This window comes from Streptomyces sp. RG80 (assembly GCF_040446465.1).
Classification (GTDB): Bacteria; Actinomycetota; Actinomycetes; order Streptomycetales; family Streptomycetaceae; genus Streptomyces.
In genome coordinates this window covers 848322-963664 of record NZ_JBEAAJ010000001.1, presented here as the reverse complement: position 1 = coordinate 963664, position 115343 = coordinate 848322, and the positions used below count along the sequence as shown (strand labels likewise).

Sequence of the window (115343 nt, the reverse complement as noted above, 5' to 3'; positions counted from 1 at the left end):
ATCGACACCGGGAAGGAGCTGACAGGCGGCTGGCGGGTCCCCCTCCTCATGGCGGCCGTGCTGACCGGATGCTGCGCCGTGTCGGTCCAGTGGACCTCCCGAATCAACGAGAAACGCAACAACCCCCTGCGCGCCGCCTTCTCCGCCCAGCCGGACCTCGCCCAGAACCGATAGACCCGGGCAACGTTTCAGGTCCATGAACTCCACGCCGGATCGCTGGCCATGGGACGAGGTCCGTTGATCCACTGAGGCACATGCCCGAGATATCCCGCCGTGCCTTCGGTGGTCTCGTCGGCGGCGGTGCCGTGACCGCCGTCGCCGGTACGACGACCACAGCCGAGGCAGCACCCGCCGAGCGCCCCTTCTCGGCCCGCCGGACCGCCGCCCCCGGCAGGCGCCCCAACATCCTGGTCATCCTCGGTGACGACCTCGGCTGGGCCGATCTGTCCTCCTACGGTGCCCCGCACATCAGGACGCCGCATCTGGACCGGCTGGCTCGGCAGGGGGTGCGGTTCACGGATGCGTACTCGGGGTCGGCGACCTGCTCGCCGACGCGGTTCAGCCTCTATACGGGGAGGTACCCCGGCCGGACCAAGGGCGGGCTCGCCGAGCCGATCGCCGACAGGTCGCAGGGGCTCGACCCCAACCATCCGACCCTCGCCTCACTGCTGAGGAAGGCCGGTTACTCCACCGCCCTCATCGGCAAGTGGCACTGCGGCTGGCTGCCCGACTACAGCCCCACCAAGTCCGGCTGGGACGAGTTCTTCGGCAACCACGGCGGCGTGCTGGAGTACTTCTCCAAGCTCGGCCAGCTCGGGGAGTACGACCTCTACGAGGGCGATGCCGAGTACAAGGACCTGCGCTACTACACGGAGGTTCTCACCGAGCGGGCCGTCGAGTACGTGGGCCGCGAGCACGACAAGCCCTGGCTGCTGAACCTCAACTTCACCACCCCGCACTGGCCCTGGCTCGCCGAGGGCGACGCGGAGACCGGCGCCGAGATCGAGGCGAGGATCCGGGACGCGAAGACCCAGGCCGAACGCAGCGTCGCCTTCAACCAGTACGACGGCGGCTCCGTCGCCAAGTACACCGAGATGGTGGAGAGCCTCGACGCGGCCGTCGGCGAGGTGCTCACCGCGCTGCGCCGGTCCGGGCAGCAGGAGAACACCCTCGTCCTGTTCGCCAGTGACAACGGCGGTGAGCGCTGGTCGTACCTGTGGCCGCTGAGCGGCAAGAAGGCCTCGCTCCTGGAAGGCGGCATCCGGGTGCCGACCATCGTGCGCTGGCCCGCCCGCATCGACGGCCACCAGGTCAGCCACGAGCCGAACTTCTCCCCCGACTGGACCGCGACCCTGCTGGAGGTCGGCGGCGCCCGGCCGGACCCGGCGTATCCGCTGGACGGGACGAGTCTCGCCGGATACCTGCTCAAGGACGAGGAACTGCCCGAGCGGGACCTGTTCTGGCGGGTGCGGGCCAACCGGGCGCTCCGGCGCGGCGACTGGAAGTACTACCGGGACGCCGACGGCACCGACCACCTCTACGACCTCGGCGCCGACCAGCGCGAGCAGGCCGATCTCGCCCCGGACAGACCGGAGTTGCTCGCCGAGCTCAAGGCCGCCTGGGAGAAGGTGAACGGCACCCTGCTGCCGTACCCGGCGTCCTGATCAGCCGAGGATGCCCCGCTCGTACGCCGTCGCCACGGCAGCGGCGCGGTCCTTGACGCCCAACTTGCCGTACAGGTGGGTGAGATGGGTCTTCACGGTGGCCTCGCTGATGAAGAGCTCCCGGGCGATCTCGCGGTTGGACGTGCCCCTGGCGACCAGGGCCAGCACCTCGCGTTCGCGCGCGGAGAGCGGCTCGTTGCCGGGGGTGCGCACGGCGGTGACCAGTCGGGTCGCGACCGCCGGGGAGAGGACGGTACGGCCCTCGGCGGCGGCCCGCACGGCGGTGAACAGCTCCTCGCGCGGGGCGTCCTTGAGCAGATAGCCCGTCGCGCCCGCCTCGATCGCGGGCAGGGTGTCGGAGTCGGTGTCGTACGTGGTGAGGACGAGGACCTTGGCGCGGGCGGCGCGCCGGGTCAGTTCCCGGATGGCGTCGACTCCGCCGCCGCCCGGCATGCGCAGGTCCATCAGGATCACGTCGGGGTCGAGCGCGGCGGCCCGCTCCAACGCCTCGACGCCGTTCGACGCCTCGCCGAGGACGGTGAAGCCGGGGGCGCCCGCGAACATGCCGCGCAGACCGTCCCGTACGACGGGATGGTCGTCGACGATCAGCACGGAGATGTCGTCACTGGTCATGGCGGACCAACGGTACGCGAGCCGACAGCGCGGTGCCGTGGCCCGGCTCGGACTCGACCGTGAGGGAGCCGGCGATGCGTTCGGCGCGGGCCCGCATTCCGGCGAGGCCGAAGCCGCCGGCCGGCGTGTGCTCGCGTACGGCGGTCGGGGCGAAGCCGACGCCGTCGTCGCGGATGTCGAGGATCACCTCGTCGCCAAGGAAGGACAGGGTGACGCCCACCCGGGTCGCGGCAGCGTGCCGGGCGGCGTTCGACAGAGCCTCCTGGACGATCCTGAGCAGGGTGGCCGCGACCTCCTCGTGCAGTTGCTCCGCGCGGCCGGTGACCGTGAACTCGGCGCGGACGCCGGTCCGTTCGCCCCATTCGGCGACCGTCTTCTTCAGGGCCTCCGGCAGTCCGGCGTTCTCCAGGGCCACCGGGGCGAGGTTGTGGACCGAGCGGCGGGCCTCGCCGAGGCTGTGCCGGGCCAGGTCCATGGCACGGCTCGCGTGCTCCCGCGCGGTGCTGTCGTCGGGGGCGTTCGCGACGACCTGGAGCTGGGCGATGATGCCGGTCAGGCCCTGGGCGAGGGTGTCGTGGATCTCGGCGGCGAGGCGGCGGCGCTCGTCGGCGACCCCCGCTTCCCGTGCCTGGAGCAGGAGTTGGGTGTGAAGGGCGGCGTTCTCGTCGAGCGCCTGCTGCAGCGCCTCGATGGTCTCGGCGCGCTCCCGGGAGCGCTGCTCCTCCTGCTCGGTGATGTGGGCGACGAAGGCCTGGAGGCCGAAGTTGACGACCAGGAGCCCGGCGAACCCGAGCCACTGGGCGATGCTGCGCACCGGCAGCCCGCCGACCTGCGCGCCCGCCACGGTGATGACGCTCGCGAACAGTCCGAGCCGCCGCCACCTGCCCGGGATCAACTCGTCGGCGTCCATGTAGCCGGCGGCGGCGTAGAACGCGAAGAACGGGTTGATCCAGGTGAGGACGAAGGCGATCGCCCAGCGCACGACGTAGTACGCCGTGCCGGCCCGGGAGGGAGTGCGGCCGCGGTCCGCGCGGCGGTGCCGGGTGGCGTGCCACCACAGCTGGAGCACGATCGCGGCGGCGACCAGGGATCCGGCGGTGTACCACTCGGTGGGGCCGTCCATCAGGTCGGCGGCGACGCCCGAGAGGACGGCCCCGACGCCGAGCAGGGCGTACGGCCCCCAGACGTGCAGCTGTTCCAGGCGCCGCTCGATCTGTGTGTCCGCCGCGGTCATGTGCTCAGTCTGCACGGCCCGGCCCTTACTCCCAGCGGAAGAAGCGCCGCGCGGCGGCCGTGAGCAGCACCGCCCAGGCGACGAGGACGCCCAGGTGGCCCCAGGCGGGCCAGTCGCCGGCCGCCGCCTGGTTCAGGGCCTCGGCGGCCGCGCCGAACGGGGTGTACCCGACGATCCTGGCGAGGACGTCCGGCATGGTCTGCACCGGCGCCCACAGGCCCGCGCAGAACATCGCCGGGAAGAACACCATCGACCCGATGGCACCGGCGATCTTCGTCGTCCGGGACAGGGCGCAGACCACGGCGCCCAGGGCGAGGGCGGCGAGCACGGTCAGGACCAGGGCGAGGACGTATCCGAAGGGCTGCTCGGGCAGTCGTACGCCGAAGACCGCGCGGCCGACGACGAGGGCGAGCAGCGACGACGCCAGGGCGGCACCGCCGTACACCAGCATCTGTGCGGACAGCAGGGCCGACGGGCGTACCGGGGTGGTGGACATCCGGCGCAGGATGCCGCGCTCGCGGTAGCCGGTGAGGGTCTGGGGCATGGCCTGGATGCCGCCGACGATCAGGCCGAGCAGTACGGACACGGGGACGTAGACGTCGATGGTGCTCAGGCCGCCGAGGTCGGCCTGAGCGTCGCGGAAGGAGGGGATCGAGCCGAGGATCACCAGCAGCAGGGTCGGGAACAGCAGGATCCAGAAGACGGCGCCGGGTTCGCGGCCAAAGAGCTTGAGTTCGGTTTTCAGGACGGCGGTGTTCATGCCGTTGCCCCCTCGGTGACGGTGTCGGTGAGGTCCAGGAAGGCGTCGTCCAACGTGGCGTCGGTGACGCGGAGTTGGTGGGCCGTGATGCGGTGGCGGGCCAGCAGTGTGAGGACGGCGTTGACGGTCTCGTCGGTGCCGGAGAGCGTGACGCGGCTGTCCTTGTGCTCGATCGAGGCCAGTGCGGGCAGGGCGGCCAGGTCGTGGTCGTCCAGCGGGGTGGACGGGGTGAAGCTGATGACGGTGGCGCCCGCCGAGCGGCGGATCAGACCGGCCGGGGTGTCGAGGGCGGCGATCCGGCCCTGGTCGATCACGGCGATCCGGTCGCAGAGCCGCTGCGCCTCCTCCATGAAGTGCGTGACGAGCAGGACCGTGACGCCGCTCGCGCGGACCTCCTCGATGAGTTCCCAGGTGTCGCGGCGGGCGCGTGGATCGAGGCCGGTGGTCAGCTCGTCGAGGACGACCACGCGGGGGTTGCCGATGAGGGCGAGCGCGATGAACAGGCGCTGTTTCTGGCCGCCGGACAGCTTGGCGAACCGGGTGCCCAACTTCCCGGTCAGGCCGAGGCGTTCGGCGAGGCGGCGCCAGTCGGCGGGCCGGTCGTGGAAGGCGGCGTACAGCTCCAGGGCCTCGCGGACGGTGAGTTTGGGCTGGAGTTCGCTCTGCTGGAGCTGGGCGCCGAGGACCCGGGCGACCCGCTCGTGGTCGGCGATCGGGTCGAGGCCGGTGACGCGGACGCGGCCGGCGTCGGGGACCCTGAGCCCCTCGACGCACTCGACGGTCGTGGTCTTGCCGGCTCCGTTCGGGCCGAGGACGCCGAAGATCTCGCCCTCCTCGACAACGAAGGAGACACCGTCCACGACGGTCCGGCCGTCGTAGGACTTGCGCAGTTCGGTGACTTCGATGACGGACATGGCATCAGCGTCGCGGTGGGCCGGGGGCGCGCACATCGGCCGTCGCGCTCGAAGCGGCATCAGCCGATCGGTTGACCCGGGGGTACGACGGTGCTGTGCGGCGGGTCGAACGCGCAGGTCGTAGGACCATGGCCCGATCGCGGTCCGGCCAAAACTAGGTCGTCGTCGTCAGTGCCGATCCGTAGGCTCGCTGCTGATGCCCACGACACCCGCACCCGCCCAGAAACGTTCCGCCGTCCGCACCCTGCTGCGCCTGTGGCCGTACGTCCGGCCGATCAAGGCGCGGCTGATCACCGCCGCGGGCGTGGCGATCCTCGCCTCCTGTACGGGGCTGGTGATCCCGCTCGTCCTGAAATGGATGGTGGACGGGCCGGTCGCCGACCAGGACCCGGCGGGTGTGTGGCTCGGCGCGCTCTACCTGCTGCTGCTCGGGCTGGCGGAGGCGCTGCTGTTCGGGCTGCGGCGCTGGCTGGTGGCGCGGCCGCTGTCGCACGTCGAGGCGGAGATGCGGGCGGATCTGTACGGGCATCTCCAGCGGCTGCCGGTGTCCTTCCACGACCGGTGGGCGTCGGGACAGCTGCTGTCCCGGGGCACCACCGACCTGATGCTGCTGCGGATGTTCCTCGCGTTCCCGCTGACGTTCCTGCTGGTCAACGGGGTCACCATCCTCATCGGCGTGATCATCATGCTGCTCCAGGACTGGACGCTGGGGCTGGTGATCCTCGGGCCCGCCCTGCCCGTGATCGTCACCTGTGTCCTCTTCGAGCGGCGCTACTTCCATGTGGCGCGGCTCGCCCAGGACCAGGTCGGCGATCTGACCACGGTCGTCGAGGAGAGCGTGCTCGGCATCCGGATCATCAAGGGCTTCGGACGGCACCGGAGCCAGGCGCGGGCGTTCCGTGAGCTGTCCCGGACCCTGCGCGGCACGGAGCTCCGCAAGGCCCGGCTGCTGGCCTCGATCTGGGGGGTCATCGTGACCCTCCCCGAGATCGCCATCGGGGCCGCGCTGGTCCTCGGCTCGATACAGGTGGCCGACGGGGATCTGTCGGCGGGGACCCTGGTCGCCTTCCTGTCCACGGCGCTGGCGCTGCGCTGGCCCATCGACTCCATAGGCTTCCTGCTGGCGATCAGCCAGGACGCGGCGAGCGCGACCCAGCGGTACTTCGAGGTGCTGGACGAGGTGCCGGAGGACACGACGGTCGCCGTGACCGACGGCACCCGTGAGGACAGCGGGCTCCGGTTCGACCAGGTCGTCTTCCGCTACCCAGACGCCCCATCCGACTCCCCGCCCGTCCTCGACCGTATAGACCTCCACATCCGCCCCGGCGAGTCCATGGCCCTGGTGGGCGCCACCGGCAGCGGCAAGACCACCCTCACCGCCCTCGTCCCCCGCCTGCACGAACTCACCTCCGGCCGGATCACCCTCGACGGCGAGGACATCACCGCCATGTCCCGGGAGGAGCTGCGCTCCAGGGTCGCCGTCGCCTTCGAGGAACCCACCCTCTTCTCCGCGACCGTCGGCGAGAACGTCCTCATGGGCGACGAGGAGGGCGACCTGGACCGCGCCCTGGCCGTCGCCCAGGCCGACTTCGCGCACGACCTCCCTCAGGGCACCCGGACCCAGGTCGGCGAACAGGGCCTGAGCCTGTCCGGTGGACAGCGCCAACGCCTCGCCCTCGCGAGGGCGGTGGTGGGCCGCCCCCGCTTCCTGGTGCTCGACGACCCGCTGTCCGCCCTGGACGTCCACACCGAGGCCGCCGTGGAAGCCGCGCTGCGGGACGTGCTCGCGGAGACCACCGCGCTGATCGTGGCGCACCGGCCCTCGACCGTGCTGCTCGCCGACCGGGTCGCCCTGCTCGCCGACGGCCGTATCACCGCCGTGGGCACCCACCACGAACTGCTGCGCGCCAACGCCGAGTACGCCCACCTCATGGCGGGGTCCGGGGAAACGGAGGACGACCGATGACGGCGCCGACGAAGGCCGCACCCGCCACCGCCGACGACGAACCGGACGTCCAGGGGGAGAAGGGCGACGGCGATCCCTTCGACCGCGACGTCCTGCCCACCCCGCCCCGCGCCACCCGCGACCTGCTGCGCTCCCTGCTCGCGCCGATGCGGGCCCGCGTCCTCGGGGCCGCGCTTCTGCTGCTGCTCCAGCAGGCGGCGGTGCAGGCGGGGCCGCTGCTGGTGGCGTACGCGATCGACAGCGCGGTGCCCGCGTTCCGGGAGGACCGGCACGGGCCGCTGATCGCCGTGGGCGTCGGCTATCTGCTGTGCGCGCTGCTCGCGGGCGGACTCCAGTACGTGTTCATCCTGGTCTCGGCCCGGATCAACCAGGATGTGCTGCTCGACCTGCGCGGCCGGATCTTCCGGCACGCGCAGGCCCTCAGCGTCGACTTCCACGAGCGCTACACCTCGGGCCGGCTGATCTCCCGCTCCACCGCGGACGTCGAGTCGCTGCGCGAACTCCTCAACGAGGGGCTCCAGGAACTCATCACGGTCGTCCTGTCGTTCGTCTTCATCTCGGTGATGCTGCTCTGGCTGGACCTGGGCCTCGGCGCGGTCGCGGTGGCGTCCTTCGTGCCGCTCTACCTGCTCGTCCGGATCTACCAGCGGCGCGCGGGCGAGGTGTACACCCGGCGCTCCACCGCGATCGCCGCCGTCATCGTGAAGTTCGTCGAGACGATGAACGGCATCCGGCCGGTGCGGGCGTTCCGCCGCGAGAAGGCCAACGACGCCGACTTCGCCGTGCTCAACAAGCGGCACGAGCGCACCAACGGCGACGCGCTCCTGGAGATGGCCCGCTATGTCGTCGGCTCCCGGCTGGTCGCCAACACCGCCGTCGCGCTGATCGTGCTGTGGGGCGCCTACCGGGTGGCGGGCGGCACGCTGGAACTCGGTGTGCTGGCCGCGTCGGTGCTGTATCTGCGACGCCTGTACGACCCGATCGACCGGCTCGGGATGTTCCTCAACTCCTACCAGTCGGCGGCGGCCTCCCTGGAGAAGATCGCGGGCCTGCTCGCGCAGACGCCGTCGGTGCCGGAGCCGTCGACGCCCGTCGAGCTGCCCGCGCTGGAGTCGGAGCACCCGGGCCGCGAGGTCGTCTTCGACGGCGTCCGCTTCGCCTACCGCACCGGCGGTGAGGTCCTGCCCCGCTTCGACCTCACCCTGCCGGCCGGCCAGACGGTCGCGGTGGTCGGCTCGACCGGCGCCGGCAAGTCGACCCTCGCCAAGCTCCTCGCCCGCTTCTACGACCCCTCCGAGGGCCGGGTGCTGCTCGACGGGGTCGATCTGCGCGACCTGACCGTGCCCGAACTGCGGCGCGGGGTGGTCATGGTGACGCAGGAGGCCTTCCTGTTCTCCGGCACCGTCGCCGACAACATCGCCATCGGTCGGCCGGACGCGGGCCGGGAGGAGATCGAGCGGGCCGCGAAGGCGATCGGCGCCCATGAGTTCATCAGCGCGCTGCCCGACGGCTACGACACCGACGTCCGCAAGCGCGGTGGCCGGATCTCCGCCGGTCAGCGTCAACTCGTTGCGTTCGCGCGGGCGTTGCTGGCCGATCCGGCGGTGCTGATCCTGGACGAGGCGACCAGCTCGCTGGACATCCCCGGCGAACGGGCCGTGCAGCGTGCGATGTCGACGGTCCTGCACGGCCGTACCGCCGTGGTGATCGCCCACCGGCTCTCCACCGTCGAGATCGCCGACCGGGTGCTGGTGATGGAGCACGGCCGGATCGTCGAGGACGGGCCGCCCGCCGAACTCGTCGCGGGGACGGGCCGGTTCGCGGATCTGCACCGCGCGTGGCGCGACAGCCTGGCGTAGGGGATCGGGGGAACGACAGGTGATCGACGCGTACGAGGATCCCGGCACGCCCGACCGGCGGGGCGGCTGGCGGTATCTGTGGTGGCTCGTGCGGTGCCAGGCGGGGCGTTCGGCCGCCGGGGCGCTGCTGGCCAGCGTGTGGATGGTGCTGCTCGCCGCGACGCCGTTCCTGATGGCCCGCGCCGTGGACGAGGGCCTCCAGAAGGACGACATGGGCGCCCTCGCCCTGTGGACCGGGCTGCTGATCGTGGTCGGGGCGGTCAACGCCTGGCTGAGCATCATGCGGCACCGCACGATGACGCGGGTGCGGATGGACGCCAACTTCCGCACGGTCAAGGTCGTCGTCGGACACGCGGTCCGGCTCGGGGCCGCGCTGCCTCGGCAGATCGGGACCGGGGAGATCGTGACGATCGGCGTGGGGGACGTCAACCAGATCAGCTCCGCGCTGACCGTGGTCGGCCCCGGCGTCGGCGCGGTCGTCGCCTATCTCACGGTCAGCGGACTGCTGCTGACCGTCTCCGTCCGGCTCACCGTGGTGGTGCTGCTCGGGATGCCGCTGATCGCCCTGCTCGTCGGCCCCCTGATGCGCCGGCTCCAGGGCACCGAGACGGAGTACCGGGAACGCCAGGGCATCCTCACCGCCCGCATCGGCGACCTCGCGTGCGGTCTGCGCGTCCTCAACGGGCTCGGCGGCAAGGGCCTGGTCGCCGACGCCTTCCGCCACGACTCGGCCCGGCTGCGCCGCCAGGGCTACCGGGTCGGCTCGGTCACCAGCTGGATGCAGGCCCTCGGCCTGGGCCTGCCGACGCTGTACCTCGCGGTGGTCACCTGGATGGCGGCCCGGATGGCGGCCCAGGGCACCCTCACCGTGGGCGAGCTGGTCTCGGTGTACGGCTATGTCGCGGTCCTGGTGCGCCCGGTGTCGTACTTCGTCGACTGGGGCTACCAGCTCGGCCGGGGCGCGGTGGCCGCGCGGAGAGTCGTAGCGCTGCTGAGGCTGGAACCGGAACCGGAGGACGGCACACGCGAGGCCCCGTCCGAACCATCGGTCCTCCACGACCCCGAGTCGGGCGTACGAGTCCTGCCGGGCCGCCTGACGGCCCTGGTGAGCGCCCGCCCCACGGACGCGACGACGGTGGTGGACCGCCTGGGCCGCTACGAACGGTCGGGCGTGCTGTGGGGAGGCGTGCCGTTGAGCGACATCCCGCTGCCCCAGGTGAGGTCCCGCATCCTGGTGGCTGAGCACGAGGCGGACCTGTTCGCAAACACCCTGTACGAAATGGTGGGCGGCAGGGCAGCGCCCCTCAGGGGCGCGGGGAACTGCGCGACCAGCCACGACGAACCCGCACCCGCCGACGCACTCTCCAACGCGCTCCACACATCCGCGGCCGAAGACATAGTCCAAGCCCTCCCCGACGGCCTCGACTCCCCCATCGACGCCCAGGCCCGCAACCTCTCCGGCGGCCAACGCCAACGCGTCCGCCTGGCAAGAGCCCTGCACGCCGACCCGGAGGTACTGCTCGCCGTGGAACCCACCTCCGCCCTGGACGCACACACCGAGGCAAGGGTGGCCGAACGACTCAGCGCAGCCCGCAAAGGCCGTACGACCGTGATCACCACCACCTCCCCGCTGATGCTCGACCGCATGGACACCGTCGTCTACCTGGTGGACGGCAAGGTCGCGGCCACCGGCACCCACCGACGGCTCCTCGCCGACGACCCCGGCTACCGCGCCCTCGTCGCCCGGGACACCGAGGAGGTCGTGGGATGACCGGCGGCCGACTGCCGATCGCGGAGCCCTCCGACGTACGGAAGGCCTCCGTACGGCTGGTCCGTGCCGACGGCCGCGCCTTCCTCGGCGTCCTCGCCCTGAACGCCGCCGCGGCGGCCGCGGGCCTCGCCGGCCCCTGGCTGCTCGGCCGGATCATCGACCAGGTCCAGGCGGGCGCCGGTGTGGGCGCGGTGGACCGCGCGGCGCTCGGCATCCTCGCCTGCGCGGGGACCCAGCTGCTGCTGGCCCGCTGGGCCCGCTACGCGGGACACCGCTTCGGCGAACGCACCCTCGCCCGGATCCGCGAGGAGTTCGTCGACCGCGCCCTGTCCCTGCCGGCGTCGGTGGTGGAACGGGCCGGGACCGGCGATCTGACGGCCCGGGGGACGGCCGACGTGGCCACCGTCGGCACCACCCTGCGTGACGCCGGGCCCGAGCTGCTGATCAACATCGTGCAGGCGTTGTTCCTGCTCGGCGCGGTCTTTCTCATCGATCCGCTGCTCGGTCTGATCGGCGTGTTCGGCCTGACCCCGATCTGGTTCGTGCTGCGCTGGTATCTGCGGCGGGCCCGGGCCGCCTATCTCGCCGAGGGCGCGGCGACCTCGGACGTCGCCGAGATCCTCGCGGCGACGGCGGCGGGCGCCCGCACGGTGGAGGCGTTCGGGCTGCGGGAGCTGCGGGTCGCGGCGAGCCGCGAGGCGCTGGAGGAGTCCCGGCGCCGGCGGTTTCACACGCTCTTTCTGCGCTCGGTGTTCTTCCCGGTGGTGGAGGTGTCGTATCTCTTCCCGGTGGCGGGTGTGCTGCTGATCGGCGGCGTCCTGCACGCGCACGGCACGGTGAGTCTCGGCGCGGTCGTGGCGGCCGGGCTGTATCTCAGGCAGTTCGAGGGGCCGCTGGACGAGATCCTGGTCCGGATCGAGCAACTCCAGAGCAGCGGTGCCTCGTTCGCCCGGGTGGAGGGGCTGGCGCGGGCCCCGCGGAACCCCCGCGAGGACTCCCCGGCGCCGGTCGGCGACCGTATCGACGTGACCGGCGTGCGCTACTCCTACGGGCGGGGCGGTGACGTGCTGCACGGCGTCGACCTGACCGTGCGGCCCGGGGAGCGACTGGCCGTGGTCGGGCCGTCCGGTGCCGGCAAGACCACCCTGAGCCGACTGCTGGCGGGCGTCGACGCGCCCACCGAGGGCAGCGTGACGGTCGGCGGGGTGCCCGTCGTGGAGCTGGGTCCCGAGCAGCTGCGCCGCCAGGTCGTGCTGGTCACCCAGGAGCACCATGTCTTCCTGGGCTCGGTCCGGGCCAACCTCCTGATCGCCGAACCGTCCGCCGGGGACGCGCGGTTGTGGGCCGCGCTGGAGGCCGTCGGCGCCGATGCCTGGGTACGGGAGCTGACCGAGGGCCTCGACACCGCGCTGGGCGAAGGGGGTTGCCCCACCGACGGTTCCCAGGCACAGCAACTCGCCCTGGCCCGGGTGGTCCTGGCCGACCCGCACACCCTGATCCTCGACGAGGCGACGGCGTTGCTCGATCCGGCCACCGCCCGGCACACCGAGCGCGCCCTGGCCGCCGTACTGGAAGGCCGTACCGTCATCGCGATCGCGCACCGGCTGCACACCGCGCACGACGCGGACCGGGTGGCGGTGATGGAGGACGGGCTGCTGTCCGAACTCGGCTCGCACGAGGAGCTGGTGGCGGCGGACGGCGCGTACGCGGCGCTGTGGCACTCGTGGCACGGGGACCGGCCGTCCTGACCCGGGGGCACCGCGCCAACGGTCCTGACTTTCAGGCAAATTGCCCGTATACCGAACATGACCATCCGGGCAACGGACGATTTCCAGCCAACTTCCTGACGCGGTCCTGACAGAAACCGCAAACTCCTGCCACTCTTCCCACGGCCCCGCCACAGCAACCCCACAGCACCCGCACAGTGCTGTGCCGCGGCCGAACTCCCGCACGCGCAATGCCCGTTCTGCCCGGCCGGCCACACGTGCCGTCCGGTCTCCCCCGGCCGCGCGACCCGCGGCCCGCAGACGCAGGAGTCAGTGTTGAGAGAGAGTTCCTCCCACAGACGCACCTCCCACACCATGCACCGCAAGGCCGCCGCCGTAGCGCTGGTCGGCGTGTCCGCACTGATCGCCGCGGCCGTCCAGTCGGGCGCCGCGTCCGCAGCCCCGGAGAAGGCACCGTCGGCCGCGGGCAAGGTCATTCCGGGCGCGGAGTCGGTCAAGCTCACCCCGGCCCAGCGCGCCGAGCTGCTCCGTACGGCCAACGCCGCCAAGGCGGACACCGCCAAGGAGCTGGGCCTCGGCGCCAAGGAGAAGCTGGTCGTCCGTGACGTCCTCAAGGACGGCAACGGCACGGTCCACACCCGCTACGAGCGCACCTACGACGGTCTGCCCGTCCTCGGCGGCGACCTCGTCGTGGAGTCCACGAAGGCCGACGCGACCGAGGCCGTCGTGAAGGCGACCCGCGCCGCCATCAAGCCGGCCACCACCACGGCCGCCGTGTCCGCCGCCAAGGCCAAGACGCAGGCGCTCAGCGCGGCGAAGGCCGAGGACGCCAAGAGCCCCGACGTCAACCGCGCCCCGCGCAAGGTGATCTGGGCCGCCGACGGCAAGCCGACGCTGGCCTACGAGACGGTCGTGGGCGGCTTCCAGCACGACGGCACCCCGCAGGAGCTGCACGTCGTCACCGACGCCACCACGGGTCAGAAGCTGTACGAGTGGGAGGCCATCGAGACCGGCACCGGCAACACGGTGTACTCGGGCACGGTCACCCTCGGCACCACGCAGTCGGGTTCGACGTACAACCTCACCGACGGCGCGCGCGGCGGCCACAAGACGTACAACCTCAACCGCGGCACCTCCGGCACCGGCACGCTGTTCTCCGGCGCCGACGACATCTGGGGCAACGGCAGCGCCTCCAACCTGGAGTCGGCCGCCGCGGACGCGCACTACGGTGCCGCGCTGACGTGGGACTACTACAAGAACGTGCACGGGCGCAGCGGCATCCGCGGTGACGGCGTCGGGGCGTACTCCCGCGTCCACTACGGCAACAACTACGTCAACGCGTTCTGGTCCGACAGCTGCTTCTGCATGACGTACGGCGACGGCTCGGGCAACACCAACCCGCTGACGTCGATCGACGTGGCCGCGCACGAGATGACGCACGGGCTCACCTCCAACACGGCCGGACTCAACTACAGCGGTGAGTCGGGCGGTCTGAACGAGGCGACCTCGGACATCTTCGGCTCGACCGTCGAGTTCTACGCCAACAACTCCTCCGACGTCGGTGACTACCTCATCGGCGAGGAGATCAACATCAACGGCGACGGCACGCCGCTGCGTTACATGGACAAGCCGAGCAAGGACGGCTCGTCCAAGGACAGCTGGTACTCGGGGATCGGGTCCATCGACGTGCACTACTCGTCGGGCCCCGCCAACCACTTCTTCTACCTGCTGAGCGAGGGCAGCGGCACCAAGACCATCAACGGTGTCAGCTACAACTCGCCGACCGCGGACAACCTCCCGGTCACTGGCATCGGCCGGGACAAGGCGGAGAAGATCTGGTTCCGGGCGCTGACCACGAAGTTCACGTCCACGACCAACTACGCGGCGGCCCGCACCGGCACCCTCGCGGCGACCGGTGAGCTGTACGGCACCACGAGCGCCGAGTACAAGGCCGTGCAGGACGCCTGGGCGGGCGTCGCGGTCGGCGCGCGCTCCGGTGGCGGCGGCGGTGGCGGCACCTCCTTCGAGAACGCGACCGACGTATCGATTCCGGACAACGGCGCCGCGGTGACGTCCTCGATCGCCGTCACGGGCCGTACCGGCAACGCGCCGTCGAACCTCGCGGTGGCGGTCGACATCGTGCACACCTACATAGGTGACCTCCAGGTGCAGCTCGTCGCGCCCGACGGCACGGCGTACACGCTGAAGGCGTACGGCACCGGTGGCAGCACGGACAACCTCAACACCACCTACACGGTGAACGCGTCCTCCGAAGTCGCCAACGGGACCTGGCAGTTGAGGGTCCAGGACAACGCGGCCATCGACACCGGCTACATCAACAGCTGGAAGCTCACCTTCCCGTAGGCCGCACGGCCTACCGGCTTCCCAGGACAGGGCGCCGCCCCGGTGGTTCGACTCCCCGGGGCGGCGCCCTCTTTTTGCCAGCTCCTTGCCGCCCGATTGTTGGGCCTTTGCCGAGGTCAACTCGCTTTACACGGCCGCAATGTTCACGCACCCGTTGGCTTTCGGCCAACATCACGTCGGGGTCATGACATGTACGCGGCGCAGATGTCACTCTTCCTCACACCCGCCGCACAACTTCACAACCACCCCGGCCCGGTTGCCCCACGACCGGACCCGGACTCCCCCACCAAGGAGCTTGTGTGACCCCCGTCTACGCGCGTCACAAGCGCACCACTCTGGCCATCGCCACCGCTGTCGCCGCCGGAGCCCTCCTCGCCACCGGTCTGACCACCGGCACCGCCGCCGCGCAGAGCCCGGCGGAAGCCACGGGCAAGGCCACCCTCGCCGCCGCCCCCCTCCAGCTGTCTCCGGCCGCGCGCACCACGCTCATCAAGCAGCAGCAGGCCGGTGCCTCCGAGACCGCACAGGAGATAGGCCTCGGCGCCAAGGAGAAGCTGGTCGTCAAGGACGTCGTGAAGGACGCCGACGGCACCGTCCACACCCGTTACGAGCGCACCTACGCCGGTCTGCCGGTCCTCGGCGGCGACCTGGTCGTCCACGAGTCGAAGTCCGGCGCGGCCAAGGGCGTCTCCCGGGCGACGACCAAGAGCATCAAGGTCGCCTCCCTGACCCCGAAGCTCACCGTCGCCAAGGCCGAGAAGCAGGCGCTGACCGCCGCCAAGGCCGCGGGCTCGGAGAAGACCGCCGCCGACGGCGCGCGCAAGGTCGTCTGGGCCGGCTCGGGCACCCCCGTCCTCGCCTACGAGACGATCGTCGGCGGCTTCCAGGACGACGGCACCCCGAACCAGCTGCACGTCATCACGGACGCCGCGACCGGCAAGAAGCTCTTCGAGTACCAGGGCATCGAGAACGCGACCGGCACCGGCAAGAGCCTGTACTCGGGCACGGTCAGCCTGACGACCACCCTGTCGGGCTCCACGTACCAGCTGACCGACGGCACGCGCGGCAGCCACAAGACGTACAACAAGGCCCACGGCACCAGCTCCTCCGCGGGCACGCTCTTCACGGACGCCGACAACACGTGGGGCACCGGAGCCGCCTCCAGCTCCACCACCGACCAGACCGCGGCCGTCGACGCCGCCTACGGCGCGGCGACCACCTGGGACTTCTACAAGTCCACCTTCGGCCGCAGCGGCATCAAGAACAACGGTGTCGCGGCCTACTCCCGGGTCCACTACGGCAACGCGTACGTCAACGCGTTCTGGGACGACAGCTGCTTCTGCATGACGTACGGCGACGGCGAGTCCAACACGCACCCGCTGACCTCGCTGGACGTGGCCGGCCACGAGATGAGCCACGGCGTCACCTCGAACACGGCCGGTCTGAACTACAGCGGCGAGTCCGGCGGGCTCAACGAGGCGACCTCCGACATCTTCGGCACGGGTGTGGAGTTCTACGCGGCCAACTCCAACGACGTCGGTGACTACCTCATCGGCGAGGAGATCGACATCAACGGCGACGGCTCCCCGCTGCGCTACATGGACAAGCCCAGCAAGGACGGCGGCTCGGCGGACTCCTGGTCCTCCTCCGTCGGCAACCTGGACGTCCACTACTCGTCCGGCGTCGCGAACCACTTCTTCTACCTCCTCTCGGAGGGCAGCGGCGCGAAGACGATCAACGGCGTGAGCTACAACTCGCCGACGTCCAACGGCTCCACGGTCACCGGCATCGGCCGCGCCAAGGCGCTGCAGATCTGGTACAAGGCGCTGACGACGTACTTCACGTCGACGACCAACTACAAGGCGGCACGCACGGGCACGCTCTCGGCGGCCTCCGCCCTGTACGGCTCGACCAGCACCGAGTACAAGGCGGTCGCCGCGGCCTGGTCCGCGGTCAACGTGAGCTAGCCCGAGGGGGCTCGCCAGGGCGGCACCCGGGACGAAGGCATTCCCGGGCGCCGCCCTACCCTTGACTCCCATGTCCTTCACGTACGACGACGTAGGCGCGACCCGGCAGAACGGTTTCTGCCCTCCCGGCTTCCACCCCCTGCACGTCCGCACCCGCATCGGCGAGGGCGAGCAGGTCTTCCGCCGCGCCTCCGAGGCGGTCCTGACCTGGGAGATGCACCGCGCGATGGGCGTGGGCATCGACGCCACGGCGGACCGCGCCGCCCCCGACGTCGACGTCACCGTCACCCTGGCCGGCGTGATCAAGGCACCCTGCCGCGTGGTCTGGACGGTCGAGGAACACCGCCGCGCCGGCTGGGCCTACGGAACGCTTTCCGGCCATCCCGAATGCGGCGAGGAGTCCTTCGTGGTCGACCGCACCGGAGACGGCACGGTCTGGCTCACCATCTCCGCGTTCAGCCGCGGGGCGAAGTGGTACGCCCGGGCGGGCGGGCCCGCGACCCGCGGCCTCCAGCACGCCTACGCGCGCCGGTGCGGGGTGGTGCTGCGGAAGCTGTGCGGCGGGGAGGAGGACTGAGCCGGACCATCGGCCGGCCCAGTCCCGCACCTCACCGCATCAGCACCCCCGCCGCCTCCACCACATCCTCGGACGGCACCGCCACCAGCCCCAGCTCCGCGCCCGAGGCCAGCAGCCGATGCGCCGGAAGGATCCGCACCGTGTAGCCGAAGGGTCCTGTCCGGTCCAGGGAGAGCGGTCCCTCGTAGACCCATCGCCCTTCAGGATCCGGTCCGCCGACGGGCTTGAGCGGGACCGTCAGCGCGTCCGCGATCCGGTCCTCCTCGTCGACCCGCCCGGACACCGCCTGCACCTCGACGTCCTCGGGACTCAGCTCACCGAGCCCCACCCGGACCCGCAGCCCGAGCGTCGAGCCGAGTTCCGCCGTGGTCGTCGCGACCGACGTCTCTACGTGGTCCACGGTGACCGTCGACCACGCGGCGCGCACCCGGGCCTTCCAGGCGGCGAGTTCGCGCGCCAGGTCCGGGGTCATCGCGCGGTGGGCGTGCGCGGCCGGGGTGTAGAGGCGCTCCACGTAGTCGCGGACCATGCGACCGGCCAGCACCTTCGGGCCGAGCAGGGTCAGGGTCTGGCGGACCATCTCGATCCAGCGGTCGGGCAGACCGCCCTGGCCGCGCTCGTAGAAACGGGGCGTGACCCGCTGTTCCAGCAGGTCGTACAGGGCCGCCGCCTCCACGTCGTCGCGATGGTCCGGATCCGTCCCGGTGCCGTCCGCCGTCGGGATGGCCCAGCCGAAGTCGGGCTGGAACCACTCGTCCCACCAGCCGTCCAGGACCGACAGGTTGAGGCAGCCGTTGAGCGCCGCCTTCATCCCGGACGTCCCGCACGCCTCCAGTGGCCGCAGCGGGTTGTTCAGCCAGATGTCACAGCCGGGGTAGAGCTTCTGCGCCATCGCCATGCCGTAGTCGGGCAGGAACACGATCCGGTGCCGCACCCGCGGATCGTCCGCGAACCGCACCAGCTCCTGCACCAGCCGCTTCCCGCCGTCGTCCGCCGGATGCGCCTTGCCCGCGACCACGATCTGGATCGGCCGCTCGGGATGCAGCAGCAGATCCATCAGCCGGTCCCGGTCGCGGAGCATGAGCGTCAGCCGCTTGTACGACGGGACGCGCCGCGCGAATCCGATCGTCAGCACGTCCGGGTCCAGTACGCCGTCGATCCACCCCAACTCGGCCGTACCCGCGCCCCGTTGCCGCCAGGACACCCGCAGCCGCTCCCGTACCTCCGTCACCAGTTGTTCTCGCAGTACCCGCCGCAGCTCCCAGATGTCCTGGTCGGGGATCTCCCCCACCGCGTCCCAGCGGTCCGAGCCGCCGACGGTGAGCGCGTCCTCGGTGCGCTGGGCGCCGATCTGGCGGGCGCCGAGCCGGAAGACCTCCGGGGCGACCCAGGTCGGGGCGTGCACGCCGTTGGTCACGGAGGTGATCGGGACCTCGTCGGGGTCGAATCCCGGCCAGAGTCCGGAGAACATCTCCCGGCTGACGTGCCCGTGCAGCAGAGAGACCCCGTTGGCGCGCTGCCCCAGCCGCAGGCCCATCACGGCCATGTTGAAGAGGTTGGGCTCGCCTCCGGGATAGGTCTCCATGCCCAGGCGCAGGATGCGTTCGACGTCGATGCGCGGGAGCTCGGCATCGGAGCCGAAGTGGCGGGCGACCAGTTCGCGGTCGAAGCGGTCGATGCCGGCCGGTACCGGGGTGTGGGTGGTGAAGACCGTGCCGGCGCGGACCGACTCCAGACCGGAGTCGAAGTCGAGCCCCGCGTCGCAGAGTTCGGCGATCCGCTCCAGGCCGAGGAAGCCCGCGTGGCCCTCGTTGGTGTGGAAGACCTCGGGGGCGGGGTGGCCGGTGAGGCGGCAGTACGTGCGTACCGCGCGGACCCCGCCGATGCCGAGCAGCATCTCCTGGAGCAGCCGGTGCTCGCTGCCGCCGCCGTAGAGCCGGTCGGTGACGCCGCGTTCGCCGAGGTCGTTCTCCTCGACGTCCGAGTCGAGCATCAGCAGGGGCACGCGGCCGACCTGGGCCAGCCAGATCCGGGCGTGCAGCTGCTTGCCGCCGGGCAGGGCGAGGGAGACCTGCGCCAGGGTGCCGTCGGCCTCCCTGAGCAGGGCCACCGGCAGCTCGTTGGGGTCGAGGACGGGGTAGTGCTCCTGCTGCCAGCCGTCCCTGGAGAGGGACTGGCGGAAGTAGCCGTGCCGGTACAGCAGGCCCACGCCGATGAGCGGGACGCCCAGGTCGCTGGCCGCCTTCAGATGGTCGCCCGCGAGGATTCCGAGGCCGCCGGAGTACTGCGGCAGGGCGGCCGTGATGCCGAACTCGGGCGAGAAGTAGGCGACGGCGGCGGGGAGTTCGCCGGACTGCGCCTGGTACCAGCGCTCGCCGGAGACATAGTCGTGCAGATCGTCGGCGGCTGCCGTGAGACGGCGCAGGAAGCGGCGGTCCTCGGCCAGCTCCGCGAGCCGCCGGGGCGGTACGTCGCCCAGCAGCCGTACGGGGTCGCAGCCCGAAGCGGCCCAGCACTCCGGGTCCACCGACTGGAACAGGTCACGGGTCTCCGCGTGCCAGGACCAGCGCAGATTGCGCGCCAGGTCGCTGAGCGGACGGAGGGGTTCGGGCAGGACGGGTCGGACGGTGAATCGACGGATAGCCTTCACTTGCCACCTCAGCGCGTTCGCTGGAAGACACACGGCGGTGTGCGTCTCGTCGTCTGAGTCGACGGTATCGGTGCGGGAGCGCCGTAACCATGGCGCCGAACCGGACCAGACCGTCCGGAAATCGCCGCAACCTTCACTCACTTCCCATTGCCGATATGGCCGATTCCGCACCTGTAGGCGTCCTTGTGGTGACTTCACACCCCACGAGAGGCTTCAGGTGGCGTACCGGTCACACCGGTCGACTCCCGGTGAACCACGACCGCCGTACGCCGAGTCGAGGAGGGGAACGCAGACCATGGCACGGACGCGACCACGGCGTCTGCGCATGGCGGGGGGCTTGACCGCGGTGACCTGTGCCGCCGCGCTTTCGGCCATCACCCTGCCCGCGCACGCCGCACCGGAGGGGAAGATACTCGGCGCCGGGGAACCCGGTTCCGTCGGCGGAAGTTACCTCGTGACTCTCAAGGGGGGCACAAAGGCTCCGTCATCGGCGGGAAAGACCCTCGCCGAGAAATACGGGGCGAAAATCAGCCATACCTACGGCACGGTTCTCAACGGCTACGCGATCAGGGCGGACGAGAGACAGGCCCGGTTGCTCGCCGCCGACCCCCGTGTGGCGTCGGTCGTCCAGGACACCCGCGTGTCCCTGGAGCACACCCAGAAGAACCCGCCGTCCTGGGGTCTGGACCGCGTCGACCAGCCGAACCTGCCGCTGGACAAGAGCTACACCTGGCCGGAGTCCGCGGGCGCCGGAGCCACGGTCTACGTGATCGACACCGGCATCCGCATCTCGCACAAGGACTTCGGCGGCCGGGCGAGCTACGGCTGGGACTTCGTCGGCGACGACAGGACCGCGAGCGACGGCAACGGCCACGGCACCCATGTCGCCGCCACCGTCGCGGGCACCAAGTACGGCGTCGCCAAGCAGGCGAAGGTGGTCTCCGTGCGGGTCCTCGACAACGCCGGATCGGGGACGACGGCCCAGGTCATCGCGGGTATCGACTGGGTCACCGCGCACGCGAGGAAGCCCGCGGTCGCCAACGTCAGCCTGGGCGGCTATCGCAACGCCCAACTCGACGCCGCCGTACGGAACTCGATCAAGTCCGGTGTCACCTACACGGTCGCGGCGGGCAACGACGGGCTGCCGGCCTCGCTGTACTCGCCCGCGAACGTGAAGCAGGCGATCACGGTCGGCGCGAGCGACCGGACGGACGCCCGCGCGGGCTTCTCCAACTACGGCACGGCCCTGGACCTGTTCGCCCCGGGCGTCGCGATCACCTCGGCGTCCAACAAGGGCGACAGCGCCAAGGCCACCTACTCGGGTACGTCGATGGCGTCGCCGCACGCGGCGGGCACGGCCGCGCTCTATCTGGCCGACCATCCCAAGGCGACACCCGCACAAGTGTCCAAGGCGCTCGCCGCGCAGGCGGCTTCCGGCAAAATCTCTGGCCGCGGACCCAACTCACCGAACAAACTCCTCCAGGTCCCGGCCTCGTAGTGACGGAGTTCAGGCATCGGCCCCGTTCGTCTCGAACGGGGCCGGTCTTGTGTGTAGACATACGCGTGAGTAGTTAACAAAGTGCCGGATTGCCCACCCGAATAGGGTGGGAAGGCTCCTCCGGTACAACCCCCAGCCACAGCACGGGAACACCACGCAGGACCCACCTCCCCACAGCCATCCGCCCACCCACGTTGACGCGGACAGGAGCGGTCATGCCCGCCACGCACCACTCGTCAGCACCCCCGACGGCCGGCACCGAGTCACCCCCCGGACAGCGCCCGGCCGACGCCGGACCCCCGCCCCCGGAGCCACCCTCCACGGGCGACACCATCGGGCGCATACCCGTCCTCGACGTCCGCCCGGTCGTCCAGCGCGGTCGCCGGCCCGCCAAGGCGGTCACCGGAGAGACCTTCGAGGTCTCGGCCACGGTGTTCCGCGAAGGCCATGACGCGGTCGCCGCCAATGTCGTACTGAAGGACCCCGAGGGCCGCCCCGGCCCCTGGACCCCGATGCGTGAACTGGCCCCCGGCACCGACCGCTGGGGCGCCGATGTCACCGCCGGCGAACCCGGCCGGTGGACCTACCAGGTCGAGGCCTGGGGCGACCCGATCACCACCTGGCGTCACCACGCCCAGATCAAGATCCCGGCCGGCATGGACACCGAACTCGTCCTGGAGGAGGGCGCGCGCCTCTACGAGCGGGCCGCTACCGGCATCCCCAAGGGCGAGGGCCTGCGCAAGGTGCTCCGCGCCGCCGTGGAAGCCCTCCGGGACGACACCCGCCCGGCCGCGGTGCGGTTGGCGGGGGCGTTGACGCCGGAGGTGGACGCGGTTTTGGGCCGGTATCCGCTGCGCGATCCGGTCTCGGTCTCGGAGGCGCTGCCGCTGCTGGTGGAGCGGGAGCGGGCGCTGGTGGGGGCCTGGTACGAGTTCTTCCCCCGTTCGGAGGGCACGCCGGAGCGTCCGCACGGCACGTTCCGGACGGCCGCGCGCCGGCTGGAGGCGATCGCGGCGATGGGCTTCGACGTGGTGTATCTGCCGCCGATCCATCCGATCGGGACGACGTTTCGCAAGGGTCCGAACAACACCCTGTCGGCCGGTCCGGACGATCCCGGGGTGCCGTGGGCGATCGGCTCGCCCGAGGGCGGCCATGACGCGGTGCATCCGGATCTGGGGACGATCGAGGACTTCGACTGGTTCGTCTCCCGGGCCCGCGCGCACGATCTGGAGATCGCGCTGGACTTCGCGTTGCAGTGCTCCCCGGACCACCCCTGGGTGCACAAGCATCCGGAGTGGTTCCATCACCGCCCGGACGGCACCATCGCCTATGCGGAGAACCCGCCGAAGAAGTACCAGGACATCTATCCCATCGCCTTCGACGCCGACCTGGACGGGCTGATCGCCGAGACGGTCCGGGTGCTGCGGTTCTGGATGGGACACGGGGTGCGGATCTTCCGGGTGGACAACCCGCACACCAAGCCGGTCGTCTTCTGGCAGCGGGTGATCGCGGACGTGAACGCCACCGACCCGGATGTGATCTTCCTGGCCGAGGCGTTCACCCGGCCGGCGATGATGCACACCCTGGCCCAGATCGGCTTCCAGCAGTCCTACACCTACTTCACCTGGCGCAACACCAAGGAAGAACTCACCGAGTACCTGACCGAACTGTCGGGTGAGGCGGCCGCCTACATGCGGCCCAACTTCTTCGCCAACACCCCCGACATCCTGCACGCCTACCTCCAGAACGGCGGCCGTCCCGCCTTCGAGGTCCGCGCGGTCCTGGCCGCCACCCTCTCCCCCACCTGGGGCATCTACAGCGGCTACGAACTGTGCGAGAACACCCCCCTCAGGGACGGCAGCGAGGAATACCTGAACTCGGAGAAATACCAACTCCGCCCACGGGACTGGGAAACCGCCGACAGCATCACCCCGCTCATCACCCGGCTGAACCGGATCAGGCGGGCCAGCCCCGCCCTGCGTCAGCTGCGTGACCTCCACTTCCACCACGCGGACCAGGAAGCGGTGATCGCGTACTCGAAGCGGAGCGGCTCGAACACGGTTCTGGTGGTCGCCAACCTCGACCCTCACCACACCCAGGAGGCCACGGTCTCGTTGGACATGCCGCAACTCGGCCTGGAATGGCACGAGTCGGTGCCGGTGCGCGACGAGCTCACCGGCGAGACCTATCACTGGGGCAGGAACAACTATGTGCGCCTCGAACCGGGCACTCGCCCCGCGCACATCCTCACCGTCCTGCGACCGTCCACCCCGCAGACCGGAGGGTCACCCACAACATGATCGTCAACGAGCCCGTCCAGGACACCTTCGAGGACACCCCCGCCAAGGACCGGGATCCCGACTGGTTCAAGCGTGCCGTCTTCTACGAGGTACTCGTCCGCTCCTTCCAGGACAGCAACGGCGACGGTGTCGGCGACCTCAAGGGCCTCACCGCCAAGCTCGACTACCTGCAATGGCTGGGCGTCGACTGCCTGTGGCTGCCGCCCTTCTTCAAGTCGCCCCTGCGTGACGGCGGTTACGACGTCTCCGACTACACCGCCGTCCTGCCCGAGTTCGGCGACCTCGCCGACTTCGTGGAGTTCGTCGACGCCGCCCACCAGCGCGGCATGCGCGTCATCATCGACTTCGTCATGAACCACACCAGCGACCAGCACCCGTGGTTCCAGGAGTCGAGAAAGGACCCCGAGGGGCCCTACGGCGACTACTACGTCTGGGCCGACGACGACAAGCAGTACCAGGACGCGCGGATCATCTTCGTCGACACCGAGGCGTCCAACTGGACCTTCGACCCGGTCCGCAAGCAGTACTACTGGCACCGCTTCTTCTCCCACCAGCCGGACCTCAACTACGAGAACCCGGCGGTCCAGGAGGAGATCATCTCCGCCCTGCGCTTCTGGCTGGACCTTGGCATCGACGGCTTCCGGCTCGACGCGGTGCCGTACCTCTACCAGCAGGAGGGCACCAACTGCGAGAACCTCCCGGCGACCCACGAGTTCCTCAAGCGGGTCCGCAAGGAGATCGACGCGCACTACCCGGACACGGTGCTGCTGGCGGAGGCTAACCAGTGGCCCGAGGACGTCGTCGACTACTTCGGCGACTACCAGTCCGGCGGCGACGAATGCCACATGGCGTTCCATTTCCCGGTCATGCCCCGCATCTTCATGGCCGTACGACGGGAGTCGCGGTATCCCGTCTCCGAGATCCTCGCCAAGACCCCGGCCATCCCCTCCAGCTGCCAGTGGGGCATCTTCCTGCGCAACCACGACGAGCTGACCCTGGAGATGGTCACCGACGAAGAACGCGACTACATGTGGGCCGAATACGCCAAAGACCCCCGCATGCGCGCCAACATCGGCATCAGGCGGCGCCTGGCCACCCTCCTCGACAACGACCGCAACCAGATCGAACTCTTCACCGCCCTGCTGCTCTCCCTGCCCGGCTCGCCGATCCTCTACTACGGCGACGAGATCGGCATGGGCGACAACATCTGGCTCGGCGACCGCGACGCCGTCCGCACCCCCATGCAGTGGACCCCGGACCGCAACGCCGGCTTCTCCTCCTGCGACCCCGGCCGCCTCTACCTGCCCACGATCATGGACCCGGTCTACGGCTACCAGGTCACCAACGTCGAGGCGTCGATGTCGTCGCCCTCCTCGCTGCTGCACTGGACCCGCCGCATGATCGAGATCCGCAAACAGAACCCCGCCTTCGGCCTCGGCTCCTACACCGAGCTCCAGTCCTCCAACCCGGCCGTCATCGCGTTCCTGCGCGAGTACGAGGACGACCTCGTCCTGTGCGTGCACAACTTCTCCCGCTTCGCACAGCCGACGGAGCTGGACCTGAGCACGTTCAACGGGCGGCATCCGGTCGAGCTGTTCGGCGGGGTGCGGTTCCCGGCCATCGGCGACCTGCCGTACTTGCTGACGCTGGCAGGGCACGGTTTCTACTGGTTCCGGCTCCGCAAGGACGCCGTCTAAGAGCCCGGCGGGACGGTTTCCCCCGTCCCGCCCTGGGCACGCATCAGTAACACCCCGCCCACCCGGGGAAAGGACGCGACGCCATGTCGGAAGCCGTCACCCGTACTGCCACGACAAGTCCCGCCCTCCTTGCGTCTCTTGATCCACTGCTGCGGGAGTGGCTGCCACGGCAACGGTGGTTCGCGGGCAAGGGCCGTCCGGTCACCGGGTTCTCGCTGGTCGCGGCCACCGAACTGCTCCCCGTCGACGGCAGGCTGGGCCTGTACCACCTGCTGGTGCGGGTCCAGCAGCCCATGACGGCGGGCGACTGCTACCAGCTCCTCATAGGCGTGCGCGAGGCGCTGCCACCCCATCTGGCGCCCGCGCTCATCGGCCACGTGGAGGACGGCCCGCTCGCCGGACGCACGGTGTACGAGGCCCTGTACGACCCCCGGCCCGCCGAGGTGCTCCTGGAGGCGCTGCGCACCCAGGCCCGCATCGGCGGGCTGCGCTTCGAACGGGACCGGAGCCAGGAGATCCGCACCGGTCTGGTGCCCCGTGTGATGACCGCCGAGCAGTCGAACTCGTCGATCGTCTACGGAGATACGTTCATCCTCAAACTGCTCCGCCGGATCGTCCCCGGCGTCAACCCCGACCTGGAGCTGCCCCTGGCGCTGGCCCGCGAGGGCTGCCCGCGAGTCCCGGCGCCCACGGCGTGGCTGCACGCCGATCTCGACGACGGGCCCGGGGAGCCGTACGTCCTCGGAGTGCTCCAGCCCTTCGTCCAGGGCGCGACGGACGGCTGGGAGCTGGCGCTGCGCGAGCTGGCCAAGGGGGAGGACTTCGCCGCGGAGGCCCGGGCGCTCGGGCGGGCCACCGCCGAGGTGCACACCGCGCTGGCCCGGGCGCTGCCCTCGGTGACCCTGGGCGCGGCCCAGCTGCGGCTGCTGGTCGACGGCATGATCGAGCGCCTGGAGGCGGCCGTGCAGGCGGTGCCCTCGCTGCGCCCGTACGGCCCCGGCCTGTACTCGGCGTTCACCGCGCTCGCCGACCTGGCCGCGGAGGGCCGTACCTGGACGGCGCAGCGAGTGCACGGCGATCTGCACCTCGGGCAGTGTCTGCGCTCGCCGACCGGGCAGTGGTCGCTGATCGACTTCGAGGGCGAGCCGTCGAAACCGCTGTCCGAGCGACGGCTGCCGCAGCCGCCGGCGCGGGACGTGGCGGGCATGCTCCGCTCCTTCGACTACGCCGCCCTCTCGGCCGACCCGCCCGCACCGGGCTGGGCCCGGGCCTGCCGGGCCGCGTACTGCGCCGGGTACGCCGAGATCTCCGGCGCCGACCCGCGCACCGACCCGGTGCTGCTGCGCGCGTACGAGACGGACAAGGCGATCTACGAGGTCGTCTACGAGGCCCGCCACCGCCCCGAGTGGCTCCCGGTGCCGATGGCCGCGATCGAGCGGTACGCCACACCCGACCTGATCTGACCTCACGTTCGCCGAGGAGGCGCACCCCGTGACTCCGCCCACGCCCAGCGGTTCGGATCCGAAGAAGAAGCCCGCGAAGAAGGCCGCGGCGAAGAAGGAAGCTGTGAAGAAGGCAGTCGTGAAGAAGACGGCTGCACAGAAGGCCACCGCGAAGAAGGCGATCGCGAAGAAAGCCACCGCGAAGAAGGCAGTGAAGGAAACACCCGTAAAGAAAGCACCCGCGAAGAAGGCGGCCGTGCGGAAGAGCACCGTCGAGCAGGTCGCCGCGCCGGCCCCCGCTCCGCTGCCGGAGGCGTCTCCCGTCATCGACGGCCACGACCGTGACCGGCTCCTCGCCGCCACCCATCACGACCCGCACGGCGTGCTCGGCGCCCACCCGGTGCCCGGCGGCATCGCGTTCCGCGCCTTCAAGCCGTTCGCCCTGTCCGTCACGGTCGTCGCCGGGACCCTGCGCGCGGAGCTGCACGACGACGGCGACGGCTTCTTCTCCGGTCTGGTGCCGCTGCGGGAGGTCCCGGAGTACCGGCTGCTCGTGACGTACGAGGGGAGCGTCCAGGAGACCGAGGACGCGTACCGTTTCCTGCCCGCGCTGGGCGATCTGGACCTGCATCTGATCGGCGAGGGCCGGCACGAGGAGCTGTGGAAGGCGCTCGGCGCCGAGCCGATGACCCACCAGGGCGTGACCGGCACCCGCTTCACGGTGTGGGCGCCGAACGCGCGCGGGGTGAGTCTGGCCGGCACCTTCAACTTCTGGGACGGCACCGGCCATCCGATGCGCTCGCTCGGCTCGTCCGGCATCTGGGAGCTGTTCGTGCCCGGCATCGGCGAGGGTGAGCTGTACAAGTTCCAGATCACCCGGCCCGACGGTTCGAGGACCCTGCGCGCGGACCCGATGGCCCGCCGGACCCAGGCCCCGCCCGAGACCTCGTCGATCGTGCACGCCTCGCGGCACGAGTGGCAGGACGACGCATGGCTGGAGCGGCGCGCGGAGATCCCGGCGCACGAGGGCCCGTTCTCCGTGTACGAGATCCATCTGGCGTCCTGGCGCCCGGGACTGACGTACCGTCAACTGGCCGAGCAGCTCCCGGCGTACGTCAAGGATCTCGGCTTCACGCATGTCGAGTTGATGCCGGTCGCCGAGCACCCCTTCGGCGGCTCCTGGGGTTACCAGGTCACCGGCTTCTACGCGCCGACGGCCCGGCTGGGCACGCCGGACGACTTCAAGTTCCTGGTCGACGCCCTCCATCAGGCCGGTGTCGGGGTGCTGATGGACTGGGTGCCGGCGCACTTCCCGCGGGACGACTGGGCGCTGGCCGAGTTCGACGGGCGGCCCCTGTACGAGCACGAGGATCCGCTGCGGGCCGCGCATCCGGACTGGGGGACGCTGGAGTTCGACTTCGGGCGCCGGGAGGTGCGCAACTTCCTGGTGGCCAACGCCGTGTACTGGTGCGAGGAGTTCCACATCGACGGGCTGCGGGTGGACGCGGTCGCCTCGATGCTCTACCTCGACTACTCGCGCGAGCCGGGCCAGTGGACGCCCAACGAGCACGGCGGGCGGGAGAACCTGGACGCGGTGGCGTTCCTCCAGGAGATGAACGCCACGGTCTACCGGCGGGCGCCGGGCGTGGTGACCATCGCCGAGGAGTCGACGGCCTGGGACGGCGTCACCCGCGCCACCCACCACATCGGCCCCGGCGGCTTCGGGGGCCTCGGCTTCGGGCTGAAGTGGAACATGGGCTGGATGCACGACTCGCTCGGCTATGTGCAGCACGAGCCGGTGCACCGCAGGTACCACCACCACGAGATGACCTTCTCGATGGTGTACGCGTACAGCGAGAACTACGTCCTGCCCATCTCCCACGACGAAGTCGTGCACGGCAAGCGGTCGTTGGTCTCGAAGATGCCCGGCGACTGGTGGCAGCAGCGCGCCACCCACCGCGCCTACCTCGGCTTCATGTGGGCCCACCCGGGCAAGCAACTCCTCTTCATGGGCCAGGAGTTCGCCCAGGGCGCGGAGTGGTCCGAGGCGCACGGCCCGGACTGGTGGCTGCTGGATCCGGCCTACGGCGCGGAGGCCGATCACCGGGGCGTCCGGGACCTGGTCCGCGATCTCAACACCGTCTACCGGCACACACCGGCGCTGTGGCAGCGGGACACCGCGCCCGACGGGTTCCAGTGGGTGGTCGGGGACGCTGCGGACGACAACGTCTTCGCGTTCCTGCGCCTCGACGCCGAGGGAGTCCCCCTCCTCGCGGTCTGCAACTTCTCGCCCGTGGTCCGCTACGACTACCGCCTCGGCGTCCCCGACGACATCCCCGCCTGGTACGAGACCCTCAACACCGACATCGCCAAGTACGGCGGCGGTGACGTCACCAACCCGGACGCCGTGAAACCGGAGGCGACCCCGTGGCACGGCCGCCCGGCGAGCATCCAGCTGACACTGCCGCCCCTGAGCACGGTCTGGCTACGGCCCGCGTAGCCGGGAGCGGCGCTGTCTAAAGTGGTGCGGGTCGATGTCCGTGCTCCACGGGGGAGTTGAGGGACCATGCGATCCGGAAGCATGCGCGGGGCGGCCCTGGCCGCCACGCTCTGCGGACTCGCCGTACTGCTTCTCGGCGCCTGCGGGACCCAGGTGGCCGGCCAGGACGACCCCGCCTCGGCGGCCACCGCGCTCCCCTGGACGCTGTCGGCGCCCACGCGCAGCCAGATCCACGGTGCCGAACTCGGCGCCGATCGACGCACGGTGACCATCGCCGTGGACGTGCCCAGCGGCCCGAACCCGTGTGTGCGCGACCTCGAGGCGAAGCTCACCGAGCCCGTCGGGAACACCGTGCCGGTCCAGGTCACCTTCACCTCGCCGTCCGGGGACCGGTCCTCCGGCTGCTCGAGATCCGTCACGGCGAAAGCCCGTGTCACGCTCCCCGAACCCCTGGGGGACCGCGAGCTGGTGGTCGGCTATCCCGGCGCCGTCTTCACCGCCGACGACGCCCCCCTGCCGCACCTGCGCCTCTGCGGCGACCTGGGCTGCACCCCGCCGGCCACCGGCTGCACCCCCGGCTCCTACGAGCAGGCGGTGAAAGCGGTCGACTCACCCGCGCACACCTACCGGGACGCGGAGCACTGCGACGGCAAATGGCTGGTCCTGGACATCTCCTGGCCCACCGGCCCGGTCTGCGGCGACCCGGAAAGCGGCACCTGCGCGCCTCATCTGGGCGACCGCTGGTTCTACAAGGCCGAGAAGGCGGGCTGGAAGCCGTTCTTCCGGACCTCGGCAGGAGGCTGCCGGGACGTACAGGACCGGGAACCGGCGTTCCCCACCGCCCTGTGCGCGTCCCTGGAGCCCCTGCCCCCGGCCCTGCACCCGACCCACTCCCCCGCGCCCTAGTCGATCAGCGCCTTCGGCAGCCGGCCCGTGTGCAGCACCCCCAGCCGCTGGGTGGCCCGCGTCAGCGCCACGTACAGATCGCTCGTGCCGTACAGCCCCGGCTCGACCACCAGCACGGAGTCGAACTCCAGGCCCTTGGACTGCCGTGGATCGAGGAGTACGACGGTCCGCGTCAGGTCGGGCTCGGCGCCCGCCGTCACCCCGTCCAGCTGGGCCGCCAACCTGCGGTGCAGATGGCGCGGGGCGATGACCGCGAGCCGGCCCTCCTCCGGAGTCAGCTCCTCGACGGCCTTGGCCACGGCGCCGGGCAGGTCGTCGGTCGCGCGCACCCAGGGTCGTACCCCCGTGGACCGCACCGAACTCGGCGGTTCGAAGTCCGGGTCCTCGGCCCGTACGACGGCGGCCGCCAGCTCCATGATCTCGGCGGGCGTGCGGTAGTTGACGCCCAGCCGGGTGTGCTCCCAGCGGTCCTCGACGTACGGCTGGAGGATCTTCCGCCAGGAGCCGACGCCGGCCGCCTCCGCGGTCTGTGCCGGGTCGCCGACCAGGGTCATCGAACGGGTCGGGCTGCGCCGCATGAGCAGCCGCCAGGCCATCGGGGACAGTTCCTGCGCCTCGTCGACGATGATGTGCCCGAACGCCCAGGTGCGGTCGGCTGCGGCGCGCTCGGCGGCGCTGCGGTGGTCGTCCTCCTCCTGCCGTTCGGCGAACCGCTCGGCGTCGATGATGTCGTGCGCCGACAGCACCTCGGAGTCCTCGTCGTCGATGTCCTCGAACTCGTAGGTCCTGGAGGCGTAGGAGACGTCCAGCACGCCCTGCGCGTAGGCGACCTGGGTCTCCCGTTCACGCTCGGCCCGGGCCCGCGCCACCCGCTCGTCCACACCGAGCAGTTCGGCCGCCTCGTCCAGCAGCGGTACGTCCGAGACGGTCCACGCCCGGGTCACCGGGCGCCGGATCGCGGTCGCGTCCTCGTCGGGGAGGTAGCCCACCGGGTCGGCGAGGAAGTCCGCGACCAGCCGCTGCGGGGTCAGCCGGGGCCACAACTGGTCGATGGCGGCCCAGACTTCACGGTTCTCGGCGATCTCGTCGCGGATCTGGGTGACGTCGCTCGGGTCGAGGAGGTTCGTACCGTCGTACGGGTCGGTGCCGACGCGCTCGGCGTACAACTCGGTGAGCGTGTTGAGGATGTGGCCCTCGAAGTGCTCGCGGGCGACGTTGTGCGGCAGCCCGGCGGCGCGGGTGCGCTCCCGGGCGACCCGCACCAGGTCGTCGTCGAGCATCAGGATCTCGCGTTCGTGCTCGATCGCGATCACCGGATCGGGCAGCGACTGCCAGTCCCGTACGGCTGCGGCGAGTACGTCCGCCATGTCGGCGCGGCCCTTCACGGCGGCCGCCGCGCGGGTGTCGGCGGCTTTGGCCTTGACGCCGGGGAACAGCTCGCCGACCGTCGCGAGGAGCACGCCGGTCTCGCCCAGGGCGGGCAGCACCTCGCCGATGTAGCCGAGGAAGGCCGGGTTGGGGCCGACGATCAAAACGGCGCGCTTGGCCAGCAACTCGCGGTGTTCGTAGAGGAGATACGCGGCCCGGTGCAGGGCGACGGCCGTCTTTCCGGTGCCGGGGCCGCCCTCGACCACCAGCACACCGCGGTGCGGGGCGCGGATGATCTCGTCCTGCTCGGCCTGGATGGTCTGCACGATGTCGTGCATCCGGCCGGTGCGCGCGGCGTCCAGCGCGGCGAGCAGCACGGCGTCGCCGGTCGGGTCCTCGTGGCCGGTGCGCCGTTGGTCCCCGAGGTCGAGGATCTCGTCGTGCAGGGCGGTGACCCGGCGGCCCTCGGTGGTGATGTGCCGACGCCGCCTCAGGTCCATCGGGGTGTGGCCGGTGGCCAGGTAGAACGGCCGGGCCACGTCGGCCCGCCAGTCGATCAGGACCGGTGTGCGCTCGGCGTCGTCGGTCCGCAGACCGATACGGCCGATGTGGTGGGTCGCGCCGGAGGTGAGGTCGATCCGGCCGAAGCACAGCGAGCCGTCCACCGCGTTGAGCGCGGCCAGCAGCCCGGAGCGCTCGGCGACCAGGATGTCCCTCTCCAGACGGGCCTGCATGGGCGTGTTGCCCTGGGCGAGCGCGTCGGTGACACCGGTCTCGGTGTCACCGCGCAGGGCGTCCACGCGTGCGTACAGGGTGTCGATGAATTCCTGCTCATCGCGAATTTCACCGCTGTTTGACAATTCCACTCCCACGCCGATATACTGTGCCTACTGAGCTTCCCTGCGACTGAATTCCCGTAAAGTCGCGAACCATTGAGTGTAAGCAAAGAAATCCCCCCGGCGCAATTGCCGAGGGGATTTTTACGTTATGCGGAATCAGATCACATCGGCTCAGATGACGTCGGCCAGTTCCTCCAGCAGACGGCGCTTGGGCCGGGCTCCCACCATGGACTTCACCGGCTCACCACCGCGGAAGACCATGAACGTGGGCATCGAAAGCACCTTGTAGGCGTTCGTGGTCAGCGGATTGTGGTCCACGTTCAACTGCACCACCTTGAACCGGTCGGCCTCCTCGGCGGCGAGGGCACGCAGCACGGGACCCATCTGCCGGCACGGCGGGCACCAGTCGGCCGTGAACTCCACGAGCACCGGCATCTCGGACCCGATCACTTCCGTCGCGAAATCCGCGTCCGTCACATCGATCACAGTTCCTGCCCTCCCAGTTCGCACAACGGTGGTTCGTCCCCGGCCATGGCCGCGAGGCGGACGCCGATCTGCGCCCGCACCGCCTGGAGCTCGCCGATCAGTTCGTCCAGCTCCGTCAGCTTGCGCCGGTAGACGGCGATCGACGCGGGGCACGAGTCACCCTCGGGGTGCCCGGACCGCAGACACTCCAGGAAGGGCCGGGTCTCCTCCAGGTCGAACCCGAAGTCCTGGAGCGTCCTGATCTGCCGCAGCAGCTTCAGATCGCTCTCGTCGTACGCCCGGTGTCCGTTGTCGCCGCGCCGCGCGGGCAGCAGCCCTCGTGACTCGTAGTACCGCAGCGTCCGCGTCGTGGTCCCGGCCCGTGCGGCCAGCTCGCCGATTCGCATGCCTACGAACGTAAGCCTTGACGCCGACGTCAAGGCAACAGGGGTTTGCGCTCCACCGGGGACGTCAGCACGATCGACGTCGTCGTGCGGCCGAGCGCGGAGACCGCTTCGAGCACCTCCTCCAGATGCACCGTGTCGCGGACGGCGACCTTGAGGATCCAGCAGTCCTCGCCGACCACGTGGTGCACCTCGGTGATCTCGGGGCGCTCGATCAGCTCCAGGGTCCTCGGGTGCTTCAGGTTGTAGCCGCCGTGCGGACTGACCCGGATGAACGCCTGGATGCCGTAGCCGAGCCGGCCCGGCACCACATGGGCGCCGTACCCGCTGATCACGCCCGCCGCCTCCAGTCGCCGCACCCGCTCGGTGACCGCCGCCGGACTCAGCCGGACGCGGCGCCCCAGCTCGCTCAGCTTGATCCGGCCGTCGGTCTGGAGCAGCTGGAGGATCTGCCGGTCCAGGGCGTCGAAGGCCGCCGAGGTTTCGTCGGCGGAGGCTCGCAGATGCCGAGGTTCTTTTGGCGCTTCGGCCTGAACTCCCATGGTTCCCCCTTCAGAACGTGGATGTACGCCGGGAGAATTATGGTCATGGAAAAGGCACGAGAGGTACTGGTCATCGGCGGCAACCGCTACTTCGGCAAGCGCCTCATCGCGCGGCTGCTGGCCGCCGGGGACCGGGTGACGGTGCTGAACCGCGGCTCGTCCGCCCCGCCGCCGGGCGCGACGCATCTCGTCGCCGACCGGAACGACGAGCGGTCCCTGACCGAGGCACTCGGCCCCCGCACCTTCGACATCGTGATCGACCAGGTCTGCTACACCCCGCGCCAGGCGGCGATCGCCCGCCGGGTGTTCGCGGGACGGACCGGCCGCTATGTGCTGACGTCGACGGTCGAGGTGTACGAGTACGAGGACTCCATCGCGCCGGTACGGGAGGACGCCGTCGACCCGCTGACCGTGCCCGTCGACCTCGAACTCCCCTGGGAGGACCCGGAGTTCCTCGACGCCCACTACGGCGAGGGCAAGCGGCAGGCGGAGGCGGTGTTCGCGGCCGCGCCGGACTTTCCGTACACGGCCGTCCGGGTGGCCCATGTGCTGGGCGGGGACGACGACTTCACGGGCCGCCTCGACCACTACGCCTCCCGTATCCGGGCCGCCGAGCCGATCGCGGTGCCCTTCTCCAACCAGCCCGCCACCTACATCCACGTCGAGGAGATCGCCGACTTCCTGGCGTGGGCGGCCGGCGAGGAGTTCACGGGGCCCGTCAACGCGGCCTCCCACGACCCGCTGACCACCGTCGACCTGTGCGAGGCGGTCGCCGCGCAGCTGTCCGGGGGCAAGGTCGTGCTCCAGCTCGTCGAGGTCGGCGAGGTCTCGCCGTTCTCCTTCTTCCGTTCTTACGGCATGGACAACTCCCGGGCCGCACGGCTCGGTTTCACCTTCGGCCACGCACGGCAGTGGCTGCCGACCGCGGTCGCCGAGACGCTCGGGAAGGGCGACTGACATGCGCTACCGCACACTTGGCCCGCTGAAGGTCGGCGCCGTCGGCCTCGGCGCGATGCCGCTGTCCCTGGAGGGCCGGCCGGACGAACGGCGCGCCCTCGCCACGGTGCACGCGGCGCTCGACGCGGGCGTCACCCTGCTGGACACGGCGGATTCGTACCACCTGCCGGGCGCCGAACCCGGCCACAACGAACTCCTGCTGGCCCGCGCACTCGCCGCCTACGGCGGTGACACCTCCGACGTACTGGTGGCGACGAAGGGCGGCCGTGGCCGGCCCGCCGACGGCGGCTGGACGGTGACCGGCACGCCCGGGCATCTGAAGGCGGCCGCCGAGGGCTCGCTCAAGCGGCTCGGCGTCGAGGCGATCGGCCTCTACCAGCTGCACAAGCCCGACCCGGCGGTCCCCTTCGAGGAGTCCGTCGGAGCGCTCAGCGGCCTGCTCGACGCGGGGAAGATCCGGCTCGCGGGCGTCTCCAACGTGGACGTCGGGCAGATCCGGGTGGCGCACCGGATCCTGGGCGACCGGCTGGTGTCCGTGCAGAACCGGTACTCGCCGGAAGTACGGGACAGCGAGGCCGAGTTGCTGCTGTGCGCGGAGCTCGGACTCGCGTTCCTGCCGTGGAGCCCGCTGGGCGGTATCTCGCGCAGCGCACTGGACGGGCCGTCGGGGCTGCCCGGCGTGGGGCGCTTCGGCGCCTTCCACGAGATCGCGGCCGAGCGCGGGGTCAGTCCTCAGCAGGTGTGCCTGGCCTGGCTGCTGGCCAGGTCCCCGACGGTGATCCCGATCCCGGGTGCGAGCAGGCCGGAGACGATCCGGGACTCGGCGGGGGCGGCGGAGCTGGTGCTGAGCGCTGCGGAGCTCGCGCGGCTGGAGGGTCAGGGCGCGCTGCCGTAGGCGTGCGTCTCCCCTCCCTCGCTCTCGTCGCCGTCCACCATCCACTCCTCGTCCTCGATGTCCTCGGCGCCCCGCACTCCCAGCAGCCGACGGGTGAGCCGGTCCCCGTCGGACAGCAGCTCGTCGAGGGCCTCACGGACGTCCTGTGGTTCCGTGCGCGACGACTCCCGCTCGGCGGCGACGAGGACCGCGCGGCGCACCAGTTCCTTGGTGAAGGAGGCGGTCGTGCCCTCCGTGCGCGTCACGGCCTCGTCCATGACGTCCTGGTCGAGGCCGAGGCCGCCGCCGTACAGCGCCAGCAGGGCCGCGCGGCCCTCGGCGTCCGGGAGAGGGATCTCGACGGCGAGGTCGATACGGCCGGGGCGCTGCACCAGGGCGGGTTCGAGGAGGTCGGCGCGGTTGGTGGTGAGGAGGAAGGCGACATCGGCGTCGTCGCCGAGGCCGTCCATCTCGTTCAGGACCTGGAAGAGCAGGGGCTGTTGGCCGTTGCCGTAGTCGCGGGCCTCGGCGATCAGGTCGCAGTCCTCCAGGACGACGAGGGCGGGCTGGAGCATCCGGGCCAGGGCGCAGGCCGGACCGATGGCCCCGATGCTCTCGCCGGACAGCACCACCACCGTGAACTGCGGGAGGTGGGACAGGAGATAGCGGATCGTGTGGGTCTTGCCGGTGCCCGGCGGGCCGTACAGCAGCAGGCCCCGGCGCAGGTGCTGGCCGGCCGCGCGCAGCTGTTCGCGGCGCCGGGCCACGCCCACGACCTGGCGCTCCACGCGCTCCAGGAGCCCGGCGGGCAGCACGATGTCGTCGCGGGTGAGGCCGGGGCGGCGGTGGAAGCGGAACGGGCCGAGGCCGTGCCCGAACTCCGAGCTCTCGAAGGACAGGACCTGCCCGCGGAAGACGTTGTGCTCGCGCAGGAGGGAGTCGATCTCGGCGAGGAACCGGTCCCCGAACTCCTTGTCCGCGGCGAGGACTTCGAGCTCGACCTTGTTGCGCCCGTACTCGTCCTGCGGACCGCGCAGCAGGACGGCGAACCGCTCCTCGCCCTCCGTGCCGAGGTAGAAGCCGCAGGACACACAGGCCAGTTCCTCGTCCGGGGAGATGGGCAGATGGGCGTAGTCGACAGCGCCCGTCACGAAGCGGTCGTAGCGGTCGGCGGCCTCGATGATGTCGCCCAGGGTGAGCTCGCCGTGGTGCTGGGCGCCGCGCATGCCGATCAGTTCATGGCCCCGGCCGTCCGCGGCGAACCAGCGTTCCAGGGCGAGGTGGACGTTGGGCAGGTCGAAGGAGGCGTACGCGGCTTTGACCACCGGGCGGTCCGTGGGCGCCGAGCCCAGATGGTCGCGGAGCCGTTTGGCGAGGTCACGGCTGCCGTCGGGGGCGGTGCGCTTCGGGCGGGCGACCGCCATCAGGAACTCCTGGAACAGCTCGCTGATCCGGTCGATCGACAGCGCCGAGGGATCGCGGTCCGCCCCGTAGCGCTTCTCGTACTCGTCCGAGCTGACGATCTCCACCTCGCCGGGCTCCCCCATGTCCGCCTCCATGCCGCTCGCCCTAATCCAAGGCCCTCCAGCGTGGGCCCATCGGACCGACAGGTCAAAGCATTTGGGGCAAGTGGTCGCGAACGGACCGCAAAGGGATGGGACGGTCACGCCGTACTCGGCGACGGGGCGTCAAAGAGCGTCGATCATGGCCAGTTCCTCGTCGGTGACCCGGTCGAAGCAGGCGTCCTCCGTGGCCATGACGGACGTCTGGCTCCAGGCTTGCATGGCGCTGTACCGGGCGTGAAGCGTCCACCCCCGCTTCTTGTACATGGCCAGGAAGTACGTCCCACCCCCGCCGACCTTCTTCTCCTCGGCCGGTCCCGCTCGCTCCCAGTCCCGCTTCCCGAGGCCGGACAGTACGTCGTCCAGCGTGCGGCGCGGCGCGTTCACGTCGGCGCCGGACTCCCCCGCCATGCCCTCGTCGGACCAGGAGACCACGCAGGGCGAGAGCCGGGCGGCGAGGGCGGCCACCTTCCGTTCCTTCTCGGTGGCCGTCGGACCGGCCGATCGCCCGGCCCCGGGGTACCCCGCCTCCGTACGCCCCCGTGGCAGCCCGGCGGCCACCACGGCCGCCTCCAGATCCGCCCGTACCGCTTCCCGACCGAAGGACGCCGAGGGCGAGGGGGCGGCGGAGGGCGCACCGCCACCGCCGCATCCGGCGAGGAGAGCGGTCGCGGCGACGGCGGCCGTGGCCCGTCCGGCCCAGGTCGAGGTGGTGCTCATGTGCTCTTCTCGGTCGCGGAAAGGTCGGCTCCGGATCCTCGCACGGAGCGGGACCGGAGCCACCTTCCCCCGACTCAAACGGTCTTCGGGACCGCGCCTTCCAGCCGTGGGGCCGCCGCTTCGGTGCGCCCCGTCAGCAGGAGCAGCAGCGCGGAGATCGGGCCGCTGATCTCATCGCCCTCGCCCCGCGTCCAGGCGATGTCGGTGGCGACCAGGCGGGCCTTCGGCAGGGGCCACGGTCGGGGCGGGAAGCGCATGGTCCAGACGCGGTCGGCGGAGTCGCGGGCGGCGGCCGGGGGCATCTCCCGTGATCGGCCGAGCGCGAGGGCGATGTCCTGACCGTGGACGAGGAGGTCGATGAGGGGCTCGCGGGGTGAGGTGGTGGGGGCGAGTCGGCGGGAGCCGATGATGGAGCGCAGGTTGCCGACGATCTCGCCGACGGGCCGCTCCCCTTCCCGCACCGCGGAGTCGTGGATCATCCGGTTCCAGTCGCCGCGGGCCCGGAGCATCTCCCGTACGACCTCGCCGTAGCTGAAGCGCGCGGCGAGGGTCAGATGCGCGGCCACGTCCCTGACCCGCCAGTCGCCGCACCGGGTGGGCGTCTCCCACTCCGCGGGGCTCAGCCCCTCAAGGAGGTCGGCCAGGCCGGCGCGCTCCCCGTCGACGATCTGCCAGAGCTCGTCGGTGTCCAGCGCGGCATCCGAGACAGCGCTCACGGAAATCACCCACTCAAGTGGTAAGCTTCTCTGACCAAATTAGTCAGTGACTCTGACCAATGTCAAGCGATACGGACCGGAGGCGTCGACCATGGTGCCGGAGAGCGAGCTCAGTACGGGCGTGCTCCTGTTCCTCCCGTACCGGGCCCTGGAGAACCGCGTCTTCGCCGCGCTCGCCGAGGCCGGCTTCGACGACTTCACGCCCGCCCAGGCCCGGGTCATGCAGCGCATCGGCCCCGACGGCACCCGTCTGACGGAACTGGCCGAACAGGCCCAGATCACCAAGCAGACCGCCGGCTTCCTGGTCGACCAGCTGGAGAAGACGGGCTATGTGACGCGGGTCCCGGACCCGACGGACAGACGCGCCCGCCTGGTCCGCGGCGCGGCGAAGGCCTGGGCGGCGAAGGAGGTCGCCGACGCGGTGGTCGCCGAGGTCGAGAAGGAGTGGGAGGAGCACCTGGGCAAGCGCCGCATGAAACAACTGCGCGAGGCCCTGACCCTGCTGCGGGAGATCACGGACCCTTGGGCGTAGGGAGCCGGGTGGCCAGGGCCTGCCGTTTGGATCAGGTCGGCCGTGAGAAGCAGCGTTTCCGGGCCGGCCCGAGCGGGGGCGATGGGGCCCCTCCCGCCCGAGCGAAGCCGAGCTTCGGCGACCGACGACCACGCGGCAGATACGCGTGCCAGGGCCTGCGACGCCGAGCTGATCCAAACGGCAGGCCCTGGGCGGGCCGGGTGAAGTCCACTGCGGTTCGGCAGCGTCCCGATGGGGCGCGGGGCCGTATCGCTGTGCGGCTGCCGCACTTCCGGCGGAGCGCTCAGGCGGGCACCTTCGCCGCCTCCTCGACCTCCAGCAGGGAGGCGCCGCGCCGTTCCGCCTCGAAGGCGCGGTGGCCGCCGCGCAGGCCGAACAGGCGCTTGGCGAGCAGGATGTACAGCACGGCGAGGATGTTGAGGACCAGGGTGGCGATCTTCAACCAGCTGATGTGCTCGGTGAGTTCGTAGATCTCCAGCGGGAGGAACGCGGCCGTGGCGACGACTGTCAGATACTCCGCCCAGCGCCTGGCGTACCAGAGGCCGACCGCCTCGACGAGTTCGATCACGGCGTAGGCCAGGAGCAGTACGGCCACGAGGACGAGGGTGTCGTGCCGGTAGCCGAAGGTCTTCTGGAGGGTGCCGACGACCGGTGAGTGGTCGAGGTCGTAGTGGAAGTGCCGGAAGACCGGGCGGAAGACGTCCAGGTACTCGTCGAAGAGCCTGCGCACCGCGTCCTGGCTATTACTGAACTTCCAGACCGCCAGGGCCACCAGCACGATGAACACCCCGCGCACCGCCCGCTCGATCGCGAGGAAGCGCAGGACGAACAGGTCCCGCAGGACCTTTCCGCGTGGCACGAGCGGGGCTTCGGAGGCCGGTCCCGAACCGTGCGGCTCGCCGAGCGCGAAGTCGCCGCAGCGCAGACAGCGCCAGACCTCGCCGAGGGCGGTCTCGGCGCGCAGCCGTACCCGCAGCCGGGGGTCGTCCGGCGCGTACGTCACATGCCCGCGGCGCGCACACGTCCGCCGGTCCCAGTCGATCGCCATCCCCCGTGCCTCCACCGATGTGCGTGCCGCGCCTGCACTGGACAGACGCGGCACGCTAGTGGGAAGGGGTAAGAGTTCGGTGAGTCGGGCGGGTCGGGCGAGTCAGCGGCTGCCGGCCAGTTCCTTCTCCGGTGCGGGCTGCTCGGACTGCTCGACGGGCTCCTCGCCCTTCTTCCGCCCCGGCAGCAGCACCGCGACCAGCACCGTGCCGATCCCGAGGACCACGGCCCCGATCAGGCTGGTGTGGGCGACCGCGTCGGAGAAGGAGGAGCCGACCGCGTCGGCCATCTGCCGGGCGCCGGTGGCGAGTTGCTCGGCCTGGGCCTTCAACTGGGCGGCCTGCTGCGGGTCCGTGGCCTTCGCGGCCTGTCCGGCGAGCTGCCGGGCCTGCTCCCCGATGCCCTGCGCCACGGCGTAACCGGCGCCCACCGAGTCCTGCGCGGTGTCGAGCGTGGCCGCGGGGAGCTTGCTGCCGCTCGTGGCGTCGGCCAGGTGACCGGAGTACGACGTCGCCAGCAGCGAGCCGAGGATCGCGATGCCGAGCGAGCCCCCGAGTTCGATCGAGGTGTCGTTCACCGCGCCGCCGACGCCCAGTTCGGACTCCGGGAAGGCGCCCATGATCGCGTCCGTGGCGGGCGAGAGGGCGAGGCCGATCGCGAGGCCCAGGACGACGAGCGGGGCGACGAAATCGCCGTACGACGATCCGGCGTCCACCCGGGTCAGCAGGGCGAGGGCCGCCGTGCCGCCGACCATGCCCGCGGTGACGGTCCACTTCATGCCGACCCGCGGGGTGAGGAAGCCGGTCAGGGCCGAGCCGACGAAGACCGCGCCGGCCAGGGGCAGCATGCGCAGGCCGGTCTCCAGGGCGCTGTAGCCGAGGACGAACTGGAGGTGCTGGGTGAGGTAGTAGAAGGCGCCGAAGACGGCCAGGAAGAACAGGGCGACGGCGAGGTTGGAGCCGGCGAAGCCGCGGTCGGTGAAGCGGCGGACGTCGACGACGGGGCGCGGGTGGCGCAGCTCCCAGACGACGAAGGCCAGCAGCCCGGCGCCGGCGACGACTGCGGCGGCGATCGCCTTCACGCCCCATCCGAAGTGCGGGCCTTCGATGATCATGTAGACGAGGGAGCCGATCCACACGACCGACAGCAGGCCGCCGACGTAGTCGATCCGGCCCTTGGCCGTCGCCTTGGACGGCGGTACGAGGATCAGGGCGCCGACGATCGCGAGCGCGGCGACGGGGACGTTGATGAGGAACGTCGAGGTCCAGTCGTGGTTCTCCAGCAGCGCGCCGGCGACCAGCGGACCGGCGGCGATGGCGACGCCCGAGGTGGCGGTCCACACGGTGATCGCCTTGGCGCGCTCGGCGCGCGGGAAGGTGGCGGCGAGCAGGGAGAGCGTCGCCGGCATGATCATCGCGGCGCCGAGGCCCATCACGGCGCGGGCGGCGATGACCGTCGTAGAGCTGTCCGCGAAGTAGCCGAAGACCGAGCCGCCGCCGAACACGGTCAGTCCGAGGAGGAGGGCGCCGCGGCGGCTGTACTTGTCGCCGATCGCGCCGAGCAGCAGCATCAGCGCGGCGTACGGGACGGTGTAGCCGTCGATGACCCACTGGAGGTCGGCGCTGGACAGACCGAGGTCCTCGGTCATGGCGGGCGCGGCGACCGTGAGGGCGGTGTTCGCCATCACGATGATCAGCAGGCTCAGACACAGGACCAGGAGCGCCCACCAACGCCGGGCGTAGGGGCGGTCCATCCTCTCGACCGGTTCGGTCATGACGAGTCGCATGGCGGGGGTGGCCTTCCTCGGCGTACTGGCTGTGTTCGACGTACGGACTGTGCGCGTACCGGCTGTGTTCGACAGCAGAATTGCACAGTGCTGTGCATTTGCTCAACGCTGTGCAATGTACGCCTGTTGCACAGCACTGTGCAAGTCGAGGGCCGAGGGGGCACAATGGCGTCCATGACCACGGGTAACACCAGCCGCGCCGACGCCAACCGCCGCCGCATCCTCGACGTGGCGCTCGCCGAGCTGCTGCGCGACCCCGACGCGTCCATGGACCAGATCGCGCGCGCCGCGGGTGTCGTACGGCGGACCGTGTACGGCCACTTCCCGAGCCGTGAGGCGCTGGTCGGCACCCTCGTCGACGGTGCCGTGGAGGCGGTGGCGGCCGCGCACGAGGCGGGGCGGGCGGGTACGGACACCGGGGACGCGGCACAGGCGCTGGCCGGGTCCACGCTGGCGATCTGGGAGGTCGCGGACCGCTACCGCATCCTGGTCGCGCTGGCCCAGCGCAGCGTGACGATGCAGGGCATCCGGGAACGTCTCGCGCCGGTGCGCGCGGCCTGTGAGGAACTGCTCGCGCGCGGACTGAAGGAGGGCGTCTTCACCTCCCCGCTGCCCGCGCCGGCTCTGGCGTACGTCCACGAACAGCTGGTGTTCGCGGTGATGGAGGCGGTCAACGACGGCCTCCTGACAGCCGAAGAGGCGGGCCGCTCCGCCGCGGTCACCGTACTGACCGCGGCGGGCGTACCCGCCTCTCGTGCCACCGAGCTGGTGGCGAAGCTGAGCGATTGAGTTGTACTGCCGAGTTGTACTGCCTCTGGTTCCTGCCCGGGCGGCTGAGCGACGGGGGAGTTCCTCAGCCGCCCGGAGTCTGATTCCTCCGCGAGGTCAGGCCTTGGCGAGTTCCTTCTCGCCGCCCTGCTCGGGCACATCCGCGACAGCGGGCCCGTGACCGTCGTCGAGGAGCGTCTTCTCGTCGAAGGGAAGGTGACCGGCGAGGACCTGGTCGACACGCTCGCGGTCGATCTCCTTGGTCCAGGTGCCGATCAGGACCGTGGCGACGGCGTTGCCCGCGAAGTTGGTGAGGGCGCGGGCCTCGCTCATGAAGCGGTCGATGCCGACGATGAGGCCGATGCCGTCCACCAGGGCGGGCTTGTGCGACTGGAGACCACCGGCCAGCGTGGCCAGACCGGCGCCGGTGACACCGGCGGCGCCCTTCGAGGCGACGAACAGGAAGAGCAGCAGCGGGATCTGCTCACCGATCGACATCGGCGTACCCATGGCGTCGGCGATGAACAGCGAGGCCATGGTCATGTAGATCATGGTGCCGTCGAGGTTGAAGGAGTAGCCGGTCGGGACGGTGATGCCGACGACGGGCTTGCTGATGCCCAGGTGCTCCATCTTCGCGATGAGGCGCGGCAGCGCGGACTCGGAGGAGGACGTCGACAGGATCAGCAGGAACTCACGGCCGAGGTACTTGAAGAGCGTGAGGATGTTCATGCCCGCGATGACCCGCAGCAGCGCGCCGAGGACGATGAAGACGAACAGGATGCAGGTGGTGTAGAAGCCGAGCATCAGGATGGCGAGATCCTTGAGCGCGTCCACGCCGGCCGAGCCGACGACGGCGGCGATGGCACCGAAGGCACCGATCGGCGCGGCCCACATGATCATGCCGAGGATGCGGAAGACGAGCCGCTGGATGTGCTCTACGCCCCGCAGGACCGGGGCACCGGCGGAGCCCATGGCCTGGAGCGCGAAGCCGGCGAGCAGGGCGATGAGCAGCGTCTGGAGGACCTCGCCCTCGGTGAACGCGGAGATCATCGTGGTGGGGATGATGCCGAGCAGGAACTCGGTGGTGTCCTTGGCCTCCGCGTCGACCTGCGCGTGGCCGACGTCCTTGACCGCGTCGGTCACGGCGAGGCCGGTGCCCGGGTCGAGGATGTTGCCGACGATCAGGCCGATGCCCAGCGCGACCAGCGACATGACCATGAAGTAGGCGAGCGCGATACCGCCGACCGCGCCGACCTTGGCGGCCTTCCGCACCGAGCCGATACCGAGCACGATCGTGCAGAAGATGATCGGTGAGATCATCATCTTGATGAGGTTCACGAAGCCGGTACCGATCGGCTTCAGCTCGACGGCGAAGTCCGGCGCGACCATGCCGACGACGATGCCGAGGGCGACCGCGACGATCACCGCGATGTACAGATAATGGGTGCGGTCCCGCTTGGCGGGCGCGGCAGATGCGGTCTCGGGGGTGCTGGCGGCCACGGCTGCCCTCCTTTGACGTCTTCGTCGGTTGTCACCGGCGTGCGGCTCACGTCCGGGCTTTAGAGGAATGCCGTGACTATCTCCCGCCCTGTGAGGGCGGTCACCCTTCCGTTCATTTAGTTCACACTTACTGTCGGGGGCACACTGACGACATGCACATCCGCGTCCCCAGACCGCGCAGCCTCGCCGGCCAGCTCTTCGCCATGCAGGCGGTGCTGATAGCGGTGCTCGTGGCCGGGTACGCGCTGTTCACCTACGTCAGCGACCGCGGCCAGGCCGAGGACGCGGCGGGCCGCCAGGCCATGGCCGTGGCGGGCGCGGTGGCGGACTCCCCCTCGGTGCGGGAGGCGATCCACACCTCCGACCCCTCGGCGAAGCTCCAGCCGTACGCGCTGCGGGTGATGCACGACGCCGACGTCGACTTCGTCACGATCATGAATCCGAAGGGCATCCGCTGGACCCACCCGACGGAGACGGAGATCGGCAAGAAGTTCCTCGGCCGGATCGGCCCCGCCCTGGCCGGTGACTCCTTCACCGAGACCTACAAGGGCACCCTCGGCCGTTCGGTCCGCGCGGTCACCCCGATCATGGAGGACGGCCGGGTGGTGGGCCTGGTCAGCGCCGGCATCAAGGTCGAGGCGATCAGTAAGCGGGTCCAGGGCCAGCTCACGGCCCTGCTGGGCGTCGCGGCGGGCGCCCTCGCGCTGGGCGCGGTCGGGACGTACGCCGTCAACGCCCGGCTGCGCCGCCACACCCACGGCATGAACGCCACCGAGCTCAGCCATATGCACGACTACACGCAGGCCGCCCTGCACGCCGTACGCGAAGGGCTGCTGATGCTGGACGGCCAGTACCGGGTGGCGCTGATCAACGACGGTGGTCGCGAGCTGCTGGGTGTGGCCGACGACGTGGTGGGCCGCTCGGTGGCGGAACTCGGGCTCCCCGCCCCCCTGACGGGCGCGCTCCTGGCCTCGGAACCCCGGGTGGACGAAGTGCACCTGACCGCGGACCGTGTGCTGGTGGTCAACACGTCCCCGGTGTCGGGAGGGGACCGCCGGGGCACGATGGTCACGCTCCGGGACGTGACGGAACTCCAGTCCCTGATGGGCGAGTTGAACTCCGAGCGCGGCTTCACCCAGGCCCTGCGCTCCCAGGCGCACGAGGCCGCGAACCGCCTCCACACGGTCGTCTCGCTGATCGAACTGGGCCGCGCCGAGGAGGCCGTCGACTTCGCCACCGCCGAACTGGAACTGGCCCAGGCCCTGACCGACCAGGTCGTCGCGGCGGTGAGCGAACCGGTGCTGGCCGCCCTGCTCCTGGGCAAGACGGCCCAGGCGAACGAGCGCGGCGTGGAGCTGGTGGTGTCGGAGGACAGCCGCCTGGACGACGGCCTGCTCCCACCGTCCCTGCCCTCGCGGGATCTGGTGACGATCCTCGGCAACCTGATCGACAACGCGGTGGACGCGGCACAGGGCAGCGTGGGCGCACGGGTGACGGTGACGGCCTACACGGACGGCTACGGACTGGTCCTACGGGTCTCCGACACCGGCGCGGGCGTGGCCCCGGCGCACGCGGAGGCGGTGTTCGAACGCGGCTTCTCCACGAAACCGGCGGGGCCCGGCGGCCGTGGCCTGGGGCTGGCCCTGGTACGGCAGGCGGTCGCTCGCCACGAGGGGACGCTGACGGTCGCGGAGGCCGCCGGGGGCGGGGCGGAGTTCGAGGTCCGGGTGCCGTTGCGGCGAGGCGGAACGGGGGCCGGGCGTGCGACCGAGGCGGGCGTGACCGAAGATGCGTCGACGACAGGTGCGTCGGTGACAGGTGCGTCGACGGCAGGTGCCGTGGCGGCCGCAGCCGGACCGCCGGGTACCGTGCCGTCGGTCCCGGAGCCGGAGGGCGCCGGTTCGCGGAGCACCGGTGGACGGGGCACCGCTTCTGGAGGCGACGCATGACGACCCAGCCACAGCCGATCCGCGTCCTGGTCGTGGAGGACGACCCGGTCGCCGCGGACGCCCACGTCATGTACGTCAACCGCGTCCAGGGCTTCACGGCCGTCGGCAAGGCGCACACCGGCGCGGAGGCGAGACGCCTGCTGGACCGCACGCCGGTGGACCTGCTGCTGCTGGACCTGCACCTCCCGGACGTGCACGGCCTCCAGTTCGCCCGCTCCCTGCGGGCCGCGGGCCATCAGGCGGACGTGATAGCGGTGACGTCGGCGCGGGACCTGACGGTGGTACGCGAAGGGGTCTCGCTCGGGGTCGTCCAGTACGTCCTGAAGCCCTTCACCTTCGCGACCCTCCGGGACCGCCTGATCCGCTACGCCGAGTTCCACGCGGCGGCGGGCGAGGCGAGCGGCCAGGACGAGGTGGACCGCGCACTGGCCACGCTCCGGGCACCGGGCCCGGCGGCCCTGCCGAAGGGCTTGAGCGCACCGACGCTGGAACGGGTGACGGTGGCGCTGCGCGACTCCGGAGAAGGCCTCACGGCGACGGGCCTGGCGGAGGTCGTGGGCATCTCCCGCATCACCGCGCGCCGTTACCTGGAACACCTGGTGGACGCGGGGCGAGCGGCCCGGGCCCCGCAGTACGGGACGGTGGGGCGGCCGGAGTTGCAGTACCGCTGGGTCAAGGGGCCGTAGGTCCGAACGGCCGCGTGTAGAGCACGACTTGGACCGCGAGCCCGATGACACTGAGCGCCTCGACGAACGACAGCACGAGCAGCCCGGCACTGGTCCCACCCGCCGCCCAGTAGACGGTGAGCCCGGCGAGGGGCACGACACAGAAGGCCAGCAGATCGATCCCGCACTGGATGGCCTTGCGCTGCCGCCGACGGGAGTCGGACCGGTGCGCGGTCTCCCATCCGAACACGCCCTCGGCCTGGGCGAGTTGGGCGAGCCTCGGCCCCAGGTCGTTGCGTATGTGCCTGCCGATCGCGGAGATCTTCTCGTCGTTCATGAGGTACGTCCACCCCAGCACCACACACACCGGCGGCAACGCGAGCAGCATGTCCGGCATCTTCGCCTGCGCGGTGGCGGCGATGACGGCGGCGACGATGGTGAGGGTGACGTAGAGAAGGTTGTCCCGGAAGCCGATACGGGTCTTCTGCTCGTCCTTGACGGTCTGATACTCGGCGAGGAGCAACTGCCCGACCGTCACTCCCTGAGACTCCGTCATACACCCTCCCTAGCGGGTCACTTGCCCGCACCTTAAGGGGTTGCCCGCCGCAGACGCATTGACCTGACTAGACCACTCCCCCTACGTTCACCGGGCAGCCACCCGGCCACCCCCACGTGAGCCCGTAGGAGGTCATGCCCGTGCGCCCCACCGCCGTACTCCCCAAGCTCCTCCCCCCACTCCTCGCCGTCACCCTCACCGCCACCGCCCTCACCGCGTGCAGCTCCGGCTCCGGCAGCGACCCGGACACGCTGAAGGTCTCCTTCAAGCAGTCGACGGACAACTCCGTCAAGGTGATGGACGAGTTCCTGGCCGACATCAAGAGCCAGTTCGAGAAGGCGAACCCCGGCAAGAAGGTCGAGCTCGTCCCGATCAAGGCGCCGGACTCGGAGTACTACACCAAGGTCCAGCAGATGCTCCGCTCCCCCAAGACGGCCCCGGACCTGGTCTACGAGGACACGTTCCTCATCAACTCCGACATCACCAGCGGGTACTTGAAGCCCTTGGACCCCTACCTCGCCAAGTGGCCGGACTGGAACCAGTTCATCGACACGGCGAAGACGGCGGCCAAGGCCGAGGACGGCAAGACGTACGGCGTCCCGGACGGCACGGACACCCGGGGCCTGTGGTTCGACAAGGGCATTTTCGAGAAGGCGGGCCTCCCCACGGACTGGCAGCCGAAGACCTGGGACGAGGTCCTGGACGCGGCCCGCACGATCAAGAGGAAGGTCCCGGAGGTCACCCCCCTCAACGTCTACACGGGCAAGCCCGCAGGCGAAGCAGCCACCATGCAGGGCTTCGAGATGCTGCTCTACGGCACGAACGACGGCACCACGGACCCCCTCTACGACACGGCGTCCAAGAAGTGGATCGCCGGCAGCGAGGCCTTCAAGGACGCCCTCTCCTTCGTCGAGACGGTCTACAGGGAGAAGCTGGGCCCGGACGTCGAAACCGCCCTGGACCCCAACATCCAGACGATCGTCCGGGGCGACCTGCTCCCCGAGGGCAAACTGGCGATCGACCTGGACGGCTCCTGGCTCCCGCAGGACTGGCTGCCCGGCAGCGGTCACGAATGGCCGGAGTGGTCAAAGGAGTTGGGCCTCGCGTACATGCCCACGCAGAACGGCCAGGCCCCCGGCAAGGTGAGCATGTCCGGCGGCTGGACCTGGGCGATCCCCGCCAAGGCGGCCAACCCCGACCTCGCCTTCGACTTCATCAAGACCATGCAGACCAAGGCGAACGCCCAGAAGTGGTACATCGCCAACTCCGGCATCGCGGTCCGCAAGGACGTTGCGGAAGACCCCGCGTACGCCGACGCCCAGCCCGGCATCAAGTTCTTCACGGACCTGGTCGCCAGCACCCATTACCGCCCCGCTTACCCGGCGTACCCGAGGGTCTCCACGGCCATCCAGGAGGCGATGGAGGGCGTCACGACGGGCGACATGTCGGTGGAGGAGGCGGCCAAGGGCTACGACGAGGAGCTGAAAACAGCGGCGGACGGCAAGGTGATCGAGAAGTGAGCCCCCGCGGATGAGGCTCGCCCGGACCCTCCCTCTCCTCCCCTCCGTGATCCTGCTGCTCCTCTTCCTCGGCGGCCCCATCGCCTACTGCGTCTACATCGCCTTCACCGACCTCCAACTCACCGGCCAGGCCCAGGAGTCGTACGTCGGCTTCGAGAACTTCCGTACGGCGTTCGGGGACGAGGCCTTCCTGAACGCGGTGTGGCTGACGCTGGTCTTCACAGTCGTATCGGCGCTGATCGGCCAGAACACGCTGGGTCTGGCACTGGCGGCGCTGATGCGACGGGCGTCGAAGCCGGTGCGCACGATCGTCGGCGCGGTGGTCATCGCGGCGTGGGTCCTCCCGGAGGTCGTCGCCGGCTTCCTCCTCTACGCCTTCTTCCGCCGCGAGGGCACCCTGAACGCCATCCTGGACTGGCTCCAACTCCCCTCCCAGAACTGGCTGTTCACACTCCCGATCCTGGCGGTGTCGTTCGCGAACGTGTGGCGGGGCACGGCGTTCTCCATGCTGGTCTACTCGGCAGCCCTGAACGAGATCCCGAAGGAGATCACGGAGGCGGCCGAGGTCGACGGCGCGGGTGGCTGGCGCCGCATGTGGCACATCACCCTCCCGATGATCCGTCGCTCCATCGGCACGAACCTCATTCTCATCACCCTCCAAACCCTGTCGGTCTTCGGCCTGATCTGGGTGATGACGAGAGGCGGCCCGGGCGGCAAGAGCCAGACCCTGCCGTTGTTCATGTACGAGGAGGCGTTCCAGAAGAGCATGATCGGCTACGGCACGGCGGTGGCGCTGTTGTTGTTGGTGGTGGGCTCGCTGTTCTCGGTGATCTACGTGCGCCTGTTGCGAACGGAGGTCTGACGCGGATGGCATCCCGCTCCCGCAGAACGTCCCGGTCCCGGTCCCAGTCCCATCGCCTGGCTGCCGACGCGGGGTTGTTGCTGGTGGCGGCGACGTTCATGCTCCCGCTGGCGTGGGTGCTCCTGTCGTCGGTGGACCCGGACGCCGACCTGCGGGTGAAGGTGCCCGACGGCGTGACGTTCGACAACTTCGACGCGGTACTGACCCCGGAGATCACCTTCACGCCGCTGCTGAACAGCCTGCTGCTGTGCGGTGGGGGCACGCTGCTGACGGTGGTGTGCGCGGCGTTGGCGGCGTATCCGCTGTCGCGGTTCCGGTCGCGGCTGAACCGGCCGTTCCTGCTGACGATCCTGTTCGCGACGAGCCTGCCGATCACCGCGATCATGGTTCCCGTGTACGCGTTGTTCGTCCAGGTGAACCTGATCGACACTATGCAGGGGACGATCTTCTTCTTCGCCGCGTCCCAACTGCCGTTCGCTATCTGGCTGATGAAGAACTTCATGGACGGCGTACCGAAGGAGTTGGAGGAGGCGGCCTGGACGGACGGCGCGTCGCCCTTCCAGTCCCTGATACGGATCGTGCTGCCGCTGATGGGCCCGGGGTTGGCGGTCGTGACGGTCTTCTCGTTCGTGATGATGTGGGGGAACTTCTTCGTCCCGTTCATGCTGCTGCTTACGCCGGATCAGATGCCGGCTGCGGTGAGCATCAATGAGTTCTTTGGGAATCGGGGGATGGTGGCGTACGGGCAGTTGGCGGCGTTCTCGGTTATCTATTCGACGCCGGTGATTTTGCTTTATGTGGTGGTGGCGCGGCGGTTGGGTGGGGGGTTCGCGTTGGGTGGGGCTGTTAAGGGGTGAGGGTTTCGGCTTGGGCGCGGGCTCGGGCGGCTTGAGCGGGGGCATTGCCTTGGGAGTAGGCGTCGGCGGCCTGGAGGTAGCAGGCGCGGGCCTGGACAAGGCGGTCGCAGTCCTCGTGGGCGAGACCCAGGCTGTAAAGGGTGTCGCCGGTTCCATACCAGTCCTCAAACTCGCGGTAGATCTCCAGGGACTTTCCGCATGCCTCAATCACCTCCTGTACGCGGCCCGCCTGCCTCAGGGCGTTGCTGAGGTTGTTCCACGCCATACCCTCACGGTGGCGGTCCCCGGCGGCCTGGAAGAGATCGCGGGCGCAGGTGAGGGCGCTGATCGCCTCCTCCGTCCGGCCCGCGTACTGCAGGACGATGCCGAGATTGCCCCACGCGCCAGCCTCGCCCCCGCCATCCCCGATCGCCTGGAACAGATCGCGGGCCCGGGCCTGGGCGTCGACTGCCTCATTCGTCCGGCCCGCATCCTGCAGAGCAATGCCGAGGATGGTCCATACGTGGGCCTCGCGACGACGGTTCCCCGCAGCCTGATGCAGGTCAAGGGCCCAGGTGAGAGTCTCGATCGCCTCCTCCGTCCGGTCCGCCTGCTGCAGGGCGATGCCGAGGTTGCTCCACGCGCCGGCCTCGCCCTCGCGGTCCCCGGCCCGGTGGGCGGCCACCAGCGCGGCCCGCGCGACGGCGATCCCGTCATCGAAGTACCGCCGCCACCGCAAATACCCCTCCAGACATGCGGCCAGCCGCACTGCCGGCCCCGCATGCCTTTCCTCGCCCGCCCACTGCACGGCCCCCACCAACCCGGCCCGCTCCCCGTCCAGCCAGTCCAACGCCTGCGCCCGGTCCACGAACCGCTCCGGCTCCGGCCTCCCCGGCAGCCACTCCAAACGGTCATCCGCCGCAGCCGCCCACCGCACGTAGCACCCCAGCAACCGCGCCCGCGCCCGCTCTCCCTCCTCGCGCAGGTCTGCATGCGCAGTCACCAGCCCCATCCCGTACGCCCGCACCAGGTCGTGCAACTGCCACCGCCCACGGCCACTCCCCCGCCCGACGAGGTGAGCACGAGACAACGCGTCCAGGGTTCGAATCGGCGGACGCTCGTCCCCCGTCAGGGCGGTCGCCGCCTCGATCGTCACCTCACTCCCCGGAGCTAGAGAAAGCAGTCGCAGCAACCGGGCCTGATCAGCCGCCAACCGCTGATACGAGAGGTCAAAGGCGGCACGAACGCTGCGCTCACCGTCGTCGAGCTGAGCCAGCCGACCACGGAACTCGGCGAGCTCCGAGGCAAGTTCAGCAACAGCCTTGTCCTGGTCCAGCACAAGCAACGCCGCCGCGATCTGAAGGGCCAGCGGCAGATATCCACACCGCGAGGCAACTTGCGCGGCGGCCTCGGCTTCATCAACAACCCGACTGTCGCCCGGATCGGCAATCCGCAACGCACGGTCGAGAAGCTCGTACGCCTCCTCCGGCGAGAGCTCGTCCAAAGCCAGCAGCCGAGCCCCCAGTTGAGGCAACTTGCCGCGCGAAGTCACCAGCAGCCGATGCCGCCCGTCCCCGGGAAGCAGCGACCGCACCTGATCCGGCGAGGAGGCGTTGTCGGCAAGCACCAGTACGGCACCCCGCTCCCGGCCGCGCTCGGCGAGCACCGACCGATACAACGCCCCCCGCGCATCCACCCCCACCGGAACGTGCTCCGGCTCCACCCCGAGCCCCCGCAGCAACGCCTCCAGCGCCTGCTCCCCCGTCACCGGATCATCGTCATACCCATGCAGATCCAGGAAGAGCACCCCGCCCGGAAACCACCCCCGCCCGCACGCCTCATGCGCAGCCTCCACCGCAAGCGCGGTCTTACCGATGCCCCCGAGCCCGGACAGTGCCGCGACCAGCACCGGTACCGCCCCACCACGCCCCATCGCCGGATCGAAGGCCCGCAGCAGCTCACCCATTTCGTCCCCACGCCCAGTGAACCCGGCGGTCCGCGCAGGCAGCGCATTCAACGCCGTTGGCGCCGCCCCGCGCTCGTAGTACTCCGCCTTCGCGGTGAAGGAACCGTTGAACTCCGCGCCCCTGAAGTCGAAATGGTCCCCGCCATACCCAGCCCCAGTAGCCCTCATGCAGTCCCCCGTGCCGCCGTGCAGCCTCACCTGACATCAAGGTACTGCCGCTCAAGCCCGACCAACCCTCCCTCCGTGCGGCTGACTTGGCAGTACCGTAAAAGCGTGTCGGAAACAGAACCCACGGTCGTGATCCTGACCGCACTTCCCTCGGAGTACGACGCTGTACGGACCCACATCCCGGACGCGGAGGAACGCGTACACGACGAGGGCACGTACGTGGAGTGGGGCCGCCTCCCCGACACCCCCTGGCACGTGGCCATCGCCGAACTGGGCCCGGGCGCCCTCAACGCCGCCGTACTCACCGAGCGGATCGTCAACTGGCTGCACCCGGATGTCCTGCTCTTCGTCGGAGTGGCGGGCAGCCTGAAGAAGAAGGACGTCAAGCTCGGCGACGTCGTCGTAGGCACCAAGGTCTATGGCATCCACGGCGGCAAAGTCACCGCCACCAACGGCTTCGAGGTCCGCCCCGAGGCCTGGCACTCCTCCCACCGCCTGGAGCAAGCCGCCCGCTTCGCCCTACGCGGCAAGGTGCACCTCAAGCCGATCGCGGTCGGCGACGTCGTCTTGGCCGACGCGAAGTCGGACATCGCCGAGCACCTTCGGCAGCACTACGGCGACGCCGCCGCCATCGAGATGGAGGGCTCGGGCGTCGTCCACGCCGCTCACCTCAGCAGCGGGTTGGACGCCCTGGTGATCCGAGGGATCAGCGACTACGCCGACGCGGGCAAGGCACGGGCCGACGCGAAGGGCTCCCAGCCCCGCGCCGCAGACGCGGCAGCCGCAGCGGCGATGGCCATCCTCCGCAAGCACCGTCCGACCAGGGCGAGCAAGGCCGGGACACCCACGCCCGCCGCCTCCGACGACTCCCAGGAGGGCTCCCTTCACCCCTCCACGTACGGCGGCGACCACCTCGACTTCCGAGGCAGCACCTTCAACGCCCCCTTCACCGCCAAGTCGGTCAACCACCGCCGAGACAACACCCAGTAGCCACGGCCCGGTACCGGTGGCAACCGCTGCGCTGCCACCCCGCCCGGCGGGATTCACAGGCCGAGCGGCGGATCTGTCCCGCCTGCTGCCTCACCTCGAACCCACCCCGAACGGTTCGACCGCGCCCCCGCTCCTCATCTTCGCCGTCACCGGCATGGGCGGCATCGGCAAGACGGCATTGGCGTTGGAGGCCGCCCACCAGGCATGTTCGGAGGGGTGGTTCCCCGGCGGAACTCTCTTCGTCGACCTGCGCGGGTACGACGACAACCCCGTCACCGCCGACCAGGCGGTCCTCGCGCTCCTCGACGCACTCCACGTACGGGGGGCTGATCTGCCAAACACGTCGGTACGTCAGTACGACACGTACCGCACCCTGCTCACGGAGCGACGGGAGAGGATGCTGCTGATCCTCGACAACGCCTCGGACCCGTCCCAGTTCCTCCCTCTCCTCCCGGGCACGAACCACCATCGGGTCATCATCACGTCCCGCGACCGCCCGGATTCCCTCCCGGTACGCCTCGTTGACCTTGAGACTCTGGACCCTGCGGAATCCGTCGCCCTCATCACCCGCGCACTTCACGATGCCGACGACCGCGACGACCGCCCGGCCCGCGAGCCGGACGCGCTACGCGAACTAACCGACCTCTGCTGCCACTTGCCCCTCGCCCTCCAGATCTCCGCCGCGATGCTGCGCAGGCGGCGTCGGCGCGGAATCGCCTCGCTGGTGGCGGACATCCACAAGATCGGGAACCCCACGCTCGCACTCGACGGCGGCAACCTGGGAACGGACCAGTACGGCCGCTCCCTCGCCCTCAGACCGGTCCTGGAGGAGTCCTACCGCCGTCTACCGCGCGACCAGGGACGCCTACTGCGCCTGCTCTCACTGGCGCCGAGCGCGGACACCAGCACCGAGGCGGCAGCTGCCCTGGCCGGACTTGACGAGGGTGAGGTCCTACATCTTCTTGAGAGCCTCGCCGCCACCCATCTGGTCACGGAGGGCTGGAACGAGGACGGTGGCTCCGGTTCGGCGGCTCGGTGGCGGTTGCATGACTTGGTGCGGGCGTTCGGGGTGGGCGTGGTGGCGGGGGATGCGGGTTTGCGGGTGGAGGGGGAGGTGGCGCGGGAGAGGATGCTGGGGTTCTACCTGCGGTGGGCGAGGGCGGCGGATGACCGGTTGCGGTGGCTGCCGGGGAAGGCGGAGCCGGAGAGGTTCGCGGATCGAGGGGAGGCGTTGGCGTGGCTGGACGGGGAGCGGGCGGGGCTGGTGGGGGCGGTGTCGTGGGCCCAGGAGGAGCGGTATGCGGATACCGCGGTGCGGCTGGCTCTGTGTCTGGCGGAGTATCTGCAGTGGCGGCGGTACTTCGATGACGGGATCACCGTCTTCGATGAGGCGCGGGAGGCCGCCCACCGTGCCGGGGACAGCCTCGGTGAGGCTGGCGCGTGGAACAACCTCGGCCTCGCCCTGCGGCAGGCAGGCCAGGTGGACGAGGCGATCGAGGTCCTCACCTGCACCCGCGACCTGTTCCAGGCCGCCGGGGACAGCCTCGGTGAGGCTGGCGCGTGGAACAACCTCGGCCTCGCCCTGCGGGAGGTGGGCCGGGTGGACGAGGCGATCGAAGCGCACACCCGCGCCCGCGACGTGTACCAGACCGTAGGAGACCGCCAGGGCGAGGCCACGGCGTGGAACCACCTCGGTATTGCCCTGCGGGAGGTGGGCCGGGTGGACGAGGCGATCGAAGCCCTCACCCGCGCCCGCGACGTGTACCAGACCGTAGGAGACCGCCAGGGCGAGGGGATGGCGTGGAACAACCTCGGCCTCGCCTTGGAACAGGCGGGTCGGGTAGAGGAGGCGATCGAGGCGTACGGCGAGGACCTAGTGATCTGCCGAAAATTCGAGGACTGGTACGGGGCAGGCTTGAGTCTCGACAATCTTGCAGAGGCCCATGAAGCAGCCCACCGCCCCGCCGACGCCCGCGCCGCCTACCTCCAGGCAGCTGACGCCTACACCCAAGCCAACGCCCCCACCGAAGCAGCCACCGCCCGCGCCCGAGCCGAATCCCTCCCCTAACCCACCCATCCCCCCGCCACCCCCACCCTCGGCAAAACCACCCACATCCGCGTCCCACCCCCAGGCTCCCGAGCCTCCCCAAACCCCCACTCCCCCTGACACACCCGCACCACGCACCCCAACACCCGCAACGCAGCCCGCCTCCGCGCATCACACGCCTCCACAAGCCGGGGATGACTGTGCCGCGGATGCCCGTCATAGAGGCTGACCCGCAACGCCCCGTCCCGGAACCGCAGCGACACATACACCTCGGCGCCGGGCGTGAACCGACAAGCACAGGCGGCGAGTTCGGCAACGACCTGCACCGCAGCGTCGGCCATGTCCTCCAGCTCATGCGCCTCAAGCACAACGCGAGTCGCCGCCCGGGCAACGCTCGAACTCATCGGCCCAGCAGGCAAGGTGAGGCTGTACGCAAGCGACTCGGGCGACGGAGGCGCGGCCTCCCGTACGCCGTCGGAGATCGGGCAGGCGGAGAAGGACAGCACGGAAGACATGGCAACTCCCTTGGCGAAAACGGACGTTGGGTGGGCCGGCGACACACCCGGTGGCTTGTCGCACGAGCGCAGGCAGGCTCGCGCGATGCACTTCCGGGCGACATCACGCCGTAAGTGACTCGTCACCGAATGTAGCGCAACATGGGAGTACATGTACTACTCCCCACGGAACTCCCGTTGGACCAGCCCCACACCCCGAAGGCAGACTGACCCCGTCAACAGCCCGACCCGAGGGGACACATGCCGCCGAGGAGCACACCGACGGAACGCCAGCGGCGCCTCGGCGAGGAGTTGCGCAGGTTGCGTATCGCGGCCGGGATGACCACCGAGCACGCCGCCGGACTACTGGGCGTCCCCCGCACCAACGTGCCCAACATGGAGTCCGGCCGCTCCGGCATCAGCCCCGAGCGAGTACGCACACTCGCCGCCAACTACGGCTGCGCCGACGAAGCCCTCGTAGAGTCGCTCGCCGCGATGACAGGAAGCCGCGAGAAGAGCTGGTGGAAGGCGTACCGAGGTCAGCTTCGCGACGGGTTCCTGGACATCGCCGAGTTGGAGTGGCACGCCAAGCGCCTCCGCATCGCCACAACCGTGCACATGCCCGGGCTCCTCCAGACCGAGGAACACGGCCGGGCCGTCTTCGCCGCCGTCATCCCTCCGCTGCCCCAGGCGGAGATCGAACTGCGCACGGCGCACCGCACCGACCGGCAGCAGATCCTCGACCGCTCCGAGCCGCAGCCCCCAACCCTCGACGCGATCATCCACGAGGCGGCCCTCCGCATGGAGTTCGGCGGGCCCTCGGTCGCCAAGGGTCAGTTGGAGCACCTGCTGCGCATGTCCGAGCGGGACGCCGTCACCGTACGGGTCATCCCGTTCAAAGCGGGCGGATTCCCCGGCGCCGGACAGTCCGTGACCTACGCCGAGGCTGCCGTCCCCCGCCTCGACACCGTGCAACTCGACAGCACACACGGCCCGGAGTTCATCGACACAGAAGCTCAACTCGCCAAGTACCGGGCCCAACTCGACGCCGCCGAAGCTGTGGCACTCACCCCGGACGCCTCACGCACCTTCATCCGCACCCTCGCCGACGACCTCTAGGAGCCCCCATGCCGGCCGACATCACCTGGGAAGAACCCTTCTGCGGCGAGGGCGCCAACTGCTTCCGCCTGGGCACCGACCCCCACGGCAACGCCTACATAGCCATCGCCGGCCGCGAGGACGAACCCCTCACCGACACCCGCGAAGCCCTCCGCACCCTCATCCAGGACATCAAGGCTGGCAAAGCCGACCACCTACTCTGACCCACCCCCTGCTCCCGCCTCCGGCAACACCCCAGCCCGAAACGGTTCCACCCCCACAACCCTCCGCACCCGCACCGGCTCGATCAACAACATCACCCGCCGCTCCCCCTCCAGCAACCACGGATACCGCTCCTCCCCGATGTACTTCCGGGTCAGCCGATCCATGGACCGCTCCGCCTCCTCCCCCTCCACGAACCGAACCACCCGCCCCCGGATCTCCACCCGGTCGTAAGGGTTCTCCGGGTCATGGTGGGACAGGGAAACGAACGGATTGCGCCGAAGATTCTCCTCCTTCACGCGCCCGATGGCCGTGTTGACCATGACGTACTCCCCTTCGAGATCCGCCCACATGGGCGAGACCTGCGGAGTCCCGTCCGCGCTCACCGTTGCGAGGTGCCAGAAGTTCGGCGCCAGCAGCCGCTCGCGAATATGCCCCTCTACCTTGCCATTCACCTCGTACACGAAGATCCACGCACCTTCCCGACCGCCCGGACAAGCCACTGCGCGCCATCCTCACCACCGCCCCCGCCCACCCGACAGACGATCTTCGGCCACCCCCACCCGGGGCCGAAACCGTACGTTCCTACAATCCGTGATCCTGGCCGAACAGACCGTAGTCACAGCACCCCAAGACCCCTACGTTGTGCCCGTGCGCCGACCCCCAGCCCTCCCGAACCAGCCAGGCCCTCCCTTCAACGCCCCCGCCGCCCGCCGGCTCCGTGCCGCCCTGAACATGGGGCCCGAGCACGTCGCCTACGGCCTGCGGGCCTCCTACGGGCTCCCCTACGCCACCCCGGACCTCGTCGTCGCCTGGGAACGGGGCGTCGCCAACCCCACCAGCCCCGAGCTCACCGCTCTCGCGGGCGTGCTGTGGTGTTCTCCGGGTGAGCTCATCGGCAAGCCGCGCACCCTGCGCGAGCACCGGATCAGCCGGAGCCTCGCCCCCGAGGACGTCGCCCACGCCCTCGGCCTGGAGCTTCTCGCGTATCTGCGGATGGAGGAGAACAACGACTGGCGTGGCAACGACCGCCAGTCCGCCGCCCTCGCCGAGGTGCTCGACCTGGCCCTGCCGGACTTCGTCACCGTCACCGGGCGGGAGGCGCGGCTCGCGGAATACCTGCGCAGCGCCGTCACCACCCGCTGGCAGGCCTACGTCCGTCCCGTGAGCAAGATCGTGCCCCTGGACCGGCGGCTCCTGGAGGACGCCCTCCAGGAACTGCACCAGGAGTACCAGGGGCAGATGGTCGCCACGCTGAGCTGGGGCGAAGGCAGCGCGGCAGGTGATTCGAGCCACTCCGGCCGAGACTTCCTCGACCGGATCGTCGATCACTTCTGGACGAACGTCCAGACAATCACGGGCTGAAAGCCCCGTGAGGCATGACCTAGAAGACCGACTCCGCCTCGTCCATCCGATCCTTCGGCACCGTCTTCAGCTCGGTCACCGCCTCCGCGAGCGGCACCATCACCACATCCGTCCCGCGCAGCGCCGTCATCCGCCCGAACTCACCCCGGTGCGCCGCCTCCACCGCGTGCCAGCCGAAGCGGGTGGCGAGGACCCGGTCGTACGCCGTCGGCACGCCGCCGCGCTGGACGTGGCCCAGGATGACCGGCTTGGACTCCTTGCCGAGGCGGCGCTCCAGCTCGTACGCCAACGCCGTACCGATGCCCTGGAAGCGCTCGTGGCCGAACTGGTCGATCTCGCCCTTGCCGTAGTCCATGGAGCCCTCGGCGGGGTGGGCGCCCTCAGCCACGCAGATCACCGCGAACTTCTTGCCCCGCGAGAAGCGCTCCTCGACCATCTTCACCAGGTCAGCGGGGTCGAACGGACGCTCCGGCAAGCAGATACCGTGTGCGCCCGCCGCCATGCCCGACTCCAGCGCGATCCAGCCCGCGTGGCGGCCCATGACCTCGACCACCATCACACGCTGATGGGACTCGGCGGTCGTCTTCAGGCGGTCCATCGCCTCCGTGGCGACGCCCACCGCCGTGTCGAAACCGAAAGTCCGGTCCGTCGACGAGATGTCGTTGTCGATCGTCTTCGGGACGCCGACGACCGGCAGGCCCGCGTCGGACAGCATCCGGGCCGCCGTCAGCGTGCCCTCGCCCCCGATCGGGATCAGCGCGTCGATGCCGAAGTCCGCGACCATGTCCTCGGCCCGTTCACAGGCCTCGCGCAGCCGGTCGCGCTCCAGGCGGGAGGAGCCGAGGATGGTGCCGCCGCGGGCCAGGATGCCGCTCACGCTGTCGAGGTCGAGGCCGCGGTAGCGGCCGTCCAGCAGGCCGGAGTAGCCGTCCTCGAAGCCGATGACCTCGTCGCCGTAGTTGTCGACCGCGCGGTGCACGACCGACCGGATCACTGCGTTCAGGCCGGGGCAGTCGCCGCCTGCGGTGAGAACTCCGATACGCATCGTGCTGTGTCTCCTGCTCGCTGTTGATACCGGTGAGCCAGCACGATTGTTTCACGATCCTCAGGTCGATGACGATTCCGTGCGGTCCGCCCCGGGTGCGCTCCCCGAGCCCTCCGGTCCCGCCCCCGAGGCCTCCGGTTCCGCCCCCGGGGCCCTCGGTCCTGACGGGCGCCCTGTCCAGCGGCGGGGGTACCGTCGAGTGGGTTCCGCTCCCCTCGGTGGGCGATTGTCGCGCCACCACATGTGTCACCCCTTTTGTCAGCCCATGTGACCCTCTTTCGAACGGAGAGCACGCGTGACCCGCAGTGTGTACGTGACCGGAATCGACCGCGGCGACGGCCGCCAGGTCGTCGAGCTGGGGGTCATGGAGCTCCTGACCCGGCAGGTCGACCGGGTGGGTGTCTTCCGGCCCCTCGTCCACCACAGTCCCGATCGTCTGTTCGAGCTGCTGCGGGCCCGCTATCGGCTGTCACAGGACCCCGCCACCGTCTACGGCATGGACTACCACGAGGCCTCCGCCCTCCAGGCCGAGCGGGGCACGGACGAGCTGGTCTCCACGCTCGTCGACCGCTTCCATCTCGTCGCGCGGGACTACGACGTCGTCCTGGTCCTGGGGACCGACTTCGCCGACACCCAGGTCCCGGACGAGCTCAACCTCAACGCCCGGCTCGCCAACGAGTTCGGCGCGTCCGTGATCCCCGTCGTGGGCGGGCGCAAGCAGACCGCCGAGTCCGTGCTCGCCGAGACCCGCAACGCCTACCGCGCCTACGACGGCCTGGGCTGCGACGTGCTGGCCATGGTCGCCAACCGGGTCGCCCGCGAGGACCGGGACCTCATCGCCGAGCGCCTCGACTCCTCCCGGCTGCCCGTCCCCTGCTACGTGCTGCCCGACGAGCCCGCCCTCTCCGCGCCGACCGTCTCCCAGATCGGCCAGGCCCTCGGCGCCAAGGTGCTGCTCGGCGACGACTCGGGGCTCGCCCGGGACGCGCTCGGGTTCGTCTTCGGCGGGGCGATGCTGCCGAAGCTCCTCGGCGCCCTGACCCCGGGGTGTCTCGTCGTGACCCCGGGCGACCGCGCCGACCTGGTCGTCGGCTCGCTCGCCGCGCACAGCGCCGGCACCCCGCCGATAGCCGGCGTACTGCTCACCCTCAACGAGGTGCCGAACGACGACGTCCTCACCCTCGCCGCCCGCCTCGCCCCGGGCACCCCGGTCCTCTCGGTCCCGGGCATGAGCTTCCCCACCGCCGAGCAACTCTTCGCCCTGGAAGGGAAGTTGAACGCGGCCACGCCCAGGAAGGCGGAGACCGCGCTCGGGCTCTTCGAGCGGTACGTCGAGACCGGCGACCTGCTCAAGCGGGTCTCCGCGCCGAGCAGCGACCGCGTCACGCCGATGATGTTCGAGCACAAGCTCCTGGAAACGGCCCGTTCCGACAAGCGCCGTGTCGTCCTGCCCGAGGGCACCGAGGCCCGGGTCCTGCACGCCGCCGAGGTGCTGCTGCGCCGCGGGGTCTGCGAGCTCACCCTGCTCGGCCCGGTCGACCAGGTCCGCAAGAAGGCCGCCGACCTCGGCATCGACCTCGGCCACGCCCAGCTGATCGACCCGGCCACCAGCGAGCTGCGCGACTCCTTCGCGGAGAAGTACGCGGCCCTGCGCGCCCACAAGGGCGTGACCGTGGAGCTGGCGTACGACGTCGTCTCCGACGTGAACTACTTCGGGACGCTGATGGTGCAGGAGGGGCTCGCGGACGGCATGGTCTCCGGGTCCGTGCACTCCACCGCCGCGACCATCCGGCCCGCCTTCGAGATCATCAAGACCAAGCCGGACGCCGACATCGTCTCCTCGGTCTTCTTCATGTGCCTCGCCGACAAGGTGCTGGTCTACGGCGACTGCGCCGTGAACCCCGACCCGAACGCCGAGCAGCTGGCCGACATCGCCATCCAGGCGGCCGCCACCGCCGAGCAGTTCGGCGTGGACCCGCGGATCGCGATGCTGTCGTACTCGACGGGTACGTCGGGTTCGGGCGCCGACGTCGACAAGGTGCGCGAGGCGACCGAGCTGGTCCGGCTGCGCCGGCCCGATCTGCGGATCGAGGGGCCGATCCAGTACGACGCCGCCGTCGAGCCGAGTGTCGCCGCGACCAAGCTGCCGGAATCCGAAGTGGCCGGACAGGCAACGGTTCTGATCTTCCCTGACCTCAATACAGGTAACAACACCTACAAGGCCGTGCAGCGTTCGGCCGGCGCGATCGCCGTCGGTCCGGTGCTCCAGGGTCTGCGCAAGCCCGTCAACGACCTGTCCCGGGGCGCGCTCGTCCAGGACATCGTCAACACCGTCGCCATCACGGCGATCCAGGCCCAGTCCCCGATCGAGAAGGCTTTCCAGCAGTGAGCTCGTCCCGCGCGACCCGCGTCCTCGTCCTCAACTCCGGCTCCTCGTCGGTGAAGTACCAGCTGCTCGACATGAGCGACAGCAGCCGGCTGGCCGTGGGGCTCGTCGAACGCATCGGTGAGGAGACCTCCCGGCTCAAGCACACCCATGTCGAAAGCGGCGCCACCAGGGAGTGGACCGGGCCGATCCCCGACCACGAGGCCGCCCTGAAGGCCGTGGCGGAGGAGCTGGCCAAGGACGGGCTCGGGCTCGACTCCCCCGAGCTGGCCGCCATCGGGCACCGGGTCGTGCACGGCGGGCAGACCTTCACCGCGCCGACCGTCGTCGACGACGCCGTGCTCGCCGAGATCGAACGGCTGATCCCGGTGGCCCCGCTGCACAACCCGGCGAACCTCACCGGCATCCGCACCGCCCAGGCGCTGCGCCCCGACCTGCCCCAGGTCGCCGTCTTCGACACCGCGTTCCACACGACGATGCCGGAGTCGGCCGCCCGCTACGCCATCGACGTGGCCACCGCCGACGCGCACCGCATCCGGCGCTACGGCTTCCACGGCACCTCGCACGCGTACGTCGCCCGGGCGACCGCGAAGCTGCTGGGCAGGACTCCGGAGGAGGTGAACGTCATCGTGCTGCACCTGGGCAACGGGGCGTCCGCGTCCGCCGTACGGGCCGGTGTGTGCGTGGACACCTCCATGGGGCTGACGCCTTTGGAGGGACTCGTGATGGGTACGCGATCGGGAGACGTGGATCCGGCCGTCATCTTCCATTTGATGCGTGTTGGCGGAATGTCCACGGACGAGATCGACACTCTTCTCAACAAGAAGAGCGGCTTGATCGGCTTGTGCGGTGACAACGACATGCGGGAGATCCGCCGCCGGGTGGACGAGGGTGACGAACAGGCGCAACTCGCCTTCGACATCTACATTCACCGTTTGAAGAAGTACATCGGCGCCTATTACGCGGTGCTCGGCCGGGTGGACGCGGTCGCCTTCACAGCGGGAGTCGGAGAAAACGCGAGCCCGGTGCGGGACGCTGCGATGGCGGGCCTGGAAGGGCTGGGCCTGTCGGTGGACGGCGAGCGCAACGCCGTACGGAGCGACGAGCCACGGCTGATCTCCCCGGAGTACTCCCGGGTCGCCGTCGCCGTGGTGCCGACCGACGAAGAACTGGAGATCGCCACACAGACCTACGCACTGGTCGGAAGTAATACACAGCAGTAACACGCCTGAGCGCAATGGCGCCCATTTGTATCTTCCACCAGACGGAATATTCCGTAGCGAAACAAACCGATAGGATCGCCCCATGCGCCGTTCGAAAATCGTCTGTACTCTCGGCCCCGCGGTCGACTCCCACGAAATGCTCGTGTCCCTGATCGAAGCCGGCATGAACGTGGCCCGCTTCAACTTCAGCCACGGCTCACACGCCGAACACCAGGGGCGGTACGACCGCGTCCGGGCCGCCGCCAAGGAGACCGGCCGGGCCATCGGAGTGCTCGCCGACCTCCAGGGTCCGAAGATCCGCCTGGAGACCTTCGCCGAGGGCCCGGTCGAGCTGGAGCGCGGTGACGAGTTCGTCATCACGACCGAGGACGTCCCGGGTGACAAGCAGATCTGCGGGACCACCTACAAGGGCCTGCCGGGCGATGTCTCGCGCGGCGACCAGATCCTCATCAACGACGGCAACGTCGAGCTGAAGGTCCTGGACGTCGAGGGCCCGCGGGTCAAGACGATCGTCATCGAGGGCGGTGTCGTCTCCGACCACAAGGGCATCAACCTGCCCGGCGCGGCCGTCAACGTGCCCGCGCTGTCCGAGAAGGACGTCGAGGACCTCCGTTTCGCGCTGCGCATGGGCTGCGACATGGTCGCGCTGTCCTTCGTCCGGGACGCCAAGGACGTGGCCGATGTCCACAAGGTGATGGACGAGGAGGGTCGTCGCGTCCCGGTCATCGCCAAGGTGGAGAAGCCGCAGGCGGTGGCCAACATGGAGGACGTCGTGATGGCGTTCGACGCCGTGATGGTCGCCCGTGGTGACCTCGCCGTCGAATACCCGCTCGAGAAGGTCCCGATGGTGCAGAAGCGCCTCATCGAGCTGTGCCGCCGCAACGCCAAGCCGGTGATCGTGGCGACCCAGATGATGGAGTCGATGATCACCAACTCCCGTCCGACCCGCGCCGAGGCCTCCGACGTGGCCAACGCGATCCTGGACGGCGCCGACGCGGTCATGCTGTCCGCCGAGTCGAGCGTGGGCGCGTACCCGATCGAGACCGTCAAGACGATGTCGAAGATCGTCACCGCGGCCGAGCAGGAGCTGCTCAGCAAGGGCCTGCAGCCGCTCGTGCCCGGCAAGAAGCCGCGCACGCAGGGTGGTTCGATCGCCCGCGCCGCGTGCGAGATCGCCGACTTCCTGGGCGGCCGGGGCCTGGTGGCCTTCACGCAGTCCGGTGACACGGCCCGCCGGCTCTCCCGCTACCGCGCGGCCCAGCCGATCATCGCCTTCACCACCGACGAGAACACCCGCAATCAGCTGGCCCTCAGCTGGGGCGTCGAGTCGCACGTCGTGCCGTTCGTGAACAGCACCGACGAGATGGTCGACCTGGTGGACCAGGAGATCATCAAGCTCAACCGCTTCAACCCGGGCGAGATCGTCATCATCACCGCCGGCTCGCCCCCCGGCGTCCCCGGCACCACCAACATGGTCCGCGTCCACCACCTGGGCGGCGAGAAGTAGCACCACGGGCCCGCCAGGGCCCCTGTACGGCGCTGAGGGCGCCCCCTGGATCAAGGGGGCGCCCTCAGGCGTGTTGCGGCTCCCGAACGGGCCTGTGGGGGCGCTCAGTCGGTGGTGTAGTTGTGCAGCCCGGGCACGTGCAGGGTGCCGCCGAACTGGCCGGCCTGCACGACCGTCACCTTGGTGAAGTAGATCAGCGGGATGTTCAGCGGCGGCGGGCTCTTCGGGCTGAACGTCACGGGTATCAGCCCCAGCAGATTGCCGGAGATGCTCTCCGTGTACATCACCGTGTCGCCGTCACGGATCGTGGAGGTCGAGCCCTTGGCCGCCTGCACGTGGTAGGTCTTGCCGGACTGCTCGTCCTTCACCGTCTGGTGCAGGTCGCCGATGTCGGTGCCGTCGGATATGACGTACTTCAGCACCTCCTTGACGGTGCCGTCGGCCGTGCGCACCTTGACGATGCCCTTGTAGTCGGCGCCCTTCAGCAGCAGCGAGCTGGCGTTCAGGTACCAGGGGTCGGCCGGCAGCGGCACGGCGTTGTCCACGCCGCCCTCCGCGTCGGTGGCGACCGGGCAGTCGTCGACGTCCGTGCTGGAACTCGGCGAGGGGCTGGCGGCGGCCGCCTCGGCCGCCTTCTCCACCGCCTTCGTGGTGTCCTCGGCAGCCTTGGACGCCTCGTCGGTCGTGTCCTTCACGGTGTCCTCGACCGTGTCGGCGACCTTGCCGGTGGTGTCCTTGACGGCGTCGGACGCGTCGTCGCCGGCGTCCTCCGACGCGGAGGCCGAGGCCGACGGCGTCGGACTGGCGCTCGCGGACGGGGCTTCGCTCTCGCCGCCGGTGAAGATGCCCTCGATGGCGTCGCCGATCTCCTCCAGCACGTTCCCGCCGCTCTCGGAGGCCGAGGGCGAGGGCGTGGCGGTGGCACCGGACTGGGCCTCGTTCGAGGAGCTTTCCGAAGCCGAGGGGGACGGCGTGGGCTCGGTCTCGTCGTCGGAACCTGAATCCGACGAGGAGTCGTCGCCCGAGTCGGAGCCCGAGGTCGCGGTCGGCGACGGGGTCGCCTCGGCCTCGTCGTCCTTGGAGTCGGAGTCACTGGCGCTCGCGGACGGCGAGGGCGACGCGGACGCGCCTTCCTCCAGGGCCGCGACGCAGTCCTTGTACTCGTCGGCCGTCAGGCTCTTGGAGGCGGGCTGGTCCTCGGCGTTGGCGAGCGTCGGCGTGAACCCCATTCCCATGAGGACCGCCGTCGGCATCGCGGCCAGGGCTATCGCCTTGCCGGCCGGCATGTGGAACCGGGTGAACAGCGGCTTCTTGGGCGCCGCGTGCCGCGGCCCGGTTCTCGCACGGGACTCCTCCACATCAGTCCCGTGGGTCACCTCGTCAGCCGGCACTGTGCCTCCCGTTCGCCCCGTTCGCCGGGCTCGTTCCTGACAGATCGTTCGGCTCGCCGACGTCGTACGCGTCCTTGGAGAGCGTGGGGACCGCACCCTCGGGCGCGTTGCCCTCGCCCGTGGTGTCCTCCTGGACCGGCTCCTGCACCGGCGGCTCGCCCGGTACCCAGGCCACGGCCATCGCGCCGCCGATGAGGGCGAGCAGGAAGCCGACGAGGAAACCGCCGAGGTTGGACACGGGGATGGAGACCAGGGCCAGCAGGATCGCGGCCACGCCCGCGAAGGTGCGGACGTGCTTCTGGAACCAGAGGCTGACGCCGAGGACGACCAGCAGCACACCGATGATCAGCGATCCGGCGCCGGCCGTGGTGGCCATCGCCAGTGTCAGGTGACCGATCTGGATGTGTGCATAGGGGAAGTACGCGATGGGGAGTCCGCCCAGGAGGACGAACAGGCCGGCCCAGAACGGCCGGTCGCCCCGCCAGACGCGGAACTTCCGCTTGGCGACCCGGAGGTAGTGCTCATCGTGGCCGGGTGCGGCAGGAGTCTCGGCGCTCATGGAAAACAGCTCCCTGGTGCGGCGTTGCTGTGGTGGTGAGTGGTACGGCATGTGAAGAACCGCGCTTCACAGTGGACGGGCGGGGGCGCCACCGGCTCCCCCGCCCGTCAGCGAGTGCTTAGTAGCACTCCTTGACACCTGACGACAGCGACATCTTCAGGCCGCTGAGCTTGAAGGTTCCGGCGGTGGTCGCCCACGCCGTCTGCTTCACGTCGGTCAGCGTGGCCTTGTCGGCCTGCTGGGCGAACCCGAAGGGGTTGGCCTGCTCGTTGCCGCCCTTCATGCCCGGACCCTTGCTGGCGTCCTTGGCGGCAACACCGATGTCGATGTTCTCGAAGGTCGCGTTCGCCTCGAGTTCCTCGACGTCGATGTACAGGTTCTCGGCCTGGACGGGAGTACCGCCGCCGCCCGCCTTCAGGATCAGGCTGACGGAACCGAGGATCGGGATGTTCGGCGTGACCACGGACTGGCACATGCCGGTGATCGAGGCCGACTTGAACGCCGAGACCGCGACGGGGTGAGCCGTCTTCTTGCCGTCGAGGGTGTACCCCGAGTCAAGGGCGCCGTACTGGGAGAAGCCCGTACCCACGAGCTTGTCCGCCGTCACCTTGAACGACTGGCCCGACACACTGAACGACGCGGCGAGAGCGCCCTGCGCGAGGGCGACACCTATCGCGGCCGTGGCGGCCACGCTGGGCACCATCACGACGGCGAACCGCTTCCATCTGGTCCCGCCACGCACCTGGGACTCCATATTTCCTCCTTCTCGGACGTACATCTCCTGACCCTGACTGCCCCTGTCGAACATGACGGCTCAGCCGGGCAGGGATGGGAGAAGTGCTACGTCCTCGGGAAGGGGAGCGCCCGCACTCGGAGGCGCGAACCGCGCACCGATCACCGGCGATCACCCCCGAGCGACAACCACTGGTCGCGCCTGACGCACATCACGCACAACCTTGCTGGACAGGCTTCGCCGGAAGGCGAAGACCCCCCTGTCCAAGAGCCGGCGCCACTGCCGCCGGCTCTGCTCGGTGGGGACCCAAGAGTTCCCGCGGGCCCGACCGGCTGTCGGGGTACGGGAATGGACCGAGCGTCGCCGATCGTGGTGCATTCTCGCCGCCCGCACAAGGGGCTTCGTTACTCGGTAGTAACGGCGGGATAACCGAACAACGACCCGCTGGTCTCGGCCGACGACTGAGGGTGGCCCGGAGGGGGGCGACAAAGTCGTTGATGATCGGACAGAACCCGACAGACCAACGCCCAAAACTTACTTGCAGTAACAGCGGCCGCGATTACCAAGATTTGGTAAAGCGCGGCCGCAGTGGCGTCTCAGCGCCAAATCTTTCACTCGGGCACCACATGCCCGGGTGTTTAGGGACTGGTCAGAACGGGGCTCCCGCCCCGCTCGCGACGCCCCCTCTAGAACAGTGCCCGCGCCAGCGCCCGGCGCGCCGTGACCACCCGCGGATCGTCGGACCCGACGACCTCGAAGAGCTCCAACAGCCGTACACGTACGGCATCCCGGTCGTCACCGAACGTGCGGCGCACGGTCTCGATGAGCCGCCCGAAGGCGTCCTCGACATGCCCGCCCACCAGATCCAGGTCGGCCGCGGCGACCTGCGCCGGTACGTCGGAGGGCTTCTCGGCGGCGTCCTGACGGACCCGCTGCGGGTCCAGGCCCTGCACCCGCTGGAGCAACTCGGCCTGGGCGAGGCCGAGTTTGGCCTCCGTGTTGCCCGGGTCGTCGCTCAGTACGTTCTTGTACGCCTGCACCGCGCCGCCGAAGTCCCCCGCGTCCAGGGCCTGTACGGCGGCCTCGAGAAGCGCGTCATGGGGCCCGGCCGGCATCGCCGGAGCGGCGGCCTGCGCGGCACCGGGCTCGGCGTCCGGGTCCACCACGATCCCGGTGAGCCCGAAGCGCTGCTCGGCGACCTGCACCAGCTGGTCCAGGGTCTGCTGGATCTGCTCCTTGCCGGCGGCGCCCTGGAAGAGCGGCAGCGCCTGTCCGGCGACGACCGCGAACACCGCCGGGATGCCCTGTACGCCGAACTGCTGCATCAGCATCTGGTTGGCGTCGACGTCGATCTTGGCGAGGAGAAGGCGTCCGTTGTACTCGACGACGAGCTGCTCGAGGATCGGGCTCAGCTGCTTGCAGGGCTCGCACCACTCGGCCCAGAAGTCGATGACGACGGGCACCTCGGTGGAGCGCTGCAGGACTTCCCGCTCGAACCCGGCCTCGTCGACGTCGATGACGAGATCGGCCGGGGAGACGGCTCCGGTGCCGCCGCCCTGCCGGGCGGCTTCGGCGCGCGCCTGCTCCGCCTTCGACTTGGCCTCCTGGGCCGCCTTCACCGCGGCGAGGTCGACGACTCCGCTCATGGACATGTTCCGTGGCTGCATGCGTCTATCCTCCCCCGTCCGCGCGTGTAGGTGAAAAGCGTTGTGAAAGCTGGTCAAGCTGTGCGTCGGGTCCCCACCCCACGCCAGTGGTTTCGCTACGAGTCGTAGCGTAATGGCACCGGGTGCCTCCGCGGTACCAGAACCCGGTGATCTCCCTCACGGCCGCACAGGAACCGCCGGTTATGGTCGTGGGATGCAGAGCCGCACTCCCGCCCCACGGGCCACCGGACGCCCCCGCAGCGCCGCCGCGGACGCCGCGATCCTCGGGGCGACGCGGGAGGCCCTGGTGGAGCTGGGCTGGTCCAGGCTCACGCTGGCGGACGTGGCGGTGCGGGCGGGGGTCGCGAAGACCACCATCTACCGTCGCTGGGCGGGCAAGAACGAACTGGTCGTCGACGCGGTGGCGGAGCTCTTCGACGAGCTCGAACTCCCCGACTGCGGCACCCTGGCCGCCGACATCGAGGGCGTGGTCCTTCAGTACGCCGCGATCCTGGCCCGCCCGGAGGCCAAGAGCGGCCTGATGTCGGTCGTGGCCGAGTCGATCCACGACGACGCCCTGCGCGAGCGCATCCGCTCCTCGATCGTCGAACGCCAGAAGCGGCTCGTCCTGGAGGGCCGCGCCCGCGCCGAGGCGCGCGGCGAACTCCCCCCGGAATCAGATCCGGGGGAAGCCGCCCGCACCGTCGACCTCATCTTCGACATGGTCGCCGGCACGGTGGTGCACCGCACCCTGGTCAGCGCGCAACCGGCGGACGAGGAGTGGGTGCGCGGCTTCGCCCGCGTCCTGCTCCTCGGACTCTCCGGCGGTCAGAACCCGGCGGGTTCCGTGTAGACGCCCCACTCGTCGCGCAGCACCCCGCAGATCTCGCCCAGCGTGGCCTCGGCGCGTACGGCGTCCAGCATCGGCTCGATCATGTTGCCGCCGTCGCGCGCGGCCGCGAGCATCGCGTCGAGCGCGGTGCGCACCGCACCCTCGTCCCGCGCGCCCTTCCTGGCCGCCAGCGCCCGTACCTGCTCGCGCTCCACCTCGTGGCTGACGCGCAGGATCTCCAGGTCGCCGGTGACGGAACCGTGGTGGACGTTGACGCCCACGACCCTCTTGTCGCCCTTCTCCAGGGCGCGTTGGTACTGGAACGCGGACTCGGCGATCTCGCCGGTGAACCAGCCGTCCTCGATCCCGCGCAGGATGCCGGAGGTGATGGGCCCGATGGGGTGCCGCCCATCGGGATGCGCCCGCAGCCCCCGCTCCCTGATCTGCTCGAAGATCTTCTCGGCGTCGGCCTCGATACGGTCGGTGAGCTGCTCGACGTACCACGAACCACCCAGCGGGTCGGCCACGTTGGCGACCCCGGTCTCCTCCATGAGCACCTGCTGGGTCCGCAGGGCGATCTCGGCGGCCTGCTCGCTCGGCAGCGCGAGGGTCTCGTCGAGGGCGTTGGTGTGCAGGGAGTTGGTGCCGCCGAGCACGGCGGCGAGTGCCTCGACGGCGGTGCGGACGACGTTGTTGTAGGGCTGCTGGGCGGTCAGCGAGACGCCGGCGGTCTGGGTGTGGAACCGCAGCCACTGCGCCTTCTCGCTCCGCGCCCCGTACACGTCCCGCATCCACCGCGCCCAGATCCTGCGCGCGGCACGGAACTTGGCGATCTCCTCGAAGAAATCGACGTGGGCGTCGAAGAAGAAGGAGAGCCCGGGGGCGAAGACATCCACGTCGAGCCCGCGGCTGAGCCCCAGCTCGACGTACCCGAACCCGTCGGCGAGCGTGTAGGCGAGCTCCTGGGCGGCCGTCGATCCCGCTTCCCGGATGTGGTACCCGGAGACGGAGAGCGGCTTGTACGCGGGAATACCGGCCGCGCAGTACTCCATGAGGTCGCCGATGAGCCGCAGATGGGGCTCGGGCTGGAAGAGCCACTCCTTCTGGGCGATGTACTCCTTGAAGATGTCGGTCTGGAGCGTGCCGTTGAGCACCCCCGGATCGACCCCCTGCCGCTCGGCGGCGACGAGATACATGCAGAAGACCGGAACGGCGGGCCCGCTGATGGTCATGGAGGTCGTGACGTCCCCGAGGGGAATGTCCTTGAACAGCACCTCCATGTCGGCGGCGGAGTCGATGGCGACCCCGCAGTGCCCGACCTCCCCGAGCGAGCGCGGATCGTCGGAGTCCCGCCCCATGAGCGTGGGCATGTCGAAGGCGACGGAGAGCCCACCGCCCCCGTTCCCGAGGATCATCTTGTAGCGCTCGTTGGTCTGCTCGGCGTTCCCGAACCCGGCGAACTGCCGAATGGTCCACGTACGCCCCCGGTACCCGGTCGCGTAGAGCCCGCGGGTGTACGGATACTCCCCCGGCCACCCGATCCGCTCGAACCCCTCGTACCGGTCCCCCTCCCGGGGCCCGTACACCGGCTCCACGGCGTCCCCGGAAAGCGTGCTGAAATCAGCCTCCCGCTTACGCGAGGCGTCGTACCGGGCCTGCCACCGTCGGCGGCCCTCTTCGATGGCGTCAGCGTCCATGCTTCAAATTTACTAGGACGTCCTAGTAAATGTCGACGGCACCCCACCCGTTACTCTCGACGGCATGAAGAAGAGCGTCCTGACCCGCTACCGGGTGATGGCCTACGTCACCGCCGTCCTGCTCATCCTGCTGACGATCGGCGTGATCGGGAAGCGGCTGCTGGACATGGACGGCTTCGACGGTTTCGTCTCCGTGATCGGCATCGCCCACGGCTGGCTGTACCTTCTCTACCTGATCTTCGCCTTCGACCTGGGCAGCAAGGCGAAGATGCCGCTCGGCCGCCTCGCCTGGGTACTCCTCGCCGGCACGGTCCCGACCGCCGCCTTCTTCGTCGAGCGCAAGGTCACCCGTGAGGTCACCCCTCTGGTGAGCGACGACCCCGCCCCCAAGACCGCGGCGGCCTGACCTGTCACTTCGTGGCGAAGTGACACTGCACGGCCCGCGGTCTCAGTCCTCGTCGAAGTCGTGGGCCGCCACCCGCAGGGGGCGCAGCATCGCGAAGAGTTCGGCGCATTCCTCCGCGTCGTAGACGCCGAGGCCGAAGTCCATGGCCATGAGGTCCCGGGTGGCGGATTCGACGACGTCACGGCCCTTGTCGGTGATGACGGCGAGCGTGCCGCGCCCGTCGTTGGGGTTGGGTTTCTTGTCGACGAGGCCGGACTTCACCAGACGGTCGACCGTGTTCGTGACCGACGTGGGATGGACCATCAGCCGTTCGCCGATCTTGGACATGGTCAGCTCACCGGCCTTGGAGAAGGTGAGCAGGACCAGGGCCTCGTAGCGCGCGAAGGTCAGTCCGTACGGCTTGACCACCGCGTCGACCTCGGCGAGGAGGATCTGGTGGGCGCGCATGATCGAGGTGATCGCGGCCATCGACGGGACGTTTCCCCAGCGCCGCTTCCAGAGTTCGTCGGCGCGGGCGATGGGATCGAAGGGAAGACTGAGGGGCTTCGGCACGGAACCAGACCTTACCGGCCGGTCACATGCTGGTCAGCCCCGTCTTGTCATTCGGTCCGACGGGCCGCCACGGCCAGCGCCACACAGGCCGCCGTCCCCACCAGCCCCGCCCCCGTAACGGTCCACGCGACCCCCGCGAACTCCGCCGCCACCCCCGCCAGTGCCATCCCCACGCCCTGGATCGTCATCAGCCCGGCCGTCAGCAACGTCATCGCCCGGCCCCGAAGCTCCTCCGGCACCGCCCGCACGAACCACTGGTCAAGGCCCAGCGTGTACGCCGACCCCGCACCCGACAGCAGCAGAAGCAGCAGGGACACCGCCAGACCGGGCCGCAGCACATAGGCGACGTACGGCAGCAGCGTCAGGCACACGAGCGGCAGCGCGATCCGTTCCCGCGCGGAGGGCCGTAGCCGCGCGCCCGCCCACAGCTCACCCGCGATCGTGCCCACCGGCAGGGCGCACATCAGCAGCCCCAGACCCACCGAACCCGCGCCGAGATCGTCCGCGTACGGCGCCGCCAGCGCCTCCGGCACCACCGAGAACATCGGCGGCACCCAGAAGAGAAGCAGCAGCACCCGGACCCGGCGGTTCGCCAGCACCTTCCTCGCGCCCCTCAGCGACTCCGTCACCAGGGCCGTATCGCTCCCCGCCCGCGCCGGCCGCCGTACCGTCCCGAAGCGCAGCAGCACGGCCGACGCGCAGAACGTGCCCACCGTGATCAGCAGCGCGTGCCGCGGCGAGACGGCCGTCAGGAGCAGGCCGCCCAGGCCGTACCCCACCAGCAGCGCGCTCTGCGACACGATCCGCAGCAGTGAACGGCCCAGTACGAACAGGTCCCCGTCCCCGAGGATGTCGGCGAGCGTCGCCATCCGCGTCCCCTGGAACACCGGCGCCACCACCGCCACACAGCACCGCAGGGCCAGCAGCAAGGCGATCCCCGCCCCGGGCGCCGCCATCGGCAGCACGCACACCGCGCACACCAGGTCGCACACGACCAGCACCCGCCGGGCCGGGAAGCGGTCGGCGATCCCGGCGAGCAGGGTGCCGCCGACGACGTACGGCAGGAAACCGAGCGCGAACGCCAGCGCGCTCAGCAGGGGTGAGCCGGTCAGGTCGTAGACGAGGACCGAGAGCGCGATCTCGCTGACCACCACGCCCAGCAGGGAGAGCAGGTGCGCCACGAAGACCGCGCGGAACTCCCGTACGGCGAAGACGCGGGCGTAGCCGGTGGGCGGCGGGGCCGGGGCCAGGGTGTCCGTGTCGGTGTCCATGTCCGTCATGGGAAGCAGCGTGCCGAGCGGGGTGGCTCCGGCCTAGAGTTTCGGCCACAGCCGAATCTTCCCGGGAAAGGGCGATCCCCATGCCTTCGCGACTGCACTTCGGTGAGGACGACTTTCTCCGGTGCCGTTTCGCGATCTCCCCGCTCTGGGAGACGCAGGAGGTCGTGCGCACCCTCAAGCGGCCCGACCGGCACGGCTATCACGCGCCCTGGCTGCGCCGGGTCCGTAGCGCCGCGGCCGGTCTCGATCTCACGCCGCTGTGGCTGCTCATGCCCCGGCGCGGGCACTCCCCGGACTGGCTGGGGCCGCCCCCGATCGGGCCCGCGGCCACCTTCGAGGAGGAGATCGCGGCCGTGCGGGCGAGCGATCCCCGGGCGGCCCGCGAGGACACCGAGAAGTCGCTCGCGTGCACGCCGGGCGCGCTGGAGTCGGCGCACGGACGGGCCTGGATGCGTGATCCGGTGCGTATGGTCCGGGAGTTGTCCGACGCGGTGGAGGAGGTCTGGCGCACTCTCGTCGCACCGGACTGGCCCCGGCTGCGCGCCCTGCTGGAGGCGGACGTCGCCTTCCACTCGCGGCGGCTGGCGGAGGTGGGGCTCGGCGGGCTGCTGCCGGAGATCAGCCGGCGGTTCGGCTGGGACGCCGGGACGCTGACCGTCGAGCACCGTGGCGAGCACGAGCGGCGACTGGAGGGGACGGGGCTGGTGCTGATGCCCAGCGTCTTCATCTGGCCGGACGTGGTCAGCACCTACGACCCGCCCTGGCAGCCGACCCTCGCGTATCCGGCGCGCGGCATCGGAGGACTGTGGGCCGAGCCCGACGACCGTACGCCCGACTCGCTTCCACGGCTGTTGGGGAGGGGCCGGGCCGCCGTGCTCGCCGCGCTCGACGAACCCGCCACCACGACCGCCCTCGCCCACCGGCTAGGACTCGCGCCCTCGTCGGTCTCCGCGCATCTGACCGTCCTGCGGGAGTCGGGACTGCTGACCGCGCGGCGCTACGGCCATCAGGTGCTGTACGAGCGGACGCCACTGGGGATCGCCCTGGCGTCGGGGCCCGGTGTCGCACCGGGATCGGACATGTGATCCATGTGACGATGGGTGACCAAACGTATAAATCGTCCTAAACACCCCACTCAGGTCACCCCCTCGCGCAAGGGAGCAGCATGTCCCGGCTGACCCACACCCTCGCGGTCCCCGTGGTGCTCGCGGCGCTCGGGCTCGCGGCCGGCTGCACGTCCGCGTCCGACGTCGACGAGGCCTCCGTCGCCGGCGCGGCCAGCAGACAGACCGGCCCGGACCCGGCGTCGCCGTTCTGGGTGGATCCGGGCAGCTCCGCCGCCCAGCAGATCGAGCTCTGGCGGCGGGAGGGCCGTACCCGGGACGCGGCACTGCTCCGGAAGATCGCGGACCGGCCGGCCGCGCTGTGGCCGGCCGGGGAGGTCGACCCGGGTCCGACCGTCCGGGCGGCCAGCGCGTCGGCCACGGCGGAGAACCGTACGGCACTGTTCGTCGCCTACAACATCCCGCACCGGGACTGCGGCCAGCACTCCGCGGGCGGGGCGGCGGACGCGGACACCTACCGGGCGTGGATCGGGAAGTTCGCCGAGGCGCTCGGTGACGCCAAGGCCCTCGTCGTCCTCGAACCCGACGCGGTCGCGCACGTCGTGGACGGCTGCACTCCGGGTGAATACCACGCCGAACGCGAGCAGTTGCTGGGCGAGGCCATCGACCGGCTCAAGCAGCAGCCGCACACCAAGGTGTACCTGGACGCGGGCAACCCGTCCTGGATCCGGCAGCCCGGGAAGCTGGTCGAGCCGCTGAAGCGGGCGGGCGTCGCGAAGGCCGACGGCTTCTCGCTGAACGTCTCCAACTTCCAGACCGACGCCGTCACCAAGAAGTACGGCCGTGACCTCTCCAAGGCCCTCGACGGCAAGCACTTCGTCATCGACAGCAGCCGCAACGGCAACGGACCGCTGCCGGGAGTCTGGTGCAACCCGCCCGGCCGGGCGCTGGGCACCCCGCCGACCACGGACACCGGCGAGGCCGCCCTGGACGCCTACCTGTGGATCAAGCGGCCCGGCGAGTCGGACGGCACCTGCGAGGGCGGCCCGGACGCCGGGCAGTGGTGGCCGGAGTACGCGCTGGCGCTGGCGGGCAACTCGGCCGGGTAGTCGGCTACTTCACCTGGATCCAGTGCGCCCGCGACGGCGTGCCGTCCGCGTCCGTCACGAACAGCATGTACCAGCCGGGCGGCACCAGGGTCGGGTCCTTCGGCACGTCGAGCGTCACGGCGTTCGCGTTCTTCGTGATGCCGAGCTCGATGGAACGCTGCTCGACGTCCGTCGTGTGCGTCACCGCGCTGGGCCGCATCAGCCGGGCCTCGGCGATCCGGTCCGCGTGCTCGGTGCGGAAGGTGACGCGGTGGTTCTGGTCGAGCTCGCGCGGCCCGTCCTTCAGTACGGGGCGGTCGTCGCCGTTGCGGTGCAGGGCGGGCGGCGTGAAGATCTCCATACGCTGCTCGAAGTGGCCGAGCTTGGTGTTCTGCCGGTCGTCGAAGAGCGGGTCGGAGCCGAAGGTGGCGACCCTTCCGTCGGGCAGCAGCAGCGCCTCGGAGTGGTAGTTGCGGCCGACCGTCGGGGACGCCGCCTCGTGGAAGACGTTGCCCTTCGGGTCGTAGAACTGCGCCTTGAGGATGTTGCTGGAGCTGCGGCCGCGGTAGTCCTCGGAGCCGTTGGCGGTGAACACCGTGTCGTCCGGCATGATCACGCTGTTCAGATACCGCGTGCCCTGCGGGAGGTTGGGGCCGTCCTCGAAGACGGGGTTGTCCTTCTTCAGGTCGACGACGGCCGTGCGCGGGGTCGACTTCCTGGACTCGCCGACGCCTCCGCCGCCGAGGATCATCACCTTCTGGTCCTGCGCGGGCGGCAACAGGAGCGAGGCGGAGGTCTCCGTCTCGTCGGCGTCGCGCAGGCCCGGCACCTTCTCGAAGGTGTTCGTCTTCAGATCCCACAGGCCCGGCTCGCGGCCCATCTCGGCAGGCCCGTAACCGGCGTTGGAGGCCGGGTAGAAGAGCTTGCCGCCCTTGGTGAGGAAGAGCGCGGGATAGGTCGGGAAGTAGCGCTTCGGCCCGCGTGACCACTTCTTGGTCTTCGGGTCGTAGATCTCGTTGTCACCCGGGTCGATCACCCCCACGTCGTCCAGGCCGGAGACCGCCAGGACCCGGCCGTCGTCGAGGCCGACCAGGGTCGGGTACCAGCGGGCCTTGTCCATCGGGTCGACCGGGATGTACTTCTCGGCGACCGGGTCGAACTCGTAGGCGGCGCGGATGCCTTGGAAGTCCTGCTTGTCGAAGGTGATCTTCTCCGACAGTCCGTACGTGTTGTCCGCGTCCTTGCCGGACAGGCCCACCACCTCGTACTGGGCCTGCTTCTCGGTGATGGACATCGGCCCCTTCTCCACGGCCTCCACGAAGACGCGCGCCTCGGCGGCCGTCACCTTCGTCTGCCAGGGCTGCATCACGCCGCGGGCGTTGTAGGTGACCTTGAAGGCCTTCTTCGCCTTCGGGACGGTCACGTCGAACCGGCTGACGTACTCCACGCCGGCCGGCGAGCGGAAGCGGGTGCCCTTCTTCAGGAACACCGGCTTGTCGGGGTTCTCGTTCTTGATCCGCATACCGCCGCCGGCCCGGTCGATCTCGCCGTCGAGGAGCTCGTAGCGGGCCGTGCCGCCGGCCACCAGCAGTCTGCCGTCCGGGAGTTGGGCGTGGCCCGAGCAGAAGAAATCGTCCGGCGTGGGGATCTTCTTGAAGGTGTCGGCGGTGGGATCCCAGAGGATCGTGTCGAAGGAACCCTCGTCGAATTTCTTCTGCTCGTTGCCGGAGCCCGCGACGATGAGGACCTTGCCGGTGTGCAGGAGCGCCGCGTGGATGGCGTTGGTGCGGTACTCCGCCGGGATGTCGACCCGGCTCCAACTCCCGTACTTCGCCTTGTACCCGGGCTGGGCGATCTTGTACGCGTGGTACTTGTCGCCGACGAAGTCGAGCGCGGCCGGGGCGTTCAGTCCGACGAGGATCGCGATGCCGCCGATGCCGAGAACGGTCTTCTTGGTGCGCTGGGACGGCTGGTAGGCCATGACCTAGTTGCCTCCTGTCGTGGTGCTGGAGGTGGTGGCGAGGGCGGGCTCGGTGCCGTCGACGGGGCGGGGAGCGGTGGCGGTGGCGGTCGCTGTGGAGCGGTGCGCCTGGCGCTCCCTCAGCCGCGTGGCCAGCCACACCGCTACCGGGGCCAGCGATATCGCCATCGCCAGCACCGCCCAGGTGCGCATCGCCACATGCGTGTGGTCCAGGACGACCGACGCGACCAGCGAGGCCGCGAGAAGCGCCGCCCAGAAGAGGTGGATACGGAAGGTCAGCAGCCGGTCGGGACTGGCGTCGCAGCCCTTCGGTGTCACGACGAAGCGGCTGGGGCGGCGGACGAGGGCCTCGCCGAAGGACTTCAGGTAGATGGGGGCCGACAGGGCCGACATCGCCATGCCCGCGAGACCGCCGGAGCCCTGGGGCTCGTGGGGAGACACGTTGTGCCGGCGGTTCCACAGGTAGAGGCCGATCTGGAGGGCCGCCGCGTCGCTGTAGAGCATCAGCCAGACCGATGCGGCGACCTGGGTGCCGGACGCGCCGAACCAGAGGAAGAGGACGCAGCTCAGAATGCCGAGGAACCAGTTGACGGCCGTCATCGGGTAGTAGACGAGCATCAGCGTGTACGAGAAGAGGCGGCCCGGGGGCATCGTGAACGGGGCCTTCCAGTACTGCTTGAAAAGGGTCTCGTACGTGCCGCGCGACCAGCGCATCTGCTGGGTGAAGAAGTCCGTCCAGGAAGCCGGGCCCTCGCCCACGGCCAGCACGTCGGGGGTGTAGACGCTGCGCCAGTGGTGCCTCGTCCCGGGGTTGCGGTGCCGGTGCAGTTCGAAGCCGGTGGCCATGTCCTCGGTGATCGAGTCGTACAGGCCGCCGATCTGTTTGACGGCCGAGATCCGTACGACGTTGTTGGTGCCGACGAACATCGGTGAGCGGTAGCGGTTGCCGGCCCGCTGGATCAGGGCGTGGAAGAGGAACTGCTGGGACTCGGCCGCCTTGGTGACGGGGTTGTGGTAGTTGCCGTACACCTGCGGGCCCACGACGAAGGCGACGTCCGGGTCTCGGAAGTAGCCCGTCATGCGCTCCAGGAAGTTGGGGAGCGGGACGTGGTCGGTGTCGACCGAGGCGAAGAGGTCGTAGTCGTCGCCGTGCATGGCGATCCAGGCGTTGTAGTTGCCGTGCTTGGTGCGGGCCTTGTGGACGCCCTTGGGTCTGTTCCACTCCGGGACGCCGTTGCGGGTGAAGTGGCGGACGCCGAGTTCGGCGCAGAGGGCCTTCGCCCGGTCGTCGTCGCCCTCATCCAGGAGCCAGACGTCGAGGGGGCCGGTGTGGGTGATCCTCGTCGCGCCTTCGAGGGTGGCCCGGACCATCTCCAGTGGTTCCTTGTCGGGGACGTACGTCGTGAGGAAGGCGACGCGGACGCCGGGCTCGGGGGTGACGGGGACGGGGTCGCGGGCTACGAGGGTGGCGTGGGCCACGGAGGCGACGTTGACGACCATGAACAGTTCGATGAGGCCGATGGCTATGAGCATCGTGATGTCGAGGCCGACCATCCACTGGTCGCCGCCCTCGCGCTCCACCCAGTGGGTGGGCCAGACGAGGTAGACCAGGAGGGCGCCGGTGAGGAGGGGCGCGAGGGTCATCAGGAGGATGGCGCGTATTCGGTGGGGCTCGCCTGCCAGGAGCGAGGTGTACTGCACCCGGTAGTTCGCGGCGGGGGGCTCGGTGAGCGGCCCGGCCAGTCGGCTGTGGGTGTCGTAGTCGTAGCCCTCCGGCCGCACAGCGCCCTCCAGTGATCGAACGTGCCGATAACGACACACAAGTGGAGATTCTCGGGCGTGTCGAACTGGGGGGGTCCAGGTGGGTGGGATGCCTTTCGGTCGTGGGTGGATGCCTGCGGCGGCCCGTGGCCTGTGCGTGGGGGTTCGCGTCGCGCACTTCGGTGCGTTGTGAGTCGGTGCCGCACCGGGGGGTGTCCGTCCTCGGTCGGGCGACACCGTTTCGTCTGGGCTGTGCTGTCGGTTGGACGCCCGACGCTGCGGGCGGACACCCCCCGGTACGTCCCCTTCCCGCCGTTGCGCCAGTGCGGCGCCGTGGGTGCTTCCCTTCCTACAGGCGTGGGGCGCCTGTGACCGACATCATCAGGGAGTAGAGGGTCGTCGATGCCGTGATGAACATGCGGTTGTTCCTGGGGCCGCCGAAAGTGATGTTCGCTACCCGTTCGGGGATCCTCAGCCTGCCGATCAGGGTGCCGTCCTTGGCGTAGCAGTGCACTCCGTCGTCCAGGGCTGCTGCCCAGAGGCGGCCCTGGTCGTCGAAGCGGATGTTGTCGAAATGGACGCCCTTTCTGGCCTCGGCGAAGACCTTGCCGGACGTGAGGGTGCCGTCTGGCTGGACCTCGTACACGTGGATGCGGGCTGCCCTGGAGTCCGAGATGTAGAGGTGTGTCTCGTCCGGGGAGAGGATCACGCCGTTGGGGCCGTCGAAGCCCTCGGCGGCCAGGTGGACCTCGGTGGTGACCGGGTCGATGCGGTAGAGGTTGCACGCGCCGATCTCGGACTCGGCGCGGTGGCCCTCGTAGTCGCTGAGGATGCCGAAGTCCGGGTCGGAGAACCAGATCGTGCCGTCGGAGCGTACGACGGAGTCGTTGGGGCTGTTGAGCTTCTTGCCGGCGTACCGGTCCGCCAGGACCGTGATCGTGCCGTCGGGTTCGGTGCGGGTGACTCGGCGGTTGCCCTGTTCGCAGGTGATCAGGCGGCCCTGACGGTCGAGGGTGTTGCCGTTGCTGTGGCCGGCCGGGGTGCGGAAGACGCCGGTGGTGCCGGTGGCCTCGTCCCAGCGCAGGATGCGGTCGTTGGGGATGTCGCTCCAGATCAGCTGGCGCCAGGCCGGGATGTACAGGGGGCCCTCGGCCCAGCGGGAGTCGGTGTGGAGCACCTCCAGCCTGCTGTCGCCGTTGGTGCAGCCTCCGGTTCGGAAGCGGTCGTCCAGGGTCTCGTACAGGCTTTCGGTGGGCACGGTGTCCTCTCGGGTCGGGGTTGCCTTCGTCAACGGCGGCTGGTGCGCCGCAGGTGGTGGCGTACCGCGCGCTGTGCGACCGGGCCGAGCTCTTCCAACGCGGCCACCAGGACGCCCAGTTGCTCCAGGGCGTCCAGGGCCGCCGTCGCGCCGGGCATGTCGACGCCCTCGTAGAGCTCGATGCCCACGAAGGACGCGGCGACCGCCCTGGCGAGGCCCGCCGGGTCGGTGAACTCCTCGAAGGGGGTGTCGGCCAGGACCCTTCTGAGGACCTTCTCGATCTCGGTGATCCAGGATTCCAGGCCCGCCGCCGTCGCCGCGGCGAGGCTCGGGTGGGTCTGGGCGCCCGCCAGGAGCTGGCCGAGGAGGGCGACATGGCCGCCGGAGCGTTCCTCTTCGTGGATCTGCCTGCCCACGACGAGGAGTTCGGAGAGGGAGCCCACCTCGTCGAAGCGGGGGCGGTAGCGGGAGACCGCCTGTTCCGCGCCGTAACGGCAGGCCGCCGCGAGGAGTTCGTCGACCGAGCCGAAGTGGTAGAAGACCAGCGCCTGGTTGACGCCCGCCGCCGAGGCGATCGTGCGGGCCGAGGTCTTCGCGATGCCCTGGTCGACGAGGGTGCGCAGGGCACCTTCGAGGAGTTTGGTCTTCGTCTCCAGGGACTTCGGTGTCTCGGGGCTCATGCGCGGGACTCCTCGCGGACCGGGCGCAGACCGGGCCGGACTCCGCAGGCGCGGATGTTCGTGTACGTCGCCTCGAAGGTGCCCTCGTAGCCGAAGAGGGGACCGAAGCGCTTGTTGACGACCCTGACCTGGATGCGGAAGCGGTCCGTCTCGTCGTCGTAGGACTCCCGGACCTCCGCCGTCGCCCCGATCAGCTCCGGTACGCGCACGTCCACCACGCCCTCCCGGAAGCGGTGTTCGCCGGAGCGGATCAGGAGGGAGCCGTCGGGCTCGGCGTGCGGGTGCAGGTCGCTGGCCAGGTGCTGGTGGGTGCCGAGGTAGTCGAGGATCCGGTCGCCCTGGGGGCCGAGGACCATCTGGGCGTCGAAGCGCCGGGGGCGGCCGGGGAGGTGGAAGGTGCGCACGAAGCTCACCGTCTCACGGCCGTGGGTGTCGGTGTACGGCACGTTCTCGATGACGAAGGGGACGTTACGGCCGGTGCGCGGGACCAGGATGTTGCGGGTGGCGCCGAGGGCGAGGAACGGCTTGACGAAGGCGCCGCCGTGCCAGACGCGGTCCATGACCCCGCGGCCCGTGCAGGCCTCGCCGCTCGCCAGGCCGACGGAGAAGCGGCGCTGGAGCTGGGGGTGGAGGTCGTCGAAGGCCGGGCCCATGACGGTGCGGAAGATCGAGGTCATCGCGGGGTCTCCAGGGTGCGCAGGAGGCGGGGGGCTCGGGCCCGGGTGGGCGCCTCGCGCAGACAGCGGCGGGCCGCGGGGGTGCAGGGCAGGGGTGACGCGAAGAGGGTCGCGAAGAGGGTCGCGAAGAACGCGACCGTCAGGAACAGGGGCCAGCAGAACGCCATCGGCACGGCCAGGGGGCCGAAGGCGGGCAGTACGGACTGCGTCCACAGGCCCGCGCCGGTGGCTGCCAGGATCAGGGTGCGGGTCAGGAGTTCCAGGAGCCAGTTCCGGCGGGCCCGCTCCGGGGTGATGCCGTACTCCAGCCACAGGCGCAGGCGGTCGAAGGACCAGGCCGTGGCCCAGCCCATCAGGGGGCGCAGGACCAGGCGGTCGGCGAGGGCTCCGAAGGCTCCCCAGCGGGGGCGGTAGTCGTAGCCGGTGAGGAAGCGGACTCCGTCGCCGTCGGGGATGTAGCGCCAGTAGCCGCTGCCCTCGGCGAGGAGGGAGAGCGGGTGCGGGGAGCTGAAGCGCAGGGCGGAGGTGCGGGTGCCGTCGGGGCGCTCCTTCTCGCCGGCCGAGATGCCGGTGCCGGCGATCGTGAGGCCGGGCAGGACACGGGTCGCGTAGCGGAAGTGCTGTGGCTCGTCCGTGGTGCGCGGGAGGAAGTCGATCTCGGTGAAGCGGAGGTCCCAGCGCTGGTGCCGGGACGGTTCCTGGGTGCGGGCCCAGAGGTCGTCCAGGTCGGCTCGGATCCGTGCCTCGATGTACAGCCCCATGCGAGTCCCCCTGCGAACTGGACTTTTGAGCGACTGCTCAAATCTTGTGGGCTGGACGGTACACCTCTTTGAGCGATCGCTCAAATACCGGGTGCGAGAAAACCCCGGTCCGCGCGGGACCGGGGTTCGCCGTGTTGATCGGAGGCCGTGGGCCAGTCGCGATCGGGGACCGTGGGCTACTCGGCGAGGTGTCGCTCCACCGTCGCGACCTTGGAGGTCAGTCCGTCCGTCACGCCGGGGCGGATGTCCGCCTTGAGCACCAGGGACACGCGCGGGGCGCGCTCCTCGACCGCGGCGACGGCACGCTTCACGACGGCCATCACCTCGTCCCAGTCGCCCTCGATCGAGGTGAACATCGCGTCGGTGCGGTTCGGCAGGCCCGACTCGCGGACGACACGGACGGCGTCGGCGACGTACTCCCCCACTTCCTCGCCGACCCCGAGCGGGGTCACGGAGAAGGCGACGATCACGACGTCTTCACCGCCTGCTCCTGGCGGGCACGCGAGGCGATGACCGCGTTCTCGGCCTCCCGCTTGAGCTTGCGCTCGGCGAAGAAGCCGCCGGTGGGCAGGACGGAGAGGACGAAGTAGAGGGCGGCGGTGCCGACGGGCCACTTCGTGCGGTTCCAGGCGTCGGCCCAGAAGATCACGTACAGGATGAAGAGCACGCCGTGGACCATGCCCATCACGGGCACCGCGTTGAAGTCCGTGGTCCGCTTCAGGACCGAGCAGACGAGCAGGAGGATGAACGAGACCGCCTCGGGGGCGGAGACGAGGCGGAGGCGGCGGAGGGCGCTGGCGGTCTTGAGGTCCACGGGTCACCTTCGGTGGAGGGGCGTCGACGCTTTGTGAATGCGTGCACAAACGTTTGTCCATTGTGGCAAACGGCCGAGTGGGACCAGGGTGGGGGGGTCGGTGGTCGACTCGTCGAGGAGGGCGCGTGCAGGTTCTCTTCTTCCTCACCCTGCCGGGGCTGGTGGTGGTGCTCACCGCGCTGGCCTTCGTCGACCAGCTGCTGCTGCGGGCCGGGCGCGCCGGAGTGCTGCCCTGGCGCAACGCCGGGCGGCAGGGGCAGATCTCGGCGACCGGCTTCGAGCAGCTGCACGCCGCCCTCTCCCCCGGCAAGCAGCACGAGCTCGAGGAACGGCAGAGCGCGCTGGTGATGCGGGACGACGAGGAGGACGGGGCACCGCCACGCTCCACCATCGACCTGACCTCGGGGAAGGCCGTCATCCGGCTCCCGGGGGCACGGAACTGACCCCCTAGGGGTGCGGTCAGGGTCGGTCTCCACCCACGGGCTCTGTCGGCAAGTGCTTTCCGCGGGCTACCGTCGCAGCGTGGCGATGTTTCGACTTCAGGGCAGCAAGGTGCTCGCCGTCGAGATGACCGGGGACGCCGTGAAGGCGAAGAACGGCTCGATGGTCGCGTACGACGGACAGATGGCGTTCAAGAAGCTCAGCGGTGGCGGTGAGGGCATCCGAGGGATGGTGACCCGGCGCATCACCGGTGAGCAGATGACGGTGATGGAGGTGAGGGGGCAGGGGACCTGCTGGTTCGCGGACCGCGCGTCCGAGATCAACCTCGTGGGTCTCCAGGGGGACAAGCTGTACGTCGAGTCGAGCAACCTGCTCGCGACCGACGGCGGCCTGCGCACCGGCACGTCCTTCACGGGCCTGCGGGGCGCCTCGCAGGGCAACGGACTGTTCACGACCACCGTCGAGGGACACGGCCAGGCGGCCATCACCTCGGACGGGCCGGCCGTGGTGCTCCGGGTCAGCCCGCAGTACCCGCTGACCGTGGACCCGGGGGCGTACATCGCGCACCAGGGGAATCTGCGGCAGTCCTTCCAGTCCGGTGTGACCTTCCGCACCCTCATGGGCGAGGGCGGCGGTGAGGCCTTCCAGATCCGCTTCGAGGGGGACGGCCTGGTGTACGTCCAGCCCAGCGAGCGGAACACGATCGCGGGGGATGTGTGAGATGGCCTTCCGTGAACTCAACTCGAAGATGGTCGAGGCGACCGTCGTACCCGGGCAGCGGCTGTTCAGCCAGCGCGGGGCGATGCTCGCCTACCGGGGCGAGGTGTCCTTCACCCCCAACATGTCCGGCGGCCAGGGCGGGATCATGTCGATGATCGGACGCCGGGTCGCCAATGAGGCCACCCCGCTGATGACCGTCGAGGGCAGCGGCACCGTCCTGTTCGGGCACGGCGGCCACCACGTCCAGGTGATCAACCTCTCGGGCGACACCCTGTACGTCGAGGCGGACCGCCTCCTCGCCTTCGAGGGCACCCTGGAGCAGGGCACGATGTTCATGGGCTCGCAGGGCGGCGTCATGGGCATGGTCCGCGGCCAGGTCAGCGGTCAGGGGCTGTTCACCACCACCCTCAAGGGACACGGCTCGGTCGCCGTGATGGCGCACGGCGGCGTCATCGAGATCCCGGTCACCCCGCAGCGCCCGGTCCATGTCGACCCCCAGGCCTACGTCGCCCACCACGGCGACGTCCGCAACAAGCTGTCCACCGCGCTCGGCTGGCGCGACATGGTGGGCCGCGGCTCGGGCGAGGCCTTCCAGCTGGAGCTCAGCGGCAACGGAGTGGTGTTCGTCCAGGCATCGGAGGAGAAGCTGTGAGCACCTACCCGGGCCCGGGCCCCACCGTCCACGACCCCTCGACGCTCCCCGTCGACGACAACGTGAACAACTACACCTTCTGCGTGGAGCTCAAGGGGAGCCAGTGGTTCCTGCAGAAGGGGAAGATGATCGCCTACTACGGCTCGATCGACTTCAACGGCATCGGACACGGGCGACTGGACCGGCTTGTCCGTACGTCCTTCCATTCGCCTCTGCACGCGAGCGACTGGGTCGTGGCCGAGGGCTCGGGCAAGATGCTCCTCGCCGACCGGGCCTTCGACGTGAATTCGTATGACTTGGAAGACGGCAACCTGACCATTCGCTCAGGCAACCTGCTCGCTTTTCAGCCAAGTCTTGCTCTCAAACAATCGATCGTGCCGGGTTTTCTGACCCTCATCGGAACCGGAAAGTTCGTGGCGGCATCCAACGGCCCGGTGGTGTTCATGGAACCCCCGATCCGGGTGGACCCGCAGGCGCTCGTCGGCTGGGCCGACTGCCCGTCGCCGTGCCATCACTACGACCACGGCTACATGACCGGCCTGATGGGCGGTCTACGTGCGATGACAGGCCTCGGCGGGGCATCCGGGGAGGAGCATCAGTTCGAGTTCGTGGGGGCCGGCTCCGTGCTGCTCCAGTCCTCCGAGGTGCTCATGGCGGAGCAGGCGACAGGGGCGGTTCCACAGCAGGCCGGAGTACCTGGTTCCGGGGTACCTTCCACAGGCCCTTCACAGCATGCGGGCACACCGCGCCTTCCCGGACAGCTGGGAGACCTCCAGCGTCGCTTCGGGCTGTGAGCGGTAGTCTGCGGAGTGTGACGTCGAACGTGTGCGCGCCGTCACCGGAAAACCCTCACTAGTTCGCCTTTCAACTTCTTAGGTAGACTTCATTCATGGAGACCGAGACGGCCACGCGCTGGCTGACCGATGCGGAGCAGTGCGCCTGGCGCACCCACCTGGAGGTCAACAGGCTGTTGACGTACCAGCTCGAGAGGGACCTCCAGCCGTTCGGCCTGACAATGAACGACTACGAGATCCTGGTGAATCTCTCCGAGTCGGAGGACGTACGGATGCGGATGAGCGACCTCGCGTCCGCCACCCTCCAGTCCAAGAGCCGCCTCTCGCACCAGATCACGCGCATGGAGAACGCGGACCTGGTGCGCCGGGAGAACTGCGAGTCGGACCGCCGCGGTCTGTACGCGGTCCTCACCGAGCACGGCATGGAGACGATGAAGAAGGTCGCGCCACACCACGTGGCGTCCGTGCGGCGGCACTTCATCGACCTGCTGAACCCCGACTCGATGGCGGAGCTCGACAAATCCCTCAAGCCGATCGCGGAGCACCTGCGCGGGCAGCGCGGGCGCCCCTGACCACCGACGACAGGCCCTAGGCGAGCGGCAGGCGGAGTTCGAACAGGGCTCCGCCTGCCGGTGCGTCGCGGACCGTGAGCGTGCCGCCGTGGCGGGCGGCGACGTCCCTGGCGATGGCGAGCCCCAGCCCGGCACCGCCGTCGTCGCGGCTGCGGGCCTCGTCGAGCCGTACGAACCGCTCGAAGATCCGCTCCCGGTCGGCCACGGCCACCCCGTCCCCGTCGTCGGCGACCTCGACCACGGCCCACGCCCCGTCCCGCCGCACGCTCACGCCGATGGCCGAACGGGCGTGCCGCTGCGCGTTGTCGAGCAGGTTGCCGATCACCCGCTCCAGCTGGCTCCGGGATCCGGCCACCTCCACGTCCGCCGCCTCGACACTCACCCCGTCCCGGCCCCGCGCCTCCCGCCGCGCCACCTCACCGAGGTCGAGCCGCTTGTCTCCGGGCCCCTCCCCCGCGTCCAGGCGGGCGAGCAGCAGCAGGTCGGCGGCGAGCCGCTGGAGCCGTACGGTGTCCTCGACCGCGCCCGGTACATCCAGCAGCTCCGGGTGGGCGGCGCCCACTTCGAGCTGGGTGCGGAGCGAGGCGATGGGGCTGCGCAGTTCGTGCGAGGCGTCGGCGACGAAGCGGCGCTGGCGCTCCACCGAGCTCTCCAGCGCGGCCAGCGTCTCGTTGGTGGTGCGGGCGAGCCGGGCCACCTCGTCGTGGGTGTCCGGTTCCGGCACCCGGCGCGCGAGGTCCTCGGAGGCGGTGATCGCGGCCATCTCACGCCGGATGCCCTCGACGGGGCGCAGGGCGCGGCGGGTGACCAGCCAGGTGACGGCGGCGACGACGGCGAGGAGCAGGGGGAAGCCGACGAGCATGGCGGAGGTCGCGGTGTCCACGGCGTCCTGCTCGGCGTCCAGGGAACCGCCGGCGTAGACGGTCAGCTCACCCCGGTCCTCGGTCTCCACCGGAACGGCGGCGAACCGGTAGTCGGCGCTCTCGCCGCCGATCGTCGCGGTGCCGTCGGTGAAGTCCGCCTCACCGATCTCGGCGGCTTCCCGGGCGGCCGTGTCGTCGTCCGCGTCGTCGTCGGAGTCGTCCTCGGACGTACCGCCCGTGCCACCCGTACCGCCGCTCTGCGTCTTCGCCTTGACCTGGTCGGTGGCGGTGCCGCTGATCCGCTCCAGGCCCTCGCTGACCGCCACCAGGGTCCCGTTCGCGTCGACGACCTGGACCGGCACGTCGTCCCCCAGGTCCAAGCGGCCGTACGCCGTCCCGGCGGCGAGCTCGGAGGCGACGTTCTGTGCCTCGCGTTCCGCCTTGTTGCCCGCCTGGTCGACCAGGTTGGACCGCAGCGACAGCAGCACCGCCGCCCCCGCCGCCACCAGGGCCACGGCGACGACGAGCGTGGCGCCGAGGGTCGCCCGGGCCCGGACCGACCCGAAGAGCCTTCTCATCGTTCCGCCTCCAGCCGGTATCCGGCGCCGCGGACCGTCTTGATGAGCCCGGAGCGCAGCTTGCGCCTGAGGGCGCTGACGTAGACCTCGACGATGTTGGGGTCGCCGTCGTAGGCGAAGTCCCAGACGTGGTCCAGGATCTGCGCCTTGGAGACGACCTCGCCGGCCCGGGTGACGAGCTGCTCCAGGACCGCGAACTCCTTCGCGGTGAGCGTCACCTCGGCGTCGGCGAGGAAGACCCGGCGGGCAGCGGTGTCGACCCTGAGGTCGCCGTACGTCAGCACGGGCGAGGCGCCGCCGCCCTGGCCCCGGCGGCGCAGCAGCGCCTTCACGCGAGCCACGAGGACGACGTAGGAGAAGGGTTTGGTGAGGTAGTCGTCGGCGCCCGTGTCCAGGCCCTCCGCCTCGTCGTACTCGCCGTCCTTCGCGGTGAGCATCAGGATCGGCACGTCGTGGCCGGCGGCGCGCAGGGCGGCGCAGACCTTGTAGCCGTTGAGCCCGGGCAACATGATGTCGAGGATCACGAGGTCGTACGTCCCCTCGGTGGCCCGGTGCAGGCCCTCCCGGCCGTCGTGGACCACGTCCACGGCGTATCCCTCGGCGGTCAGACCCTTCGCGAGCGACAGGGCCAGCCGCTTCTCGTCCTCCACGATCAACAGGCGCATGCGTAAAGGTTCGCAAAACCAAGCTGAAGATCCCTTCAGGTGACTTCAGCTTCCCCTCAGCGTCGGTCGGCGATGTTTGTTGACGTCGAAAGCGAGCGAATCGCTGAAACCGAGCGAAAACGACTCAAGGGGAAGGAACCCTCATGAAGCGCAACATCGTCATCGCCACCCTGACCGCCGCCGCCCTGGCCGCCGGCGGCACCGTCGCGGCCTTCGCCGCGGGCGACGACGAGCCTGCGGCGCAGCGCCAGAGCGGTGCCGGCACGCAGGTGGTCGCCGACCGCGACGACGCGGACGACAGGGCGGACGACCGGGCCGACGACGCCGACGACCGGGCGGACGACGTCAACGACGACGCCGAGGACCGTGCGGCGGTCGCGAAGGGCGATGTCTCCGCCGCCGAGGCGATCGCGGCCGCGCTGAAGAGCACCCCGGGCACCGCCGTCTCCGCCGACCTCGACGACGAGGACGACAACGGCAAGGTCGTGTGGAACGTCGACGTGCTGGGCGCCGGCGACACCTGGCACAGCGTCCTGATCGACCCCGCCACCGGCAAGGTCCTCGGCTCGCACACCGAGCAGGAGGATGACACCGCCCAGGTACGGGCCGCCCTGAAGGGTTCGTCCGTGACGGCCGCGGAGGCTGCGGAGGCGGCCGCCGCCAAGGGCACCGTGACGTCCGTGGACCTCGACGACGACGGCGCCTCGCGGGCCTGGGACGTGGAGACCCGCGCCGGTGCCGGTCAGGCCGACGAGGACTGGCACGTCGGCCTGGACACCGCCAAGGTCACCGCGGACCGCTCGGACGGCCGCGCGGACGACGACCAGGACTGACGTACGTCAGAGCAGGCGCACCTCGGTCGACGAGGGCGAGGCGGTCGTACGCACCGGCGTACGGCCGCCTCGCCGTGTCCCGGCCAGGGCAGCGACCAGCGCCGCCGCCAGTGCGACCGTCCCCGCCGCCGCGAAGCACACGCCCAGCGGCAGCCGCTCCACCAGCAGCCCCGCCGTCGCCGCTCCCGTCGAACTCCCGGCGTTGAACGCCGTGTTGACCCAGGCACCGGCCCGGGTGCGGAAGCCCGGCGGGGCGGCCTCGTCGGCGATCAGATACGCCGTGATCAGGGTCGGGGCGACGAACAGGCCGGTCAGGGCCGCCGCGAGGGCCAGGGTCCCGGTGCCGGGGGCCAGGCCCGCGGCGGCCACGGTGAGGCCCAGGCAGGCGGCGAGGAGCGGGAGTCGGAGCCGGGCGGGCAGCCGCCAGTCGACGGCGCCGTTGAGCAGTCCGCCCACCGCGCTGCCCGCGGCCAGTGCCGCGAGGACCCAGGCGACGGTGTCGTCGCCCTGGTCCCGGGCCGCGGCGAAGGCGACGACCAGGAGATCGAGCGCGGCCAGCGACAGTCCCAGGCCCGCCACGACGACCACCGGTTGGACCAGCGGCCCACGCGGCAGTGAACCGGCAGTGGACGGCCCGGACTTGGGGCGTCCGGCGGGACGTACCGCCGCGACCGCGGGCGAGCCGACGAAGGCGAGGGTGCCCGCGGAGACGAGCAGCGCGCCCAGCAGGACCCCTACGGTCGGCGAGGCGACGCCGATCACCACGCCGACCAGCAACGGGCCGGTGACGTACAGGAGTTCCTCGGCGACGCCGTCGAGGCTGTAGGCACGCTGCAACAGCCGCCGGTCACCGACGAGTTCGCCCCACACCGTGCGCATCGCGGGACCGAGCGGGGGCGCACAGGCGCCTGTGACGGCGGCGGTCGCGCCGAGCACCACCGCGGACGCGCCCGGCTGCCGGCTGACCATCGCGAGGGCGGCCAGCAGGCCCGCGTAGAGCAGGGCCATGGGGGTCAGGGCCCGCCGGGGGCCGTACCGGTCGACGAGTGCCGCCCGGTACGGCGACAGCAGCACGCCGAAGGCGCCGAACAGCGCCATCACGACACCGGCCACGGCGTACGACCCGGTCGCCCGGGTCACGGCGAGCATCAGGGCGAGCGGGGCCGTCCCGTAGGACAGCCGGCCGAGGAGGGCCGCCAGGAAGGTGCGGCGGGCATGGGGGACACGGAGCACGGCGGCGTACGAAGGCCGCCGCGAGGGCGCGGACATGGAGAAGTTCCTCTACTGGAGGCATGAGCGAGGGACGCCGAGGGGCCGCGGCGGCTTTCCGTCAGCCGGTCGCGGTCCGGGGCGTGCGCTATGCCAAGAGGAGGAACATGCGGATCAACGTACCAAGGTCGCGCGAAAGTTGACCAGGGCGGGATGCGTGAGGCCGTATCGATGTACGGCTCCGCCGCGTGGGCGCGACCGGCCACGAACCACCCGCAGCCGCACGGCGTAGCAGACCCGTCCGGCGGTGGCGCCGTGCGTCAGCCCTGCGTCAGCCCCGTCACCAGTTCGTCCGCCGCGCGGTAGGGGTCCAGTTCGCCGGCGACGATCCTCTCCGCCAGGGCGTCCAGTCGTCGGTCGCCGTGCAGGTCGCCGATGCGTTCGCGCAGGGCGGTGACCGCGATGGTCTCGACCTCGCGGGCGGCGCGGGCGCGGCGGCGTTCGGCGAGGACTCCGCGCTCCTCCATCCAGGCGCGGTGCTTCTCCAGCGCCTCGACGACCTCGTCGATGCCCTCGGCCCGGGCGGCGACCGTCTTCACGATCGGCGGGCGCCAGTCGCCGGGGCCGCGGGACTCGCCGAGGCCCAGCATGTGGTTGAGCTCACGTGCGGTGGCGTCGGCGCCGTCCCGGTCGGCCTTGTTGACGACGTACACGTCGCCGATCTCCAGGATTCCGGCCTTGGCGGCCTGGATGCCGTCGCCCATGCCCGGGGCGAGGAGCACGACGGAGGTGTCCGCCTGGGAGGCGATCTCGACCTCGGACTGACCGACGCCGACGGTCTCGACGAGGACCACGTCGCAGCCCGCCGCGTCCAGGACCCGGATCGCCTGCGGGGCCGACCAGGCGAGGCCGCCGAGGTGACCGCGGGTGGCCATCGAGCGGATGTAGACGCCGGGGTCGGAGGCGTGGTCCGACATGCGCACCCGGTCGCCCAGCAGGGCGCCGCCGGAGAAGGGCGAGGACGGGTCGACGGCCAGGACGCCGACCCGCTTGCCCTGTTTGCGGTACGCGGTGACCAGCGCGGACGTGGACGTCGACTTGCCGACGCCCGGCGAGCCGGTCAGGCCCACGACGTACGCGTTGCCCGTGAGCGGGGCGAGCGCCGCCATGACCTCCCTGAGCTGCGGGGACGCCCCCTCCACCAGGGAGATCAGCCGGGCCACCGCACGTGGCCTGCCCTCCCTCGCCTGGGCCACCAGAGAGGAGACGTCCTGCATCACAGCTCCGTTCAGCTAGAAAAACGCGACGATTCTCAGACCTTGGGTACCCGCACGATGAGCGCGTCACCCTGACCGCCGCCACCGCACAGCGCGGCCGCGCCGACACCACCGCCGCGCCGCTTCAGCTCCAGCGCCAGGTGCAGCACCAGACGGGCGCCGGACATGCCGATCGGGTGGCCCAGGGCGATGGCACCACCGTTGACGTTCACCGTTTCGGAGGACACGCCGAGGTCCTTCATTGACTGGACCGCGACGGCGGCGAAGGCCTCGTTGATCTCGATCAGGTCGAGGTCGGAGACGTCCAGGCCCTCCTTCTTCAGGGCGTGGAGGATGGCGTTGGACGGCTGGGACTGGAGGGAGTTGTCCGGTCCGGCCACGTTGCCGTGGGCGCCGATCTCGGCGATCCACTCCAGGCCGAGCTCCTGTGCCTTGGTCTTGCTCATCACGACCACGGCGGCGGCACCGTCGGAGATCTGCGAGGACGTGCCCGCCGTGATCGTGCCGTCGCGGGTGAAGGCGGGGCGCAGCTTGCCCAGGGACTCCGCGGTCGTCTCCGCGCGGATGCCCTCGTCCTTGCTGAAGACGACCGGCTCGCCCTTGCGCTGCGGAATCTCGATCGGGGTGATCTCGGCCTCGAAGACGCCGTTCTTCTGGGCGGCCGCGGCCCGCTGGTGGGACAGGGCGGCGACCTCGTCCTGCGCGGCGCGCTGGATGCCGAGGCGGGTGTTGTGCTTCTCGGTCGACTCGCCCATGGGGATGTTCTCCCAGGGGTCGGTCAGTCCGTCGTGGGCCATGGCGTCGAGCATCTCGATGGCGCCGTACTTGAAGCCCTCGCGGGACTTCGGGAGCAGGTGGGGAGCGTTGGTCATGGACTCCTGGCCACCGGCGACGATCACGTCGAACTCGCCCGCGCGGATCAGCTGGTCGGCCAGCGCGATGGCGTCGAGGCCCGACAGACAGACCTTGTTGATGGTGAGCGCGGGGACGCCCATCGGGATGCCGGCCTTGACCGCGGCCTGGCGCGCCGGGATCTGGCCCGCCCCGGCCTGGAGCACCTGGCCCATGATCACGTACTGCACCTGGTCGCCGCCGATCCCCGCACGGTCGAGGGCGGCCTTGATCGCGAAGCCGCCGAGGTCGGCTCCGGAGAAGGACTTCAGGGAGCCGAGCAACCGCCCCATCGGGGTGCGGGCACCCGCGACGATGACGGACGTCGTGCTGTTCGAACCAGACATGAGGTGCGATCCCCTTTCAGCTGCACAGCTGAGGAGTGAACGAGGGTTTACTTCGAATGTACTGAGTGGCACTCCGTGCCGTCACCGGGCCGTCGGTGTGATCGCGCGCACGTTGCGTAACCACCCCAGGAGCGCTGCACTGAGTTCCATGCTGACGCGAATCGACCACATCGGGATCGCCTGTTTCGACCTCGACAAGACCGTCGAGTTCTACCGGGCCACGTACGGCTTCGAGGTCCACCACTCCGAGGTCAACGAGGAGCAGGGCGTGCGCGAGGCCATGCTCAAGATCAACGACACTTCCGACGGCGGGGCCTCCTACCTGCAGCTTCTGGAGCCGACCCGCGAGGACTCCACCGTCGCGAAGTGGCTCGCCAAGAACGGCGAGGGCGTGCACCACATCGCTTTCGGTACGGCCGATGTGGACGCCGAGTCCGCCGACATCCGCGACAAGGGCGTACGCGTTCTGTACGAGGAGCCGCGACGCGGCTCCATGGGGTCACGGATCACCTTCCTGCACCCCAAGGATTGCCATGGCGTACTGACAGAACTGGTCACTTCGGCGCCTGTTGAGTCACCTGAGCACTGACCCCCGTACATATGGGCCGGTAGGGTTGGGGGCGGTCGCCGCTCCACCCAGGGCGACCGGGTCCTGCTCTTTCGGCAGGACCGCGCCGGGGTCCGGGTTTGCGGGGGACGAGCGTCGGGGCTGAAGCCCATGCTCCGCCGTTGATCTGACACCATTCCCCGGGGGCCCCGTTCGGAGGACGGACGGAGCTCGTTTGGCCAGACATGCGACCAGGGGACGGATGGGACCGCGCAGTGCGGGGCTACGAAAGCCAGGAGCGAGTGCCGGCGGCTGACGTCGACCATCTCTCTCGGTTCGAGGCCGAGATGGATCGGCTGAAGACCGAGCGGGAGAAGGCGATCCAGCACGCCGAGGACCTCGGCTACCAGGTCGAGGTGCTGCGCGCCAAGTTGCACGAGGCGCGGCGCACCCTCATGTCCCGACCGTCCTACGACGGCGGCGACATCGGCTATCAGGCCGAACAGATGCTCCGCAACGCCCAGATCCAGGCCGATCAGCTGCGCCAGGACGCCGAGCGCGAGCTGAGCCAGGCGAGGGCGCAGACCCAGCGCATCCTCCAGGAGCACGCCGAGAACGCGGCGCGGCTCCAGGCGGAGCTGCACCAGGAGGCGGTCACCCGTCGCCAGCAGCTGGACCAGGAGCTCGCCGAGCGCCGGCAGACCGTCGAGTCGCACGTCAACGAGAACGTGGCGTGGGCCGAGCAGCTGCGCGCCCGCAGCGAGGCGCAGGCCCGTCGGCTCCTGGAGGAGTCCCGCGCGGAGGCCGAGCAGGCCATGGCCGCGGCCCGCGCCGAGGCCGAGCGGGTCGCCGCCGAGGCCAGGCAGCGGCTCCAGAGCGAGGCCGAGGCGGCTCGCAGCGAGGCCGAGCAGTTGCTGCGCCGCGCCCGCACGGACGCCGAGCGGCTGCTCAACGCCGCGTCCACCCAGGCGCAGGAGGCCACCGACCACGCCGAGCAGCTGCGCAACTCCACGGCGACCGAGTCGGACAGCGCCCGCCGTCAGGCGACCGAGCTGAGCCGTGCCGCCGAGGAGCGGATGGCGGAGGCCGAGGAGGCGCTGCGCAAGGCGCAGTCCGAGGCCGAGAAGCTCGTCGCCGAGGCCAAGTCGGCCGCCGAGAAGGCCGTGGCGAGCGCCGAGTCGACGAACGAACAGCGCACCCGTACGGCCAAGGAGCAGGTCGCCCGGCTGGTCAGCGAGGCCACCAAGGAGGCCGAGGCGACCAAGGCGGCCGCCGAGGAGGCCGTCGCGGACGCCCGCGCCGAGGCCGAGCGGATCGTGGAGGAGGCCTCCGAGAAGGCCCGCACGATCACCGCCGAGGAGAGCGCGACCCAGCTGTCGAAGGCGGCCAAGACCGCCGAGGACGTCCTCAACAAGGCGCAGGAGGACGCGCAGAACACCACCAAGGCGGCCTCCGAGGAGGCCGAGCGGATCCGCCGCGAGGCGGAGGCCGAGGCGGATCGGCTGCGCTCCGAGGCGCACGACATCTCCGAGCAGCTCAAGGGCTCGGCGAAGGACGACACCAAGGAGTACCGCGCCAAGACGGTCGAGCTTCAGGAGGAGGCGCGCCGGCTGCGGGGCGAGGCCGAGCAGCTGCGGGCCGACGCGGTGGCCGAGGGCGAGAAGATCCGCGCGGAGGCCCGCAAGGAGGCCGTCCAGCAGATCGAGGAGGCGGCCAAGACCGCCGAGGAGCTGCTGGCCAAGGCCAGGACGGACGCCGACGAGCTGCGCCAGACGGCCACGACGGACAGCGAGAAGGTCCGTACCGAGGCCATCGAGCGCGCCACCACGCTGCGCCGGCAGGCCGAGGAGACCCTGGAGCGCACCCGCCAGGAGGCCGAGCGGCACCGCGCGGAGATCGTCGAGCAGTCCGAGGGCATCAAGGCCGACGCCGAGCGGGCCGCCCTGGAGCTGCGCGAGGAGACCGAGCGCGCCATAGAGGCCCGCCGCGCGGAGGCCGCCGACGAGCTCACCCGGCTCCAGACGGAGGCCCAGGAGCGCCTGGCCGCCGCCGAGCAGGCGCTGACGGAGGCCCGTGAGGAGGCCGCGCGGATCCGCCGCGAGGCCGCCGAGGAGACCGACCGGCTGCGCACCGAGGCCGCGGAGCGGATCCGCTCCCTTCAGCAGCAGGCCGAGGCCGAGGCCGACCGGCTGCGCACCGAGGCCGCTGCGGACGCGTCCGCGTCCCGGGCCGAGGGCGAGGCCGTCGCCGTACGTCTGCGGTCGGAGGCCGCGGCCGAGGCGGAGCGGCTGAAGTCGGAGGCGCAGGACACCGCCGACCGGGTCCGGGCGGAGGCGCAGGCCGCCGCCGAGCGGCTGGCGACGGAGGCGTCCGAGACGCTGGCCGCCGCCCAGGAGGAGGCCGTCCGGCGTCGCCGTGAGGCCGAGGAGACCCTGGGTTCGGCGCGTCAGGAGGCCGACCAGGAGCGGGAGCGGGCGCGCGAGCAGAGCGACGAGCTGCTGGCCGCGGCGCGCAGCCGGGTCGAGGACGCGCAGGCCGAGGCGGTACGTCTGGTCGAGGAGGCCGACCGGCGCGCCACGGAGATGGTGTCCGCGGCCGAGCAGCACGCCCAGCAGGTACGCGACTCGGTGGCCGGGCTGCACGAGCAGGCCCAGGAGGAGATCACCGGTCTGCGCAGTGCCGCCGAGCACGCCGCGGACCGCACCCGTCGGGAGGCCGAGGAGGAGGCGGACCGGGTCCGTTCCGACGCCTATGCCGAGCGGGAGCGGGCCAGCGAGGACGCGAGCCGTGTCCGGCGCGAGGCGAACGAGGAGTCGGAGGCCGCCAAGGCGCTCGCCGAGCGGACCGTCGGGGACGCCATCGCGGAGTCGGAGCGGCTGCGGTCGGAGGCCGCCGAGCACGCCCAGCGGGTGCGTACGGAGGTCTCGGACGCCCTCGCCGAGGCGGACCAGGCCGCGGCGCGTACCCGGGCGGACGCCCGGGAGGACGCCAACCGGATCCGTTCGGACGCCGCCTCGCAGGCCGACACCCTCATCACCGAGGCGCGCAACGAGGCGGAGCGGCTCACCACCGAGACGATCACCGACACCGACCGGCTGCGGCAGGACACGGTCGCCGAGGCGGAGCGGTTGCGCCAGGAGACCGTCGCCGAGGCGGAGCGCGTGCGGGCCGAGGCGATCGCCAAGGCCGAGAAGCTGATCGCGGACGCCACCGGGGACGCCGAGCGGCTGCGGGCCGAGGCCGCCGACACGGTCGGTTCCGCGCAGCAGCACGCCGAGCGGGTCCGCGCCGACTCCGAGCGCGTCAAGGCCGATGCCCTGGCCGAGGCCGACCGGGTCACCGCGGCCGCGCGCGAGGAGGCCGAGCACACCCTGGACGAGGCCCGCAAGGACGCGAACAAGCGGCGTCAGGACGTGGCCGAGCAGGTCGACACGCTCATCACGGAGACCACGGCCGAGGCGGACAAGCTGCTGACCGAGGCGCAGCAGCAGGCCCACAAGACCACCGCGGACGCGGAGGCGCAGGCCGACTCGATGGTGGGCGCGGCCCGCACGGAGGCCGACCGGCTGGTCTCCGAGGCGACGGTCGAGGGCAACTCCCGGGTCGAGAAGGCCCGTACGGACGCGGACGAGCTGCTCGTCGGTGCCCGCCGGGACGCCACCGCCATAAGGGAGCGTGCCGAGGAGCTGCGCGACCGGATCACGGCCGAGATCGAGGATCTGCACGAGCGGGCCCGCCGCGAGGCCGCCGAGACGATGAAGTCGACGGGCGACCGTTGCGACGCGCTCATCAAGGCGTCCGAGGAGCAGCTGGCGAAGGCGCAGGCGAAGGCCAAGGAGCTGGTCTCGGAGGCGAACTCGGAGGCGGGCAAGGTCCGTATCGCCGCCGTGAAGAAGGCCGAGGGGCTCCTGAAAGAGGCCGAGCAGAAGAAGTCGGCGCTCATCAGGGAGGCCGAGGAGCTCAAGGCGGAGGCGATCCGCGAGGCCAGGCGCACGGTCGAGGAGGGCAAGCGGGAGCTGGAGGTCCTGGTGCGCCGGCGCGAGGACATCAACGCCGAGATCTCCCGTGTCCAGGACGTCCTGGAAGCGTTGGAATCCTTCGAGGCCCCGGCGGCGGGCAAGGACGGCGTCGTCAAGGCGGGCGTCTCGGTCGGCGCCCCTCGTTCGGGTGGCAAGTCCTCAGACAGTTAGGCGACGGACAGCTGACCGATGGCTGGCCGACAGGTTGAATTCCGGTGCCGTCTGCGGCCTTTGACCAAGTTTTTGGCAAGCCGTCCAACGGTTAGCCACTCAAAAGGGGTGTCATTCTCCAGATCAAACCCGTATCCGCTCGATGACACACCGCTTCGGCCCCTAGGATTCCCCCTATCACCTCACCGGTCTCATTTGACAGGAACCCCATGAGCGACACTTCCCCCTACGGCTTCGAGCTTGTGCGGCGTGGGTACGACCGCGCGCAGGTGGACGAACGCATCTCCAAGCTCGTCTCCGACCGTGACAGCGCTCTCTCCCGCATCACCGCTCTGGAAAAGCGCATCGAGGAGCTCCACCTCGAGACGCAGAACGCCGCGGCCCAGGTAAGCGACGCCGAGCCGTCGTACGCCGGTCTCGGCGCGCGTGTCGAGAAGATCCTCCGCCTCGCCGAGGAAGAGGCCAAGGATCTGCGCGAGGAGGCCCGTCGCGCGGCGGAGCAGCACCGTGAGCTCGCCGAGTCGGCGGCCCAGCAGGTGCGTAACGACGCGGAGTCGTTCGCCGCGGAGCGCAAGGCCAAGGCCGAGGACGAAGGCGTCCGGATCGTCGAGAAGGCCAAGAGCGACTCCTCCCAGCTGCGCCAGGAGGCGCAGAAGGACGCGCAGCAGAAGCGCGAGGAGGCCGACGCCCTCTTCGAGGAGACCCGCGCCAAGGCCGCCCAGGCCGCCGCGGACTTCGAGACGAACCTCGCCAAGCGTCGCGAGCAGTCCGAGCGCGACCTGGCGTCCCGTCAGCAGAAGGCCGAGAAGCGCCTCGCGGAGATCGAGCACCGCGCGGAGCAGCTGCGTCTCGAGGCCGAGAAGCTGCGCACGGACGCCGAGCGTCGGGCCCGTCAGACGGTGGAGACGGCGCAGCGCCAGGCCGAGGACATCGTGGCCGACGCCAACGCCAAGGCCGACCGCATCCGTTCGGAATCCGAGCGCGAGCTCGCGGCGCTGACCAACCGCCGCGACTCGATCAACGCCCAGCTGACGAACGTGCGCGAGATGCTCGCCACGCTCACGGGCGCCGCGGTGGCCGCGGCCGGTTCGCCGGCCACGGACGACGAGCCGATCTCCCGTGGGGTCCCGGCTCAGCAGTCCCGGTAGTCAGTAGCGCGCTCAGAGGCCCGTACCGTCTCCCCCGAAGGTGCGGGCCTCTGGCGTGCCCGGGTGACGAGCGGCAGGAACACCTCGTCGACGATCTCTTCGAGTGTCGCCCGAGCCACGGGCTCCCGGCTCAGCAGGATTTCGTGGCGGAGCAGGTCGGCGGGGAGCGTGAGGACCCGTGGGGGTAGATCCGCCGTCGGGATCTCGCCCCGCTCGGCGGCCCGTTCGACGACCGTCCGCAGCACGCCCCGCATGATGCCGAAGAAGGACGGGTCCACGTCCCGTGCCTCCGCCAGCAGCCCGTGCAGCGTGTCAGGGCCGATCTGCCGCTGCCGCTCGGCTCCGGCCCGCAGCACCTCCAGTACGTCCGCGCGCAGCGTCCCCGTGTCCGGCACCCGGTCGGCGATCGACCCCGTGCGGTGCCGCAGGGCGGCGATGACCAGCTCCGCGCGGTTGCCCCAGCGCCGGTACAGGACCTGCTTGCCGGTACGCGCGCGTGCCGCGACGCCCTCCATGGTGAGCTTCGCGTAGCCGACCGCGGCGAGCTCGGCCCAGGCCGCGTCGAGGAGGTCGGCCTCCAGGGCGGCACCGCGCCGCCGTGTGTTCTCCACGGACGCCTCCTTAAGAGACCTTAAGAGACCTTGCGTCTCCTACCGGCGCAAGCCTATCGTCGACTTTAGAGACGTGGCGTCTCTTAAGGAGTTCCCATGCCTTCAAGCGTGTACAGACTCGCCGGCATCCTCGTCCTCGGAGCCATGGCACCGCTCCTGGACAGCACGATCGTCTCCCTCGCCCTCCACACCCTCGGCCATGACCTCCGCACCTCCACGACGGGCGTCCAGTGGGTGAGCACGGCCTACCTGCTCGCCCTCGCCGCGGTCGTCCCGGTCTCCGGCTGGGCCGTCGAGCGCTACGGCGCCCGGCGCGTGTGGCTGGGCTCGCTGAGCCTCTTCCTCGCCGGTTCGATGCTGTGCGGGCTCGCCTGGAACATCGGCTCGCTGGTCGTCTTCCGGATCGTGCAGGGCGTCGGCGGCGGGGTCCTGCTCCCTGTCCTCCAGACGCTCGTGATGCGGGCCGCGGGCGGCCGCGACCTCGGCCGCCTCATGGCGGTGATCACCCTGCCCGCACTGCTCGGCCCGATCCTCGGCCCGGTCCTCGGCGGCCTGATCGTCGGCCACCTCAGCTGGCGCTGGATCTTCTACGTCAACCTGCCCCTGTGCCTGCTCGCCCTCGCCCTGGCCTGGCGCGGCATCCCGAAAGACGGCCCCGGCACCGCCCACCGCCTCGACACGACCGGCCTGCTGCTCCTCTCCCCCGGCCTGGCAGCGCTCGTCTACGGCCTCTCGCAGGACGGCACCGTCCGGGCGACGTCGATCCCCCTGGGCGCCCTCCTCGTCGCCCTCTTCACCGCCCACGCCCTGCGCTCTCCCGCACCCCTCGTCGACCTCCGCCTCTTCCGGGACCGTGCCTTCGCCGTCTCCTCGACGCTGATGTTCCTGAACGGCCTCGCCCTGTACGGCGGGATGTTCCTGCTGCCCCTCTACTACCAGCAGGCGCGCGGCGAGGGCGTGGTCGCCGCCGGGCTGCTGCTGGCGCCGCAGGGCCTGGGCAGCCTGCTGTCCCGGGCGACGGGCCCCCTCACCGACCGCGTCGGCCCCCGCCCGGTGGTCCTCACGGGCCTGCTGCTGTCGGCGCTGGGCACCCTCCCCTTCGCCCTCCCCCACCCCGCGGCCGCCCTCCTTCCCCTCGCCCTCGTCGTCCGGGGCCTCGGTATGAGCGCCGCCAACCTCGCCGTGAACGTCGGCGCCTACCAGGGCCTCGGCCCCGACCGCATCCCGCACGGCAGCACCACCGTCCGGATCGTGCAGCAGCTCGGCGGCTCCGTCGGCACCGCCGTCCTGGCCGCCGTACTCGCCGAAGGCGGCTTCTCGCACGCCTTCCTCTGGTCGACGGCGTTCACGGGGGTCGCCGCCCTCACCGCCCTCCGCCTGCCCGCTCAAGTGGCAGCCCCCGAACGCCCGTCTTAGCGTGGCCGCATGATCGAGCTCGAGGGCCTGACCAAGCGCTACGGCGAGAAGGTGGCGGTCAACAACCTCACCTTCACCGTCCGACCGGGCATCGTCACGGGCTTCCTCGGGCCCAACGGCGCCGGCAAGTCCACGACGATGCGGATGATGCTCGGCCTCGACCGCCCCACCGCCGGGGACGTCCGCATCGACGGACAGCACTACGACCACCTCAAGGACCCGCTGAAGTACATCGGCGCCCTGCTGGACGCCAAGGCCATGCACGGCGGCCGCAGCGCCTTCAACCACCTCCTCTGCCTCGCCCAGAGCAACGGCGTCCCCCGCAAACGGGTCGCCGAGGTCCTCGACACCGTCGGGCTGACCGCGGTGGCGAAGAAGAAGGCCAAGGGGTTCTCGCTCGGCATGGGCCAGCGGCTCGGCATCGCGGGCGCGCTCCTCGGCGACCCTCGGATCCTGATGTTCGACGAGCCGGTCAACGGGCTCGACCCCGAGGGCATCCACTGGATCCGCAACCTGATGAAATCGCTGGCCGCGCAGGGCCGTACGGTCTTCGTCTCCTCCCACCTCATGAGCGAGATGGCGCTGACCGCCGACCACCTCGTCGTCATCGGACAGGGCCGGCTGCTCGCCGACACCTCCATGGCCGAGTTCATCGAGCAGAACTCACGGTCGTACGTCCGGATCCGCTCGCCCCAGCGCGAGCGGCTGCTCGATGTGCTGCACGGGGCCGGGATCACGGTCGTGGAGACCGGGAACGGCACGCTGGAGGTCGACGGCGGCAAGCCCGAGCAGATCGGGGAGCTGGCCGCGCAGGCCCAGATCGTGCTGCACGAGCTGAGCCCTCAGCAGGCCTCCCTGGAGGAGGCGTTCATGCAGCTGACCGCCGAGTCGGTCGAGTACCACGCGCACTCCGACACACCCGCGGCACAGGAGCCGCCACCGCGGCAGGCGCAGCAGTGGGGCGACGACTGGAAGGGGAACTGACCATGGCGGCGATCCAGGTCGTACGGTCCGAGTGGACCAAGATCCGGTCGGTGGCCTCCACCGTGTGGACGCTCTCCCTCGCCGTGGTCGTCACCCTCGCCCTCGGCATGCTGATCGCGGCTCTGTCGAAGAACGAGTTCGACAAGATGAGCCGCAACGACCAGCTCTCCTTCGACCCCACCTTCATCAGCTTCGCCGGGATGGGCCTCGGCCAGCTCGTGATGATCGTGTTCGGGGTGCTCGTGGTGTCGAACGAGTACAGCACCGGCATGATCCGGACCTCGCTGGCCGCCGTACCGCAGCGCGGCACCTTCCTGTTCAGCAAGATCGCGGTGGCGGCCGGCCTCTGCCTCGTCGTCGGACTCGTCACCAGCTTCGTCACCTTCTTCCTCGGGCAGGCCATGCTCGGCTCGCACCGGGCCGAGATCGGCGACCCGGGAGTGCTGCGCGCGGTCATCGGCGGCGGGCTCTACATGACCCTCATCGCGGTGTTCTCCATGGGCGTGGCCACGATGCTGCGCTCACCGATGCTGTCGCTGGGCATCCTGATGCCGTTCTTCTTCCTGATCTCCAACATCCTCGGCAACGTCTCGGCGACCAAGAAGATCGGCCAGTACCTGCCCGACCAGGCCGGCAGCAAGATCATGCAGGTGGTCACCCCGATCGACGACGACACTCCGTACGGTCCCTGGGGCGGGTTCGGGATCATGGTGCTGTGGGTGGTCGCGGCGGTCGCGGGAGGATATGTCCTGCTGAAGAAGCGGGACGCATGACACCCCGGAGCTTTGCTCGGTCTTGAGTGGAACCGTCAGCGCCCCGATAAGCTCCTAACCCTTACGGGGGCGTGTGCCCTGCTGTCCTGAACCTTTCGATGGGTGCGGAGCATGATCGAGGCAGTCGGCCTGACCAAGCAATATGGCGACAAGACCGCTGTGTACAACCTTTCCTTCCAGGTACGGCCCGGTGCCGTCACCGGCTTCCTGGGCCCCAACGGCTCCGGCAAGTCGACGACGATGCGGATGATCCTCGGTCTGGACAACCCCACGTCGGGTCAGGTGACGATCGGCGGTTACCCGTACCGCAAGCTCCCCAACGCCCCCCGCCAGGTGGGCGCGCTGCTCGACGCCAAGGCGGTGCACGGCGGCCGGCACGCCCGCAACCACCTGCTCTGCCTCGCCCAGCTCTCCGGCATCCCGGCCCGCCGGGTGGACGAGGTGCTCGGTGTGGTCGGGCTCCAGGACGTGGCGCGGAAGCGGTCCAAGGGCTTCTCCCTCGGCATGGGCCAGCGGCTCGGCATCGCCGCCGCGCTGCTCGGCGACCCCCAGGTGCTGCTGTTCGACGAGCCGGTCAACGGCCTCGACCCCGAGGGCATCCTCTGGGTCCGCAACCTGATGAAGTCCCTCGCCGCGGAGGGCCGTACGGTCTTCGTCTCCTCGCACCTCATGAGCGAGATGGCGCTGACCGCCGACCACCTGATCGTGATCGGGCGCGGACAGCTGCTGGCCGACATGGGCGTGCAGGACTTCATCGCCGCGAACTCGGCGGGCTTCGCGCGCGTGCGCACCCCCGACACCGACCCGCAGCTGCGCGAGAAGCTGACGTCCGCGCTGACGGAGGCGGGGGGCCACGTCATGCCCGAGCAGGACGGCGCGCTGCGCATCACCGGACTGCCGCTCCCCCGCATCAGCGACATCGCCCACGACACGGACGTACGGCTGTGGGAGCTCTCCCCGCACCAGGCCTCGCTCGAGGAGGCGTACATGCGGATGACCCAGGGCGCCGTCGACTACCGCTCGACGACCGACCAGAAGGCCGGTCTCCAGCAGCCGTTGCCGCCCGGCGCCCAGCCGCCGATGCCGGTCCCCGGTCAGGGGCAGCCCGGCTGGTACGCGCCCCCGCCGCCGCAGCAGGGCGGCCAGCCCTTCGCACCGCCGCAGGGCGCACCGGGCCCCTACGGCGCGGGACAGCCCCCGGCGGCCCCGTACAGCGCCCCGGCGGCCCCCGGCGCGGGCGACCCCAACCCGTACGCCCAGGACGCGCCCCAGGCGCCCCAGGCGCCTCAGACGCCCGCCCCGGTGAGCGCCCCGGCGCCCGCCCCGGCTGCCGCCCCTGCGGCCGCGCCGCAGCCCCCGGTCGCCGCGCCCGCCGCGAGCGCCCCGCAGCCCGCCGCCGACCTGACCAAGCCCGAGGACGCCCGATGAGCACGCCCCAGCCCCCGATGCCGCAGGCCGCCGCACCCGAGTGGCAGGCGGCGCCCGCCCCTTCGTACGCCACGTACACCTCGCCGATCCCGGTGGTGCGCACGCATCTCGGGCACGCGCTCGCCTCGGAGTGGACGAAGATCCGGTCGGTGCGCTCGACGATGTGGACGCTGGGCGTGTTCGTGCTGCTCGTCGTCGGCATCGGACTGCTCGCCGCCGTGGTGGTGTCGAGCAGCGCCGGCGACGCCGACCTGTCCGGTGAGAACCCGCTGTCGTTCGGCTTCTTCGGGCTGCTGCTCGGCTCGATGTGCATCATCACGCTCGGCGTGCTGACCACCGCCTCCGAGTACGGCACCGGCATGATCCGCACCACGATGACCGCGTGCCCGAGCCGTGGCCGGGTGCTGACCGCGAAGGCCATCGTGTTCTTCCTGGTCGCCTTCGTCGTCACGTTCGCGTCGGCCCTGCTGGTGGCTCTCGCGGACGTGGCGCTGCTGGACGGCACCGGCGCCCGGGAGCCCTCCGGCCAGGAATGGCTGAAGGGCACGTTCGGCATCTCGTTCTACATCGCGATGCTCGGTCTGCTCTCGCTGATCATCGGCTCGATCATCCGGCACTCGGCCGGCGCCATCACCATCATGATCGGTGTCGTGCTGGCCCCGCTGGTCATCGCGCTCTTCATGTTCGCGGAGACGCTGTCGGGCCTGCGCGAGGCCCTGTTCGAGTACTCGATCCCGAACCAGCTGAGCGTCTTCTACGCCAACTCGCTCACCGAGTCCGGCCCGTCCGGCTGGGACCCGCTGTGGATCATCATCGGTGTGACGGCCGCCGCCTTCGCCGGCGCGCTGGCGCTGCTGAACCAGCGGGACGTGTAGAACCCGGGCCGGGAGACAAAAGCCTAGAACCGAGGCGCGTTACGGGACCGCTGCACCCGCGAGGTGCGGCGGTCCTTCGCGTTCCAGCAGGCCTTGTGCCAGTGCCGGCGCTCGTCGACGCCCGAGTGCTCCGGCCAGGCCACCACGTGCGGGACACCGTCGGGGATCAACTGGTCGCAGCCCGGGCAGCGGTAGGCCTTGCCCTGGGCACTCGCCCCCGCCACATGGCGGACGTTCCACTCCTCGCCCTGCCAGCTCTCCGTCGACTGGAAGCCGCCGTAACGGCCCGAGCGGTCGTCCCCACCCGGGTCTGACGAGTCGGCTCCCTTGGGTCGGTTGCGACGCGGGGACACAGAACACCTCACGGGGCTATACAGGAAGCACGGGCCGTGTCCAGCCTACGCGGCGCGGAGCGGGGTACGCGTAGGGGACCAACCCCCACAAGTGCCTCTGCGTGCCGACTCATTCTGAAGACAATCCGCAAATCTCTTCGCCAAGCCGTGTCCTCGGCACGTGTCAGACGGTTATGCCCGGTGGGGGAGCTCCGCGTCGGAGCCAAGGAAGCAGGAAAAGCACTATGCGCGTTGGAAGTTTCGTGTTGGCGGCCCAGTTCCCGGGGCAGGGCCAGGGGGAGGCACTGCACCGCGCGGTCCGCTCCGCCGAGCTGGCCGAGGAAGCGGGTCTGGACTCGGTCTGGCTGGCCGAGCACCACTTCGTGCCGTACGGCACCTGCCCGTCGGCCATCACCCTGGCAGCGTTACTGCTCGGCCGCACCCGCAGGCTGCGCGTCGGGACGGCGGTCAGCGTGCTGCCCACCGTCCACCCGGTCGCCCTGGGCGAGCAGGCCGCGCTGCTGCACATCACCTCCGGCGGACGGTTCTCGCTGGGCGTGGGACGCGGCGGACCGTGGGTCGACCTGGAGGTCTTCGGCTCGGGCCTGGAGGCGTACGAGACGGGGTTCCCGGAATCACTCGATCTGCTGGTGCGCTGGCTGCGCGAACCCTCGGTCGGGGCCTCCGGCGGGCGTTTCGACTTCCGGGAAGTGCCCGTCGTACCGCGTCCGTCGGAGTCCCTGTCGGAGGAGCCCGGCCCCGAGGTGGTCGTCGCGTGCACGTCCCCGGCGAGTGTGCGCCTGGCCGCCGAGCGCGGGCTGCCGATGCTGCTCGGAATGCATGTCGGGGACGAGGAGAAGGCGGAGATGGTCGCCCTGTGGCGCACCCACGCGCGCGCGGCGGGGTATGCGCCGGAGGAGGTCCTGGACGCGGCCCATGTCTCGGCCGGTGTCTGCCAGATCGCGGACCGGCGGACGGACGCGGTGGAGACCCTGGTGAAGGCGATGCCGGGCTGGTTGCGCCAGGGGCTGGAGGCCCATGTGACGGTCGACGGCCGGCAGCGCTCGATGCGCGACCCGGTGGCGTACACCGAACTGCTCTGCGGGCTGCACCCGGTGGGCACTCCGCGGCTGTGCGCCGACCGGCTCGCCGCGACCAGCGAGCGGACCGGTATCTCCCGCTTCGCCCTGCTCGTGGAGGGCTCGGGAGACCTGGCGGCGACCGAGGAGAACGTACGGCGGCTGGGCGCCGAGGTGCTCCCCCACCTCGGCTGAACCGTGCCGCGCCCGACGTGCTTGCCGCTCCGGTACTGAATGCACCTCCCGCGTACGGAGCGGCAAGCGACGACCCGCTGACTCAGCAGTCCCGGAACTCCGGCGACTGGTTGAGCAGCTGACTACGAACCGAGGTGAAGCGGGCCAGCTTCTCGTCGACCGAACCGTCCAACGGGAACACCGCCACACGGTGGCAGTTCTGGAAGGCCAGTCGCACCCCGAAGTGCCGTTGCAGCGCGCCGCGTATCGCGTCACTCGCAAGCGCACGCAGCAGCTGACCGCGTGCCTGCTCGTCCGGCGGAGGCGTCTGGTTGTCGGCGAACGAGCCGCCGTCGACCTTCAGCTGGGCCACCAGGGAGCTGATCATCTCCCATGCGTAGGGCAGGGAGGTCCGGACGCAGTCGACGAATTCCGCTTCGTCGACCTCGCCTCGCTCGGCCTTCTCGAGTAGGGCCGGTGAGACGTCGAGCGACATGGGTTCTCCTCTCGCACCCCCGAACAGCGATTCAGGGGTTGCCGGACAGGTAAGGGAGTTCGCGAATCCGAACACGCTGAGTGCACGCATCGCGACCTCCCGTTTACTACGGTAAGCAACGGACGGTGACCGCACCAGGAAAACGCGTACAAAGAGAGTCCTGGTTAGGGACACAATCGGCCACAAACGAACATCGCGTTTCTGGGGCGAATCGCGTGGACCCAGGCCCGTCGAGTAGCGTTGCCGACCATGCGTCTCGTCATTGCCCGGTGCTCCGTGGACTACGCGGGCCGGCTCACCGCCCACCTCCCGTCCGCCCCCCGTCTCATCCTGGTCAAGGCGGACGGCAGCGTGTCGATCCACGCGGACGACCGGGCCTACAAGCCCCTGAACTGGATGTCGCCGCCCTGCACTTTGAAGGAGGGTGCGGGGGACGAGGACGGCGTCTGGACCGTCGTCAACAAAGGCGGCGAGAAGCTGATCATCACGATGGAGGAGATCCTCCACGATTCCTCGCACGAACTGGGCGTGGATCCCGGCCTGATCAAGGACGGCGTGGAAGCACACCTCCAGGAGCTGCTCGCCGACCGCATCGAAACCCTCGGCGACGGCTACACGTTGATCCGCCGCGAGTACATGACCGCCATCGGCCCGGTCGACATCCTGTGCCGGGACGCCGAGGGCCAGACGGTCGCGGTCGAGATCAAGCGGCGCGGCGAGATCGACGGCGTGGAGCAACTCACGCGCTACCTCGAGCTGTTGAACCGCGACCCTCATCTCGCCCCGGTCCGCGGCGTCTTCGCGGCCCAGGAGATCAAGCCCCAGGCCCGCGTCCTCGCCACCGACCGCGGCATCGGCTGCACGGTCCTCGACTACGACGCCCTGCGCGGCATCGAGGACGACAAGCTGCGCCTGTTCTGACGGTCACTTCTCGCACGGCTTCTTCCACGACGACGAGGGCCGGGTCCCGTTTCCAGGACCCGGCCTTCTTGTGTGCCGTGTGACAGTGCCGCCGAGCGTCTCAGATCACGGCGCCCGAACCGCTCGGCGAACCCGCACCGCTGCTCTCCGGCGCGCTGGCGGAGGTGCTGGCCGGTGCGCTGGAGGAGGCCGGTCCACTGGCCGAGTCGGAGGTGGACGGTTCTTCCGAAGGCTCCGGAGTCGGGCTGGTCGTGGGCGACGGCGGCTCCGAGGTCTCGGTCGGTGTCGGAGTCGGCGTGGGCGTCGACGAGGTAGGCGGCTTCGATGTCGACGTCGGCGGCTTCGACGTGGGCGTCTGGCTCGGCGAGTTCGACGGCCTCTTCGTCCCGCTCGGGTCGTCCGAAGGCTCCGCGGTGTCCGTGGGCGTCGGGTCGTCCGACGTGCCGTAGGTGCCGTCGGGGCCCGGGTCGGTGGGCCTGCTGGTCGCGGTGCCGGTGTCGCCGGAGCCGTCGTCGTTCTTCGGCAGGTCGGCGCCGAGGCTGCCGTCGTCCGCGCCCTGGCTGGCCGACGGGTTGGGGCCGACCTTGTTGGACGGGGCGTTGGGATCGTTGTCGGAGGTGGCGCCGAGCGTCACGACCGTACCGAGCACGGCGGCGAGCAAGGCGCCCGCACCGGCCGCGACGAGGTTGCGTCGGGCCAGGCCCCGCAGACCGCCCCGGGCCTTGCGGTTCGGGACGGGGGCCGCCGGTACCCGGTTGGTGACCAGGGTCGAGCTGTCGAACGGCGACTGGAGCGGCGGGAAGGCGGCCGGGACGCCACCGGGCGGCGACTGCGACTCCTCGTACCGGGCGTCGGGCACCTCCTCGCCGGCGGTTGCGGCTATGCCGAGCGGCATGCCGGAGCGGTCGGCGACCAGGGCGAGGGCTCGCCGGCCCGCGACGGTGCCCCGCTTGTCGGCGAGGGCGCCGCGCAGCCCGATGGAGGCCTCCAGCTCGGAGCGAGCCTGGTCGAGCTGTCCGGTGCAGAGCGCGAGGATGCCCAACTCGTGGTGGAAGTAGGCCCGTTCGCCGACCTCACCGGCAATCCGGGCGGCCTCGGCGCCGAACCGCAGGGTCCGCTCCCAGGCACTCCAGTGCAGCCCGGCGGCGAAGGCGGGCGCCGCCGTGCGGGCCAGCTGGACGGTGACGCTCTCCTCGTCGTCCTCGACGGGCGGCAGGGCCACCGGTACGAGGACGCCGAGGGCGGCGAGCACGGCGTCCGCCTCGGCGCACACCCGCTCGGGCGTGACCGAGGGGTGGCCGGCCCACCAGGCGTAGTGCTGGGCCGCGGCAAGCGCCTTGGCCTCGACGTCGTCGCCGTATCCGGCGGCCTCCAGCTGAGCCTTCACGCCGGCGGCGAGCCGGTAGCGGGAGCCGACCGGGGAGACGAGCGCACAGCCCAGCAGTTCACCGAGGGCGGCGTCCGCGTGGGTGTCGCCGACGAGGGCGGGCAGGTGCGCCTGGTGCGGCACCTCGCCGCCGAGCGCCACGGCGAACCGTAGCGCGGCGCGCGCCGAGTCGCTGAGGCGGGCGGCGAGCAGGGCTGCGGGCGCGGCGCCCTCGGCGAGCGAGGGCAGGGGTACGTCATGGCCGTCGCCGGCCTCGAAGGGCGCGTCGACCTGGGCGTCCTGGAAGACCCCGAACTCGTCGAAGGCGTCCGCGCTGGCCCGCAGTTCGTCGCGCTGCCGGAGCAGGGCGCCGGCCTGGACGAAGCGCAGCGGCAGGCCCTCGGACTCGAACCAGAGGTCGCCGGCCCAGTTGGCCTCGTCCTCGGTGAGGACCCGGCCGACGCCGCGCTCCAGGAGCTCGACACCGCCGGCCCGGTCCAGGCCGCTGAGGAAGACCTCCTCCAGGCCCGACCCGGCGGACGGCGCGGGCACCTCGGGCGTCGCGGCGACCAGGAAGGCGCACTCGGGGGTGGCGTCGAGGAGAGCTTCGAGCGCGGCACCGCCGAACTCGATGTCGTCCAGGACGACGACCGCGCCGATCTGCCGGACGTACCCGAGCAGTTCCTCGTGGTCGGGCCGGTGCAGGGGGGCGCCGAAGACGGCGTAGAAGAGGTCGTACAGCAGGTCGTCGGCGGTGCGGTCGAAGCCGCTGAGCCGGACCACGCCGTCGGGGGCGAGGTCCGAGCAGTCCTCGGCGACGAGGTCGAGCAGGCTGGTGCGACCGGATCCGGCGGCGCCGGTCAGGCGTACGGAACGGCCTCGGGCGAGCAGGCGCACCAGACGTTCGCGTTCGTCCTGGCGGGCCAGGAGGTGCAGGGTGGGACGGGTGAGGCCGGCCGGGACGGGCGGTTTGCCCGCGCGGTCGACTTCGGCGCGTTCGGCGGCGCTGAGCTTTTGGGGCCGCGAGGGCCGTTCGCCGGGCGGGCAGGCCTCTATCTCGCTGCCGTCGACGGGGTTGACGGTGAGCAGGTGGTCACCGGAGACCAGCTGCACCGTGCGGGCCAGAGCGGGCGCGCTGTGGCCGAAGTCGGGTGTGAGGGGGTCCCTGGGCGGGCGCTGGCGCGGCTGGTCGCCGTCACCGTCATGGCCGTACTCCTCGGGTCCCCGGTTGTTCGGGTCCATAGGTTCAAGCCCCCCAAAAGCGTCGTGTGCCGAGCCCCTCCCGGCCTTGCTGCACACCGCGCTGTCGCTTCTGGTCCGGGCCCGCTCATTCAGGGAATTCACTCAGCGGGCGACCGAACCCTAAACCTTCGCACAGTATCTACGACAGCCCGGGGTACCGCGCCGTCCGAGACGTCACAGTCTCGTGAGTATTGTGCGCGACGTGCGTTTCACCATCGACACACCCGGCCCTCACACCGCATCCACATGAGGGGTCACACCCGGGGCAGGGACTCCACCCCGATACCGCCCTCGATCGCCAGGATCCGGTGCAGCCGGGTGGCCACCAGCAGGCGCTGCATCTGCGGCGGTACGTCGCGCAGCACCAGGCGTCGGCCGCAGCGGCCGGCCCTGCGGTGGGCCCCCATGATCACCCCGAGTCCGGTGGCGTCCCAGGAGTCGAGCTCGGACAGGTCCAGCACCAGATCGCCGACTCCGTCGTCGACGGCCGTGTGCAGGACCGTACGGGCGTCCGCCGCGCTGCGGACGTCGAGGCGGCCCCCGACGACCAGCTCGACGTGGTCGCCCCTGATGAACATATGCGCTCCCCGTGGTGCGTCTGGTGCTCCGCGAATGTGATGTCCGGTGATGCAACCTCTGACTGCCTTGAAGGGTCAGAGGTTGCCGTCTGTAAGCGAACCGATACCGAATTCACCCCTGGGTGTGAGACTCCAGGGGCCTGTGCGGTTTCAGTGCCTGGTTCAGTGCTTGTAGAAGCCCTGCCCGCTCTTGCGCCCGATGTCACCGGCGTCAACCATCCGGCGCATCAGCTCCGGCGGGGCGAACTTCTCGTCCTGGGTCTCGGTGTAGATGTTGCCGGTGGCGTGCAGCAGGATGTCGACGCCGGTCAGGTCCGCCGTGGCGAGGGGGCCCATGGCGTGGCCGAAGCCCAGCTTGCAGGCGAGGTCGATGTCCTCGGCGCTCGCGACACCGGACTCGTAGAGCTTGGTCGCCTCGACGACGAGGGCGGAGATGAGTCGGGTGGTCACGAAGCCCGCCACGTCCCGGTTGACGACGATGCAGGTCTTGCCGACGGACTCGGCGAACTCCCGGGCGGTGGCGAGGGTTTCGTCGCTCGTCTTGTAGCCGCGGACGAGCTCGACGAGCTGCATCATCGGCACCGGCGAGAAGAAGTGCACGCCGACGACCCGCTCGGGGCGCTCGGTGGCCGCCGCGATCTTGGTGATCGGGATGGCGGAGGTGTTGGAGGCGAGCACGGCGTCGTCCCGCACGATCTTGTCGAGCGTGCGGAAGATCTCGTGTTTGACCTCGAGCTTCTCGAAGACGGCCTCGACGACGACGTCGGCGTCCGCGGCGGCGTCCAGATCGGTGGTCGCGGTGATCCGGGCGAGGGCGGTGTCGGCGTCGTGCGCCTCCATCTTCCCCTTGCTCACGAACTTGTCGTACGAGGCCTTGATGCCGTCGGTGCCACGCTTGAGTGCCTCGTCGGTGACGTCCCGCAGGACGACGTCCCAGCCCGCCTGTGCGGAGACCTGGGCGATCCCGGAACCCATCAAGCCGGCGCCGATGACGGCAAGCTTCCGTGCCACTGTGCGACTCCCCTTTGAAACGCCTTGTCCGCTGTTGACATTGCCTCTTCGGCGGACCTTAGCGTTCGTGAGGTGCTGTGTGACCGGTAAGTAATGCGCGTCACGTCTCATCTGACGGACATCACACCGGTGCCGGTCATCAGTGGTCTCGTACGGCGTAGTTGAGCACGTTCTCGCTCAACAGCTCCTCGATGTCGTCGAGAAGCGCCAGCACCTCTCGTGACACTTCGTCCGGATTGCGCCCGGCGACCATCTCACGCCCGATGTGGACGAACACCTCCGAGTGGACCCAGCTGATCTGACCGGCGATCAACCCCGGCAGCGGGTCCGCGTCGACGGCGCCGGTCGCCTCCCTCAGGGTCGCTTCGAGGTGGTCGTGGATCTCCTGCTGGAGACTCCACAGCCGGGAACGGAGCGGCGGCGCCTCGTGGATGCAGCGCATGAAACGGTCGTAGCCCTCCATGAGGCCGACCCGGGGCGAGACCGCCTCCACGTCCGCGCGCAGCTCGCGCAGCACGGCCCGCGCGGCGGACTCCCCCACGTCCCGGCCGCGCACCCAGCGGGAGAGCTGTTCGACGACACCGGAGGAGCGGTCGAAGAAGAGGTCCTCCTTCGCCGGGAAGTAGTTGTAGACGGTGTTCACGGAGACATCGGCGGCCTCCGCCACCTCCGCGATGGTCACGGTCACGAACCCGTGCGGGTGCCTCCGGCGGTAAAGCGGCGTGAGGGCCGCGGCGTACAGCGCCGGGCACCTCGCAAAAGGGGCGACACCAGGGAACCAACGGTGCCCGACCGACCACCCTCCGCCACCCTTCCACGGCTCAGCCGCCCGGCAGGGCCCCGTGGACGCCGTGCGCGGTATCGACCTGAGCGTCCGCGAGGGCGAGATCCTCGGCTTCCTGGGGCCGCCACCGTCGCCGGCCACGACCTCGCCACCGACCCGGCCGGAGTGCGCCGGGCCTGCGGATACGTGGCCCAGGCAGGCGGCGTCGACCCGCAGATCAGCGTGCGCGAGGAGCTGGTCACCCAGGGTCGGCTCTACCGGCTGACGAAACCCCGGGCCCGCGACCGCGCCGAGGTGTTGGCCCGCGACCTCGGCCTGACCGAGCTGCTCGACCGCAAGTGCGGGGAGCTGTCCGGCGGCCAGCGCCGGCGCCTCGACATCGCGATGGCGCTCACCCATCGCCCGAAGGTGCTGTTCCTCGACGAACCGACCACCGGACTCGACCCCGGCAGCCGCGCCGACCTGTGGGACCTGATCCGGCGCCTGCGCGCCGAGCACGGCACGACCGTCTTCCTCACCACCCACCACCTCGACGAGGCCGACGCCCTCGCCGACCGCCTGGTGATCGTCGACCGGGGCGTGGTCGTGGCCGAGGGCACGCCGAGCGCGCTCAAGCTGGAGTACGGCGGCTCGATCGACGCCACCCTCCAGGACACGTCCCTCGCCATCACCGGCCGCAGCGCGACGCCGGCCGACGCCGCCCCCGTAGCCGTATAGGACCCGCGACATGCTGATCCACGACACCGCACTCATCTACGGCCGCTATCTGCGCCAGTCCCTGCGCTCGCGCTTCGCGCTGCTCTTCGGGGTGCTGATGCCGCTGCTGTATCTGCTCTTCTTCGGTCCCCTGCTGACCGATCTGCCGCTCGGCGGACAGGGCAGCTCATGGCAGGTGCTGGTGCCCGGGCTGCTGCTGCAACCCGGGCTGTTCGGGGCCCTGTTCGCGGGATCCATGATC

Annotated in this window: 98 protein-coding genes and 3 pseudogenes (2 of these 101 cut by a window edge); 54 read left to right on the top strand and 47 right to left on the bottom strand. The window is 70.4% G+C overall.

Annotation, left to right across the window (positions count from 1 at the left end; genetic code table 11):
- Positions 1-174 carry the 3' end of an NACHT domain-containing protein gene (locus ABKA17_RS04445; protein WP_353690482.1) on the top strand. Its footprint begins 2925 nt before the window's first position, so the window shows 174 of its 3099 coding nt (coding positions 2926-3099); its start codon lies off the left edge, out of view; it ends in the stop codon at positions 172-174.
- Between the two features lie 80 nt (positions 175-254).
- Positions 255-1664: a sulfatase family protein gene (locus ABKA17_RS04440; protein ID WP_353690481.1), complete on the top strand. Its 1410-nt coding sequence runs from the start codon at positions 255-257 to the stop codon at positions 1662-1664.
- On the opposite strand, the gene ABKA17_RS04435 is transcribed toward ABKA17_RS04440, so the two are convergent.
- Genes ABKA17_RS04435 through ABKA17_RS04420 form a run of 4 tightly spaced genes read right to left on the bottom strand, consistent with a single transcriptional unit; the run spans position 1665 to position 5205 of the window.
- Positions 1665-2297: a response regulator gene (locus ABKA17_RS04435; protein ID WP_353690480.1), complete on the bottom strand. Its 633-nt coding sequence runs from the start codon at positions 2295-2297 to the stop codon at positions 1665-1667.
- Entirely contained in the window at positions 2287-3531 is a 1245-nt protein-coding gene (locus tag ABKA17_RS04430; protein WP_353690479.1) for a sensor histidine kinase, read from the bottom strand. Before ABKA17_RS04430 ends, ABKA17_RS04435 begins: the two co-directional genes overlap by 11 nt.
- Before the next feature lie 25 nt (positions 3532-3556).
- Complete coding sequence (locus tag ABKA17_RS04425; RefSeq protein ID WP_353690478.1) at positions 3557-4291, bottom strand: ABC transporter permease; 735 nt, start codon at positions 4289-4291, stop codon at positions 3557-3559.
- Positions 4288-5205: an ABC transporter ATP-binding protein gene (locus tag ABKA17_RS04420; protein ID WP_353690477.1), complete on the bottom strand. Its 918-nt coding sequence runs from the start codon at positions 5203-5205 to the stop codon at positions 4288-4290. Before ABKA17_RS04420 ends, ABKA17_RS04425 begins: the two co-directional genes overlap by 4 nt.
- Positions 5206-5401: 196 nt before the next feature.
- On the opposite strand from ABKA17_RS04420, the gene ABKA17_RS04415 reads away from it, so the two are divergent.
- The 7 genes from ABKA17_RS04415 to ABKA17_RS04385 all read left to right on the top strand — a co-directional run bounded on the left by ABKA17_RS04415 (position 5402) and on the right by ABKA17_RS04385 (position 17436).
- Complete coding sequence (locus tag ABKA17_RS04415; protein ID WP_353690476.1) at positions 5402-7171, top strand: ABC transporter ATP-binding protein; 1770 nt, start codon at positions 5402-5404, stop codon at positions 7169-7171.
- Entirely contained in the window at positions 7168-9030 is a 1863-nt protein-coding gene (locus tag ABKA17_RS04410) for an ABC transporter ATP-binding protein (protein WP_353690475.1), read from the top strand. The genes ABKA17_RS04415 and ABKA17_RS04410 overlap by 4 nt, the downstream gene beginning before the upstream one ends.
- A 19-nt stretch (positions 9031-9049) precedes the next feature.
- The gene (locus ABKA17_RS04405) at positions 9050-10801 is read left to right on the top strand and encodes an ABC transporter ATP-binding protein (RefSeq protein ID WP_353690474.1); all 1752 of its coding nucleotides are present in this window, start codon (positions 9050-9052) and stop codon (positions 10799-10801) included.
- Entirely contained in the window at positions 10798-12549 is a 1752-nt protein-coding gene (locus ABKA17_RS04400) for an ABC transporter ATP-binding protein (RefSeq protein WP_353690473.1), read from the top strand. The genes ABKA17_RS04405 and ABKA17_RS04400 overlap by 4 nt, the downstream gene beginning before the upstream one ends.
- Positions 12550-12882: 333 nt before the next feature.
- Positions 12883-14892, top strand: coding sequence for a M4 family metallopeptidase (locus ABKA17_RS04395; RefSeq protein WP_502994145.1), 2010 nt, complete (start codon positions 12883-12885; stop codon positions 14890-14892).
- 299 nt (positions 14893-15191) lie between these two features.
- Positions 15192-16859, top strand: a complete 1668-nt coding sequence (locus ABKA17_RS04390) for a M4 family metallopeptidase (protein WP_353690471.1) — start codon at positions 15192-15194, stop codon at positions 16857-16859.
- Positions 16860-16929: 70 nt separating this feature from the next.
- Positions 16930-17436, top strand: coding sequence for a DUF1990 domain-containing protein (locus ABKA17_RS04385; protein ID WP_353690470.1), 507 nt, complete (start codon positions 16930-16932; stop codon positions 17434-17436).
- A 31-nt stretch (positions 17437-17467) separates the two neighbouring features.
- On the opposite strand, the gene ABKA17_RS04380 is transcribed toward ABKA17_RS04385, so the two are convergent.
- Positions 17468-20086, bottom strand: coding sequence for a glycosyltransferase family 1 protein (locus ABKA17_RS04380; protein ID WP_353690469.1), 2619 nt, complete (start codon positions 20084-20086; stop codon positions 17468-17470).
- Between the two features lie 295 nt (positions 20087-20381).
- Between ABKA17_RS04380 and ABKA17_RS04375 the strand changes: the two genes are divergently transcribed.
- The 6 genes from ABKA17_RS04375 to ABKA17_RS04350 all read left to right on the top strand — a co-directional run bounded on the left by ABKA17_RS04375 (position 20382) and on the right by ABKA17_RS04350 (position 30429).
- Positions 20382-21584, top strand: coding sequence for a S8 family peptidase (locus ABKA17_RS04375; RefSeq protein WP_353690468.1), 1203 nt, complete (start codon positions 20382-20384; stop codon positions 21582-21584).
- A gap of 215 nt (positions 21585-21799) precedes the next feature.
- Positions 21800-23884 (top strand): alpha-1,4-glucan--maltose-1-phosphate maltosyltransferase, encoded by a 2085-nt coding sequence (locus ABKA17_RS04370; protein WP_353690467.1) that lies wholly within the window; start codon positions 21800-21802, stop codon positions 23882-23884.
- A complete protein-coding gene (gene treS, locus ABKA17_RS04365) occupies positions 23881-25581 on the top strand; it encodes a maltose alpha-D-glucosyltransferase (RefSeq protein ID WP_353690466.1) in 1701 nt (566 codons plus the stop codon). The genes ABKA17_RS04370 and treS overlap by 4 nt, the downstream gene beginning before the upstream one ends.
- 83 nt (positions 25582-25664) lie before the next feature.
- The gene (locus ABKA17_RS04360) at positions 25665-27044 is read left to right on the top strand and encodes a maltokinase N-terminal cap-like domain-containing protein (protein WP_353690465.1); all 1380 of its coding nucleotides are present in this window, start codon (positions 25665-25667) and stop codon (positions 27042-27044) included.
- A 28-nt stretch (positions 27045-27072) separates the two neighbouring features.
- A complete protein-coding gene (gene glgB / locus ABKA17_RS04355; RefSeq protein ID WP_353690464.1) occupies positions 27073-29523 on the top strand; it encodes a 1,4-alpha-glucan branching enzyme in 2451 nt (816 codons plus the stop codon).
- Positions 29524-29589: 66 nt separating this feature from the next.
- Positions 29590-30429, top strand: coding sequence for a hypothetical protein (locus ABKA17_RS04350; protein WP_353690463.1), 840 nt, complete (start codon positions 29590-29592; stop codon positions 30427-30429).
- Here ABKA17_RS04350 and ABKA17_RS04345 read toward each other — a convergent pair.
- From ABKA17_RS04345 to ABKA17_RS04330, 4 genes are all read right to left on the bottom strand, one after another.
- Positions 30426-32639, bottom strand: a complete 2214-nt coding sequence (locus tag ABKA17_RS04345; protein WP_353690772.1) for a HelD family protein — start codon at positions 32637-32639, stop codon at positions 30426-30428. The two genes, ABKA17_RS04350 and ABKA17_RS04345, sit on opposite strands and share 4 nt — an antisense overlap.
- Positions 32640-32807: 168 nt before the next feature.
- On the bottom strand, positions 32808-33122 hold the full coding sequence (locus tag ABKA17_RS04340) for a thioredoxin family protein (RefSeq protein WP_353690462.1): 315 nt from the start codon (positions 33120-33122) through the stop codon (positions 32808-32810).
- The gene (locus ABKA17_RS04335; RefSeq protein WP_353690461.1) at positions 33119-33508 is read right to left on the bottom strand and encodes a MerR family transcriptional regulator; all 390 of its coding nucleotides are present in this window, start codon (positions 33506-33508) and stop codon (positions 33119-33121) included. Before ABKA17_RS04335 ends, ABKA17_RS04340 begins: the two co-directional genes overlap by 4 nt.
- 29 nt (positions 33509-33537) lie before the next feature.
- Entirely contained in the window at positions 33538-34047 is a 510-nt protein-coding gene (locus tag ABKA17_RS04330; RefSeq protein ID WP_353690460.1) for an Lrp/AsnC family transcriptional regulator, read from the bottom strand.
- Between the two features lie 45 nt (positions 34048-34092).
- Between ABKA17_RS04330 and ABKA17_RS04325 the strand changes: the two genes are divergently transcribed.
- Together ABKA17_RS04325 and ABKA17_RS04320 are read left to right on the top strand one after the other, a co-directional pair.
- Complete coding sequence (locus ABKA17_RS04325) at positions 34093-35004, top strand: NAD-dependent epimerase/dehydratase family protein (protein ID WP_353690459.1); 912 nt, start codon at positions 34093-34095, stop codon at positions 35002-35004.
- Between the two features lies 1 nt (position 35005).
- Positions 35006-35899, top strand: a complete 894-nt coding sequence (locus ABKA17_RS04320) for an aldo/keto reductase (protein ID WP_353690458.1) — start codon at positions 35006-35008, stop codon at positions 35897-35899.
- On the opposite strand, the gene ABKA17_RS04315 is transcribed toward ABKA17_RS04320, so the two are convergent.
- The 3 genes from ABKA17_RS04315 to ABKA17_RS04305 form a co-directional block, all read right to left on the bottom strand.
- Complete coding sequence (locus ABKA17_RS04315; RefSeq protein ID WP_353690457.1) at positions 35881-37425, bottom strand: AAA family ATPase; 1545 nt, start codon at positions 37423-37425, stop codon at positions 35881-35883. The two genes, ABKA17_RS04320 and ABKA17_RS04315, sit on opposite strands and share 19 nt — an antisense overlap.
- A gap of 141 nt (positions 37426-37566) precedes the next feature.
- Positions 37567-38160, bottom strand: a complete 594-nt coding sequence (locus tag ABKA17_RS04310; RefSeq protein ID WP_353690456.1) for a hypothetical protein — start codon at positions 38158-38160, stop codon at positions 37567-37569.
- Between the two features lie 74 nt (positions 38161-38234).
- Positions 38235-38876, bottom strand: a complete 642-nt coding sequence (locus ABKA17_RS04305) for a maleylpyruvate isomerase family mycothiol-dependent enzyme (protein ID WP_353690455.1) — start codon at positions 38874-38876, stop codon at positions 38235-38237.
- Positions 38877-38967: 91 nt separating this feature from the next.
- Between ABKA17_RS04305 and ABKA17_RS04300 the strand changes: the two genes are divergently transcribed.
- On the top strand, positions 38968-39408 hold the full coding sequence (locus tag ABKA17_RS04300; protein ID WP_353690771.1) for a MarR family winged helix-turn-helix transcriptional regulator: 441 nt from the start codon (positions 38968-38970) through the stop codon (positions 39406-39408).
- Between the two features lie 283 nt (positions 39409-39691).
- Here ABKA17_RS04300 and ABKA17_RS04295 read toward each other — a convergent pair whose 3' ends face one another.
- On the bottom strand, positions 39692-40456 hold the full coding sequence (locus ABKA17_RS04295) for a DUF2127 domain-containing protein (RefSeq protein ID WP_353690454.1): 765 nt from the start codon (positions 40454-40456) through the stop codon (positions 39692-39694).
- A gap of 102 nt (positions 40457-40558) precedes the next feature.
- Positions 40559-42241: an MFS transporter gene (locus ABKA17_RS04290; RefSeq protein WP_353690453.1), complete on the bottom strand. Its 1683-nt coding sequence runs from the start codon at positions 42239-42241 to the stop codon at positions 40559-40561.
- Between the two features lie 165 nt (positions 42242-42406).
- Between ABKA17_RS04290 and ABKA17_RS04285 the strand changes: the two genes are divergently transcribed.
- Positions 42407-43030, top strand: a complete 624-nt coding sequence (locus ABKA17_RS04285; RefSeq protein WP_353690452.1) for a TetR/AcrR family transcriptional regulator — start codon at positions 42407-42409, stop codon at positions 43028-43030.
- 96 nt (positions 43031-43126) lie between these two features.
- On the opposite strand, the gene ABKA17_RS04280 is transcribed toward ABKA17_RS04285, so the two are convergent.
- Positions 43127-44509 carry a cation:dicarboxylate symporter family transporter gene (locus ABKA17_RS04280; RefSeq protein WP_353690451.1) on the bottom strand — a complete coding sequence of 461 codons (1383 nt, stop codon included), beginning with the start codon at positions 44507-44509 and terminating at the stop codon, positions 43127-43129.
- A gap of 152 nt (positions 44510-44661) precedes the next feature.
- Here ABKA17_RS04280 and ABKA17_RS04275 point away from each other — a divergent pair, with 152 nt between their 5' ends.
- Both ABKA17_RS04275 and ABKA17_RS04270 read left to right on the top strand, forming a co-directional pair.
- Complete coding sequence (locus ABKA17_RS04275) at positions 44662-46458, top strand: sensor histidine kinase (protein ID WP_353690450.1); 1797 nt, start codon at positions 44662-44664, stop codon at positions 46456-46458.
- On the top strand, positions 46455-47144 hold the full coding sequence (locus tag ABKA17_RS04270; protein WP_353690449.1) for a response regulator: 690 nt from the start codon (positions 46455-46457) through the stop codon (positions 47142-47144). The genes ABKA17_RS04275 and ABKA17_RS04270 overlap by 4 nt, the downstream gene beginning before the upstream one ends.
- Here the strand turns inward: ABKA17_RS04270 and ABKA17_RS04265 are convergent.
- On the bottom strand, positions 47131-47679 hold the full coding sequence (locus tag ABKA17_RS04265; protein ID WP_353690448.1) for a hypothetical protein: 549 nt from the start codon (positions 47677-47679) through the stop codon (positions 47131-47133). The two genes, ABKA17_RS04270 and ABKA17_RS04265, sit on opposite strands and share 14 nt — an antisense overlap.
- Positions 47680-47813: 134 nt before the next feature.
- On the opposite strand from ABKA17_RS04265, the gene ABKA17_RS04260 reads away from it, so the two are divergent.
- Genes ABKA17_RS04260 through ABKA17_RS04250 form a run of 3 tightly spaced genes read left to right on the top strand, consistent with a single transcriptional unit; the run spans position 47814 to position 50918 of the window.
- The gene (locus ABKA17_RS04260; protein WP_353690447.1) at positions 47814-49199 is read left to right on the top strand and encodes an extracellular solute-binding protein; all 1386 of its coding nucleotides are present in this window, start codon (positions 47814-47816) and stop codon (positions 49197-49199) included.
- A 10-nt stretch (positions 49200-49209) separates the two neighbouring features.
- On the top strand, positions 49210-50061 hold the full coding sequence (locus ABKA17_RS04255) for a carbohydrate ABC transporter permease (protein ID WP_353690446.1): 852 nt from the start codon (positions 49210-49212) through the stop codon (positions 50059-50061).
- Positions 50062-50066: 5 nt separating this feature from the next.
- The gene (locus ABKA17_RS04250; RefSeq protein ID WP_353690445.1) at positions 50067-50918 is read left to right on the top strand and encodes a carbohydrate ABC transporter permease; all 852 of its coding nucleotides are present in this window, start codon (positions 50067-50069) and stop codon (positions 50916-50918) included.
- On the opposite strand, the gene ABKA17_RS04245 is transcribed toward ABKA17_RS04250, so the two are convergent.
- Positions 50908-52863, bottom strand: a complete 1956-nt coding sequence (locus ABKA17_RS04245) for a tetratricopeptide repeat protein (RefSeq protein ID WP_353690444.1) — start codon at positions 52861-52863, stop codon at positions 50908-50910. The genes ABKA17_RS04250 and ABKA17_RS04245 overlap by 11 nt on opposite strands.
- Before the next feature lie 273 nt (positions 52864-53136).
- On the opposite strand from ABKA17_RS04245, the gene ABKA17_RS04240 reads away from it, so the two are divergent.
- The 4 genes from ABKA17_RS04240 to ABKA17_RS04225 all read left to right on the top strand — a co-directional run bounded on the left by ABKA17_RS04240 (position 53137) and on the right by ABKA17_RS04225 (position 57884).
- On the top strand, positions 53137-54021 hold the full coding sequence (locus ABKA17_RS04240; RefSeq protein WP_353690443.1) for a 5'-methylthioadenosine/S-adenosylhomocysteine nucleosidase family protein: 885 nt from the start codon (positions 53137-53139) through the stop codon (positions 54019-54021).
- A gap of 154 nt (positions 54022-54175) precedes the next feature.
- Positions 54176-56089, top strand: a complete 1914-nt coding sequence (locus ABKA17_RS04235; RefSeq protein ID WP_353690770.1) for a tetratricopeptide repeat protein — start codon at positions 54176-54178, stop codon at positions 56087-56089.
- A gap of 734 nt (positions 56090-56823) precedes the next feature.
- Positions 56824-57681, top strand: coding sequence for a helix-turn-helix domain-containing protein (locus tag ABKA17_RS04230; RefSeq protein WP_353690442.1), 858 nt, complete (start codon positions 56824-56826; stop codon positions 57679-57681).
- Between the two features lie 8 nt (positions 57682-57689).
- Positions 57690-57884 carry a hypothetical protein gene (locus ABKA17_RS04225; protein ID WP_353690441.1) on the top strand — a complete coding sequence of 65 codons (195 nt, stop codon included), beginning with the start codon at positions 57690-57692 and terminating at the stop codon, positions 57882-57884.
- Here ABKA17_RS04225 and ABKA17_RS04220 read toward each other — a convergent pair.
- Entirely contained in the window at positions 57876-58346 is a 471-nt protein-coding gene (locus ABKA17_RS04220; protein ID WP_353690440.1) for a PPOX class F420-dependent oxidoreductase, read from the bottom strand. The genes ABKA17_RS04225 and ABKA17_RS04220 overlap by 9 nt on opposite strands.
- A gap of 187 nt (positions 58347-58533) precedes the next feature.
- On the opposite strand from ABKA17_RS04220, the gene ABKA17_RS04215 reads away from it, so the two are divergent.
- Positions 58534-59247, top strand: coding sequence for an XRE family transcriptional regulator (locus tag ABKA17_RS04215; protein WP_353690439.1), 714 nt, complete (start codon positions 58534-58536; stop codon positions 59245-59247).
- A gap of 19 nt (positions 59248-59266) precedes the next feature.
- Here ABKA17_RS04215 and ABKA17_RS04210 read toward each other — a convergent pair whose 3' ends face one another.
- Positions 59267-60292 carry an ATP-dependent 6-phosphofructokinase gene (locus ABKA17_RS04210; RefSeq protein ID WP_353690438.1) on the bottom strand — a complete coding sequence of 342 codons (1026 nt, stop codon included), beginning with the start codon at positions 60290-60292 and terminating at the stop codon, positions 59267-59269.
- Positions 60293-60587: 295 nt separating this feature from the next.
- On the opposite strand from ABKA17_RS04210, the gene pta reads away from it, so the two are divergent.
- The 3 genes from pta to pyk all read left to right on the top strand — a co-directional run bounded on the left by pta (position 60588) and on the right by pyk (position 65408).
- Positions 60588-62681, top strand: a complete 2094-nt coding sequence (pta, locus tag ABKA17_RS04205; protein WP_353690437.1) for a phosphate acetyltransferase — start codon at positions 60588-60590, stop codon at positions 62679-62681.
- Positions 62678-63901, top strand: coding sequence for an acetate kinase (locus ABKA17_RS04200; protein WP_353690436.1), 1224 nt, complete (start codon positions 62678-62680; stop codon positions 63899-63901). Before pta ends, ABKA17_RS04200 begins: the two co-directional genes overlap by 4 nt.
- An 82-nt stretch (positions 63902-63983) precedes the next feature.
- Complete coding sequence (pyk, locus tag ABKA17_RS04195; protein WP_353690435.1) at positions 63984-65408, top strand: pyruvate kinase; 1425 nt, start codon at positions 63984-63986, stop codon at positions 65406-65408.
- A 104-nt stretch (positions 65409-65512) separates the two neighbouring features.
- Here pyk and ABKA17_RS04190 read toward each other — a convergent pair whose 3' ends face one another.
- The 4 genes from ABKA17_RS04190 to ABKA17_RS04175 form a co-directional block, all read right to left on the bottom strand.
- Positions 65513-66799 (bottom strand): hypothetical protein, encoded by a 1287-nt coding sequence (locus ABKA17_RS04190; RefSeq protein ID WP_353690434.1) that lies wholly within the window; start codon positions 66797-66799, stop codon positions 65513-65515.
- Positions 66789-67358 carry a DUF6114 domain-containing protein gene (locus ABKA17_RS04185; protein WP_353690433.1) on the bottom strand — a complete coding sequence of 190 codons (570 nt, stop codon included), beginning with the start codon at positions 67356-67358 and terminating at the stop codon, positions 66789-66791. The genes ABKA17_RS04190 and ABKA17_RS04185 overlap by 11 nt, the downstream gene beginning before the upstream one ends.
- Before the next feature lie 118 nt (positions 67359-67476).
- Positions 67477-68112 (bottom strand): DUF6230 family protein, encoded by a 636-nt coding sequence (locus ABKA17_RS04180; protein WP_353690432.1) that lies wholly within the window; start codon positions 68110-68112, stop codon positions 67477-67479.
- A gap of 665 nt (positions 68113-68777) precedes the next feature.
- The gene (locus ABKA17_RS04175) at positions 68778-69758 is read right to left on the bottom strand and encodes a tetratricopeptide repeat protein (RefSeq protein ID WP_353690431.1); all 981 of its coding nucleotides are present in this window, start codon (positions 69756-69758) and stop codon (positions 68778-68780) included.
- A 193-nt stretch (positions 69759-69951) separates the two neighbouring features.
- On the opposite strand from ABKA17_RS04175, the gene ABKA17_RS04170 reads away from it, so the two are divergent.
- Positions 69952-70590, top strand: a complete 639-nt coding sequence (locus ABKA17_RS04170) for a TetR/AcrR family transcriptional regulator (protein WP_353690430.1) — start codon at positions 69952-69954, stop codon at positions 70588-70590.
- On the opposite strand, the gene icmA is transcribed toward ABKA17_RS04170, so the two are convergent.
- Entirely contained in the window at positions 70566-72266 is a 1701-nt protein-coding gene (gene icmA / locus ABKA17_RS04165; protein ID WP_353690429.1) for a coenzyme B12-dependent isobutyryl-CoA mutase large subunit, read from the bottom strand. The genes ABKA17_RS04170 and icmA overlap by 25 nt on opposite strands.
- 64 nt (positions 72267-72330) lie before the next feature.
- Here icmA and ABKA17_RS04160 point away from each other — a divergent pair, with 64 nt between their 5' ends.
- Entirely contained in the window at positions 72331-72672 is a 342-nt protein-coding gene (locus tag ABKA17_RS04160) for a DUF3817 domain-containing protein (protein ID WP_353690428.1), read from the top strand.
- A 42-nt stretch (positions 72673-72714) separates the two neighbouring features.
- Here the strand turns inward: ABKA17_RS04160 and ABKA17_RS04155 are convergent, their stop codons facing one another.
- Complete coding sequence (locus tag ABKA17_RS04155) at positions 72715-73224, bottom strand: MarR family winged helix-turn-helix transcriptional regulator (RefSeq protein ID WP_353690427.1); 510 nt, start codon at positions 73222-73224, stop codon at positions 72715-72717.
- Positions 73225-73271: 47 nt separating this feature from the next.
- Positions 73272-74504 (bottom strand): MFS transporter, encoded by a 1233-nt coding sequence (locus tag ABKA17_RS04150; protein ID WP_502994123.1) that lies wholly within the window; start codon positions 74502-74504, stop codon positions 73272-73274.
- An 80-nt stretch (positions 74505-74584) separates the two neighbouring features.
- Here ABKA17_RS04150 and ABKA17_RS04145 point away from each other — a divergent pair, with 80 nt between their 5' ends.
- Both ABKA17_RS04145 and ABKA17_RS04140 read left to right on the top strand, forming a co-directional pair.
- Entirely contained in the window at positions 74585-75589 is a 1005-nt protein-coding gene (locus ABKA17_RS04145) for an ArsR/SmtB family transcription factor (RefSeq protein ID WP_353690426.1), read from the top strand.
- An 80-nt stretch (positions 75590-75669) separates the two neighbouring features.
- A complete protein-coding gene (locus ABKA17_RS04140) occupies positions 75670-76677 on the top strand; it encodes a glycoside hydrolase family 6 protein (RefSeq protein ID WP_353690425.1) in 1008 nt (335 codons plus the stop codon).
- 4 nt (positions 76678-76681) lie between these two features.
- On the opposite strand, the gene glxA is transcribed toward ABKA17_RS04140, so the two are convergent.
- The 8 genes from glxA to ABKA17_RS04100 all read right to left on the bottom strand — a co-directional run bounded on the left by glxA (position 76682) and on the right by ABKA17_RS04100 (position 84588).
- The gene (glxA, locus tag ABKA17_RS04135; RefSeq protein ID WP_353690424.1) at positions 76682-78637 is read right to left on the bottom strand and encodes a radical copper oxidase GlxA; all 1956 of its coding nucleotides are present in this window, start codon (positions 78635-78637) and stop codon (positions 76682-76684) included.
- A 3-nt stretch (positions 78638-78640) separates the two neighbouring features.
- Positions 78641-80419 (bottom strand): glycosyltransferase family 2 protein, encoded by a 1779-nt coding sequence (locus ABKA17_RS04130; protein ID WP_353690423.1) that lies wholly within the window; start codon positions 80417-80419, stop codon positions 78641-78643.
- A gap of 328 nt (positions 80420-80747) precedes the next feature.
- Positions 80748-81656, bottom strand: coding sequence for an SMP-30/gluconolactonase/LRE family protein (locus ABKA17_RS04125; protein ID WP_353690422.1), 909 nt, complete (start codon positions 81654-81656; stop codon positions 80748-80750).
- 29 nt (positions 81657-81685) lie between these two features.
- Positions 81686-82336 carry a TetR/AcrR family transcriptional regulator gene (locus tag ABKA17_RS04120; RefSeq protein ID WP_353690421.1) on the bottom strand — a complete coding sequence of 217 codons (651 nt, stop codon included), beginning with the start codon at positions 82334-82336 and terminating at the stop codon, positions 81686-81688.
- Positions 82333-83013 (bottom strand): DUF4166 domain-containing protein, encoded by a 681-nt coding sequence (locus ABKA17_RS04115; RefSeq protein ID WP_353690420.1) that lies wholly within the window; start codon positions 83011-83013, stop codon positions 82333-82335. Before ABKA17_RS04115 ends, ABKA17_RS04120 begins: the two co-directional genes overlap by 4 nt.
- Positions 83010-83774: a hypothetical protein gene (locus ABKA17_RS04110; RefSeq protein WP_353690419.1), complete on the bottom strand. Its 765-nt coding sequence runs from the start codon at positions 83772-83774 to the stop codon at positions 83010-83012. The genes ABKA17_RS04115 and ABKA17_RS04110 overlap by 4 nt, the downstream gene beginning before the upstream one ends.
- Positions 83775-83950: 176 nt before the next feature.
- On the bottom strand, positions 83951-84244 hold the full coding sequence (locus tag ABKA17_RS04105) for an MTH1187 family thiamine-binding protein (protein ID WP_353690418.1): 294 nt from the start codon (positions 84242-84244) through the stop codon (positions 83951-83953).
- Positions 84241-84588 carry a DUF3817 domain-containing protein gene (locus ABKA17_RS04100; RefSeq protein ID WP_353690417.1) on the bottom strand — a complete coding sequence of 116 codons (348 nt, stop codon included), beginning with the start codon at positions 84586-84588 and terminating at the stop codon, positions 84241-84243. The genes ABKA17_RS04105 and ABKA17_RS04100 overlap by 4 nt, the downstream gene beginning before the upstream one ends.
- Before the next feature lie 125 nt (positions 84589-84713).
- Here ABKA17_RS04100 and ABKA17_RS04095 point away from each other — a divergent pair, with 125 nt between their 5' ends.
- From ABKA17_RS04095 to ABKA17_RS04075, 5 genes are all read left to right on the top strand, one after another.
- A complete protein-coding gene (locus ABKA17_RS04095; protein ID WP_353690416.1) occupies positions 84714-85031 on the top strand; it encodes a DUF6191 domain-containing protein in 318 nt (105 codons plus the stop codon).
- An 85-nt stretch (positions 85032-85116) separates the two neighbouring features.
- Positions 85117-85749 (top strand): AIM24 family protein, encoded by a 633-nt coding sequence (locus ABKA17_RS04090; protein WP_353690768.1) that lies wholly within the window; start codon positions 85117-85119, stop codon positions 85747-85749.
- Between the two features lies 1 nt (position 85750).
- On the top strand, positions 85751-86401 hold the full coding sequence (locus ABKA17_RS04085; protein ID WP_353690415.1) for an AIM24 family protein: 651 nt from the start codon (positions 85751-85753) through the stop codon (positions 86399-86401).
- On the top strand, positions 86398-87195 hold the full coding sequence (locus tag ABKA17_RS04080; protein WP_353690414.1) for an AIM24 family protein: 798 nt from the start codon (positions 86398-86400) through the stop codon (positions 87193-87195). Before ABKA17_RS04085 ends, ABKA17_RS04080 begins: the two co-directional genes overlap by 4 nt.
- A 95-nt stretch (positions 87196-87290) precedes the next feature.
- Positions 87291-87767, top strand: a complete 477-nt coding sequence (locus ABKA17_RS04075) for a MarR family winged helix-turn-helix transcriptional regulator (RefSeq protein ID WP_353690413.1) — start codon at positions 87291-87293, stop codon at positions 87765-87767.
- A gap of 16 nt (positions 87768-87783) precedes the next feature.
- On the opposite strand, the gene ABKA17_RS04070 is transcribed toward ABKA17_RS04075, so the two are convergent.
- Both ABKA17_RS04070 and ABKA17_RS04065 read right to left on the bottom strand, forming a co-directional pair.
- Positions 87784-89208, bottom strand: coding sequence for a sensor histidine kinase (locus tag ABKA17_RS04070; protein WP_353690412.1), 1425 nt, complete (start codon positions 89206-89208; stop codon positions 87784-87786).
- Positions 89205-89873: a response regulator transcription factor gene (locus ABKA17_RS04065; RefSeq protein ID WP_353690411.1), complete on the bottom strand. Its 669-nt coding sequence runs from the start codon at positions 89871-89873 to the stop codon at positions 89205-89207. Before ABKA17_RS04065 ends, ABKA17_RS04070 begins: the two co-directional genes overlap by 4 nt.
- Positions 89874-90016: 143 nt before the next feature.
- Between ABKA17_RS04065 and ABKA17_RS04060 the strand changes: the two genes are divergently transcribed.
- Positions 90017-90706: a PepSY domain-containing protein gene (locus ABKA17_RS04060; RefSeq protein ID WP_353690410.1), complete on the top strand. Its 690-nt coding sequence runs from the start codon at positions 90017-90019 to the stop codon at positions 90704-90706.
- A 6-nt stretch (positions 90707-90712) separates the two neighbouring features.
- On the opposite strand, the gene ABKA17_RS04055 is transcribed toward ABKA17_RS04060, so the two are convergent.
- The 3 genes from ABKA17_RS04055 to ABKA17_RS04045 form a co-directional block, all read right to left on the bottom strand.
- Positions 90713-91975, bottom strand: coding sequence for an MFS transporter (locus tag ABKA17_RS04055; protein ID WP_353690409.1), 1263 nt, complete (start codon positions 91973-91975; stop codon positions 90713-90715).
- Positions 91976-92235: 260 nt separating this feature from the next.
- Positions 92236-93192: a methylmalonyl Co-A mutase-associated GTPase MeaB gene (meaB, locus tag ABKA17_RS04050; RefSeq protein WP_353690408.1), complete on the bottom strand. Its 957-nt coding sequence runs from the start codon at positions 93190-93192 to the stop codon at positions 92236-92238.
- A gap of 35 nt (positions 93193-93227) precedes the next feature.
- On the bottom strand, positions 93228-94430 hold the full coding sequence (locus tag ABKA17_RS04045) for an acetyl-CoA C-acetyltransferase (protein ID WP_353690407.1): 1203 nt from the start codon (positions 94428-94430) through the stop codon (positions 93228-93230).
- Between the two features lie 148 nt (positions 94431-94578).
- Here ABKA17_RS04045 and mce point away from each other — a divergent pair, with 148 nt between their 5' ends.
- Positions 94579-95019, top strand: a complete 441-nt coding sequence (mce, locus tag ABKA17_RS04040) for a methylmalonyl-CoA epimerase (protein WP_353690406.1) — start codon at positions 94579-94581, stop codon at positions 95017-95019.
- Here the strand turns inward: mce and ABKA17_RS04035 are convergent.
- Positions 95005-95271, bottom strand: a pseudogene (locus tag ABKA17_RS04035) (hypothetical protein); the annotation flags it as partial. The gene mce and the pseudogene ABKA17_RS04035 sit on opposite strands and share 15 nt — an antisense overlap.
- On the opposite strand from ABKA17_RS04035, the gene scy reads away from it, so the two are divergent.
- Positions 95253-99167: a polarized growth protein Scy gene (scy, locus tag ABKA17_RS04030; protein ID WP_353690405.1), complete on the top strand. Its 3915-nt coding sequence runs from the start codon at positions 95253-95255 to the stop codon at positions 99165-99167. The pseudogene ABKA17_RS04035 and the gene scy sit on opposite strands and share 19 nt — an antisense overlap.
- 209 nt (positions 99168-99376) lie before the next feature.
- On the top strand, positions 99377-100315 hold the full coding sequence (locus ABKA17_RS04025; protein ID WP_353690404.1) for a coiled-coil domain-containing protein: 939 nt from the start codon (positions 99377-99379) through the stop codon (positions 100313-100315).
- On the opposite strand, the gene ABKA17_RS04020 is transcribed toward ABKA17_RS04025, so the two are convergent.
- Positions 100300-100926, bottom strand: a complete 627-nt coding sequence (locus ABKA17_RS04020) for a TetR/AcrR family transcriptional regulator (RefSeq protein ID WP_353690403.1) — start codon at positions 100924-100926, stop codon at positions 100300-100302. The two genes, ABKA17_RS04025 and ABKA17_RS04020, sit on opposite strands and share 16 nt — an antisense overlap.
- A 96-nt stretch (positions 100927-101022) precedes the next feature.
- Here ABKA17_RS04020 and ABKA17_RS04015 point away from each other — a divergent pair, with 96 nt between their 5' ends.
- From ABKA17_RS04015 to ABKA17_RS03995, 5 genes are all read left to right on the top strand, one after another.
- A complete protein-coding gene (locus ABKA17_RS04015; protein WP_353690402.1) occupies positions 101023-102342 on the top strand; it encodes an MDR family MFS transporter in 1320 nt (439 codons plus the stop codon).
- 9 nt (positions 102343-102351) lie between these two features.
- On the top strand, positions 102352-103326 hold the full coding sequence (locus tag ABKA17_RS04010) for an ABC transporter ATP-binding protein (protein ID WP_353690401.1): 975 nt from the start codon (positions 102352-102354) through the stop codon (positions 103324-103326).
- Between the two features lie 2 nt (positions 103327-103328).
- A complete protein-coding gene (locus ABKA17_RS04005) occupies positions 103329-104099 on the top strand; it encodes an ABC transporter permease (protein WP_353690400.1) in 771 nt (256 codons plus the stop codon).
- 111 nt (positions 104100-104210) lie between these two features.
- Positions 104211-105527 carry an ABC transporter ATP-binding protein gene (locus ABKA17_RS04000; RefSeq protein ID WP_353690399.1) on the top strand — a complete coding sequence of 439 codons (1317 nt, stop codon included), beginning with the start codon at positions 104211-104213 and terminating at the stop codon, positions 105525-105527.
- Complete coding sequence (locus tag ABKA17_RS03995) at positions 105524-106402, top strand: ABC transporter permease (protein WP_353690398.1); 879 nt, start codon at positions 105524-105526, stop codon at positions 106400-106402. The genes ABKA17_RS04000 and ABKA17_RS03995 overlap by 4 nt, the downstream gene beginning before the upstream one ends.
- Positions 106403-106425: 23 nt before the next feature.
- On the opposite strand, the gene ABKA17_RS03990 is transcribed toward ABKA17_RS03995, so the two are convergent.
- Positions 106426-106755, bottom strand: coding sequence for an Rv1322 family protein (locus ABKA17_RS03990; protein WP_353690397.1), 330 nt, complete (start codon positions 106753-106755; stop codon positions 106426-106428).
- Between the two features lie 224 nt (positions 106756-106979).
- Between ABKA17_RS03990 and ABKA17_RS03985 the strand changes: the two genes are divergently transcribed.
- A complete protein-coding gene (locus ABKA17_RS03985; protein WP_353690396.1) occupies positions 106980-108008 on the top strand; it encodes an LLM class flavin-dependent oxidoreductase in 1029 nt (342 codons plus the stop codon).
- A gap of 82 nt (positions 108009-108090) precedes the next feature.
- Here ABKA17_RS03985 and ABKA17_RS03980 read toward each other — a convergent pair whose 3' ends face one another.
- The gene (locus ABKA17_RS03980) at positions 108091-108483 is read right to left on the bottom strand and encodes an SCO5389 family protein (protein ID WP_353690395.1); all 393 of its coding nucleotides are present in this window, start codon (positions 108481-108483) and stop codon (positions 108091-108093) included.
- Positions 108484-108732: 249 nt separating this feature from the next.
- Between ABKA17_RS03980 and nucS the strand changes: the two genes are divergently transcribed.
- Positions 108733-109404, top strand: coding sequence for an endonuclease NucS (gene nucS, locus ABKA17_RS03975; protein WP_353690394.1), 672 nt, complete (start codon positions 108733-108735; stop codon positions 109402-109404).
- Positions 109405-109504: 100 nt separating this feature from the next.
- Here the strand turns inward: nucS and ABKA17_RS03970 are convergent, their stop codons facing one another.
- The 4 genes and pseudogenes from ABKA17_RS03970 to ABKA17_RS03955 all read right to left on the bottom strand — a co-directional run.
- Positions 109505-112012 carry a P-loop NTPase family protein gene (locus tag ABKA17_RS03970; RefSeq protein WP_353690393.1) on the bottom strand — a complete coding sequence of 836 codons (2508 nt, stop codon included), beginning with the start codon at positions 112010-112012 and terminating at the stop codon, positions 109505-109507.
- 254 nt (positions 112013-112266) lie between these two features.
- A complete protein-coding gene (locus ABKA17_RS03965; protein ID WP_046262498.1) occupies positions 112267-112590 on the bottom strand; it encodes an STAS domain-containing protein in 324 nt (107 codons plus the stop codon).
- 162 nt (positions 112591-112752) lie between these two features.
- Positions 112753-113601, bottom strand: coding sequence for a 3-hydroxyacyl-CoA dehydrogenase family protein (locus ABKA17_RS03960; protein ID WP_353690392.1), 849 nt, complete (start codon positions 113599-113601; stop codon positions 112753-112755).
- Positions 113602-113740: 139 nt separating this feature from the next.
- Positions 113741-114298 (bottom strand): annotated as a pseudogene (locus tag ABKA17_RS03955) (TetR/AcrR family transcriptional regulator); the annotation flags it as partial.
- 145 nt (positions 114299-114443) lie between these two features.
- Here ABKA17_RS03955 and ABKA17_RS03950 point away from each other — a divergent pair.
- Positions 114444-115102, top strand: a pseudogene (locus tag ABKA17_RS03950) (ABC transporter ATP-binding protein).
- A gap of 10 nt (positions 115103-115112) precedes the next feature.
- A protein-coding gene (locus ABKA17_RS03945; RefSeq protein ID WP_353690391.1) for an ABC transporter permease crosses the window boundary here: on the top strand, positions 115113-115343 show its 5' end (the start). Its footprint extends 519 nt past the window's final position; 231 of the gene's 750 nt are visible here — the first part of the coding sequence; the start codon lies at positions 115113-115115; the stop codon falls past the right edge of the window.

Bases quoted from the DNA above. Each gene is read 5' to 3' on its own strand.
- icmA (WP_353690429.1), bottom strand. From the start codon at position 72,266: ATGGACGCTGACGCCATCGAAGAGGGCCGCCGACGGTGGCAGGCCCGG.
- ABKA17_RS04005 (WP_353690400.1), top strand. From the start codon at position 103,329: ATGGCGGCGATCCAGGTCGTACGGTCCGAGTGGACCAAGATCCGGTCG.
- ABKA17_RS04175 (WP_353690431.1), bottom strand. From the start codon at position 69,758: ATGCAGCCACGGAACATGTCCATGAGCGGAGTCGTCGACCTCGCCGCG.
- ABKA17_RS04210 (WP_353690438.1), bottom strand. From the start codon at position 60,292: ATGCGTATCGGAGTTCTCACCGCAGGCGGCGACTGCCCCGGCCTGAAC.
- ABKA17_RS04400 (WP_353690473.1), top strand. From the start codon at position 10,798: ATGACCGGCGGCCGACTGCCGATCGCGGAGCCCTCCGACGTACGGAAG.
- ABKA17_RS04140 (WP_353690425.1), top strand. From the start codon at position 75,670: ATGTCCCGGCTGACCCACACCCTCGCGGTCCCCGTGGTGCTCGCGGCG.
- ABKA17_RS04360 (WP_353690465.1), top strand. From the start codon at position 25,665: ATGTCGGAAGCCGTCACCCGTACTGCCACGACAAGTCCCGCCCTCCTT.
- ABKA17_RS04245 (WP_353690444.1), bottom strand. From the start codon at position 52,863: ATGGGTGAGCTGCTGCGGGCCTTCGATCCGGCGATGGGGCGTGGTGGG.
- ABKA17_RS03970 (WP_353690393.1), bottom strand. From the start codon at position 112,012: ATGGACCCGAACAACCGGGGACCCGAGGAGTACGGCCATGACGGTGAC.
- meaB (WP_353690408.1), bottom strand. From the start codon at position 93,192: ATGCAGGACGTCTCCTCTCTGGTGGCCCAGGCGAGGGAGGGCAGGCCA.
- ABKA17_RS04025 (WP_353690404.1), top strand. From the start codon at position 99,377: ATGAGCGACACTTCCCCCTACGGCTTCGAGCTTGTGCGGCGTGGGTAC.
- glxA (WP_353690424.1), bottom strand. From the start codon at position 78,637: ATGGCCTACCAGCCGTCCCAGCGCACCAAGAAGACCGTTCTCGGCATC.
- ABKA17_RS03995 (WP_353690398.1), top strand. From the start codon at position 105,524: ATGAGCACGCCCCAGCCCCCGATGCCGCAGGCCGCCGCACCCGAGTGG.
- ABKA17_RS04285 (WP_353690452.1), top strand. From the start codon at position 42,407: ATGGCGTCCATGACCACGGGTAACACCAGCCGCGCCGACGCCAACCGC.
- ABKA17_RS04120 (WP_353690421.1), bottom strand. From the start codon at position 82,336: ATGAGCCCCGAGACACCGAAGTCCCTGGAGACGAAGACCAAACTCCTC.
- treS (WP_353690466.1), top strand. From the start codon at position 23,881: ATGATCGTCAACGAGCCCGTCCAGGACACCTTCGAGGACACCCCCGCC.
- ABKA17_RS04115 (WP_353690420.1), bottom strand. From the start codon at position 83,013: ATGACCTCGATCTTCCGCACCGTCATGGGCCCGGCCTTCGACGACCTC.
- ABKA17_RS04370 (WP_353690467.1), top strand. From the start codon at position 21,800: ATGCCCGCCACGCACCACTCGTCAGCACCCCCGACGGCCGGCACCGAG.
- ABKA17_RS04335 (WP_353690461.1), bottom strand. From the start codon at position 33,508: ATGCGAATCGGCGAGCTGGCCGCACGGGCCGGGACCACGACGCGGACG.
- ABKA17_RS04150 (WP_502994123.1), bottom strand. From the start codon at position 74,504: ATGACGGACATGGACACCGACACGGACACCCTGGCCCCGGCCCCGCCG.
- ABKA17_RS04045 (WP_353690407.1), bottom strand. From the start codon at position 94,430: ATGTCTGGTTCGAACAGCACGACGTCCGTCATCGTCGCGGGTGCCCGC.
- ABKA17_RS04060 (WP_353690410.1), top strand. From the start codon at position 90,017: ATGAAGCGCAACATCGTCATCGCCACCCTGACCGCCGCCGCCCTGGCC.
- ABKA17_RS04290 (WP_353690453.1), bottom strand. From the start codon at position 42,241: ATGCGACTCGTCATGACCGAACCGGTCGAGAGGATGGACCGCCCCTAC.
- ABKA17_RS04315 (WP_353690457.1), bottom strand. From the start codon at position 37,425: ATGGGGGAGCCCGGCGAGGTGGAGATCGTCAGCTCGGACGAGTACGAG.
- ABKA17_RS04275 (WP_353690450.1), top strand. From the start codon at position 44,662: ATGCACATCCGCGTCCCCAGACCGCGCAGCCTCGCCGGCCAGCTCTTC.
- ABKA17_RS04055 (WP_353690409.1), bottom strand. From the start codon at position 91,975: ATGTCCGCGCCCTCGCGGCGGCCTTCGTACGCCGCCGTGCTCCGTGTC.
- ABKA17_RS04435 (WP_353690480.1), bottom strand. From the start codon at position 2,297: ATGACCAGTGACGACATCTCCGTGCTGATCGTCGACGACCATCCCGTC.
- ABKA17_RS04230 (WP_353690442.1), top strand. From the start codon at position 56,824: ATGCCGCCGAGGAGCACACCGACGGAACGCCAGCGGCGCCTCGGCGAG.
- ABKA17_RS04385 (WP_353690470.1), top strand. From the start codon at position 16,930: ATGTCCTTCACGTACGACGACGTAGGCGCGACCCGGCAGAACGGTTTC.
- ABKA17_RS04070 (WP_353690412.1), bottom strand. From the start codon at position 89,208: ATGAGAAGGCTCTTCGGGTCGGTCCGGGCCCGGGCGACCCTCGGCGCC.
- ABKA17_RS04320 (WP_353690458.1), top strand. From the start codon at position 35,006: ATGCGCTACCGCACACTTGGCCCGCTGAAGGTCGGCGCCGTCGGCCTC.
- ABKA17_RS04395 (WP_502994145.1), top strand. From the start codon at position 12,883: ATGCACCGCAAGGCCGCCGCCGTAGCGCTGGTCGGCGTGTCCGCACTG.
- ABKA17_RS03985 (WP_353690396.1), top strand. From the start codon at position 106,980: ATGCGCGTTGGAAGTTTCGTGTTGGCGGCCCAGTTCCCGGGGCAGGGC.
- ABKA17_RS04170 (WP_353690430.1), top strand. From the start codon at position 69,952: ATGCAGAGCCGCACTCCCGCCCCACGGGCCACCGGACGCCCCCGCAGC.
- ABKA17_RS04180 (WP_353690432.1), bottom strand. From the start codon at position 68,112: ATGGAGTCCCAGGTGCGTGGCGGGACCAGATGGAAGCGGTTCGCCGTC.
- ABKA17_RS04065 (WP_353690411.1), bottom strand. From the start codon at position 89,873: ATGCGCCTGTTGATCGTGGAGGACGAGAAGCGGCTGGCCCTGTCGCTC.
- ABKA17_RS04440 (WP_353690481.1), top strand. From the start codon at position 255: ATGCCCGAGATATCCCGCCGTGCCTTCGGTGGTCTCGTCGGCGGCGGT.
- ABKA17_RS04160 (WP_353690428.1), top strand. From the start codon at position 72,331: ATGAAGAAGAGCGTCCTGACCCGCTACCGGGTGATGGCCTACGTCACC.
- ABKA17_RS04260 (WP_353690447.1), top strand. From the start codon at position 47,814: ATGCCCGTGCGCCCCACCGCCGTACTCCCCAAGCTCCTCCCCCCACTC.
- ABKA17_RS03965 (WP_046262498.1), bottom strand. From the start codon at position 112,590: ATGTTCATCAGGGGCGACCACGTCGAGCTGGTCGTCGGGGGCCGCCTC.
- ABKA17_RS04185 (WP_353690433.1), bottom strand. From the start codon at position 67,358: ATGAGCGCCGAGACTCCTGCCGCACCCGGCCACGATGAGCACTACCTC.
- ABKA17_RS04425 (WP_353690478.1), bottom strand. From the start codon at position 4,291: ATGAACACCGCCGTCCTGAAAACCGAACTCAAGCTCTTTGGCCGCGAA.
- ABKA17_RS04265 (WP_353690448.1), bottom strand. From the start codon at position 47,679: ATGACGGAGTCTCAGGGAGTGACGGTCGGGCAGTTGCTCCTCGCCGAG.
- nucS (WP_353690394.1), top strand. From the start codon at position 108,733: ATGCGTCTCGTCATTGCCCGGTGCTCCGTGGACTACGCGGGCCGGCTC.
- ABKA17_RS04415 (WP_353690476.1), top strand. From the start codon at position 5,402: ATGCCCACGACACCCGCACCCGCCCAGAAACGTTCCGCCGTCCGCACC.
- ABKA17_RS04420 (WP_353690477.1), bottom strand. From the start codon at position 5,205: ATGTCCGTCATCGAAGTCACCGAACTGCGCAAGTCCTACGACGGCCGG.
- ABKA17_RS04270 (WP_353690449.1), top strand. From the start codon at position 46,455: ATGACGACCCAGCCACAGCCGATCCGCGTCCTGGTCGTGGAGGACGAC.
- ABKA17_RS04350 (WP_353690463.1), top strand. From the start codon at position 29,590: ATGCGATCCGGAAGCATGCGCGGGGCGGCCCTGGCCGCCACGCTCTGC.
- ABKA17_RS04225 (WP_353690441.1), top strand. From the start codon at position 57,690: ATGCCGGCCGACATCACCTGGGAAGAACCCTTCTGCGGCGAGGGCGCC.
- ABKA17_RS04325 (WP_353690459.1), top strand. From the start codon at position 34,093: ATGGAAAAGGCACGAGAGGTACTGGTCATCGGCGGCAACCGCTACTTC.
- ABKA17_RS04300 (WP_353690771.1), top strand. From the start codon at position 38,968: ATGGTGCCGGAGAGCGAGCTCAGTACGGGCGTGCTCCTGTTCCTCCCG.
- ABKA17_RS04015 (WP_353690402.1), top strand. From the start codon at position 101,023: ATGCCTTCAAGCGTGTACAGACTCGCCGGCATCCTCGTCCTCGGAGCC.
- ABKA17_RS04235 (WP_353690770.1), top strand. From the start codon at position 54,176: ATGGGCGGCATCGGCAAGACGGCATTGGCGTTGGAGGCCGCCCACCAG.
- ABKA17_RS04295 (WP_353690454.1), bottom strand. From the start codon at position 40,456: ATGGCGATCGACTGGGACCGGCGGACGTGTGCGCGCCGCGGGCATGTG.
- ABKA17_RS04110 (WP_353690419.1), bottom strand. From the start codon at position 83,774: ATGGGGCTGTACATCGAGGCACGGATCCGAGCCGACCTGGACGACCTC.
- pyk (WP_353690435.1), top strand. From the start codon at position 63,984: ATGCGCCGTTCGAAAATCGTCTGTACTCTCGGCCCCGCGGTCGACTCC.
- mce (WP_353690406.1), top strand. From the start codon at position 94,579: ATGCTGACGCGAATCGACCACATCGGGATCGCCTGTTTCGACCTCGAC.
- ABKA17_RS04330 (WP_353690460.1), bottom strand. From the start codon at position 34,047: ATGGGAGTTCAGGCCGAAGCGCCAAAAGAACCTCGGCATCTGCGAGCC.
- ABKA17_RS04310 (WP_353690456.1), bottom strand. From the start codon at position 38,160: ATGAGCACCACCTCGACCTGGGCCGGACGGGCCACGGCCGCCGTCGCC.
- ABKA17_RS04000 (WP_353690399.1), top strand. From the start codon at position 104,211: ATGATCGAGGCAGTCGGCCTGACCAAGCAATATGGCGACAAGACCGCT.
- ABKA17_RS04085 (WP_353690415.1), top strand. From the start codon at position 85,751: ATGGCCTTCCGTGAACTCAACTCGAAGATGGTCGAGGCGACCGTCGTA.
- ABKA17_RS04090 (WP_353690768.1), top strand. From the start codon at position 85,117: ATGTTTCGACTTCAGGGCAGCAAGGTGCTCGCCGTCGAGATGACCGGG.
- ABKA17_RS04145 (WP_353690426.1), top strand. From the start codon at position 74,585: ATGCCTTCGCGACTGCACTTCGGTGAGGACGACTTTCTCCGGTGCCGT.
- ABKA17_RS04410 (WP_353690475.1), top strand. From the start codon at position 7,168: ATGACGGCGCCGACGAAGGCCGCACCCGCCACCGCCGACGACGAACCG.
- ABKA17_RS04250 (WP_353690445.1), top strand. From the start codon at position 50,067: ATGGCATCCCGCTCCCGCAGAACGTCCCGGTCCCGGTCCCAGTCCCAT.
- ABKA17_RS04375 (WP_353690468.1), top strand. From the start codon at position 20,382: ATGGCACGGACGCGACCACGGCGTCTGCGCATGGCGGGGGGCTTGACC.
- ABKA17_RS04075 (WP_353690413.1), top strand. From the start codon at position 87,291: ATGGAGACCGAGACGGCCACGCGCTGGCTGACCGATGCGGAGCAGTGC.
- ABKA17_RS03980 (WP_353690395.1), bottom strand. From the start codon at position 108,483: ATGTCGCTCGACGTCTCACCGGCCCTACTCGAGAAGGCCGAGCGAGGC.
- ABKA17_RS04430 (WP_353690479.1), bottom strand. From the start codon at position 3,531: ATGACCGCGGCGGACACACAGATCGAGCGGCGCCTGGAACAGCTGCAC.
- ABKA17_RS04255 (WP_353690446.1), top strand. From the start codon at position 49,210: ATGAGGCTCGCCCGGACCCTCCCTCTCCTCCCCTCCGTGATCCTGCTG.
- ABKA17_RS04010 (WP_353690401.1), top strand. From the start codon at position 102,352: ATGATCGAGCTCGAGGGCCTGACCAAGCGCTACGGCGAGAAGGTGGCG.